Consider the following 113629-nt stretch of genomic DNA (forward strand, 5'->3'; position numbering starts at 1 on the left):
ATAGGTCAGGTGGTTGACCTTGGCGCCGGGGCCGATATCGGCGGCCTTCACCTCGACGAAATTGCCCACCCTGGACTTCTCGCTGAGCACCGTGCCCGGCCGCAGGCGTGCATAGGGACCGACGCTGGCGGCCGGGCCGACCTCGGCGCCTTCCAGATGCGAAAAGGCATGGACCACCGCGCCGTCGGCAACGCGAACACCCGGGCCGAAGACCACATTGGGCTCGATCGTCACGTCGCGGCCGATCTCGGTGTCGAAGCTGAAGAAGACGGTTTCGGGCGCGATCAGCGTCGCGCCTTCGAGCATCACGGCGTGCCGCTTGCGCCGCTGGAATTCGGCTTCCGCGCCAGCGAGTTGCGCACGGTCGTTGACGCCCTGGACCTCGTTCTCCGGCGCCTTCAGCACGACGGCTTCCAACCCGCGCGATCGTGCGACCGCGACGGCGTCGGTCAGATAGAACTCGCGCTGGGCGTTGTCGTCGCCGATCGCTTCGAGAATCGTCAGCGCATGCTCGCCAGCGAGCGCCATCAGGCCGGCATTGCAGAGCTTGATCTGGCGCTGCTCTGGCGTCGCGTCCTTATGCTCGACGATCGCTTCGAGCTTCCCGTCGCGCTCGACGAGCCGGCCATAGCCGGACGGGTCCTGCGCCTCGAAGCCGAGAACGGCGACGGCGGCTCCCCCGGCCAGCGCACCGCGCAGCGCCGCGAAGGTTTCCGGCCGGACGAGCGGGGTATCGGCGAAGGCGACCAGGATATGATCGTGCCCGGTCTGCAAAGCGTCCTTTGCCGCAAGCACCGCATGGGCCGTCCCGCGCCGCTCATGCTGCGTCGCGATCCGCGCCGACGGAAGAAGTTTCAGCGTCTGCTCTCCGACCTCGGGGCGTTCCGAGGAGATCACGACTGCAACCGCGTCGGCGCCGGCCCGCGCGACCGAGGACAGGACATGGCCGAGCAGAGAGCGGCCGGCAACGGGATGAAGCACCTTCGGTAGCCGCGATTTCATGCGGGTGCCCTCGCCGGCGGCCAGAACGATAGCAAGGCAGGAGCGAGCCGGCTGCATTTCGGTCATCTTTGTCGTTTCCCTTGCAGGGCATGATTGGACTGTTGCCCGCTCTTCACGGTCGTTTTCACGCATGCTGGCGTTGCAGGCGCCGTGGATAGCCGATCCGTTTGGCTTTTGCCAAAGTGGAGACGGATCAAAAGAGGCCTTCCGAGAATGATCGTCACCCATCAACTGGATTAAGCCGTTTTCGCAAGCGGCTCCGGCGGGTTCAATCACCACTATTTTCCTGATCGGAAACGCTTTTCAGCCGAGCTGGAAATGCTCTAGAAGCGCGGAGGGCGAAGGGCGTCGCCCGTGCAGTATGGATAAGATGTCGAAACCCTTGAATCGCAGGCAATTTCTGGAAGGTGCCGCCGGCGGCGCAGCCTTGCTGTCCCTTGCCGGCCCCGCTGCGGCGCAGGCGCCCACGGGCGCTGCCGCCTTCAATATTCCCTCCCTCGCCGATGGACAGCGTTTCGACTCTGCGCTGGTCGTCGATGCCGCCCGCGCCCTGTCGCAGCGCCCTCTGATTCCACTGGCCGCAACCGATCTGCCGGAAAACTACGCGAGCCTGCCGGCCGATCAGTATGCCGGCATTCGAATGCGGCCTGAGTCTACGATCTGGGCCGGAGAGAATCGCGGCTTCACGGTCGAGCCGTTGCATCGCGGCTATGTCTTCTCCAATCCCGTCAGCCTGTTCACGATTGAGGACGGCACGGTGCGCAGGGTCGCCTTCGACCGCGCCAGGTTCGATTACGGCCGCGTCGCCCCGCCGGCGGCCAATCTCGATCTGCAGTTCTCCGGGATGCGGATCGCGGCCGGGCTCGAGCGACCGTTCGAGGTCGCGATCTTCCAGGGCGCCACATTCTTCCGTGCACTGGCGCGAGGCCAGAATTTCGGTGCGATGTCGCGCGCGCTGATTCTGCGCCCCGGCGAGACCCGCGGCGAGGAACTGCCCTTCTTCCGGGCCTTCTGGATCGAGCGTCCGAGTCCTGCCGTCGGCTCGCTCGTCATCCACGGGCTGCTCGATTCGGAGAGCGTCAGCGGCGCCGTGCGGATGACGCTGCGCCCCGGCGACGTGACCTTCATCGATGTCGAGATGACCCTGTTCGCGCGCCAGGCGCTGGAGCATGTCGGTTTCGGCTGCACGAGCGCGACCTTCCTCTCCGGTCCGCAGAGCCGGCGCACCTTCGACGATGTGCGGCCCTCAATCGGCGAGGTGTCGGGCGTCCAGATGCTGTCGGGCGGTGGCGAGTGGATCTACCGGCCGGTGAACAACCCCGCGACGCTGCAGGTTTCTTCCTTCGTCGACGAGAATCCGAAGGGTTTCGGGCTGGTGCAGCGCGAGCGCGACCCGGCCGCCTTCCAGGACGACGACCAGCGTTTCGAACTGCGCCCCAGCGTCTGGAACGAGCCGCTCGGGGACTGGGGCGCGGGGTCGGTCCAACTGATCGAGATCCCCAGCGATTCCGAGCCGAACAAGAACATCATCATGTACTGGCGGCCGAAGCAGCCGCTCGCGGCCGGCAGCGAGACCTCGATCAGCTATCGCCAGGCCTGGTGCTGGCAGCCGCCCGAACGCCCGCCGCTGGCGATCGCGACGCGCACCCGTCAGGGCAAGGGCTCGCAAGGCCGGCGCCGCCGCTTCATCGTCGAATTCACCGGCGACCGGCTTGCCGACCCGGCGCTGATCGCTTCGACGCGGGCGACCGTCACGGCCCAGCCCGGCGCGGTGCAGGGCGTCCGACTCTGGCCTTATCCGGAGCGCAAGATGATGCGCGTCGGGTTCGAGGTGGACCCGGGCACCGAAACGCTCTCTGAACTCAGGCTCGTCCTGCAATCCGGCGGCCAGCCCGTCTCGGAAACATGGTTGAATCGATGGACGTGGTGACCGCCACCCGCCAGGACATTGCAGAGGTCGAGGCCCGCAGCTTCAACCCCGCGCGGGAACCTGCGACCCCGCCCGAGGACCGGCTGATCATGCCGGTTCAGTCCTTCAAGAGATGGACCATGTCGGAGCGGCGCAAGCCCTCGGCGCCCGCCAACTGGAAGACGCCCTGGCTGAAGCGCCTGTTCGTCTTCGGCGGCGGCCTCGCTCTCACCGCCTTCGGCGCCTGGGAGATGTACAACGTCGTGTCGGTCAGCCGCACGACCTCTCTTCAGTATGCCTTGCTCGTGCTGTTCACGATCAACTTCTCGTGGATCGCACTCGCCTTCACCAGCTCGATCCTCGGCTTCTTCGGCGTTCTGTTCGGCGCCGGCCGCGCGGAGCGGGCGGAAAGCCTGAAGCATCGCACCGTCGTGGTGATGCCGATCTACAACGAGTCGTCGGCACGGACCTTCGCCGCGGTCGCGGCCATACGCGAGTCGGTCGATGCGACGGGGCTCGGCGATCATTTCGACTATTTCATCGTCTCCGACACCACCAACCCGGATATCTGGATCGCGGAGGAGCGCGCCTTCCTGGCGCTGCGCGAGCGGCTTGGCCCCAATTCGCGCGTCTACTACCGCCACAGGCCGAAGAACCACCACCGCAAGGCCGGCAACATCGCCGATTTCGTCACGCGCTGGGGCGGGCATTACGAGCACATGGTCGTGCTCGACGCCGACAGTCTGATGACCGGCACCTGCGTCGTGCGCCTCGCCGCCGCGATGGAGGCCGATCCCGACGCCGGCATCATCCAGTCGCTGCCGCTGATCATCAACCGCAACACCTTCTTCGCGCGGCTGCAGCAGTTCGCGGCGCGGGTCTACGGACCGGTCATCGCGACCGGCCTCGCCATGTGGTCCGGCCGCGACGGCAACTACTGGGGCCACAACGCCATCATCCGGACGCAGGCCTTCGCCGACCATTGCGGCCTGCCCGATCTCAAGGGCAAGCCGCCCTTCGGCGGCCATGTGCTGAGCCACGACTTCGTCGAGGCGGCGCTGATCCGCCGCGCCGGCTGGTCGGTCTACATGCTGCCGGACCTGACGGGTTCCTACGAGGAAAGCCCGCCCTCGCTGATCGACGTCTCGGTGCGTGACCGGCGCTGGTGCCAGGGCAATCTCCAGCATTCGCGCGTCATGGGCGCCAAGGGTTTCGTGCTGGCCACGCGCCAGCATTTCGCCACCGGCATCATGGGTTATCTCGCCTCGCCTTTCTGGCTGATGCAGCTCGTGGTCGGCATTCTGATCGTGCTGCAGGTCAACTACGCCCGCCCCGAGTACTTCACCCAGGAGTTCACGCTCTTCCCGGTCTGGCCGCGCTTCGATCCCGAGCGCGCCTTGCGCCTGTTCGCGCTGACCATGGCGATCCTGCTGGCGCCGAAGCTGTTCGGACTGCTTCTGACGCTGTTCAACACCAAGCTGCGGCGCGCCGGCGGCGGCACGATCCGCCTCACCGTCTCGGCGCTGATCGAGGTGCTGTTCTCGGCATTCTTCGCGCCGATCATGATGCTGATCCAGTCGGGGTCCGTCTTCCAGATCCTGCTCGGCCGCGACACCGGCTGGAACCCGCAGCGGCGCGACGACGGCTCGATTCCGTTCAAGGACATCGTGCGCCGGCACAGGACCCATACGGTCCTGGGGCTCGTGACCGGCCTGTCGGCCTTCCTGATCGCGACATCACTCTTCGCCTGGATGTCTCCGACGATCGTCGGCCTCGTGCTGGCGATCCCGTTGTCATGGGCGTCCGGCCAGCTTGCGATCGGCCTCTGGCTCAAGCGCCACAAGCTCTTGATGACACCCGAGGAAGGCGCTCCGCCGTCGATCGCCCTGCGCGCCAACGAGCTGCAGGCGGAATTCGAGAAGGCCGGCTATGACGACGCGGACGGGATCAAGGCGCTCCACGGCGATCCCGAACTGCGCCATGCCCATGAGCTGATGCTGCCCTATGGCCAGTCCCGCCGGCGCGGCGAGATCGAGCCCGACCGTGCCGTCGCCCAGGCCAAGCTGGTCGATGCCGAGACGATCGACGATGCCGCGATCTGGTTGAAGCCGAAGGAGCGTATGGTCGTGCTGCACGACCGGGCGCTGATCGGCCTGCTGGCCTCCCTGCCGCCGGTCGAGGCGCAGGGCTGACGCCGCCGGCCTGTTTTACGCGGAACCACGCCGTCATCCCGGGCTTGACCCGGGATTCATCGTCGTGTGCCGGAGCCCTGCGATAGATTCCGGATAGGCGCTGCTACGCAGCTTACCCCGAATGACGGCGGCGGCTCCGAAACGATAGCCTGACCGCGGCGCTCAGCCCTGCTCGAACGCGATCATGCAGCCAAAGGCGTGCTCCGGTTCGACGAAGAGCCGCTCCTCGCCGCGCTGGAACGAGATTTCGGCCTCAGTCAGGCGTTCCGCCACCGCCTCGATATCAGGAACCGAGACGCAGAATCCGAGGAAGCGGGCCGGCGTCGTGTCGGGTTCGACGAGGTAGGCACCCTGCGCCGCCTCCGGATCGAGCACGTCGATGCGCCCGCGCGGCAGGGCGAGAACATAGTCCTCGTTGCCCTCCAGCACCTCGGCGCCGCCGCTGAAGGTGGTCAGGAAGGCGCGATGGGCCGCAGGGTCCTCGGCGACGATCACCGCCGAGGCGAGCGCAGTGGCGCCGTTCGGATGCTGCTGGAACTCGGGGTTCCAGAAGTTCTGCGGCTCGATCTGCCGGCAGACGAAGAAGCCGCATTCCGGCGCCCGCGAATCCGCGGCGAAGGCGAGCTCGAAGGCGACGCGCACCGTGGAGCCGTCCGGCCGCTTGCCTTGGCGTTCGAAGAAGAACGGCTCGAAATCACCGATTCCGGCGGCCTTGAAAGCGGCTGCATCGGCCTTGGCGTCGGTGCTTTCCAGCACCAGCATCGACAGGCCCTCCCCTTGCCCAGCCAGCGCCTCGCGGACGAAGGCCCCGAAGGAGAAGCTGCGTTCGCCATGCGGCGGAATGGCAGCGTCGTCGACGATCGTGACGAGTTCGAGGAAGGAGCCGGGAAACTGCACGATCCGGTTCTCGGTGCCCCAGGGATGGCGGTTCCGGGTGCCGACGCGGAAGCCCAGCTTCTCGTAGAAGCGCCATGCGGCATCGAGATCGCGGACGCCGATGACGAGATGGTCGAGGCCGCGAGGCGTTGAGGTTGTTGCAGGCATGGCAGGCTCTTTCGACAGGCGTATCGGAACCCAAGGCTAGCAACACTTCACGGCGCGGTCATGTCCCGCTGCGCTCAGGACTCGATATAGTGCGGCACGAAGCGGGAGGTGTTCCTGGTGATCGGCGAGGAATCCTCGCGCACGCATAGCCCGCAGGCCTGCGAGGCGACGAGCCATGAGCCCAGCACGGCATAGTTGCCATCGGCCGAGAACAGGTTCGCAGCGGCGTCCTGCAGCACATATCCCTCGGCGCCGTAGGGGCCGTCGTCGCTGTCGACGATCCGGTCGCGCTCCAGCAGCGTGACGTTGGCGCCCTCGCGGGAATAGAGCGGCTTGCGGACACGCCGGGGCGACAATGTCGCGCAACGCGGATCGCCCTCGAAGAAGGCCGGCAGCAGGTTGGGATGGCCCGGCTCCATTTCCCAGAGGCAGGCGAGCAGGCCCTTGTTGGAGAGAACAGCCTTCCAGGGCGGCTCGATGAACTGGCAGCGCGAGCCTGTCAGCGACTTGCCGTAGCTTTCGCGGAACAGCCATTCCCACGGGTAGAGCTTGAACAGCGTCTCGATCGGCTGGTTGGCACCGTCGCAGAAGCGCCCGTCCGAGAGCAGGCCAATCTCCTCGATATAGGTGAAACGGGCATCGAGCCCGGCCTGCACCGCGCAATCGGTCAGGTAATCGACCGTGCCCTTGTCCTCGGCGCTGCCCTGCACGCAGGTCAGATGCAGGCGATAGGGCGAGGGCTCGCGCAAGGCCGCGAAGGCTGCGATCAGGCGCTCATGCAGCGAATTGAACTGGTCGCTTCCCTTCGCGATCGTGCCGCGCGCCATCGCCTGCTCGAGCCAGTCCCATTGCGCGACGCTCGATTCGAAGAGAGCGGTCGGCGTATCGGCATTGTATTCGAGTAGCTTGGCGGGCCCATGCCCGTCATAGGCGAGGTCGAGACGGCCGTAGAGGTTGCGCTCGCCACGCTGCCAGCTCTCCCGGATATAGTCCCAGTGCTCGGCCGGAATGGCGAGCCGGGTCAGGATCTCCTCATTGCCGAGCGCCTTCTCAACGAAAGCGAAGCAAAGCTGCTCGATCGCTTCCGTGGGCGCCTCGATGTCGCGCTCGATCTCCTCCAGCGTGAACGCGTAAGCGGCGCTTTCGTCCCAATAGGTCTCGCCGTCGATGGTGTGGAAGGCGAAGCCCAGCCGCTCGACCTGCTCGACCCAGTCCGGCCGGGGCGCAATCGTGACCCGGCGCATCTCAGGACGAGGAATGCGAGGAGAAGGAACGGGCAAACGAGCCGAAGCCGCCGCGCGAGGATACGCTCGTGGTCGAGACCACGCCCCGCGCGCCCACGGCCGCAGCCGTGAAGCCGCGGCCGGTCGTCGTCGAATAGGCGCGCGAGCGGCTGCTGCCGCCGGAACCGCCGCCACTGCTGGACGAACTGGACGACGAGCTGCGCGCCTGCTGGCATTCCGGCTGAGCCGCTCCAGGCGGGCAGGCCGCGGTCGTCGGCGGCAGGAGCGGCTGGGCCTGGTTGCCCGCCATCCCACGCGCCAGCATGAAGCCAGCAAGCGCCGGAATGAAGTACTGCGCCCCGCCGATGCTGGCCGTGTTGCAGCCGCTGGCGCCGTATTGCGCCTCGCAATCGCTCTGGCTGCGGAACTTCGGCGCATCCTTGAGGCGCGCGGCTGCGGCTTCCGAAAAGGCCGCCTCGCATTGCTGATAGCCGATCTGCCCGTCGGCCTGGCATTCGCTCAGGTTGTTGTAGACGAGGCTCTCCTGCGTCTCCTCGCCCGTCATCGACCAGACCGTCGCGACGAGGAGCACGCCGGCTGCTGCGAGGCCGATCTGCGAAGAGCGTTTCATCGCCGCCTCACACCGTCATGCTGGCGCCTGCCAGCGTTCCCGAGATCACGGCGATCACCGCCAGCATCGCCGCGGCCGGCAGTTTGTCCTGCTCGATCTTACGCGACAATTCCGGGATGAGCAGCCGCGCCAGCCCATAGGCGGCAAACTGGACGATCATCGCGGCGACAGCCCAGAGAATGCAGTCGGGAATGCTGCTCGCCTGGGCGATCGCCTTTTCGAGTGGAACCGAAAAACCGACGAGATTGCCGCCGAGCGCAACCGCGGCGGAAAGATTGCCGCTGCGGATCAGGGCGATTTCGTCATGGGCCGTCAGCCGCAGGTAGATCGCGGCAAAGGCAGCGATCAGCGCCACGCCGACGACGAAATAGAGGAGGAAGGCGGGCAGGCCCGCCATAGAGATCGTCATGCCGCCCTGCCCCGTCGCCAATCCGAGGCCGTACTATACGGCCGCGATCGTCGCGCGCTACCGGAGCTATCCAAAAAAGCTGTGCCAGCCGTCATCTAAAGAGAGGATGCAAGCCAATGACGACCAGGGAAGCCCGCTGCAGTTGCGGCCAGCTGCGCGTCACATGCGAGGGCGAGCCGGCCATCGTCGCGCTTTGTCATTGTCACGAGTGTCAGAGGCGAACAGGCAGCACCTATGGCGTCGCGACCTTCTTTCCTCGGAAGGCCGTCGTCGTTTCAGGCGCTTATGTCGATTACGAAAGGCCGGCCGACAGTGGCTCTCGCGTGCTGCATCATTTCTGCCCGGCCTGCGGCAGCACGGTCCTGTGGGAGCCGTCTCGAAGGCCGGAGCTGATGGCGGTGGCTGTCGGAGCCTTCGCCGATCCCGCGTTTCCAGCCCCGCAAAAAGTCGTCTTCGAACAGCACCGTCACTCTTGGGCGGCGGTCGCGCTCGGCGGCTAGGTCAGACCAGGCGGCTTTGCGCCTTGGCCGCCTCGATGAAGCTCGCGAAGAGCGGGTGCGGCTCGAAGGGGCGCGACTTCAGCTCGGGGTGATACTGCACGCCGATGAACCAGGGATGGTCGGGATACTCGACCGTCTCCGGCAGGAGGCCGTCCGGCGAGAGCCCCGCGAAGCGCATGCCCTTCGCCTCGAGCTTCTCGCGATAGCCCATATTGACCTCGTAGCGGTGGCGATGACGCTCGGAAATCTCGGTCGAGCCGTAGATCTCGGCGATCTTCGAACCGGCTGCGAGCGTCGAGGCATAGGCGCCGAGCCGCATCGTGCCGCCGAGATTGCCGTTCGCGGCGCGCTGCTCCAGCTCGTTGCCGCGCATCCATTCGGTCATCAGGCCGACGACGGGCTCCTCGGCCGGGCCGAACTCGGTCGAATTCGCGTTCTCGATGCCGGCGAGCGAACGCGCCGCCTCGATCACCGCCATCTGCATGCCGAAGCAGATGCCGAAATAGGGCACCTGGCGCTGCCTGGCGAAGGTTGCCGCCTTGATCTTGCCCTCGGCGCCGCGATGGCCGAAGCCGCCGGGCACCAGGATGCCGTGGACATGCTCGAGGAAGGGCGCGGGGTCCTCCTTCTCGAAGACCTCCGATTCGATCCAGTCGAGATTGACCTTGACGTTGTTGGCGATGCCGCCATGGGTCAGCGCCTCGATGAGGGACTTATAGGCGTCCTTCATGCCGGTGTACTTGCCGACGACGGCGATGGTGACCTCGCCCTCGGGGTTCTTCACGCGCTCGGAGATGCGCCTCCAGTTCGCGATGTCGGGCTCGGGCTGCGCGTCCATGCCGAAGGCGGCGAGCACTTCGTTGTCGAGGCCCTCGGCATGGTAGGAGAGCGGCACGTCGTAGATCGAGGCGACGTCGCGGGCCTCGATCACGGCGGTCTCGCGGACATTGCAGAACAGAGCGAGCTTGCGGCGTTCCTCGCGCGGAATCTCGCGGTCGGTGCGGCAGAGCAGGATGTCGGGCTGGATGCCGATCGAGCGCAGCTCGGCGACCGAATGCTGGGTCGGCTTGGTCTTCAGCTCGCCGGCGGTCGGGATATAGGGCAGCAGCGTCAGGTGGATGAAGATGCACTGCCCGCGCGGCAGCTGCTGGTTGGTCTGGCGGATGGCTTCGAGGAAGGGCAGGCTCTCGATGTCGCCGACCGTGCCGCCGATCTCGACCAGCGTGAAGTCGTAGCCCTCGTTGCCGGTGAGAATGAATTCCTTGATGGCGTTGGTGACGTGCGGCACGACCTGGATCGTCGCGCCGAGATAGTCGCCCCGGCGCTCCTTGGTCAGGATGTCCATGTAGATGCGGCCGGTGGTGATGTTGTCGCCCTTGTTGCAGGGCCGGCCGGTGAAGCGCTCGTAATGGCCGAGGTCGAGGTCGGTCTCGGCGCCGTCGTCTGTGACGAAGACCTCACCGTGCTGATACGGGCTCATCGTGCCCGGATCGACATTGAGGTATGGGTCGAGCTTGCGCAGGCGGACCGTGTGGCCGCGCGCCTGCAGAAGGGCTGCGAGAGCCGCCGCCGCCAGGCCTTTGCCAAGCGAGGACACCACGCCGCCGGTGATGAAAACATACCGCGTCATGGGAGGTCACCTCTATCGCCACGGGTTCGATTCGCTAAGCGCAAGCAGTGCAGTCCCGACCTGCCCTGGACGCTTGTCCACAAAAAGAGGAGGCCGGTCGCCCGGCCTCGAAGCCTTTTGCCCACACAAAAGAGAAGGGCCGGTCACCCGGCCCCTGCCCTATCCTATTGCTGCGGCGCCGCCGGCGGCGTCGGCGGCTGTGCGCCGCCCTGATTCTGGTTCTGCATCTGGCGCAGCTGGTCGAGGACGCCGCCGGCATTCGGGGCGCTCGGAGCTGCGGGCGCGCCCGGGGTAGCCGGTGCGGTGGTCGTAGGCGCGCCGTCGATGATCGAACGCTGGACGCGGCCGCGGTTGGCCATGACGGCGAGCACGACCGAAGTCAGGAAGAAGAGACCGGCGAGAATCGCCGTTGCACGCGTCAATGCGTTGGCCTGGCCACGGCCGGTCATGAAGCCGCCGACACCGCCGCCACCGCCAGAGCCCATGCCGAGGCCGCCGCCTTCGGAACGCTGCAACAGCACCACGCCGACGAGCGCGACGACGATGATCAGGTGGATGACGATGAGAACGTTCTGCATGGTCTCACGAAAATGGGCATGGCGCGGGCCGCCGCAAGGGCCACCCGCTCCTCCTCGAAGATCGAGGCGAATTCGGCGCGGCACATAACATGCGTGCGCCGACAGCGCCACCCCTGCGGGGCGTGTGATTCACATTGCCGCTCAGCCGGAGCAGGCCCGCGCGATGGCCAGGAATTCCTCGGCCTTCAGGCTCGCGCCGCCGACGAGCGCGCCATCGACATGGGCGACATTCATCAGCTCGACGGCGTTGGAGGGCTTCACCGAGCCGCCATAGAGCAGCCTGACGCCGGCGGCGGCTGCCTTGCCGAGCAGACGGCTTAGCTCGGCGCGGATCGCCTCATGCATCTCGGCGACATCGGCCGCGGTCGGCGTCAGGCCGGTGCCGATCGCCCAGACCGGCTCATAGGCGACGACGAGCGTCGTCGCGGTCGCATCTTCCGGGATCGAACCGCGCAGCTGCTTCTTGACCACGGCCAGCGCCTTGCCGGCCTCGCGCTCGTCCTTCGTTTCGCCGACGCAGACGATCGGCACCAGCAGCGCCTTCTGCGCGGCCTCGGCCTTGGCCTTGACGGTGGCGTTGGTCTCGCCCTGCAGCGTGCGGCGCTCGGAATGGCCGACGATGCAGAAGGTCGCACCGGCATCGGCCAGCATCGCGGCCGACACCTCGCCGGTGAAGGCGCCGGAGGCCTGCGTGCTGCAATCCTGCCCGCCGGTGGCGATGCGCGAGCCGATCAGCGCGGCCGAGCCGGCGAACAGCAGGGTCGCGGGCGGGCAGATGGCGAGGTCGACGGCCTGCTTCAGCCCGGCGTCATAGCCCTTCGCCACCTCGGCTGCGATGGCGAGCTCGGCCTTGAGGCCGTTCATCTTCCAGTTTCCGGCTACCAGCGGCCTGATGCTGCGCGTCACGTCGTTCCTCCGAAATCAGCTCCCTGCGCTCTAGCAACGCCCGGCCCGTGCCGCAATCGCATGCGACGTCGCGACACGATTCCGCCACGACGATTGCGGCTTTCGCCGCCGGTTCCTATAAGCAGCGCCGAAACGGACACGCGCGCGGCCACGATCCAGCGCGGCGAACAGGAACAGGGAAAGACAGCTTCCATGATGATGCAGGGCATCCGCAAGGCGAGTCAGGGTTTTCTCGGCAAGCTCCTCGTCAGCGTCATGTTCGGCGTCCTGATCCTCGCCTTCGCGATCTGGGGCGTCGGTGACATCTTCCGCGGCTATGGCCGCAACGAGGTCGCCCGCGTCGGCAAGAGCGAGATCGGCCTCGAGCAGATGCGCACGGCCTATCAGAACGAGATCCAGAACCTGACGCGCCAGCAGCGCCGCCAGATCTCGCCCGAGATGGCGCGTGCGCTCGGCCTCGATCGCCAGGTGCTGTCCCGCCTGATGAGCGAAGCGACGCTCGACCAGACGGCGCAAGGCATGCGGCTTGCCGTCTCCGACGAGACGATCCGCAACCTGATCTTCGACGACCCGGTCTTCCGCGATGCCTCCGGCCAGTTCTCCGCCGCGCGCTTCAACGACCTCCTGCGCACGAACGGCTATACCGAGCAGAGCTACGTCACCCTCCAGCGCGCCACCATCCTGCGCCAGCAGCTCTCCGAGATGCTGGTCGGCGGCGTCACCGCCCCGCTCGCGCTGCAGGAACTCGGCAGCCGCCTGCGCAACGAGAAGCGCGCCATAACCTTCGCCCGGCTGCCGGCGAGCGCTGCCGGCGAGATCGCGGCGCCGACGGAGGACCAGCTCAAGAGCTTCTTCAACGATCGCAAGATCGCCTTCCGCGCGCCGGAGTACCGCACAGCCGACATCCTCTCGCTCTCGGCCGAAACGATCGCCGATCCGGCCAAGGTCACCGACGAGGAAGCCAAGGCGCGCTACGAGGCCGTGAAGGCGCAGCGCTTCACCAGCGTCGAGAAGCGCACCGTCCAGCAGATCGCCTTCCCGAACCTGGAGGAAGCCCAGGCCGCCAAGGCCAAGATCGACGGCGGCGAAACCTTCGACGAGATCGCCACCGAACGGAACGTCGCCTTCAACGATCTGACGCTGGGCACCTTCACCCGCGACCAGATCTTCGACCCCGCCGTGCGGGAAGCCGCCTTCGCGCTCGAGCAGGGCGACGTCAGCGGGCCGGTCGCGAGCGCCTTCGGAACGGTTCTGCTGCGCGTGACGACGGTCGATACCGCCCATGTGCGCCCGTTCGAGGAGGTCGCGGCCGAGGTGAAGCAGGAACTCGCGACCAGCCGAGCCGCCGGACAGATCACCGAGCTTCACGACAAGATCGAGGATCAGCGCGCCGCCGCCAAGCCGCTGGCCGAGATCGCGAAGGAGCTCAAGCTGACGCTCCGCACTGCCGGTCCGATGAGCGCGGGCCTCACCAGGCCCGATGGCTCGAAGGAAGAGGCCTTGCCGGGCGCCGACGCGACGCTGCAGGCGATCTTCCGCTCGGATATCGGCGTCGACAACGAGGCGATCCGCCTGCCGCGCGACACCGGCTATGTCTGGTTCGACGTCACCAAGATCGATCCGGCGCGGGAGCGCAGCTTCGACGAGGTCAAGGCGGAGGTCGAGAACCAATGGCGCGCCGACGAGACCGCGACCAAGCTCGCCGCCAAGGCCCGCGAGTTGTCGGAGCGGCTCGACAAGGGCGAGAGCTTCGATGTCGTCGCGGCCTCCGCCGGGCTTACCATCGAGACCGCTGCCGATATCGGCCGGCAGGACCAGCGGCCCGAACTCCCGGCCGGCGTCGTCGCCCAAGTCTTCGGCACCGTCGCCGGCAAGAGCAACTCCGCAGCCGGCGCGGATGGCGGTCGCATCCTGTTCAAGGTCGATTCGGCGACCGTGCCGCCCTATGTCCGCACGACGCAGGAAGCCGGCAATTTCGAGCGCCTGCTGTCCTCCAGCATCAGCGAGGACATCCTGGTGCAATACGTCGCCAGGCGGCAGGCGCAGCTCGGCGTCAGCATCAACGAGGCCGCCTTCCGCAATGCGACGGGCGGAGCAACGAATTGACGATGCAGCCCTTCCTGGAGTTCGAGCGCTTCGCGCAGATCTACGAGACGGGCGCACCGCAGCTTCTGCGTCAGGTTCTGGTCGGCGATTGCGAGACACCGGTCGCCGCCTTCCTCAAGCTGCGCCACGCCACGTCCGGCCCGGCCTTCCTGCTCGAATCGGTCGAGGGCGGCGCCGTGCGCGGCCGCTATTCGATGATCGGGCTGGAGCCTGACCTGATCTGGCGCTGCCACCGTGGCGAGGCCTCGCTCTGCCGGACCGCGCTTGGCGGGACCTTCCTGCCCGATCCACGCCCGGCCTTCGAAAGCCTGCGCGCGCTGCTGGATGAGAGCGCCATCCCGGAAGCCGAAGGGCTGCCGCCTATGGCGTCCGGCGTCTTCGGCTATCTCGGCTACGACATGGTCCGGCTGATGGAGCGTCTGCCGGAACCGAAGGAAACCGGCACCGGCGTACCCGACGCCATCCTGACCCGGCCGACGCTGATGGTCGTGTTCGATTCGGTCCGTGACGAGATTCACGTCGTGACCCCCGTGCGGCATATGCCGGGCGTCGGCGCGCGCCACGCCTATGAGCGGGCGCAGGAGCGGCTGGAGGCGGTCGTCCTGGCGCTGGAAGGCGCCCTGCCCGCCGAAGCCGACATCGATATCGCCAACCTGCCGGAGCCCGCGACGACCTCGAATACGAGCGAGGCCGAGTATCACGAGATGGTGGCGAAGGCGAAGGAGTACATCCGCGCCGGCGACATCTTCCAGGTGGTGCTGTCGCAGCGCTTCGAGGCGCCCTTCGCCCTGCCGCCCTTCGCGCTCTATCGGGCGCTCCGGCGGGTCAATCCGGCACCGTTCCTCTGCTATCTCGATTTCGGCGACTTCCAGATCGTCTGCTCGAGCCCGGAGATTCTGGTCAGGCTGCGCGACGACACGGTCACGATCCGCCCCATTGCCGGCACGCGCCGCCGCGGCGCGACCGAGGCCGAGGATGAGGCGCTGGCCGACGAATTGCTGGCCGATCCCAAGGAGCGCGCCGAGCACCTCATGCTGCTCGATCTCGGCCGCAACGATGTCGGGCGCGTCGCGAAGATCGGCACGGTCAAGGTGACCGATTCCTTCTTCATCGAGCGCTACAGCCAGGTGATGCATATCGTCTCGAACGTCGAGGGCGAGATCGACCCGCGTCATGACGCGCTGTCGGCGCTGGTCGCAGGCTTCCCGGCCGGAACCGTGTCGGGCGCGCCGAAGGTCCGCGCGATGGAGATCATCGACGAGCTGGAGCGCGATGCGCGCGGCGCCTATGGCGGCTGCATCGGCTATTTCGGCGCGAATGGCGAGATGGATACCTGCATCGTGCTGCGCACGGCGGTGGTCAAGGACGGGCGCATGCATGTCCAGGCCGGCGCCGGCATCGTCTACGATTCGAACCCGGCCTCCGAGCAGGAGGAGTGCATCAACAAGGCCAAGGCCCTGTTCCGCTCCGCCGAGGAGGCGATCCGCTTCGCCGCCCGGACCGGGCGAGGCCAGTAAGACGCAGCTACCGGCCAAGAGCGTGCTGGGTTTTCTCGGAACCACTTCGTCATCCCGGCCTTGAGCCGGGATCCATCGAAGGGCTCCGGAGCTCTACGATGGATCCCGGATCGGCGCTGCTTTGCAGCTTGTCCGGGATGACACCCCGTTTTCGTCAGAAATCGGCATGTCCCCAACGCAGAACTCCCCGCCGATTCGGCGGGGCGTTTCTGTTTCAACGGGCCTCGTTCAATGCGCCTTGCCGGACGGCCCTGACGTCATCTTATCCACCCAGGCGATGCCGATGGCGGACAGGATGAAGACGACATGGATCAGCGTCTGCAGCAGGACGCCGGATTCGGTGTAGTTCGCCGTCTTGCCGACGATCCCGATATTGCCGGCCTCGATAAAGGTCCTGAGCAGGTGGATCGACGAGATGCCGATGATCGCCATGGCGAGCTTGATCTTGAGCACGCTGGCGTTGACGTGGCTCAGCCATTCCGGCTGGTCGGGGTGGCCTTCCAGCCGCAGCCGCGAGACGAAGGTTTCGTAGCCGCCGACGATGACCATGATCAGCAGGTTCGAGATCATCACCACGTCGATCAGCCCGAGGACGACCAGCATGATCTGCTGCTCGCTGAAGTCGAAGGCGTGGGTGACGAGGTGCCAGAGTTCCTTGAGGAACAGGAAGACATAGACGCACTGCGCCACGATGAGGCCGATATAGAGCGGCAGCTGCAGCCAGCGGGAGCTGAAGATGAGCGCCGGCAGCGGCTTCATCGCGCCGAACGTTTCAGGTCGGGAGGGCGGGCTGCCGGTTTGGGCCATTGTGGATCCTGGTCCTTCGAATGCGTGATGGGGGTTTCGGTACGGTGAAGCGCTAGATGGCGAGGAAAACGCCTCCGCGCAACCCACTCGATGGAGCTCTCGCATCCAAGAGCCACAATGCTGTGACGCCTATTTTGCGCCGAGATTGCAGGCTAGTCTTTCCGCAGGGTCGACAGATCGCTACAATCCAGGCCCATCGGGGGAACATGCGGCGTTCCACTCGCGCAGGACAGCATAGGAGTTCCGTCATGATCAAGATGTTCGCCGTCGCAACGGTTCTGGCCGGCTGTGCGGCCCTCGCCGCCCCCGCCTCGGCCGCGTCGCTCGCGCCCGCCTCCGCTGCTGTTGCCGTGGCCAAGGGCGATGCCAACCTCGTCCAGACCGTGCAGTGGCGCCCCTATGGCTATTACGGGCCGCGCTACTATGGCGGTTATCGTCGCGGGCCGGCCGTCGGCGCTGGGATCGCGGCGGGTGTCATCGGTGGCGCGCTCGCCGCCGGCGCATTGGCCGCGCCGCCTCCGCCTCCGGTTTATGGGTATCCGGCGCCGGTCTATGCCGCACCCCCGCCGCCTTACGGCTACAGCGTCGAGGATGTCGATGCGGTGGCTTACTGCTCGCGTCGCTTCAGGACCTACAACCCGGAAACCGGAACCTATATCGGCTCGGGCGGAGTGGTTCGCGCCTGCCCCTGACAGCGGCCGACAGTCCGATCGAGAATCAATGGCTCCCCGCAGCGATGCGGGGAGTTTTCGTTTGCGGCGGAAAGCGGCTTGCCTTGGCAGCGGCAATCCCGCTTATCCTGCGGCCGTCTCACATCGGAGCGTCTCGTGCGTATCGCCACCTGGAACGTCAATTCGGTCCGCCAGCGCCTCGGCCATCTGCTGGATTTCCTGAACGAAGCCGAGCCCGACGCGCTCTGCCTCCAGGAGATCAAATGCGTGGACGGCGACTTTCCGCGCGCGGAGATCGAGGCTGCCGGCTGGCAGGTCGAGACCCACGGGCAGAAGACCTTCAACGGCGTCGCGATCCTCAGCCGGTCGCGGCTGGAAGACGTCCGGCGCGGCCTGCCCGGCGATGATGGCGACGAGCAGGCGCGCTATCTCGAAGGTGTGCTGCCGCTCGGTGACGGCGTGGTGCGCCTGGCCTCGATCTACCTGCCGAACGGCAACCCGCCGAATACCGAGAAATACCCCTACAAGCTCGGCTGGATGCGGCGGCTGACGGCCCATGCCCGGATGCTGCTGGAGCAGGAGGAGCCGCTCGTACTCGCCGGCGACTACAACGTGATTCCCGAGCCACGCGATGCGCGCGATCCCGGTGCCTGGGTCAGCGACGCGCTCTTCCTGCCGCAGACGCGCGCGGCCTTCCGCGGCCTGATCAATCTCGGACTGACCGAGGCCGTTCGCAGCACGACCGATGCGGGTGGGCTCTACACCTTCTGGGATTATCAGGCCGGCGCCTGGCAGCGGAACAACGGCATCCGCATCGACCACCTGCTGCTCTCGCCCCAGGCGGCAGACAGGCTCGCCGGGGTCCAGATCGTCAAGCATGTCCGCGGCTGGGAGAAGCCGTCGGACCATGTGCCTGTGATGGTGGAATTGCACTGAGGCGCACCGCGCGGCCGCCAAGGACCGCGGCTGCGCTCAGTTCTGGCCGTTGTTGCTACTGCCGCTACGCGAGCTCACAACCTGCTGACGCTCGACCAGCGCCAGCGCAGCCGAACGATCGGCCGCCGATGCAGCGGCAAAGGCCGCGTCGTGGCGCTCGATGATCCAGGTTTCGCGAGCGGGGTCCGCACCTTCGCGGGCCATGGCCAGCCACATCAGGCCAAGCACGGGCTGCCGGGGCACGCCGTCGCCGCCACGCAGCAGCATCTCGCCGAAAGCGGCGCGGGCCGGCGCATGGCCCTTCTCGGCCGCGAGCTTCATCCAGCGCGCCGCCTGTCGCGCATCGCGACCCGTGCCTTGCCCGGTCATGTAGAGACGGGCGAGATTGTACTGGCCGTCCGGGTCGCCGAAATAGGAGGCGGCATAGTGGAACATGTCGAAGGCCCGGTCGGGATTGGGCTTCACATAGCTGCCCTTGATGCCGTCGCTGAAATAACCGCCGAGCGCGACGAAGGCGCTGCCGACGATGCGGCCGTCGGCGGTGCCGGGAATCGCGTCGGCGTTCTCGTCCGCGATCTTCGAAAAATACTCGAAGGCCTTGAGATCGTTCGTCGGAACGCCCTCGCCCCCGGCATACATCCGGCCGAGCTTGTACTGCGCGGTGAGATGGCCCTGCGAGGCAGCGTATTCGAGGGCGCGCACGGCGCCGACCTTATCGCCGGCCGAGGAATCGCGCATCCAGGCCCGCAGCGCATCGCGGGCACTGCTGAAGGGAACGAGCGGCAGCGCGGTGTGCGCCGTGGGCGTATCGGGAGCGGGAGCGAGCGTTGCGGCCCCGGGAGCGCGAGACAGGGAATCGCCCGGCTCCGGCAGCGCAGCGCCCGGGATGGAGCGCGGCGGCACCGGCTTTCCGCCTGCGAAATCCTGCGCCCAGGCAGCTTGCTGGCCGCCGAGGAACAGGAACAGGCATGCTATGGTCGAGCTAGATATCCGCATAGCAATGGGTTTCGGCCGCCCCTCCTGGGTGGGTGACGGCACCGCCTTTGGCGGAGCCGACCGTCTGCGCGTATTTCCACAGCGCTCCGGAATTGTAGTCGGTCTTCCTCGGCACCCAGCTCTTACGACGCTCTTCAAGTTCGGCATCAGAAAGGCGGACTGCGAGCTTTCCTGTGATGGCATCTAGCTCGATGATATCCCCGTCCCGGATCAGGGCGATCGGCCCGCCGACAGCGGCCTCCGGCCCGACATGGCCGACGCAGAAACCGCGCGTAGCGCCTGAGAAACGGCCGTCGGTGATGAGCGCGACCTTGTCGCCCATGCCCTGGCCGTAGAGGGCTGCGGTCGTCGACAGCATCTCGCGCATGCCGGGGCCACCCTTGGGGCCCTCATAGCGGATGACGAGCACGTCGCCGACCTCGTAGGTCCGGTTCTTGACGGCCTCGAAGGCGTCTTCCTCGCGGTCGAAGCAGCGTGCCGGGCCGGTAAAGACGAGCTGGTCCTCGGGCATGCCGGCGATCTTCACGATCGCGCCTTCCGGTGCCAGATTGCCCTGCAGGCCGACGACGCCGCCGGTCACCGTGATCGGCTTGTCGGCGCGATAGACGACATCCTGCTGGTCGTTCCACTTCACCGAGGCCATGTTCTCGGCGATGGTGCGGCCGGTCACGGTCAGGCAGTCGCCGTGGAGGTAGCCGGCATCGAGCAGGCTCTTCATCACCAGCGGGATGCCGCCGACCTCGAACATGTCCTTGGCGACGTATTTTCCGCCCGGCTTGAGGTCGGCGATATAGGGCGTCCTCTTGAAGATCTCGGCGACTTCGAAAAGATCGAAGTCGATGCCGCATTCATGGGCGATCGCCGGCAGGTGCAGCGCGCCATTGGTCGAGCCGCCGGTGGCGGCGACGACCATCGCGGCGTTCTCCAGCGCCTTGCGGGTGACGATGTCGCGCGGGCGGATGTTCCGGGCGATCAACTCCATCACCATCTCGCCGGCGGTGTAGCAGAAGGTGTCGCGGACGTCGTAGGGCGCCGGCGCGCCGCAGCTATAGGGCAGCGCCAGGCCGATCGCCTCGGCGACGGTCGCCATGGTGTTGGCGGTGAACTGGGCGCCGCAGGAGCCAGCGGAGGGGCACGCAGCCTCCTCGAGCTCCTTCAGGTCCTCGTCGGACATCGCGCCGACCGAATGCTTGCCGACCGCCTCGAAGACGTCCTGCACGGTCACAGGGCGGCCCTTGAAGGTGCCGGGCAGGATCGAGCCGCCATAGATGAAGATCGAGGGCACGTTGAGACGGACCATCGCCATCATCATGCCCGGCAGCGACTTGTCGCAGCCGGCGAGGCCGACGAGCGCGTCGTAGCAATGGCCGCGCATGGTCAGCTCGACAGAGTCCGCGATGACCTCGCGCGAGGCCAGCGACGACTTCATGCCCTGGTGGCCCATGGCGATGCCGTCGGTCACGGTGATGGTGCAGAACTCGCGCGGCGTGCCGGCGGCGGACGCGACGCCCTTCTTAACCGCCTGGGCCTGGCGCATCAGCGAGATGTTGCAGGGAGCCGCTTCGTTCCAGCAGGAGGCGACGCCTACGAAGGGCTGCGCGATCTGCTTCGCGGTCATGCCCATCGCATAATAATAGGAGCGGTGCGGGGCCTTGGCGGGGCCGACGCTCACATGCCGGCTCGGCAGCCTCGACTTGTCGAACACACGCGCATCCATTGCCACTCGTCCTGTCCCCCGACCTAACCCGGCGCAGAGATGTGCCACGCCATGCAAGCCAGGAGCAATCTACGCCCCCGAGAACCCGTCAACGACCGGAACCGTCTCCGAACCGGCGCGTCAAGGTCAGATTTCACTATATCTGAGGGACTTAACGCGCCCTTTTGCTGGGCGTTGTTTGTGGCGGCTTCGCGGCGATTGTGACCGCATGGACGGCGCGCTACGCCGTTCTCATTCCAGTGTTGCGTCGATGTCACAAACACGCGAGGCGCATGCCATGAATCCGCCGCTCACAGCACCATCGGCAGGACGAAGAAGCCACCGACGATAACCACGAGAAGCGCGAGCGCCGTCATCGGCAGATGCTTCTCGATGAAGATGCGGATGTCGTCGCCATAGAAGCGGAGAGCCACTGCGATCATCATGAAGAAGGTGACGCGCGAGACGACCATGCCGATGGTGAACTTCCAGATATCGAAGTGCAGGAAGCCCGACATGATCGTGACGATCTTGAACGGAATCGGCGTCAGCCCCTTGGTGACCAGCACCCAGAACCAGTAGTCCTGCGAGGTCGCGATCAGATGGGCCGCCTTGTCCTGCAAGCCATAGAGGCTGATCAGCCAGGACCCCAGCGACTCGTAGAGCAGAGCGCCGATCGCGTAGCCGAGATAGCCGCCGAGGACGGCACCCAGCGAACAGATGCCGGCGTAGAACCAGGCCCGATCCGGCCGCGCAATGCACATCGGCAGCAGCAGCGGGATCGGCGGCAGCGGGCTGAACGAACTCTCGACGAAAGTGAGCGCGAAAAGCAGCCAGGGGGCACCTGGATGGGATGCGTAGGAAACGCACCAGTCATAGGCTCGCTTGAGCATGGGTCGTGAACAGCCGGTCCTTTGCCGCCACGCAGATGCATGGCGGATTTGCGTCGGGCGCATCTAAGCGGGGTCCGCCAGAGAATGCGAGTCCTCTCTTCGATCAACGTCAATTTGACGACGCCGCCGTGACCGGATTGCGATACCCGGTCAGGAAAGCCGCGTCAGAGCCTCCGCGATCTTGAGCTTGCGGGTTTCCGCCGCAGCCTTGCGCTCGCGGTTCTCCTCGACGATCTCCTCGGGCGCGCGGGCCATGAAATCGGGGTTGCCGAGCTTCTTCTCGACGACCGCGATGTCCTGGTCGAGCTTTGCGAGCTCCTTGCTCAGGCGGGAGCGCTCGGCGTCGAGATCGATCAGGCCGGCGAGCGGCAGCGCCGCGACCTCGCCACGCACGAGAATCTGCGCCGACTGTCCCGGCGCGGCCGTCTCGAACGCAATGTCGGAAACGCGCGCCAGCCGCTCGATCATCGGCCGCCAGCTCTCGATCGTCGCCCGCGTCGCGGCGGAGGCATTGACGAGGACGAGCGGAGCCTGCGTGCCCGCGGGCACATTGACCTCCGAGCGGACCGAACGGATGTCGGAGATCAGGTCGACGACGAAGCCGATCTCGGCCTCCGCCGCCGAATCCTTCAGCACCGCGAGATCGGGCCAGCGCGTCAGGCAGACCAGTGCATCATCGCCGGCGGAGAGTTTGCGGGGCGCGCCGGCCTCGGCCTTCTGGGCCCAGAGCTCCTCGGTCAGGAAGGGCATGAAGGGATGCAGCAGCTGGCAGATCAGGTCGATGACATAGGCGACGGTGGCCTGCGTCTCGGCCTTTGCGGCCTCATCGACGCCCTCGCCCTGCAGCACCGGCTTGGCAAGCTCGAGATACCAGTCGCAGAACTGGTTCCAGACGAAGCGATAGGCGCCGCCTGCCGCCTCGTTGAACTTGAAGCTGGGGATGCCGGCCGCGATCTCCTCGGCGGCTTGCGCGGCTTCGCTGAGGATCCAGCGGTTGAGCGGCTGCTTCACCGACGCCGGGTCGAAATCGGCGGCGCGCAGGCAGCCATTGATCTCGGCGAAGCGCGCGGCGTTCCAGATCTTGGTCGCGAAGTTGCGGTAGCCCTCGACGCGCGAGGTGGCGAGCTTGATGTCGCGCCCTTGAGCTGCCATCGCCGCGAGGGTGAAGCGCAGCGCGTCCGCCCCGTACTTGTCGACGAGCACCAGCGGATCGATGACGTTGCCCTTCGACTTCGACATCTTCGCGCCCTTCTCGTCGCGAACGATGGCGTGCAGGTAAACCTCGCGGAACGGCACCTCGTCCATGAAGTTGAGGCCCATCATCATCATCCGGGCGACCCAGAAGAAGATGATGTCGAAGCCGGTGACCAGCGTCGCGGTCGGGTAATAGTGCCTGAGCTCGGCGGTATCCTCGGGCCAGCCCAGCGTCGAGAACGGCCAGAGCGCCGAGGAGAACCAGGTGTCGAGGACGTCCTCGTCACGCTTCAGCTCGACCGGCCCGCCATAATGGCCGACCGCCAGCGCCTGCGCGCCCGCCTCCGATTCGGCGACGAAGACCTCCCCGTCCGGCCCGTACCATGCCGGGATCTGGTGGCCCCACCAGAGCTGGCGCGAGACGCACCAGGGTTCGATGTTCTCGAGCCAGTCGTAGAAGACCTTCGTCCAGTTCTCGGGCGTGAATTTCGTGCGGCCGTCACGGACCGCCTTGATCGAGCGCTCGGCCAGCGGCTTGACGTCGACATACCATTGATCGGTCAGCCACGGCTCGATCACGACATCGGAGCGGTCGCCATGCGGGACGGTATGTCCATGCGGCTCGATCTTCGCGAGGAACCCGCGCTCGGCCATCAGAGCGACGACGCGGCGGCGCGCCGCGAAGCGGTCGAGCCCGTCGAGCGCCAGCGTCTCGGCTTCCGGCTTGGCGCTGGCCAGGAAGTCCTCGTTGCCAGCGAGCGTGACCCGCGCCTCGCCATCGAGGATATTGATGATGTCGAGCTGGTGACGCTTGCCGACCTCGAAGTCGTTGAAATCATGCGCCGGCGTGATCTTGACCGCCCCAGTGCCTTTTTCGGGATCGGCATAGTCGTCACCGAAGATCGGGATCACCCGGCCGACCAGCGGCAGAACGGCATTGCGGCCGATCAGGTGGCCGATCTTCTCGTTCTCCGGATGCACGGCGACGCCGGTGTCACCCAGCATGGTCTCGGGCCGGCTGGTCGCGACAGTGATGAAGGTCGAGGCGTCGTCCGCGTCATAGGTCGCGCCTTCGAGGGGGTAGTTGAAGTAGTAGAGATGGCCGTTCGGATCGCGGCCCAGCGCCTTTTCTAGCTTGGCCGCATCGAAAGGCTCTTCGTCGCCGCGCTGCCATTTGAACGAGCCGATCTTCTCGACCTGCAGCACCTCGATATCCGAGATCGCGGTCTGGAACTTCGGATCCCAGTTCACCAGCCGCTTGGCGCGGTAGATCAGCCCCTGCTTGTGCAGGCCGACGAAGACCTTGAGGACTGCGGCCGACAGCCCCTCGTCCATGGTGAAGCGCTCGCGGGACCAGTCGCAGGAGGCGCCGAGGCGGCGAAGCTGGTTGACGATGGTTCCGCCGGATTCGTCCTTCCAGCGCCAGACTTCCTCGAGGAAAGCCTCGCGGCCCATGGTGCGCCGGTCGGTCTTGTTCTCGCCGGCAAGCTTGCGCTCGACGACCATCTGCGTGGCGATGCCGGCATGGTCCATGCCGGGCTGCCAGAGCACATCCTTGCCGCGCATGCGCTCGAAGCGGCAGAGCACGTCCTGCAGCGTGTTGTTGAGCGCGTGGCCCATATGGAGCGAGCCGGTGACGTTCGGCGGCGGGATGACGATGCAATAAGGCTCGGCGCCGGGTTCAGCGCCCCTGCCTGCCTTGAAGGCCTCAGCCTCGTCCCAGGCCTGGCTGATCCGGGCCTCGACGGCTGCCGGTTCGAAAGTCTTGTCCATCATCGCATCGCTCGAACGCAGAAAGGCCGGGGAACCTGCCCCGGCCGGAAGATCACAGGCCAAAAGGTCTCTGGCGTCTTAAGAGCCCATGCGCGGGGCGCGCGTCAACGTTTTCGATGCCGCGCGCCGCAGCGCCTCGCGAGAAAGCCGCCTCAACCCAGGTTCGACTGCAGGAACCAGAGCGACTTGTCGAGCATGCGCGAATAGGCCGTCAGGATGTCGGCAGTATCGGCATCGCCCGCTTCGTCGCAGGCGTCTATCGCCTCGCGAACCTTGTTGGCGGCGTCGGCATAGCGCTCGATCAGCGCGTTGAGGTGGTCCTGAACGGCGACGATCTCGGTCGGATAGGCCTTGAGGGAGGTGGATTCCGCCGTCGTCTGCGTCGTGCCGAACGCGATGCCGCCAAGCTGGGCGATACGCTCGGCGACGGTGTCGACATGCTCGTCGAGCTGGTCGCGAAAGCCGTCGAGCATCAGGTGGACGCCGATGAAGCCAGGGCCCTTCAGGTTCCAGTGCGCCTGCTTGGTGACCAGCGCCAGATCGATACCATCAGCCAGCCGCTCGTTGAGCAGGCCGACGACCTTCGTCTTGGTGTTCGAAGCCAGATCGATCTTGCTCGATTTCACGATCCGCGTGGATGCGGATGTCTTCGGCGCGGTCTTGTTAGCAGGCGTCTTGGTAGCAAGTGACTTGGCGGCAGGCTTGGCCATGGCAGATCCCCCGGAGCGGAAAAACGGCGAATGAAAGCGCGATGCGCAGGCGGCTGCAAGGCGCGTCACACCTTACGCGCGAGCAGGCCGGTTGTTCCCTCGCTTCTTCCCAGCAGCGGCAGGGAACTTGCCGTCCGGCGATCCGTTGCATCGACAACGACTGCAACAGGAGAATCGGCATGTCTCACAGTGATCAGGACCGCGTCTGGAGCCTCATCGACGCGATCAAATTCGCCATGCTCGTGACCCATGACGGCAATGGCGACGAGCTTCGTGCGCGCCCCATGCACGCCCATGGCAAGCGCGAGGACGACACGATCTACTTCCTCACGGATCGCCGCCATCACAAGGATGACGAGATCCAGATCAACGAAAATGTCTGCCTCGCCTTTTCCGATACGAGCGGGCACCGCTACCTGTCGATCAGCGGGACTGCGACCGTGGTCGACGACCGCGCCCTCGTTCAGGAGCTGTGGGAGCCGAGCAACAAGGCCTTCTGGGACGACGAGAACGATCCCGATATCCGCGTCCTGCGCGTGCGACCGGCGATGGCGGAATTCTGGGACAGCCCCGGCAAGATCGTCACCACCGTCAAGATGGCCGCTGCGGCCCTGACCGGAGCGAAGCTCGAATTCGGCGAGAACCGCAAGGTTTCTCTGTAACTCACTGATAAACGGGAAGAACCATGCTGAAACTCATTGTTCACGGTCTCGGGGCCTGGTTTGCCGTCGAGGCTGCTTCCGGGCGCTATCCGCGTCCGGTCGCTGTCGGCCTGACGATGCTGGTCTCGCGGCTGGGCGCCCCCGCGACCGCTTTCGCGATGCTCGGCTACGGGTTGAAATCACTCAGGGAAGCCGGCGCCTTCGACAGCTGGGAAGCGCCGCGAGCGCGGACGACACGCCCGGCGCGCGCGCGACGCCCGGCGCTGGCTGCCGCCAGCCGCAGAGGCGCGGGACGTGGAAGCCGCGCGGCCAGCAACGGCTGAACGAGCCTGCCGGCGCGGGCGGACTTAGCTCCGCCCGCCTCGTGCGACCCGTTCGATCTCGGCGCGGACGAGGCGTTCCACCATCGTCGGCAGATTGTCGTCGAGCCATGTCTTCAGCATCGGCTTCAGCATGTCCTTGACGAGGTCTTCCAGCGTCCGGGCATTGTTGCTGAGCACGGTGCTGGCGAGCTGGCCGAAGGCGTTCGTCACCACCGAGCTTGCCTGATCCGACAAGAGGCTCGCCATGTCGACGGCGGGAGCAGCGGATGTCATCTGCGCAGGCGCGGCCGGAATGGGCTCCGGCGCTGGCGGAGGCGGCGCGGCCGCAGCGATGACAGGCGGTTCCTCGACGAAGGCGACGTCGGAATCGTCGGAAATTTCGACCTGCGATGGAGCAGGCTCCGGCTGCGGCTCGGGTGCGGGCACCGGGGCGGCGATCAAAGCCGCTTCGGCACCGAGGTCGAGCACGTCGTCGTCGATTGCCGCCAGCGGTTCCGGCTCGGGGGCGGCTTCAGGAGCCGGAGCGGCTGCTTCGCCCGGTTTCGCCTCGTCATCCGAAATGATCCGGCGAATGGAGGCGAGAATCTCCTCCATCGACGGTTCGCTGGGCTTGGCTTGCGCGCTCATGAAGGCCTGACCGTTGGACACCGGGCGCGCCAATGGAATCAACGCTGCTCCGAGAGCGGAGTATTCCACGACTCGCGGGTCAGACAAGGCAAGGACCGGCTCTCCCACAGGAGAAATCGGCGCTGTTGCCTGAATGCGCCGGCCCTGGCGGCTGGCGCGTGCCAGCCGCGATCAGTGCTCGATGGATCGCCTCAGCGGCCGTCGGGTGTCTGGGTGCCCCACCACAGACCCTTGACCTGGTCGTAGTGCTGGCGGGCGTCGTAGGTCTCGGCCTTGAGCTTGAGCGTCTGCGAGGACAGCCTGCCGATGGCGGAGAGGACGGCATAGGAAGCCACGACGCGGTCGCGCTGTGCCGTCACAAGGGTCGAGCGCGCAATGACCAGCTCCTGCTGGGCGTTCAGGACGTCGAGCGTGGTGCGCTGGCCAACCTTCGCCTCTTCGCGCACGCCGGCGAGCGCGGTGGAAGCCGCTTCGACCTGGGCCTGCGCGGCCACGATCTGCGCTTTGGCCGCATCCAGCCCGCCCCAAGCGGAAACGACGGCGGCGCGGACGGTATCGCGCTGGGTATCGACATCGATGCGGCGCTGGCCGGCCGTTTCCTTGGCCTGACGCGTCCGGGCATAAACCTGGCCGCCCTCGTAGATCGGGATCGTCAGCGCGCCGACGATGCTCGCCGACAGACGATTGTCGCCGAAGAGCGTGCTGTCGTAGCGCTGCTGGACGGTACCGGTCACGCCGAAGGTCGGATAGAGATCCGATTCCGTCACCTTCACCTGCAGCTCGGCCGCATCGACACCGTGCAGCGCGGCGATGATCGCCGGGTGATTGCTCAGCGCACCGGTCAACGCCACCGACAGGGATTTCGGCAGGAGATTCTCGATCGGACGGCCGGGTGCGAGCTGACGCGGTTCGACACCGATATTCTGGCGAAAGCGCGCCACCGAGGTCTTGAGATTCGATTCGGCGAGAATCGCCTGCGACTGGGCCTGCGAAAGCCGTGCTTCAGCCTGCGCGACGTCGGTGCGCGTCACTTCGCCGACCTGAAACCGGTCCCGCGTCTGGCGCAGCTGCTCTTCCAGAACCTCGACGTTGTTCCGGTTCAGATTGAGGATGGCCGTGTCGCGCAGGACGTTCATGTAGGACGTCGCGGCATCGAGCAGGACGTTCTGCTCGGTATTGCGCAGCGTGGCTCGCGCGCCGAGCACCTGCGATTCGGACTGGCTCACCGTGTTGCGGGTCCTGCCGGAGTCGAAGATGTTCTGCGTGACCTGGACGCCGGCACCGCGGGGCGCAAGCCGGCTCGTCGAATTGGGCGATCCCGGAAGGTTGGAATCGACGATGCTGGCGCCGATGTCGGCGGAAGCGGTGATCCTGGGGCGATAACCAGAAAGGGCCTGGGGAACGTTCTCGTCGGTCGCCCGCACTGCGGCGCGCTGGGAATTCAGGGTCGGATTTCCGGAGTAGGCCCGCGCCAGCGCCGAATCCATTGTCTGGGCCGCCGCCGGCAGAGCCCAGCCCCCGGACATCGCCAAAGCGATGACGGCGGAGAGCCCGAACCCGTAAATCTTGTCGTATCGTCTTTTCACTGGACGCCTCTTGTGCGCACTGAAGTCGCGCCCAGGCATCGCCCCAGCCTCGGCATAAGTCTCAATGTCATACCCTTCCTGACGCAATGCGCCAACGCACGGTCGACGTCGGGAGCATTTCCCTAGGAACCTGCCACAAAAATGCGACACCTCCGTTAAGAAACAGATGCACTCAGAATACGAATGCTTCCGGGCGACGGAATTCGGATAATTCGGGAGCCGCGGCATCGAATACGGGGCGTCCGGCGACGATATCCGAGGATTTCCGATAGAGCTTGACGCGGGCGGAACGCCCTGTCCCTTCGACCACGATCAACCGCCCATCAGCGCGGAGCAAGGGAAAAAGCGACTCCGGCTGCATCTCGCAGGCGCCGCTCACCAGAATCGCATCGAATGATTCGCGGCTGGGTTGCGTCGCGACGATCGAAACCTCTCCGGCGCCCGCTGCCCGCAGGGCGCTCTCGGAGAGCGCGCGGGCCGGAGCATCGGGCTCCCAGAGCGTCGTCTTCGCACCCATATGGGCCATCAGCGCGGCGCCGTAGCCGGAGCCGCCGCCGTATTCGAGCGCATCATCGCCGGGCTGCAGTTCAAGCAGCTGGATCATCCGGACGATCACCATCGGCGTCATCAGCGCGCGGCCGGTGCCGGGCAGAGCGATGGACTGATCGAGATAGGCGAGATGAGCGAAATTCTTGGGGACGAAGGCCTCGCGCGGCACCGAATCCGCCGCTGCCAGCACAGCGCGGTCGGTGATGTCATAGGTGCGCAACTGGCAATCGACCATGTTGCGGCGCAGCCCGCTGAAATCGTCCATAACCCTGAACTCTCCGTCTGCGCTGTCACCGGCAAGCGTCGGCTGCGAGGGGCAGCTTGCGTCCAGCCGCCTCGGCGCCGTTCACGGCAGCTTTGTGTTCGACCCGGGAGCAAAAGGCAAGCGCGCCTTGCATCGCAGCAAGACTGCGAAGCACCGCCTGCACCTGGGAATTTTGGGGGGTGAGCTGGCTCCCGGAGCAGGATTCGAACCTGCGACCAATCGATTAACAGTCGATTGCTCTACCGCTGAGCTATCCGGGAACAACGTGGCGGCGTCATAGCGGGGCGTTCCCGGCAGCGCAAGCCCCTTGCGAGCCAGCCAAACAGATTTGTCGCCCCCGCTGTGGAAGATGCGATGGCGGGTTGCGGCGCGCGACGGCTTGTGGTTATTGCGCTCTCGCTGAAGCGGCCTGCGCCGCTTTCGCCGGAAGGCCTCGTGGCGGAGTGGTTACGCAGAGGACTGCAAATCCTTGCACCCCGGTTCGATTCCGGGCGAGGCCTCCAACATCATCATCACCCCTGATACCGATCGCGCTCATCCTGCGTTTGCCTTCGCGTGGGCTGCGGCTTGTCCGACACGCTCTTGCTCGGGATAAGGGATGATGACGAAACGCGCCCTGCACTGGTTCCGGAACGATCTGCGGCTGACTGACAACCCAGCGCTTTCGGCCGCGGCAGAGGCCGGCCAGCTTCTTTGCCTCTATATCCTCGATAATGGCCCTAATCGGCGCACGCTCGGCGGTGCCTCGCGCTGGTGGCTGTCGCGCTCGCTGGATTCGCTGGGCGCCGCCCTCGCGCGGAAGGGTGGGCGGCTCGTCCTGATGCAAGGCGACCCGGCCGAGATCATTCCGCGCATTGCCGCGGCTGTGGACATCGACCTCGTCACCTGGAACCGCCGCTACGAAGCCCCGGCCATCGCCCTGGATACCAGGCTCAAGGACCAGCTGACCGCGCGTGGAATCAGCGTCCGCAGCTTCAACAGCCATCTTCTGAACGAGCCATGGCAGGTCACCACGACGACGGGCCAGCCGATGAAGGTGTTCACGCCTTATTGGCGCGCGGCCCGGCAAAAGGGTGAGCCGGCAGCGCCGATTCCGGCGCCCTCGCGAATCGACGCGCTCGCACTGCCCGAATCGATCGAGGCGCTGGCGGTGTCGCTGGCGAATCGGGGGCTTGAGCCCCGAAAGCCCGATTGGGCTGGCGGATTGCGGGCCGAATGGACGCCGGGTGAGCAAGGCGCGACTGAGCGTCTCGACGATTTCCTCACGCGTTCGCTCGATGGGTACACCGAAGGCCGCGACCGGCCGGGGCGGGAATCGACGTCGCGGCTTTCGCCGCATCTGCGCTTCGGCGAGATCGGGCCGCGCCAGATCTGGCATGCGCTCCACCACGCCCGCGAAACCGGGGAAGCGGTCGGATCGGAGGGCGATGCGGAAAAGTTCCTGGCCGAGGTCGGCTGGCGCGAATTCTCCTACCATCTGCTCTTCCACAATCCCGAGCTGCCGACGCGCAACTACGACAGGCGCTTCGACGCCTTTCCCTGGCGGGCGGACGAGGAGGCGTTGCATCGCTGGCAGAGCGGGCAGACCGGCATCCCGCTCGTCGATGCCGGCATGCGCGAGCTCTGGGCGACCGGCTATATGCATAACCGCGTCCGGATGGTCGTCGCCTCCTTCCTGATCAAGCATCTGCTGCAGGATTGGCGCGCGGGCGAAGCCTGGTTCTGGGACACGCTCGTCGACGCCGACCCGGCCAGCAACGCCGCGAGCTGGCAATGGGTCGCGGGGTCCGGTGCGGATGCGTCGCCCTATTTCCGGATATTCAACCCCATCACGCAGGGCGAAACCCACGATCCCAAGGGCGATTATGTCCGCCGCTGGGTGCCGGAGCTGTCGGGGCTCTCCAACAGCGATATCCATCAGCCCTGGAAGGCGTCCCAGGCGGCCCTGCGGGAGGCAGGCGTTCGAATCTGCGAGACCTACCCTGCCCCGATCATCGACCTCGCCTTCGGCCGGCAACGGGCGCTCGATGCCTTCGCGACGATCCGCAATCGCTGAGGCACCTCAGCGGCTTCGGGCGGCGAATCTGGACATCAGGGCGAAATAGACCGGGTCAGGCAAAAGCCGCAGCGCCTTCATCGACCAGGCCAGCCGCCGCGGGAAGGCGATCTCGAAGCCACCGCGCTCGAAACCGTCGACGATTCGGCTGGCGCCATCCTCCGCCGTCAGCAGGAAGGGCATCGGGAAGCGCCGCCCGTGTGTCATCGGGGTGTCGACGAAGCCGGGATTGACCACCTGCAGGCGGATGCCGGCCGGCTCGCAGTCGAAGCGCAGCGACTGGCACAGATGGATCGCCGCCGCCTTGGTCGCCCCATAGACCGCAGCGCCGGGCAGGCCACGATAACCGACGAGCGAGGCATTCACCGCGATCTGCCCGCGTCCGCGGGGGATCATCCGGTGCTGCACGGCGGAGAGGCTCTTCACCACGCCGAGCAGATTGACCGCGATGACATTCTCGACGGTCTCGACATCGAAGGTGCGGCCCTCGACGCCGGATGCGACCCCGGCATTGAGGAAAGCGAGCGCGATCGGCCCGTGAATGCTTTCTATCGCTTCGACGACGCCCAGCATCGACTGCGCCTCGGTGACGTCGCCGGCATGGGCGACGATCCGGCCGGGCAGGCCCTCGGCCTCGCGCGCGACGGCTTCGAGCGCATCCGTCCGTCGCGCGGTGATCGCGACCGTCCAGCCGCGCTGCGCGAGTTCGAGCGCGACCGCCGCGCCGATGCCGGAGCTGGCGCCGGTCACCCAGGCCACGCCGTCCTGCGGTTTCATGCGGGCTAAGGCCATGGCCACTCCGGATTGGTCGAGCCTGCCATCTAGGCATGAAACCACTGCGCCGAAAGCCATGCGCATCGGATCATCCCCGCTATCCTGCCAAGGCGGTGGCATGAGCGGCGCAATCGGTGCAGTCTGCGCCGCGAAGGCGCTTTGCCGCCGCTAGCGAGATGACCGGACCATGCCGACCGAACTGCTCTTCCGCGATGATGCCTATCTGAAAGAGACGCCAGCCACCGTCGAGGCCGTCAACGAGCGCGGCGGAATCATCCTCGACCGCACCGTCTTCTATGCGACGGGTGGCGGGCAGCCGGGCGATGCCGGGCATCTGCGCCGGGCCGATGGCAGCCTCATCGCCGTGGGCACTGCGATCTATGACCCCGAGGACAAGAGCCGGGTCATCCATGTGCCGCTCGAAGGCCAGGCGCTGCTTGCCGCAGGCGAGGCCGTCACCGCCGTGCTCGACTGGGAGCGCCGTCTCAAGCGCATGCGCATCCACACGGCCCTGCATCTGCTCAGCGTCGTGCTGGCATACCCCGTCACCGGCGGATCGATCGGCGAAGGCGACGGGCGGCTGGATTTCGACATTCCCGAAGGCGGGCTCGACAAGGCCGAGATCGCCGAGAAGCTCAATGCGCTCGTCGCGCGCGACGCCGATGTCACCGAGCGCTGGATCACGGATGAGGAGCTCGACGCCAATCCGGGCCTCGTCAAGACGATGTCGGTGAAGCCGCCGCGCGGCTCCGGCCGGGTCCGGCTCGTCGCCATTGGCGATATCGACCTGCAGCCCTGTGGCGGCACCCATGTCCGCAACACCGCGGAGATCGGGGCGGTCGCCGTCACCGATATCGAGAAGAAGGGCAAGCAGAACCGGCGCGTCCGGATCGCGCTGGCCTGAGAACACCAAAGCTGATGCCCAGAGGATACGCCTATGGCCCGTGAAGACGTCTTCGTTTCGACCGAGTGGCTGGCCGAGCGCCTGAACGCGCCCGACATCGTCGTGGTCGATGCGTCCTGGTATCTGCCGGCGCAGAAGCGCGACGGAGCGGCCGAATACGCCGCGCGCCGCATTCCGGGCGCTGTCCATTTCGACATCGACAAGATCAAGGACACCCGCTCCTCGCTGCCCCATATGCTGCCATCGGCCCCTGAATTCGCGGCCGCCGTGGGCGCGCTCGGCATCGGCGACGGCATGCGCATCGTGGTCTATGATGGGCTCGGCTTCTTTTCGGCGCCGCGCGTGCGCTGGACCTTCAAGGTGTTCGGCGCACGAGACGTCGTCATCCTGGACGGTGGCTTCCCGAAATGGCTCGCCGAGGGACGCCCCGTCGAGGAGGATCGCCCGCAGCCCCGCCAGCCCCGCGTCTTCAACGCCCGGCTCGACAACGGCGCCGTCGCCGATGCGGAGGACGTGGCGCGCGCGACGGCCTCGCAAGCGATCCAGGTGGTCGACGCGCGCGCTGCCGATCGCTTCCACGGCGAGGCGGCGGAGCCCCGGCCCGGCCTGCTGTCCGGCCATATTCCCGGCTCGCTCAACCTGCCATCCTCGCAACTCGTCGCTGACGGCAGGCTGAAGGAGCCGGAAGATATCGTCGAGCTATTCCGGGATGCCGGCGTCGATCTCGACAAGCCCTCGATCATGACCTGCGGCTCGGGCGTCTCGGCCGTGATCTTGTCGACGGCGCTCGAGATCGTCGGCAAGCCGGCCAAGGCAATCTACGATGGCTCATGGTCCGAATGGGGAGCGGGCGAGCGGCCCGTCGCGACGGGCCCGGCGAAGCAAGGCTGAGCGGGAGACTGCCATGAGCCAAGAACACGACCATTCGCACGATCATTCCCACGACCACGCCCATGACGGCGAGCCGCGCTGGAAGCATCACGGCGTCCGGGTGATCTCGGGCGATCAGCTCGATCCGAACACCGCCCAGACACCCGGCATGTTCCGACAGGCGGCGGTCAACCACGCTCGTGTCGGCGCGCAGAAGATCTGGGCCGGCACGGTCGCGATCGAGCCCAACGCCAAGACCGGCGTGCACCATCATGGCGAGCTTGAAAGCGTGATCTATGTGGTGAGCGGGAAGGCTCGCATGCGCTGGGGCGAGCGACTGGAATTCGTCGCCGAAGCAGGACCGGGCGACTTCATCTACGTGCCGCCCTTCGTGCCTCATCAGGAGATCAACGCCGATCCCGACAACCCGCTGCAATGCGTGCTGGTGCGCTCGGACAACGAGGCGGTGGTCGTCAACATCACCGATGTCGATCCGGTCGAAAAGCCGGAAGCGGTCTACTGGGTCGACCCGATCCACAAGCATCCGCACGGGTGAGTGGCCGCGAAGAGAAACCCTCCGTCATGCTCGGGCTTGACCCGAGCATCTCCTGCCAGAGATTCTCGGGTCTGCGCTTCGCTTCGCCCGAGAATGACGGCGGGGGTTTCAGGTTGGCCGCCTCAACCCGTCTCAAAATCGCCTTGCTGCGGCGGGGCGATCGGGGTGAAGAGCGTGCGGTCCGGCTTGATGTCGAGCAGCGGCGTCTCGTCGAGGCAGTCGAGGCCACGCACCAGCAGCACCCGCCCTTCCCGCGCGACCAGCGTCGCGATCGAGGTGCCGATCGGGTTGGGCCGGACCGGCGTGCGCAGGGCGAAGGTTCCGTGGGTCTCGCCGTTATTGGCCGGGCTCTGGCGCACGAGGTCGCGGCGCGACTGGTGCAGCCAATAGAGCACCTCCAGCCGCTCGAAGCGCTCGATGCCGTCCAACGCCTCGTCCCAGGGTGGGAACAGCTCGATGCGGCAGACCGGGCCGTCCGCCCTGCCCTGGCGCGGGCAGGTCAGCCGCGAGGTCCAGGGCGTGCGGATGGTGCCGATGAAGACGAGGCCGGCATCGGTCGCCTGCGGCGGCGCGACGGCGACCTCCCTGTCGCGGATCTCGTTCTCGCGGACCATCTTTTCAATCGATCGCGATCATCACATCGGAGGCCTTCACCACGGCATAGGCTTCCTTGCCGACGGTCAGCTTGAGGTCTTCGACCGCCGCATTGGTGATCGAGGATGTCACGATCGCACCGCCGATATCGATGCGGACATGGGCCGTGGTGGCGCCCTTGGTGATCTCGACGATCCTGCCCTTGAGCTGGTTGCGCGCACTGATCTTCATGGTTGCTCTTCCTTTGTCGATGCCGCGGTCATGTCGCTGCTGTCGCCGCTCCTTGACTCGCCTGCGAGCGCACGGCAACGATCGCTATATCCAGTGATATACAACGATAAGACAGCGAGGAAGAGCATGATCAAGCGCCGGACAATGCTGGGCCTGGGCCTGGCTTTCGCCATGAGCATGGCACCTGCCTTCGATGCCGCGCAGGCGCAGACGAAGGACCTCGTCATCTTCGCCGCCGCCAGCATGAAGAACGCGCTCGACGAGGCCGCAGCCAACTGGGTGAAGGAGAGCGGCAGGCCGGCGCCGAAGATCTCCTATGCCGCCAGCAACACGCTGGCCAAGCAGATCGAGAGCGGCGCGCCGGCCGATCTCTTCGTCTCGGCCGACCTCGACTGGATGGACTATGTGGCGGGCAAGAACCTCATCAAGCCGGACACGCGTGTCAGCCTTCTCGCCAACCGCATCGTGCTTGTCGCCGGCAAGGATTCGACCGCCAAGCTCGACCTGAAGCCCGGCGTCGATGTCGCGGCGGTGCTCGGCTCCGACCGGCTCGCCATGGGCAATGTCGATTCCGTACCGGCCGGCAAATACGGCAAGGCCGCGCTGGAGAAGCTCGGCGCCTGGGACAAGGTGAAGGACAAGATCGCGCAGGCCGACAATGTCCGCGCCGCGCTGTTGCTCGTCTCGCGCGGCGAAGCCCCGCTCGGCATCGTCTATGCAACCGACGCCGCCGCCGACCCGCAGGTCAAGGTCGTCGCGACCTTCCCGGAGGATTCGCATCCGCCGATCATCTATCCGGTCGCCGTCCTCAAGGATTCGGCCAATCCCGACGCACAGGCCTTCCTGACCTATCTGCGCGGCGCCGGTGCGAAGCCCGTCTTCGAGAAGCAGGGCTTCACGGTGCTCAACAAGGCCGCCAGCTCTTCGTGAGCGACTGGCTTTCGCCCGAGGAATGGACGGCGGTCAGGCTCAGCTTGATCGTCTCCACCACCGCCATGCTCGCGAGCCTGCCCCTCGGGCTGGGCGTCGCGCTTCTGCTGGCGCGCGGGCGCTTCTGGGGCAAATCGCTGCTCGACGCGATCGTCCATATGCCGCTGATCCTGCCGCCGGTGGTGACGGGCTATCTGCTGCTGCTCGGCTTCGGCCGGCGCGGGCCGATCGGCGAGTTCCTGTATGACTGGTTCGGGATCGTCTTTTCCTTCCGTTGGACGGGCGCGGCGCTGGCCTGTGCGGTGATGGGCTTTCCGCTGATGGTCCGCGCGATTCGCCTCTCGATCGAGGCCGTCGACCGCAAGCTGGAGGCTGCCGCCGGCACGCTCGGTGCGAACCCTCTCTGGGTCTTCCTCGTCGTTACCCTGCCGCTCTGCCTGCCCGGCATCATCGCCGGCATGATCCTGTGCTTCGCCAAGGCGATGGGCGAATTCGGCGCGACGATCACCTTCGTCTCCAACATTCCCGGCGAGACGCAGACGCTGCCCACCGCGATCTACACCTTCACCCAGGTGCCGGGCGGCGACGCTGGCGCGATGCGGCTGACGCTGATCTCGATCGCGATCTCGGTCGCGGCGCTCGTGCTCTCGGAGCTGATGGCGCGGATGGTCGGCCGCCGGATCGCCGTCGAATGAATCCCGTCCTCGATATCGCCGTCCGACACCGGCTCGGCGACTTCCAGCTCGATGCCTCCTTCGTCTCCGACGGACGCCTGACGGCGCTGTTCGGCGGTTCCGGCTCGGGCAAGACCTCTCTGGTCAACGTCATCGGCGGGCTGATCCGTCCGCAGGCAGGCCATGTCCGTGTCGATGGCGAGACGCTGGTTGATATCGAACGCGGCATCTTCCTGCCGAAGCATCGCCGGCGGATCGGTTATGTCTTCCAGGAAGCGCGGCTCTTCCCGCATCTCACCGTGCGGCAGAACCTGCTGTTCGGGCACTGGTTCGTGCCGCGTGAGGCCCGCAAGCCGGCCGAGCTCGACAAGGTTCTGGAGCTGCTCGGCATCGGCCATCTCCTACGCCGGCGTCCCGGCTCCCTCTCCGGCGGCGAGAAGCAGCGCGTCGCGATCGGCCGCGCTTTGCTGGCGCAGCCCCGTCTGCTCCTGATGGACGAACCGTTAGCGGCGCTCGACGAAGCCCGCAAGGCGGAGATCCTGCCGCATATCGAGCGGCTGCGCGACGAGGTCGGCATCCCCATCGTCTATGTCTCGCATGCGCTGGCGGAGGTCGCGCGGCTCGCCACAACCGTCGCCATGGTCGAGGACGGCCGCGTCGCCGCCTGCGGTCCGACGGCCGACATCCTGTCGCGGCCCGATCTGGCGGCACGGCCGGGTGCTCCGGAGGCGAGCTCGCTCCTCGCGGCGGAGGTCGTCGCGTTCGACGAGGAATTCGGCCTGGCGCGGCTCGCGACGCCGGCCGGGCCGCTCACGGTCGGGCGCGGGGTGCTCCGGCAGGGTCAGCGGATCAAGATCCGCATCCTGGCGAGCGACGTCATGCTCAGCCTCGGCCGTCCAGCCGAAATCAGCGCGCTCAACGTGCTCGCAGGGACGGTCGCCGAGATCGGAGAGCGAAGCGGCGCGGGCGGCAGCACCGTGCATCTGCTCCTCGCCTGCGGCGAAGCGAATCTGGCGGCCCGGCTGACGGCTAAATCGGTCTCGACGCTCGGGCTTTCTCCCGGCAAGCCGGTCCACGCGGTGATCAAGAGCGTCTCGGTCGAGATGCCTTGAACCGGTTGCGCCGATTCGACTGGCGTTGCCGTCATTCTCGGGCGAAGCGAAGCGTAGACCCGAGAAACTCAGGCAGGATGAGGTGAAGGAAGCCTCTTTCGGCATGAGATGCTCGGGTCAAGCCCGAGCATGACGCCAGGCTGGCGATGGAGTTTTCAAAAACTGGCATACCCCTTGACCTTCCCATGATGGGAAGCCCCATATGCAGCGTCATCACCATGAAGGAGACGGCGATGACGGTCATCGACAAGGTCAGGGACAATCTCGAAACGCTCGATATGGGCGTGGAGGGCATGTCCTGCGCGAGCTGCGTCGGGCGCGTCGAGCGAGCCATCGCGACGGTTCCGGGTGTCGACGCGGTCGCGGTCAATCTCGCGACCGAGCGGGCGCGCGTCACTTTCGCCAAGGGCGGCACAGATCTCCGCAAGATCGAGGATGCGGTCCGGCAGGCCGGCTACAAGCCGATCGAAAGCACGATTGATCTCTCGGTCTCGGGGATGAACTGCGCCTCCTGCGTCGGGCATGTCGAGAAGGCGCTGCGCGCCGTGCCGGGCGTCGTCGACGCGACCGTGAATCTCGCCACCGAGCGCGCCACGGTAAGGACCCTGGCCGGCACCGACATCACCCCCGCCCTCGTGAAGGCTGTCGCCGGCGCCGGCTATGAGGCGAGCCGTCTCCAGCCGGAGGCCGCCCATGCGGCAGGCCCTCACGACCATATGGCCATGATGAAGGAGGAACAGCAGGCGCAATTGCTGCGCTCGGTCATCCTCGCCGCCGTGCTGACGCTGCCGCTGTTGGTGGTCGAGATGGGCAGCCATATGGTCCCGGCCCTGCACCATTGGCTCGCCGGGACCTTCGGCGAATGGAATGTCCGCGTCTTCTCCTTCGTGCTTGCGACCATCGTGCAGTTCGGACCGGGCCTCGTCTTCCTGCGCAAGGGCTTTCCGGCGCTGCTGCGCGGCGCGCCCGACATGAACTCGCTCGTCATGCTCGGCACCGGCGCGGCCTATCTCTACTCGACCGCCGCGACCTTCCTGCCCCAGCTGATGCCGGCGGGTGCGGACGGCACTTATTTTGAATCCGGCGCGGTGATCGTGACGCTGATCCTGCTCGGCCGCTGGTTCGAGACGCGCGCCAAGAGCCGGACCGGCGCCGCGATCCGCAGCCTGATCGCGCTCCAGCCGAAGACGGCGCGCGTCCTGCGCGATGGCGTGGAAGCCGACATGCCCGTCGACACCGTCCGGGCCGGCGACATCGTCATCCTGCGGCCAGGCGAGCGCGTGCCTGTTGATGGCGAGGTCACGGACGGCACCTCCTTCGTCGACGAGTCGATGATCACCGGCGAGCCTGCGCCCGTGCGCAAGGAGGCCGGAAGCGCTGTCACGGGCGGTACCGTCAACGGCTCGGGCGCGTTGCGCTTCACCGCGCGCAAGGTCGGTTCTGAGACGCTGCTGGCCCAGATCGTGCGGACCGTGCAGGCCGCGCAGGGCGCCAAGCTGCCGATCCAGGCGCTGGTCGACCGTGTCACGCTCTGGTTCGTTCCCGCCGTGATGGCGCTGGCGCTGGCGACCTTCGTCGTCTGGCTCGTCTTCGGGCCGAGCCCTGCCCTGTCGCATGCGCTGGTCAATGCCGTCGCGGTGCTGATCATCGCCTGCCCCTGCGCGATGGGGTTGGCGACGCCGACCTCGATCATGGTCGGCACCGGCCGGGGCGCGGAACTGGGCATCCTCTTCCGGCAGGGTGACGCCCTGCAGGCACTCAAGGACGTCCAGATCGTCGCGCTCGACAAGACGGGAACCCTGACCAAGGGCAAGCCGGAGCTGACAGACATCGAGCCTGCTTCCGGCTTCGACACCAATGACGTGCTGCGCCTCGTCGCCTCGGCCGAGAACCGCTCGGAGCATCCGCTGGCGCTGGCGCTCGTCGCGGCGGCCAAGGCGCGCGGTCTTTCGCTGGCCGAGCCGGCCGATTTCGTGAGAGATCCCGGTCGTGGCGTCACCGCGACGGTCGAGGGCCGCGGCGTCGCCATCGGCGGCCACAGGCTGATGGAGCAGGCCGGTCTCGACATCGGGCCCTTCGCCGCCCGCGCCCAGGCCCTGGCCGAAGCCGGCAAGACGCCGCTCTATGCCGCCATCGATGGCAGGATCGCCGCCGTCATCGCCGTCGCAGACGCCGTGAAGGAGACGACGCCCGCTGCCATCGCCGCGCTGCACAGGCTCGGCCTCAAGGTCGCTATGGTCACTGGCGACGACCGGCGCACGGCCGAGGCCGTCGCCCGCACGCTCGGCATCGACGAGGTCAGGGCCGAGGTGCTGCCGACCGACAAGGCCGAGGTGGTGAAGGCGCTGCAAAAGGGCGGCAACAAGGTCGCCTTCGTCGGCGATGGCATCAACGACGCCCCTGCCCTCGCCCAGGCGGATGTCGGCATCGCCATCGGCACCGGCACCGATATCGCGATCGAGAGCGCCGACGTCGTGCTGATGTCCGGCGATGTGATGGGCGTGCCGCGCGCCATCGCGCTGTCGCAGGCGGTCATCGCCAACATCCGCCAGAATCTCGCCTGGGCCTTCGGCTACAATGCGCTGCTGATACCGGTCGCTGCCGGCGTGCTCTACCCGGCCCTCGGCATCCTGCTGTCGCCGGTCTTCGCCGGGCTCGCCATGGCGCTTTCGAGCGTCAGCGTGCTCGCCAACGCGCTGCGACTGAAGCGTTTTCGCGTGCCGGCCTCGCATGATGCCGCGCAGAAGGGGTCGTGATGAATATCGGCGAGGCATCGACCCATTCTGGCGTCAGCGCCAAGATGATCCGCTATTACGAGAGCATCGGGCTGATCACCCCGCCGGCCCGCACGGCGGCCCAATACCGTGTCTATGCTCCCGACGACGTCCACACGCTGCGCTTCGTCCGCCGCTCCCGCGATCTCGGGTTCTCGCTGGAGGAGACGCGCGAGCTACTCGCGCTCTGGCGCGACAAGAGCCGGGCCAGCGCCGATGTGAAGAAGCTCGCCATGGCGCATGTGCGCGATCTCGAGGCCAAGGCGGCCGAGCTCAAGGCGATGGCCGACACGCTGCGGCATCTCGCGACGCACTGCCATGGCGACCACCGGCCGGATTGCCCAATCCTGGCGGATTTCGCCGCCGCGTCGCTCGCGCAGGCAAAAGCTTGAGACGCTGTTCCGCCATGCGCTGAATGTCTGGACGGCACCGGCTGAGATTGCTCATATGCCGCGGCCCACCAGAGGCGGGTCCGGCCCGGCTGCATCGGCCCCGTCGGGGAATCCGCCTCTCAACGAAAGACGGGGAGCGCCCGCGCGGTCCCCAGGCGGAACGATCATGGACAATCGAAACGATCTCTGGCGGCATGTCGATGCGAACAAGGAGCGGTTGATCGCACTGAGCGACCGGGTCTGGGGCATGCCGGAGGTGTGCTACACCGAGAAGCGCTCGGTGGCCGAGCATGTCGCCGAGCTGAAGCACCAGGGCTTCCGCATCACCGAGAACGTCGCGGACATCCCGACTGCCGTCGTCGGCGAAGCCGGCGAAGGCGGCCCGGTGATCGCCTTCCTCGGTGAATACGACGCCTTGCCCGGCCTCTCGCAGGAAGCCGGCCTTGCCGAGCACAAGGAGATCGAGACCGGCGGCCACGGCCATGGCTGCGGTCACAACCTGCTCGGTTCGGCCGCGCTGCTCGCCGCCGTTGCGATGAAGGACTGGCTGGCCGAGAACAAGATCCCCGGCCGCGTGCGCTATTATGGCTGCCCGGCGGAAGAAGGCGGTGCTGCCAAGGCCTTCATGGTCCGCGCCGGCGCCTTCGACGACGCCGATGTCGCCATCAGCTGGCATCCGTCGAGCTTCTGGGAGGTCGCGCCCGCGCTGGCGCTAGCCAATACCCGCGCCGATTTCGTCTTCACCGGCCGCGCCTCGCATGCCGCCGCAGCACCCCATCTCGGCCGTTCGGCGCTCGACGCCGTCGAGCTGATGAATGTCGGCGTCAACTACATGCGCGAGCACATGCCGTCCGATGCCCGCGTCCACTACGCGCTGCTCGACACCGGCGGCATCGCGCCGAACGTCGTCCAGGCCCATGCCCGGGTGCGCTATTCGATCCGCGCCCGCGACCTGCGCGGCATGCTGGAACTCGTGCAGCGCGTGAAGAAGATCGCCGAAGGCGCGGCTCTGATGACGGAAACCAAGATGGAGATGCGTATCGTCAGCGCCGTCTCCGACCTCGTCGCCAACACGCCGCTCGAAGACGCCATGCACAAGGTGATGGAAGACCTTGGCGCGCCGCATTTCGACGACGCCGACAAGGCCTATGCCGAGCAGATCCGCGGCACGCTGTCGCCGCAGGATATCGCCGCGATCTGGCGCACCGTCGGCATGCAGGACACGGGCGCGCCGCTGGCCGACTTCCTCGTCCCGCGCGATGCCAAGCGCAATCCGGCCATCGGCTCGACCGATATCGGCGATGTCAGCTGGGCGGTGCCGACCGTGCAGGCCCATGCGCCGACTGTCGCGATGGGCACGCCCTTCCACACCTGGCAGGTCGTGGCGCAGGGCAAGGCTCCCGCCGCGCACAAGGCGATGGTCCATGTCGCCAAGGCGATGGCCGCGACCGGCGCGGCCGTGCTGAGCGATCCCGCTTTGATGGAGGCCGCCAAGGCCGACCACAAGGCCCGGCTCGGCAAGGAGGGTTACACCTCGCCGCTCCCGCCCGAAGTGAAGCCGCCGCTGACGATGTCGCTCGGCTAAGCTCCGTCATGCTCGGGCTTGCCCCGAGCCCCCGCTTCACGAGATTCTCGGGTCGCCGCTGCGCGGCGCCCGAGAATGACGCCCTCTTCGTCCGCGATTCCGCTCCGATGTCGTCCCCGACCGAAATCCGCGGGGGCGATGCAGCCGCGTATGAACGCCGACAGGCACTGCCCAAATTATAGCGGGCGCCGCGGCAAGCTCATTGATTTCAAACGGAAATCAGTCGCTTAAAAATAAGTCAGCTGTGCTGCCCTTTTTCTCTTGCGAGGCCGTGCTCACACTCCTATCTAGGGTGCAGCGCAGCAGCGATGTTGCGCCGCCCTCCTTGGGCGTTTCCTCCCTAGACTTGGGCTGCGCTTCCCGCGCGGCCCTTTTTTCTTTGCGGATGGGGCGACCTCACCAACGGCGGCCGTAGTACCAGGGCGGTCCGCCGAAGGACGCATCGAACCGGTCGAAGCGGTAGCGCCGATCCGCCGCACGATCGAGATCGAGTTGCAGCAGGCAGTTCGCGAAGCCGTCGCTCGATGGACGGAAGCCGAAGGAGCGGCAGCGCGCCTCATCCGCCTCCCGTAGTTCCGCACTGGTCACGCAGCCGCTGCAGGCGAGCGCCAGGAGCGCCCCGGCGGCGAGCTTTGCGATACTCATTTTGCGATACCCATGGCGCGTCTCCTTTGCGCGATAACCCTGACGCGTTTACGCGCTAACGGCCCCGAGCGTTCCGCACCGCTTCAGCGGGAGAACCGGACGGGGACCGCAAGCGCGATCGAGCTGCCGCCTATGCCGTCCGGCGGCGCAGGAACGGGGCTTGCCCGCCGAACCATCGAGACGGCCTCCTCGTCCAGCGCCGCATCGCCCGATCCATGGACCAGCCGGGCCGACAACACTCGCCCACCGCGATCGATACTGAAAGCGACCTGGACGGTACCCGGGCTGGCGCCGTTCGGGAAGCGCTTGAAGCGGTTGAGATGGGCGATCAGCGAGCCGCGCCAGCTGGCGTTGGCGGCCGGCGAAGCCGACGAAGCGCCCGAAGCAGGCGCCGCAGCGCGGGGCGCGTCCTGCGCTTGCGCGAGCGGAGCCGTGGTCTGCTCGGCCTTCGGCTTGTCCGGGTTCACCGGCTTGCGCCGTTCCACGATCTTCGGCTTCGGCCTGGGCTTCGGCTTCACGTCCGGCGGCGGAGGCTTCGGCTGCTCTTTGGGCGGCGGCGTCAGAATCGCGGCAGCGTCCGGCAGCGGCGGCAGCTCGGGAATCTTGATCTCCGGCTCCGGGATCACGACGGGCTCCGGTTCCGGCGGTGGCGGCTCGGGCTCCTTCGGCTGCTCGACCGGCTCGGGCGGCGGCGGTTCGGGTTCCGGCTGCGCCTCGACCATCTCAGGCCCCGGCGCGATGTCCTGCTGCGGCGATTCGGGCGCGACAGCGAGCGGGGCGAGTTCGATCATCACGGCGGCCGGCGGAGCGCCAATGGCGGCCTCGGCGCGTTGCCAGTTGGCTACGACCCAACCGGCCGCACCATGGGCACTCACGACGACGAGCGCCGCAAGGCTCCAGCGCAACGCCGCCGGTGCGAAACGGGAGAGCGACGGGCGTTCCATGCTCATGGCTTGGGCCCCGCGGCGGCGCCCTGCCCGGTATCCTCGAGCCCGACGAGGGCGATCTTCAGATAGCCGGCGTTGCGCAGCAGGTTCATCACCTCCATCAGCTCGCGATAGGCGACGGTGCCGTCCGCCCGGAGGAAGACGCGGTGCTCGCGATCATGGCTGGTGCGCTGGTCGAGCGTCGCCTGCAGCGCTTCGCGCGGCAAGGGGTCGTTGCCGAGCGCCAGCGAGAGATCGCCCTTCACGGTGAGAAAGACGGGCGTATCCGGCCGCGGCTGCGGCTGCGCATTCGAGACCGGCAGATCGACCGCGACATCGACGGTGGAGAGCGGCGCCGCGACCATGAAGATGATCAGCAGCACCAGGATGACGTCGATGAAGGGCGTGACGTTGATGTCACTGACCTCGCCGAGATCGCCGTCCTGCGGGTCCTTGAGGGAGACGGCCATGGCTCACTCCGCCGGAACGAGCGATGCGGAGGAAGACGCGGCTGCCGAAGAAGAGGAAGACGCTGCGCGCGGCGACGGCGCGATCGCGCGCTGACGCCGCTCCAGGTCGCGCGAGAGATGCCGCAGGATTTCGCCGGATGCGTCCGACAGGGTCGCGCGGTAGCCGGTAATGGCGCGAGCGAAGACGTTGTAGATGATGACGGCGGGGATTGCTGCGACGAGGCCGATCGCGGTCGCCAGCAGCGCCTCGGCGATGCCCGGCGCCACGACCGCGAGATTGGTCGTCTTCGCCTGGCTGATGCCGATGAAGGAATTCATGATGCCCCAGACCGTGCCGAACAGGCCGACGAAGGGCGCGGTCGAGCCGATCGTGGCGAGCAGGCCGGTGCCGCGCGCCATGGAACGTCCGGCGCGCGCCTCGATCCGCGACAGGGCGATGGAAACGCGCTCCTTGATGCCGTCCTCGCCGAGATCGGCCGAGCGGCGCGTCTCGGTCAGGGCGGCGGACAACAGGTCTCCGACCGGTCCGCGCAGCTTTCCGCTCTTCGACGCTACGGCGCCGGCTGCAGCGCCAAGGCTGTCGGCGGCCTCGATGCGGCGGACGGCTCTGCCTGCGGCCGTCTTCGCCGCGGCCAGTTCCATCACCTTGGCGAGCCAGATCGTCCACGTCACCAGCGAGGCGAAGGCGAGGCCGAGCATCACGGCCTTCACCACGATGTCGGCCGCCATGAACATGCCCCAGGGCGACAGGTCGTGCGGCAGCACGGCCGTGGCTACCGGTGCGGCCGGAGCAGGAGCGGGCGGCTCGCCGGCCGTCAGCGGCGGGTGCGCGGTGGTCGGCGGATTCATGCCGAGCTGCGACGGAACCGACGGCAGGGGATTGGTGGGCGTGGCCGGCTGAGCCTGGGCGGCGGGAGGCGATTGGACGGCGGGAGATGGAGCGGGTGCGGGGGCCGGTTGGGCCGGAGTCGTTGCCGGCGGATTCTGGGTCGGCTGGCCCTGGGCCTGAACGGCGAGGCCCGACAAGGCCGAAAGGCCCGCCGCGACAAGAACCAGACGAAACGCACGCATCATAATCCAGTCCAGTCTTCGCTGGAGGTAAGCCGCCCGGCTGTTGCCGGCCCGGAGCCTCTCGACTTGCGCTCTTCAAGGAGGCCTTCGCCTCCGTGCGAAGGGCGCATCCCGAGCATCAAGGTCTCCGTTGCTTCCTCATTGGAATCATTACAAAAAAGGCTTGCAGAACCCATGCTGCATATGCGATACGCCTGTGCGAATCGACCGGTCATGTCAAGGCAAACCAGCCTCGATGCAGGCACGCTTGTGCTGCTTTCCCGGCGCCGATCGACGATCGCGCCGTTCTCACATATCCGCTATTCGATGAGTGCAATGCCGACGCTGGTCTTCAGGAATCGGCCGGTCGGTCGATCTCGGCCTGAAGAGCGGCGAGATGCTCGCTCGCCGCCGCGGCGGCAGCCTGCTCGACGGCGCGGAAGCGCGTGATCAAGGCCTGGCCGAGATCGGTCACCTTGGCTCCGCCGCCATTGCGGCCGCCGGTCTGTCGCTCGACCACCGGCTTGCCGAAAAGGGTGTTCAGTTCCTCGACCAGCTCCCAGGCCCGACGATAGGACATCGCCATCGCCCTGCCCGCGGCCGAGATCGAACCCTGCGCGGCGATCTGCTCGAGCAATTCGATCTTGCCCGGGCCGATCCGGCCTTCCGGATCGAGCTGAATGCGCAGGCTGAGCGAAGCCATCGCGGCCGCTCAGGACGCCTTGGCCAGGGCGGCGCCGTCAGTCTCGCCGCAGGCGGCCAGATAAATCGCGGCGATCCTCTCGATGCCGGCCTGATCGGCGGCGTCGAAGCGCCCGGTCAGGGGGCTGTCCAAATCGATGACGCCGATGACGCCGTCCCGACCGATCAGAGGCACCACGAGTTCCGAACGCGAGGCCGAATCGCAGGCGATATGGCCCGGAAAGGCGTGCACATCCTCGACAAGGACCGAGACGCCGCGCGCTGCAGCCGTGCCGCAGACGCCCTTGCCGACCGGAATGCGGACGCAGGCCGGCTTGCCCTGGAACGGGCCGAGCACGAGCTCGCCGTCGCGCATCAGATAGAAGCCGGCCCAGTTCAGGTCGGGCATCATCTGGAAGAGCAGCGCCGAGGTGTTGGCAGCGTTGGCGATGGGATCGGGCTCGCCCGCGAGCAAGGCCTCGAGCTGCGCCGCGAGTTCGCGATGGAATGCCGCCTTGTCGGTGCTGTCGATGCGATGTGCCTCGAACATGGTCCTGCGCCTCGTTGAAGATATCCGGCTGAAGTCTGACCGGTGTCCTACCACCATCGTCCGGCAGGCGACAACGAAGGCCTTTCCGAGCGATGGCGGATCATGGCAATCCTCGCCCGCGCCATCTGGCAGGGAATCGGCCCCGCGCCGAGATATCCGGCGGCTGCACAGCGGAGGCCCTTGCATGACGAGTGACCTGCAACCGGCGGCGAGCGTCCGTCGTGCGGATGGCAGCGCAGGCGACGCCGACTATGGCCGGATCGGCTTGGGCTACGCCTCCTACCGCCAGCCGGAACCGGCCATTGCCGCCCTGATCGAGGCCGCTCTCGGCCCGGCCGGACGCATCCTCAATGTCGGGGCCGGCGCCGGCTCCTACGAGCCGCGCAATCGCGATGTGATCGCGGTCGAGCCCTCCGCATCGATGCGGACGCAGCGGCCGGCCGACATCGCCGTGGCGATCGATGCGACGGCGGAGAAACTGCCCTTCCCCGACCAATCCTTCGACGCGAGCATGGCGACCTTCACCGTGCATCAATGGCAGGACCTCGACGCGGGTCTGCGTGAGATGCGCCGGGTCACGCGCGGACCGGTCGTCATCCTGTCCTGCGACCCGGAGCTGGTGGAGGCCTTCTGGCTCAATCATTACGCCCCTGCGGTGCTGGCGACTGAGGCGCGGCGCTATCCCTCGCTCGGGCATATCGGTGCCGTACTGGGCGGCGATGTCGAGATCGTCGCGGTCCCGATTCCCCGCGCCTGCCGCGACGGCTTCAACGAGGCCTATTACGGCCGGCCTGAGCTTTTCCTCGAGCCGGGTGCGCGTTCGGCCTGCTCGGCCTGGAGCTTCGTGAGCGAAGCCGAGAACGCCGCCTCGATCGAGCATCTGCGGCAGGATATCGAATCCGGCGCTTGGGATTGCTGTTACGGCTTCCTGCGCCGCCAGCCCAGCTTCGAAGGCTCGCTGCGGCTCGTCATCGCACGGCCCCGACTCAGGCAGCTCTCGTTCGGGCCGTGGGGGTAGCCGCGACCCATCGTTCCAGATCGGACACATAACCGGCGGCAGCGTCTTCGAGCGCTTCCGGCGAGAGCTTGTCCGCCTGGTAGAGGATGAAGGGCTCGCTCCAGGGCAGGCCGCAGCGATGGGCCGTGGCGCGCAAGGGGGCGAGCAGCTCGATCATCGGGAACATGTTCCGCCCGCCCGGCCGATAGGCCTCGGGCACGTTGCCAGCGGTCGCGGCCAGCATCAGCGGCGTTCCTTCCAACAATCGCCCCTCCGTTTCATAGGCGAGATAGAACATCCGGGTGAGCACGGCATCCTGCCAAGACTTCAGCAGAGCCGGGGTCGAATACCACTGGATCGGGAACTGCAGCACGATGCGGTCGGCGTCGAGCAGCCGGGCCGCCTCGCGCTCGCCGTCCCGGAAGATGTCGATCCCGCCGGGATAGGCCGCTTGCATGTCGACGATCTCGACGCCGGGCAGCCTGCTGGCGGCCGCCGCCAGCGCGGCATTGGCATTGGATTGCGACAGGTCGCGGTGGAAGAGGAGGATCAGCGTCTTGGTCATGGTCGTCTCCTTGCGTGACGGAGCGACCCTGTGGTCAGCCAAGAAATTACTCCAATCGATTATCGATCTATGCTGTTATTCGATCCATGAATTTACGATCGCTCGACCTCAACCTTCTGGTGGTCCTCGACGCGCTGCTCGACGAAGCGCATGTCAGCCGTGCGGCCGACAGGCTGGGATTGTCGCAGCCGGCGGCCTCGGCGGCGCTGCAACGCTGCCGCCACCTGTTTCGGGACGAGCTTCTCGAACGCGGACGGGGAACGATGTCGCTGACGCCGAAGGCGGAAGCGTTGCGCGCACCCCTGAAATCGCTGCTGGCGAACGTGACCGAGCTCATCGATCCGCCGGCCGTGCCGCTTGAGGAGATCCGCCAGACGCTGCGCATCACCACGGCCGATTATCCGGCGCTGTTCATCATCGGGCCGCTGCAGCAGAAACTGCAGCATTCGGCGCCGGGGATCGATGTGGTGATCCAGCCCTGGCACGGCGCCGACACTGCCCGGGCCGCGCTGGTCGACGGCACCAGCGATCTCGCCATTTCGGTGTTCCCTCCGGCTGAGGACGATCTCTATCGCGAGGAACTGCTGGTCGAACGCTACGCCGTCGCGATGCGGCGCGGGCATCCGGCGGCAAACGCCTTCGACCTGAAGAGTTGGCTCGCCTATCCGCACATCCTGGTTTCGGGTCGCGGCGACACGCGCACCCCGATCGATATCGAGCTGGCCAGCCGCGGCCTGTCGCGACGCGTCGGCTTCGTCGTGCCGAACTTCCAGATGGTCCCGACCTTGCTGCACGGCTCGGACATGATCGCGCTGCTCCCGTCGCGCGTCCTGGCCGATTTCGACGGGCTCGTCTCGTTTCCGCCGCCGATCGACGTGGCCGGTTTCACCCTGCATCTCGCCTGGCACAGGCGGCGCATGAAGGACCTCGCGCTGCAGCATGTCGCCGCGATCCTGACAGGGCTATTCCGATGATGAATGTTGGCGGCCAGCCTGCGAACGATCTAGGCTCCTCGCGAAGCGAGCTTGGAGTCGGTTCCATGGAACGACGGTCATTCCTGTTCGGATTGTTCGCCATTGCGACCGGCGCCGCCTCGGCTTTGCCGGCACGACAGACTGAAGCGGCTCCAGCCGAGCCGAGCCCGCCCCTGCTGCCCGATCAGGATATCAGGCTGCCGGACGGGACGCCGATCGATTGGTCGCGTCGGGGGCATCATCATCACCGCCGGCCGCATCACCATCGTTATCGCCGCTGGCATCGCCGTCACTACCGCCGTAGCCGGCCGGTATGCCGTATCTATCGCGACCGGTTCGGCGGGTTTATCCGTCGGTGCCGTTTGGTCTGAGTCTAGTCTTCATCAGCCGGGTGGGCGAACAGCGCGCCGCTTGGACTCGTTTCATCGAATGCGGCAGGGGGAAGCATGCAGACGCTCGATCATCTCATTGTCTGGATCATCATCGGCGTGATCGGCGGCAGCCTCGCGGGCCTGGTCATCAAATGGGACAAGCGCGGCTTCGGCCTGCTGCGAAATCTGGCGGTCGGCCTGATCGGCGCCGTCATTGGCGGCCTGCTCTTCCGTTGGCTCCAGCTTCTGCCCAGCCTCGACGGCATCGCGATCTCGTTGAGGGACGTGATCGCGGCCTTCGTCGGCTCGCTCATCGTCCTCGTCGCGCTGTGGGCCTGGAGGCGTTTCGGAGGTCACAAGGCCTGAAGCGGCGGGCCGGGCGACCTCAAAACCGCCAGACCAGCGGCACGTAGAACACGGCCATGACGAAGAACCAGAGCATCAGCGGCGCGCCGAGCTTCCAGTAGCTGTTGAAGCTGTAGCCGCCCGGGCCCATGACCATCATGTTGGTCGCGGTCGCGATCGGCGTCAGGAACGACGCCGAGCCGGCGATGCACAGGCTCATCAGCACCGGGCGCGGCGAGACGCCCATGCCGGCAGCGGCAGCCATGGCGATCGGGATGACCAGCATGGTCGTCGCCGTATTGCTCATGACCTGACCGAGGCTCGCCGTCAGCACGAAGAGGCCTGCGAGGAAGACGATCGGCCCTGCCCCGCCGGTCAGCGTCACCAGATGGTCCGCGACGACCTTGGCCGCGCCTGACTGCACCATGGCGGTGGAGAGCGGCATCATCGCCGCGATCAGGATCACCGTCGTCCAGTTGATCGCGCGATAGGCCTGCTCGACGGTCATGATGCCCGCGGCGATCAGCGCGCCGGCACAGAGCAATCCGGCGACGGCGGGCGGGACGATGCCGGTCGCGAGCAGCGTGACGAGGCACGCCAGCACGGCCAGCGCGACGCCTGCGCCTGCGCCCATCGGCACGGCCTGTCGCCTGACGAGGTCGGGAGAGTTGACGACGAGCACATCGGGATCGTCGAGACGCAGATCGAGAGCCTCCCAACTGCCTTCTAGCAGGAGCGTGTCGCCGGCCAGAAGCGTATCGCCCGGGTCGAGATCGACGCCCGCCCGCTGCACCGCCAGCACGACGAGATCCCCGCTATCGGTGACCATGCCGGGAAACAGGGCGCGGCCGATCAGTGCCGAGCGCGGCGGGATCACCACCTCGGCGAGACCCGAACGACGGCTGAACAGCCCCGTTTCCGTCTGCTCGTCGCGCAAGGCGAGATGCTTTTCGGCGGCCAGCGTCGCGATGGCCTCCGCATCGCCGCGCACCAGCAGATAGTCGCCCTCCGAAACGGCGGGCGCGCGCAGCGGCGTGCCGGAGGCCCCAGCCTGCACGGCCATCAGGCTGAGCCGCCCGTCCGCGCCGACATCGATATCCGCCGGGGCGATGCCGACATAGGAAGAGGTTGCGCGCACGCGTAGCCTGAAGATGCCGTCGCTCAGCCCGTAATGCTCCACGAGGGTCTGAGCATGCCGGCTGAAATCGGCCGGCAGCCGCGCGCTGCTCTCCTGCGGCAGCAGGCGGCGACCGAGCAACAGGATGATCGCGATCGTGCCGGCCAGCAGCGGCAGGCCGACGAGGGCGAACTCAGCGAAAGCGAAGCCCTGCAGGCCGGCATCCTCCAGCGCTTCGGAGACGAGGATGTTCTTCGGCGCGCCCGTCAGCAGCAGGTTGGAGCCGGCATGGGAGGCGAAGGCGAGCGGCATCAGGAGCTGGGATGGCGACTGGCGCAAACGCACCGCCGCCATGACCGCGACCGGCATCAACGCCGCGACCGCGCCGCTGCCGCTGATGAACGCGCTGAGACAGCCGGCCGCCACCATGATGATGATCAGCAGGCGGCTTCGGGCGTCGGCACCGGCCTTGGCGATCAGATATTGCCCCGCCCAGGCAGTGACGCCGGTCCTCTCCAGCGCTGCGCTGATGATGAAGAGGCTGGCGACGAAGAGCGCGGCGCGATCGCCGAAGCCGGCGAAGGCCTGATCGAGCGTAACCACGCCCGTCGCCCATAGCGCCAGCGCCGCTCCGATCGCGACCACGACGACCGGCAGCCTGTTCCAGGTGAACAGCGCGATCGTGACGACCGTAACCAGGGCAGTGCTTTCGATCGGTGTCACGTCGCAGTCCTCTGGCCGGCGTCAGGCCCGGAGCATCAAAGCCCCGCCGAGCAGGATGGCAAGAGCGATCAGCCCCAGCCCGGCCACGGGCCAGCGCCGGAGATAGGCGTCGATTTCCGCGATGCCATTCGAGAATCCGCGAACGAATGGCCCTCCCGCCTGGGCCAGGACGACGATGTCGCCCTCGGGAATCATGCCCAGACGCCGCGGCAAACGTTGCACGAACAGCATCACCGCCGCGCCCAGTAGCATGGGCCAGAGCACCTTCCAGAGCGCCTCCGGCTGGAGCAGGGTGGCCAGCGCTTCGCCAGAGATCGCGGGATAGAGCGACCAGGGAATGACGAAGGCGGCGGCGACCACGACCAGCCAGGGCACGAGCTGGCCGGGCGGCGGCAAGGCAGGCGGATTGTCGAGCGTGTCGCGGCGGATGATCATCAGGAAATGCAGCATCAGCGCGGTGCTGCCGGCCGCGGCGAGCGACATCGCGCCGGCAAGCCAGCCATAGCCGAGGATCGGCTTTGTCGCGAGCTTGGCCAGCGCCCCGCTGGTCAGCGGCATGCCGCCGAGGCTCAGCGCGAGAACCGCCATCAGCAGCAGCACCAGCCTCAACCGGCGGCCACCCGTCGCGGCCAGGATGCCGACGCCGAGGAAGAGCGCGCCCTTCACCAGCGTGTGGTGGACGGCGTAATAGGCCGTCAGCTGCGTCGCGGCCGGGTCGGCAGTGCCGAGACCGACGCCGAGCAGCACCGCCAGCAGCCCCATCTGGCTCACGGTGGAATAGGCCAGCACCGTCTTGGCCCGCCGTTGGGTGATGCCGACGAGGACGCCGTAATAGGCCGTGACAACGCCGACGCCGACCAGCACGCCGCCCCAGAAGGGCTCGCCCGCCTCGAAAGGCAGGAAGCGGATGAGCCCGATCACGCCGGCCTTGACCACGACGCCGCTCAGGACGGCCGAAGCCGGCGTCGGCGCGGCCGGATGTGCCAGCGGCAGCCAGACATGCAGCGGCACCAGCCCCATTTTCAGCGCGAAGCCGAGGATGAACAGCGCGATGATGCCGTTGCGCATCGGATTTGCCGGCAGATCGGCGACGACGCTTCGGATCTGCGGGTTGGCGTCGGGGTGGTTGGCGGCCAGCATCACCAGCGCGATCAAAAGGAACGCCTCGGCTGCCAGCGCGAGCACGACATAGATCACGCCGGCCCGGTGCGCGGGGGCGGTCTGCTCGTGGATGATCAGGCCGTAGGCCGCGAGGCTCGCCAGCGTGAACAGCAGGTAGAAGTTCACGACGTCGCCGACGATGAAGAGGCCGAGGCTGCCGGCCAGCGTCAGCAGCCACCAGATCGCGAAGCGCGGTGCGCCGGGATCGCGGCCCATGAGCGAGGCTGCATAGGCCCCGGCGGCGCTCCAGAGCAGCGCGGCGCCGCCGAGCAGGATCGCGCCCGGCTGGTCGAGCACCAGCGTCAGCCGGAACGGCGTCGGGAAGAAGGCGAAGCGTCCTTCGGGCACGAATAGCGCCGCCAACAAAGCCGGCAAAGGAGCGATGAGCAGAACGGCCGTTGCCCTGGCCCTGAACCAGGTCGATAGGCAGCAGGCGGCGAACAGGAGCGGGACGAGCAGAGCCGAGGCGAGGAGCAGGCCGGCGGCGGTCATGGCGTCAACGCCATGGCCAGGCCGTCGCGGCCGATCTGCAGGAAGCCGAAGGGGCGCAGCGGCACGAAGCCGATCAGCACGGCAGCGACCGCGAGCGCGAGCGCCGCGAATTCGAGCCGGCGCGGAATCGGCCTGAGGGTCTTTACCGGAACCGTGGGGACCGCCAGCGCCTTGTCGATCACGCGGAAGACATAGCCGCCGGCGAGAAGCCCGCCGATGAGGATGGTCGCCGCCAGCCAGGGGTAGCCGCCGATCACCGCAGCCGTCAGCAGCAGGCATTTGGCGACGAAGCCGCCGCTCGGCGGAATACCCATCAGCGAGAGCCCGGCCAGGCAGAAGGCCGCAGCGCTCAAGGGCAGCACCCGGCCGAAGCCGCCGAGATCGGCGATGCGGTCATGGCCGAAGGCCTCGGCGATGACGCCCGCGGCCAGGAACATCGCCGCCTTCGCCAGCGCGTGGGAGATCAGCTGCAGGGCGCCGCCGGTCCAGGCGATCGTGCCCCAGGGCGGCAGGTCGGCGCTGCCGGCGGCGAGCGGGAAGACGATGAAGAGATAGCCGATCTGCGCCACGGTCGAATAGGCGATCATCAGCTTGAGCCGGGCCTGCTTGAGCGCCATGACGCTGCAGAACAGGATCGAGGCGGCGCCGAGGACGGCGAGCAACTGCCCTGCGATCGCGGCCGCCTGCGGAGGGGCGACGTCGAGCACCAGCCGCAGGATCAGGAAGACCGGTGCCTTGATCACCAGCGCCGAGAGCACGGCACTCGCCGGCGCCGGCGCTCCGGCATGGGCGGGGGGCAGCCACAGATGCAGCGGAAACAGCGCGGCCTTGGCGAGCAGGCCGACGATCATCAGCGCCAGTGCGACCGAAAGCGCCGGGTCCTGCCGGCTCAGCCGCGAGAGCGCGAGCAGATCGAGCGTGCCGTACTGGCCGTAGAGCAAGCCGGTTCCGAGCAGATAGAGCAGCGAGCCGACCAGCGCGAACAGCAGGTAGCGCAGCGCGGCCATGATCGTCTTCGAGCGGCCGTCGAGGCAGACGAGCGGCACCGCGGCGAAGGTCAGCAACTCCAGCGCGACATAGAGGTTGAACAGGTCCTCGCCCACGAAGACCGCGTTCAGCGCGCTCCAGAGCGAAAGCAGCATCAGCCAGAAGGTGGTCTGCGCGCGCCCTTCGCGCGCGCCTTCATCGAGCCCGTGCTGGACACGGGCGAACAGCCCGACCGCGACCACGACCAGCGCCGTCATGACGAGCATGGCCCCCGACAGCCCGTCCGCCCGCAGCGCGATCCCGAGCGGCGGCTGCCAGGCGCCGACGACATAGGAAAGCGCGGCCCCGCTCGATATCAGCTCGGCCGCGATCGCGACGGCGATGGCGAGCCCTGCCGCGAGCGTCACCATCGCGATGCGCGCCGCGCTCCGCGGTCCGCAGGCGACGATGGCCAGCACGGCGCAGACCGGCAGGATCACGGCCAGCACCAGCAGATAGCCGCCCGGCGTGGTCGCGTGGACGAGCGGCGTCACGAGCCGCTCTCCCGTTCGGCGGCTTCCGCCCGATCGCCGTCGGTCAGCTCGGATAGCCGCTTCAGCAGGGCGACGGCCAATGCGCTTGCGGAAAAGGCGACGACGATGCCGGTGATCACCAGCGCCTGTGGCACGGGGTCAGCGTCGAATCCGGCAGCGGCGCCGCGTCGCGCGACGGCGCCGAAAACGAGGAAGATGCCCGCGCCGAGGATGTTGCAGCCGACGATCCGGCGCAGCAGCCCGGTCTGCGTCACGACGGCGAAAAGCCCGATGCCGACTAGCCCGGCGCCGCACAGGCCGAACAGCACGCCGGGCTGCAGCACCGCGGTCATCGCGCCGGCGCCTTTCGGGCAGGGCCGGCGACCAGCATCGCCAGCGCCGCCGCGACCGACAGTGTCAGCGCCGCCTCGATCGCCAGGATCAGCGGCTTCGCCATGGCCTCCGGATAGGCGAGAAAGGCGTCGGCGAAGACGAAGCCGAGAAAGGCGATCGCCAGGAACAAGGCGGGGCCGCCGACCAGCACGAGCCGCAGCAGCGGCCGGGCCGTATCGGGAGCGGGATACAACCCCGCCATCATCACCAGCAGCCACATCGCGGCGAGCACGGTGCCGGCCTGGAAGGTGCCGCCCGGTGCATCGGCCCCGACCCAGAACATGTAGACGCCGATCACCACGCCGAAGGGTGGCAGGACGCGCGCGAGATAGGCGATCGGCCCGGGAACCGCGGCCGGCTTCACCTCCGGAGCACCTCCCCACAGACCATCCGGCGCCAGCGACCAGACTCCGATAAGGGCGAGCAGCACCACGACCTTCTCCAGAAGCGTGTCGAGCGCGCGATAGGCGAGCAGCACGGCCGTGACGGGATTGCCGAGGCCGGTGGCGCCGAGCGCGGCCGAAGCGGCGGGAGCCAGCGTGGGAGGGGGCGAGGCGAATGTCAGCACGGCCAGCCCCAGCCCGGCTGAGACCATCGCGCAGCCCAGCGCGACCGCCGCCTTTCCCGCTGCGCTCATCGGTTCGGCATTCTTGTCGCGGCCGCGGAGGGCGGCTTCCGCCCGCAGAAGCAGGATGCCGGTTCCGCCGCCGCCGATGGCGATCTCGGTCAAGGCGACATCGGGGGCGGCAAGTCTGACCCAACCGAGCCCGAGCAGGAGCCCGAAGGCGAGGAAGGCGACGATTGCGCTGCGCTCATCCGGCTGCGCCACGACATGAACCGCGAGCGCCAGCAACCAGGCGACGAGCGCGAGGTCGAGCAGAGCCGTCATGGGTCGGCTTTGTCGCGATAGACGGCGTTGGCGAGCAGCTGGCTCGCCGTCGCGGCCGAAAGCTGCGCCAGCAGCCAGACGCAGACGAGCTTCAACCCGCCTGCGACGCTCGTCGCTTGCGGCAGAAGGCCGATGACGATCAGCCCGAGCCCGAGATTGTCGGCCTTGCTGATGGCGTGAAGCCGGCTCAGCGTATCGGGGAAACGCAGCAGGCCGAGCGTGCCGGCCAGGAAGAGCAGCGCGCCTGCCGTCACCAGAACGATGGTGAAGAAATCCGCGAGCGCGCTCATGGCCGATCTTCCGATGGCTTGCGATCCCCGCCCTGCCCGGCCCCGCCCATAACGAAGGCCACGCAGGAGAACGCCGCGAACAGGGCGAGCAGCAGCGCCACGTCGATCGTCGCCGCCGATCCTGACGCCGCGCCCAGCAGCAGGAGCGCCGCCGCCCCGCCGGTGCCGAGCAACTGCACCGCCATCATGCGCTCGGCGACCGTCCGGGCGCGCAGAACCCGGAACAGCGCGACTGCGGTCACCGCCAGGATGAACAGCGCTGCGCCCGTCAGGACATCAGCCATCGCGCTTCTCCGGTTTGAGAATACGGTTGAAGGCCGCCTCGTCGGCAGAGACCTGCTCGGCCACGGCCTCGCGCAGGTCTAGGCAATGGATATGCAGCGTGCCGTCGGTTTCCACGGCGACCGGAAGCTTGCCCGGCTGCAGGCTCATCACGGCGCAAGCCGAGTCACGCGCCAAGCCGACAGGTATGGTGGAACGACAGGTCGTGAAGCCCGGCCTCAGGTCGGGTTCGCGTGCAAAGGCGCGCCGGGCGACATCGAGCCCCGCTACGACGGACTGCGGCAGGAAGCGAGCCAGGAACCGCGCGAGACCGGGCAATGAGAGCTTCCCGCCGGCCGGCCAGAGGGCCGTGCTCGCCCAGACGCCGGCGGCGCTGGCGGCGAGCCCGACCGGCAGATCCGCCAGTGCCGGGCCCATCAGGATCACCCATAGCAGCAGCAGGCCCAGCCCCCGAGCCAGGAGCGTCGAGAGCGGCACGTCGTCGGCTGCGGCCGATCCCTCCATCGTATCTCCCGCCCTTGGCCGATGCCTGGGATCCACCTCGGCAAGGTAGCGCCGGCCCTTCCGGGCAACATCAGCCCGACGTCTCAGTCCTGTGCGCCACGTCCCATTCTCGGCTCCATCGGCTGGCGAGCGCCTGCTCGATCTGCGCAGGATGGCGCCGGCGCGATATCCGGCCGGAGCCGCCGGATCGCGCCGGCGCCGGTTCTTGGAGATCGCATGCACCAGTCGAGGTTTTCGCCGATATCGGCCCCCTGCCCGGCCGGGCCGCCATGCCGATGATTATCGAGCCGCGAAACGGCGATGCCGAGGACGATGCGAGCAGCACCAAGACGCATTCGCTGATCGCGATCGCGGGCAGCCTGCTCGGCGAGATCAGCCTGCCCAAGCTCGCGCTCGCCTGGGTCATCGGGGCGCTGCTGCCGAGCCTGCTGCTGGGCGCGGCCCCCCTCGTCCTCACCGCCTGGGTCGCGTCGATATCGGGCCGCGTCACCGCGCTCGCCGGGATCGGCTCCCTGATCCTGCTCGCTTTGGTCGGAACGGTCGGCTGGTACGGTTTCCGCCCGCTGTTTCGCATGGCGGAGAGGAGCTTCTGGTCGCTCAACGCGCTGGTGGTACAGCCGGGCTATGCCGTCTGCCGGGAAGGCCTGCAGCACCTCGCCGAACGCTTCTTCTCCGCCGGGCGAAACCCGGACAGGCGCGCGACCTGGCGCGCCGGAAGCGCGATCGGTGCCGGTCTGCTCGGCTGCCTCGTCTCGGGCGCCGTGTGCGCTCTCGTCTGGCCGGCCACCCGCTGGTCCGGCGGCTTCGCCGACTTTATCGACCCGCTGCGGCTCGTCGTCCCGGCCCTGGCCAATGCCGTCGCCGTGATGTCGCTGTATCTGGCTGCCGCCTCGTTGTTCTGGGGCATGGCCGACGGCTTCATGGATCAGCCGCGCGATCTCGGCGGCTTCGATGTCGTGCCGGCGTCGGCCCGCCGATGGCGCGTCGCGCATCTCTCGGACGTGCATGTCGTCGGCGAGCGCTACGGTTTCAGGATCGAGAGCGGGCGCGCCGGTCCGCGCGGCAACGAGCGGTTCCTGCAAGTGCTCGACAGGCTGGCGGAGATCCACGCGGCCGAGCCCCTCGACCTGCTGCTCATCACCGGCGACATGACCGATGCCGGACGCTCGGCCGAATGGGCCGAATTCCTCGACGCGATGCAGCGCCATCCCGCGCTTGCCGAGCGCAGCCTGATTCTGCCCGGCAACCACGACGTCAACATCGTCGATCGCGCCAACCCCGCCCGGCTCGAATTGCCGGGCAGCCCCGGCAAGCGCTTGCGCCAGATGCGGACGCTTTCGGCCATCGCGGCTCTGCACGGCGAACGCGTGCGGGTCTTCGACCAGAGCCGGACGAAGCTGGCCGGCAGCCTTGCGAGCGCGCTCGAACCGCATCGCGACCGGATCGCCGCCTTCGCCGATGCCGGCGGCATGCGGCTTTCGATGGGGCTCGGCACGATCTGGGCCGATGCCTTTCCGATGGTGCTGCCGCCGGCGGAGCCCGACGGGCTCGGCGCCATCCTGCTGAACTCCAATGCGGAAGCGCATTTCTCCTTCACCAACGCGCTCGGCCTCGTCGCCGAGGAGGACATGCAGGCCGTCCTCGCCGTCATCCGCGAATTCCCGCAGGCGCGTTGGGTCCTCGCCCTCCACCACCATCCGATCGAGTATCCGCGGCCGGCGAAGGCCTTTTCGGAGCGTATCGGAACCGCGCTGATCAACGGCAGCCGGCTGCTGCGGCTGCTGCGTCCGGTGTCCCACCGCATGGTCGCGATGCATGGGCACCGCCATATCGACTGGATCGGCCGGTGCGGCGCTTTGAAGATCGTATCCGCCCCCTCGCCCGTCATGGAGGCGACGGAGGCCGACCCGACCTGCTTCTACATCCACACGCTGGCGGCCGCCGAGGCCGGGATCGCGCTGCTGGAGCCGCAGCGCGTCGTGATCGAGCCGCGCCCTTCCGCCGTCAGCGCGTGACCGGCTCGCCATCCACAACGGGTACGTCCTTCTGCGGCGAGCCGAAGATTTCCGCGAGCCACAGGCTCGAGGGATGCAGGGCGCAGAAGGTGAGGAAGGCGATGGTGATGGGCACGCCGATGAAGGCGCCGAACACGCCCCAGAGATAGCTCCAGAAGAACACCGAGAACAGCACGGTCGCCGGCGAGATCGAGAGCGCGCTGCCGGCGACGCGGGGCTCGACATAGCTGCCCACGACGAACTGGATCAGGTTGAGGCAGGCGAAGACCGCGACCACGGCCTGCCACGATCCGAACTGCGTCATCGCGAACAGGGTCGGGAAGACGGTGGCGACGAGCGGGCCGAGGAACGGAATGTAGTTCAGCGAGAAGGCGATGAAGCCCCATTCCTCGGCGAGCTGAAGCCCTACGGCCCTGGCAAAGAGCCAGACCAGGACACCGGTGATCACGCTCATCAGGGTTCTGACCAGCATGTATCGCCTGATCTTGGCCGCAGTCTCCATGCTGCCCTGCAGCAGCAAGGCGCCGGCGGCGCGGTTGCGCATGCCCTTGAGCTTGCGACCGAAATCATCGACCTCCAGCAGCCCGAGGAAGACATAGACCAGCACCACGAGCCAGAAGCTCATCGTGCTGTTCAGCCGGCCGGTGACGGTCTGGGCCGTGCGCAGCATCCAGCCGACGCTGAACGCCTCCGACCATGCTCCCGCCACTGCGATTCCATGCCCTTCGAGCCAAACCGTGACCTGGTCGTAGAACGCCTGGAAGCGGGCGGCGTCGGCAACGATCCAGCGCCCGACACGCCCGAACGCGGACACCACCAGCGAGCCGACATAGACGAATGCGACGGTCATGACGATGACGCTGACGGCGAGAGCGAGCAGCCGCGGCAGAAAGCCCTGAAGCATCTTCTGCAGAGGCCAGACCAGCGCGATGATGAACAGCGCGAAGGCGACCGGCGCGAAGACCGAGCTCGCGACGGAAAGCGCCGCGATCACCAGGATCGTGGCGATCACGACCTGGGCCGCCTGGTGGACATTACCGCTCGTCATAGACAAACCCCGTTCCGCACCCATCGCCCTGTCGGCGTGGTGCAATCCTTCAGCATCGACACTCTTCAGACGCCCTTGGTGAATTCGTCGAGATCCAGCGTCGAGCGCTTGCCGATCTCGTCCCGGTGCTCCCGGTAGAATGCCTCTGCCGAGCGCCTGCCCTCGTCATGGAGCATCGTCAGGAATTCCCATTCGGCGTTGAGCTTCGAAGAGTAGCCGAGCTCGGCCATGGCGTCGCTGGCGATGCGGTGGATGCGCATGCGGGCCCATCGTGCCCCCTCGCCCGCGCCGGAAACCGCCTCGCGCTGCAAGAGCGCCATCATGCGCAGCTCCTTCAGCAGCACCGCATTGAAGGAGACCTCGTTGAGGCGGTTGAGGATGTCGCGCGCCGTCCGCGGCGTTCCCGCCCGCTCGACGGGGTTGATCTGGACGAGGATCGTGTCGCGCGCATTGCTCTCCTCGATCAGCGGCGTCATGGTCGGGTTGCCGGAATAGCCGCCGTCCCAATAGCTCTCGCCCTCGATCTCGACCGCCTGGAACAGGGTCGGCAGGCATGCGGAGGCGAGCAGCACGTCCGGCGTGATCTCCGCATTGCGGAAGACGCGGCTGCGGCCGGTCCGGACATTCGTCGCGGTGATGAACAGCTTGATCGGGCATGTCGCGAGCGCCTCGAAATCGATGACCTCGGCGAGGATGTCGGTCAGCGGATTGGTGCCCATCGGATTGAGGCTGTAGGGCGAGACGACCCGGGACATCATGTCCATCGCCACGAAGAGCGGCGAGGTGTCGAGCGTCCAGCGCCCGAGCAGGACATCGAGCGGCGTGCGCTGGAACGGGCTGAAGCGCGCCGCTTCGGACACCTTCCGCCAGAACCGGTCGAGCGCCTCGCGCGCGCCGTCGCGCCCGCCCTTGGCAAAGCCGGAAGCGAGCACGGCGGCGTTCATGGCGCCGGCCGAGGTGCCGGAGATCGCCTCGATCTCGAGCCAATCCTCCTCGAGGATCCGGGACAGCACGCCCCAGGCGAAAGCGCCGTGGGCCCCGCCGCCCTGCAGCGCGAGATCGATGTCGAGCGACTCGCGGGGCTGGGTGCCGCGATCCTTGGCTCGGCTGCCGGAGGAAGAAGGCGTCTTGCTCACCGGAACATCACTCCACCTGAATGGGTCGGCAAGGTCATGACGACTTCACCAGTCCCGAGAAACCCGCAACCGCCAGCAGGCTCAAGGCCCAACCGACGACCGACTGGAAATAGAAATAGTTGATCGCGACGCGGCCACCGGGCTTCGTCGGGTTCGGCCGCCAGAACGTGCGCTGGCCCATGTCGAGCACGGGCAGCAGCGTGTCGAGCGAGTACATCCACGGGCTGAAGGCGGGATAGCTCGAAGCCTCCCAGCGCTGGCGGAAGCAGGCGAGCTGGTTCTGCCCCGGAGCGGCCAGCCCCTGCGACGGCCCGCTGGCGACCAGAGGTCGCTGCGCGCCCTGCTCGATGCCGCACAAAGTCCATTCCGGCGCGCGGAGCACGACGGCGCTGTTCGGCATGATGGCGCCATGGCGCTCGGCATAGGCGAAGATCGCGACGCCCGCGAGCCAGAAGCAGATGAGCCAGATGAAGGCGAGGAAGGGCCTGCGGCCATAGCCCAGCGTGATCCCGAGAATGCCGTCGGCGACGGACAGCATACCTCGCCAGACCGCGTTCTCCGTCCGCGCCCGTCGCGCCCGGCGCTGCAGCCGCTCCTTGATGACCAGTACGGAGCGCGCATCCTCGCCATGCCCCATTTCGCGGAACACGGCCGCCAGCTGTTCATAGGGCTGGGGCCAGAAATCCTCGCCCCAGCGCTCGGGCTTCTGACGCGCGAGCCAGTCCAGCCGACTGTCGGCATCGACCGGCCCGTCGATGAATGCCCCGTAGCGGCAGCGATTGAGCAGCAAATCGCCGGGCTTCGGCCACGAGTCCGCCTCGTCATGGATCGTGCCGATCGAGGCGCCGGTCAGCGCCAGCGTGCCGTCCAGCCGGGCGTCACGGCGCAGGAAGAAGGCCCCCTTGATGGCGGCACGGCTGGCCTCGACCGCCGCTTCCCCAGCATTGTCGACGAGCGTGCCGGAGCAATCGAGATCGCCGGCGATCGCGGAACCGGTCAGCCGCACCTCGCCCGTGACATGGGCATTTCTCAGGATGATGCTGCCGTTGCAGGCGATCTCGGTCGCGTCGAGCGCGGTTCGCGCGAAGGCCGGAATGCTCGCGCCGGCCGCATCGAGATCGGCGGCCAGGACGGCACCCGCCAGATTGATGCCGCCGCGGATCGTCGCGCCGCGCAGGAGCACGTTGCGCACCTCCAGGCTGCGACCCAGCAGGGCGTAGCCGCCGCGGTCGCGGATCGTCGCGCCGTCGCATTCGAGATTCCCGCCGAGGCGCGCCTGGTCGAGGTCGATCCCGCCTTCGACCTCCGCCCCGCGCAGATAGACGCCGCCGCGCGCCTCCAGCCGCTCCGCCTGCAGGCCGGGAAGCCGCGAGCCGTCCAGGAAGAGCCGGTTGATGATGGCGGCGCGCAGGATCGGCGTCGCCTCGAAACGGCAATCGTTCAGGCCGATATCGCGAAAGACGCGGCACGCTTCGAGGTCGAGGACCTCCGAGATCCAGGCGCCGCGGACGAGGACACCCTTCTCATGCGGGCGGCATCCGGCCTCGCCGCCCAGAATCAGGAAGCGCAGGAAGGTGGCCCGCACGATGCGCGCAGGGTCCGGCTCCGCGGGCAGGATGCCGTCGCCGAGCCGGTCGAAGTTGCCGGACTGGAGCCGGGCGACGATCTCCTCCTCTGCCGGCAGCAGAGGACGGAAATCGTCGAGGCGCGCCGTCGAGGCCGCCCACATGGCGGCCTCCGCGCCCAGGCTCCAGTCGGAGGTCACGCCGGCGACGCCTCGGTGCTCGCCACGGCCGACAGGGCCTCGCGTAGCTGGCCTTCCTTCGTCTCGTCGAAGGAGGTGCTGATCAAAGTGCCGCCGACACCCTTGAGGTCGGCGAGGACCTTGTCCGTCGTCATCTTGCGGATCAGCAGGAAGAGGCCCGCCGTGTTCGGCTGCAATGCCGAGGCGGCATCCTTCATGAACTGGTCGTTGATGCCGATGTCCGTGAACTTGCCGCTCAGCGCGCCGGAGGCGGCACCGAGCGCCGTGCCGACCAACGGCGCCAGGAAGATGAAGCCGATGAGCGTGCCCCAGAGCGCGCCCGAGGCGGCGCCCGTAGCGGTCAGATTGATCATCTGGTTGAGCTTCACCTGGCCCTTGTCGTCCTTGACGACGACGACGGCGTCGCCGAGCTCGATCAGGTATTCGCGCTGGAGCGAAAGGACCTTTTGGCGGACTTCCTCGGCCTTCTGCTCGGTCGGGAAGGCGATGAAAACGAGATCACTCATGAATGAAGCTCCGTTCTTGAGCGGGGGGAAAAGATCGCATTGCCCGGCACCGCCCGTGCCCGGCCGATCAGGAATTCTGCAAGCAGCGGGACAGGACGCCCTGTCGCGCTGCGCATCCGGCCGGCTGTCGAGCCCGTGCCGGAAATGTCGAGATGAGCCCAGGGATAGGCGGTGGCGAAGCGGGCGAGATCCGAAGCGGCGGCAATCGCCTCCGGCGGGCCGTCGACAGGGTCGGACTCGACGCCGTGCATTGCCCAAGATCGCGGATGGTCATCCCACAGCGGCAGCTGCCAGACGGCGTCGCCCGAGCTTCCGCCGCATTTCACCAGCTCCGATGCCAGGGCGTCGTCATTGGCGAAAAGGCCGCTGGCATGGCTGCCCAGCGCGGCTGTAGAGGCGCGGGTCAGCGCCGCGACATCGATGACGCAATTCGGCGAGAATTGCGCGGCATAGCTCAGCACGTCGGCCAGCAGCGATGGCGCGGGTACATGGGGAGAGCGGATCTCCTTCGGCCTGGCCGGCCGCCATCCGCCGCGCGGCGCCCCGCCCTCGCTGGCGACGATGAGGCCGACGACATTGAGGGCGAGGCCGAGCCGCTCGACCGTCCGCATCGCGCCCAGCACGCCGGCGATGCCGCGCATGTCGCGGATCGAGGCGTGACGCAGGCGCTGCTCGTGCTGAAGGTCGAGCCCCGCCCCGCCATTGCCGATCAATACGATCGGTCGACCGGCCGCCATGCGCCGGTCGCTTCGCAGGACGATCAACTTGCAGGCGCCGGCCGCGGCCTTCTCCCATGCAAGGAACGTCGCCATTCCGTGATTCTCGAAATCGCTCCGCCCCAACACATCGACGCTGAAGTCGAACTGGCTTGCCATCGCCGACGCCGTCCGGGCGATGAAGGCCGGAGTACACGAATCCGGCGGCAGGTTTCCCAGCTCCTTGGCGAAGGAAACGCCCTCCCCGATCGCCACGCCCTGCCGCAGCGCCGCGACGAGCTCGGAGGTCAGGGCCTGGGGCACGAGCAACATGATGTTGCGCTGCTCCTCGCGCATCGCCCTGTCGGGGAGACCGAAGTCGTAGCGGCCATCGGCGAGAATCCGCCCCGCCTGCTGCATCCGCCAGCTCAGTGCCCGGCGCGGAACCTCGTTCTCCGCCAGCGTGACCACGATCTCCCTTGCCGGATCGTCGTTCAGGGCTTTCGCGACCGCCGCGAGCCCTTGCCGGTAGGCCCGCTCCGAAAAGGTCTCGGCCCGCCCGAGGCCGACCAGCAGAACGCGTCGCGCCGCGACGCCGGGCAACGCCCCGATCAGGCGCGTCGCACCCACGGTTTCACCGAGATCGGCCTGGGCGACGATGGCTGCCAGTCGACCGGCCGAGCGGTCGTTCGCCGCCCGCGCCGAGCCCGTCAGCGGGCCGTCGCAGAACACGCCCAGGACGAGCAGCTCGGTCCCGAGTTTCTCGGCTTCTCCGACGGCCGGGATGATTTCCATGGATGCCCTCTGCAAAGGAAACATCATGTCGGCGGGCTGGATTCTGAAATGTCCCGGCGCGGTGACCGCGCCGGTCTCATATTGCCGGTGGTCACGGCCTGCGAGCCGCGGCCGCTGCCTGCTGCCGGGGGCGATCTCCTTCCCCGCGCAGGGGCCTGACGCGCTGGCCCGGGTGCAGGGTCTGTATCCCCGCCGAGACGATCGTTTCGCCGGGCTCCAGCCCCTGGGAGAGGATCACCTTGCCGGGGTCGAAGCGCAGCACGTCGACGCTGCGCAGCGAGACGGTCGACTTGGCGGGGTCGACGATCCACACGGCGGGCGACCGGCCCTGCTGCGTCAGCGCGCTCGCCGGAATCGAGACGATCGCCGCGGTCGTGAGTTCGATGGTGCCGACCACGGTGGAACCGAGCCGCATCGTCTCCGGCGGATTCTGCAACCCGACCCTGATCTCGAAGGTCCGGGTCACGGGGTCAGCCTGGGGCGCAACCTCCCGCACCGTGCCATAGGCGGTGACGGCGGGCGCATCTGCCAGCGCGACGCGGATTTTCGCGTCGGAAAGATGGGTGTCCAGCACCGACGCCGGCACGTTGAAGACCGCGTCGCGATCGTCGTCGCGGGTGATCTGGACCACGATCTGGCCGGACTGCACGACCTCGCCCGGCTCGATCCGCCGTGCCGTCACGACGCCTGCGACGTCGGTGCGCAGTTCGGTGAAGCCGAGCCGGTCGCGCGCCAGTTCGAGCTGCGCCTCCGCATTCTCCAGCTGCGCCTGCGCCGTCTCCTGGGCGCGAAGCGCCTGGTCGAAGCGCGGCCGGGTGGTGAAGCCTTGATTCATCAGCCGCTCCTGACGCTCGAAGGTGTTGCGCGCCGTGCTGACCTCGCCGCGCGCGGCCTCCAACGCTGCCTTGGCCGCGGCCAGCGCATTCTGTTCAAGGGCGGGCTCGAGCCTGGCGACGACCTGTCCCGCCGTCACCCGGTCGCCGACATTGACGGGCCGTTCGAGCACCCGCCCGCCGATGCGGAAGCCGAGCCCGACATCCTTCTTCGCCTGGATCTCACCGCTGAGCTGGATATCGTCGGCGAACTGCCCCGCCTCGACCGTGACGACCCCGACGGGCCGCCCCTCGGATTGCGGCGCCTGTTCGTTGCCGCAGGAGACAAGGACCGCACCAAGCATCGTGACGGCGGCCACCCGCCCCAGGCGGCTCCTCGGCATATGCCTCGTCGAGATTGCGCTCATGACCGGGACGCTCCCGCGCTGGCCGTCCGCTGTGCCTTGCCGCGCGCCGAGGGGGCGCCGAAAACGGTGACGTAGAGGACGGGGAGGAGGACGAGGGTCAGGACCGTCGCGACCAGCAGGCCGCCCATGATCGCGAAGGCCATCGGGCCCCAGAACACGGTCGGTGCAATCGGGATCATGCCGAGCACGGTCGAGATGGCGGTCAGCACGATCGGCCGGAAGCGCGTGCCGGCAGCGTCGACGGCGGCTTCGATGACGCTCTTGCCGGCCGCCCGCTCGTCCTCGATCTGGCCGACCAGGATCACCGCGTTCTTGGTGATGATGCCGATCAGGGCGAGAATGCCGAGCAAGGCGACGAAGCCAAGCGGTTTGCCTGACAGCAGCAGCGCTGCGACGACGCCGATGAGGCCGAGGGGCGCGATGCTGAGCACGATCGCGAAGAGCCTGAAGCTCCTGAGCTGAGCCATCAGGACCGTGAACATGATCAGCAGCATCACGGGGATGACCGCGATGACCGAGGCCTGCGACTTGGCGCTTTCCTCGACCGTTCCGCCGACGGCGATGTCATAGCCGGCGGGCAGCGTTTTCCTGAGCGCGTCGACGGAAGGCTGCAGCGCGCTCACTACCACGTCCGGTAAGGTGCCCGGTGGAACATCGGCCGCCACCGTCAGATTCGGCACGCGATCCCGCCGCCAGATCAAAGGCGATTCCAGCCCGTAGCTGAAGCTGACGAATTGCGACACCGGCACCGAGCGGCCGTTGGGCAGCGCGACCTGCATGCTGCGCAGCGTGTCGAGCGAGGCGCGCTCGGAATCCTGGGCCCGCACGACGACGTCGACGAGATAGATGGAATCGCGCACCTGCGTCACGACCGTGCCGGAGACCACGGTGTTGACGATCGCGGCGACGGCCTGCGAGCTGAGGCCGAGACGACGCGCCTCGTCCTGGTCGACGCGCAGGCGCAGCTCCCGCGCCGGCTCGATCCAGTCGAAATTGATCTGCTGCGCCTTGGGGTTCGCCGCCACCACCTGCGCGAGCTTCATCGCGACGGTGCGGACCTCGGCGATGTCGGGCCCGCTGACGCGATACTGCACCGGCCAGCCGACGGGCGGGCCGAGCTCGAGCGGCGAGACGCGCCCGACCACGTTGGGGAATTCCTTGGCGAGAAGCGCTTCGAGCTTCTTCTGGAGCCGCTCGCGCGCCGCCACGTCCTTGGCGACGATCACAGCCTGGCTGAAGAAGTCGTTCGGCAGTTGCGCATTCAGCGGCAGGTAGAAGCGGATCGCGCCGCGGCCGACATAGGTGCTCCAGCGCTCGACATCGGGATCGCCCTTGAGCGACGCCTCGAAGCGGTTGACGAGGTCCTCGCTGGCATAGATCGAGGCATTCTGCGGCAAAGTGAGATCGACGAGCAGCTCCGGGCGGTCCGAGGCCGGGAAGAATTGCCGCGGCACGAGCGGCAGCGCAAGGATCGACGCAGCGAACAGGGCAAGCGTCACCGCGATGGTCACCCAGCGCAGCTTGATCGCCCCCGAAAGGAACGAGCGGAAGCCGCGCTCGACCCGCCCCGGCTCCTTGCTCTGCGCGGAAGCGTCGGGCGCCTTCAGCATGGCGACGCCGAGCACGGGCGCGAAGAGGACGGCCACGAACCAGGAGACGACGAGCGCGATCGTCACCACCGCGAAGAGCGAGAAGGTGTATTCGCCGGCGGAGCTCGCGGCGAAGCCGATCGGCACGAAGCCGGCAATCGTCACCAGCGTGCCAGCCAGCATCGCGGTGGCATATTTCTCGAAGGCGAAGGTCGCCGCCTTCATCTTCTCCTCGCCCGCTGCCAGCCGCGTGACCATGGCGTCTGTCGTGGTCATGGCGTCGTCGACCAGCAGCGCCAGCGCGATGATCAGGGCGCCGAGCGAGATGCGCTGCATGTCGATGCCGGCCACCAGCATGCAGGCGAAAACGATGGCGAGCGTCAGCGGAATCGCGAGCGCGACGACAAGGCCCGGCCGCACGCCGAGGCTGATGAAGCTGACGACCAAGATGATGCCGACCGCCTGCCAGAGCGACATCATGAAATCGTCGATCGCATGCGAGACCGTCACGGCCTGGTCGGCGACGAGATAGGGCTCGATGCCGAGCGGCAGGCCGGCGGTGACCTCTGCCATCGCCTTCTTGACGTTGTTGCCGAGCGCCAGGATGTCGCCGCCATCGCGCATGGCGATGCCGAGTCCGATCGCCTCCCGTCCGTTCACGCGGAACATCGGCGTCGGCGGGTCGGCCTGGCCGCGGCTGATAGTCGCGATGTCGGCAAGGCGCACCATCCGGTCCCCGACCGGGAAGTTGATGTTCAGCAGATCGGACTCGGACTGGAATGCGCCGGAGACCCGCACCGAGAATTTCTCGTCCTGCGTCTGAACTTCTCCCGCCGGCCGGACCACGTTCTGGGCCTGCAGGGCCGCGAGCAGCGCGGAGCGATCGAGGCCGAGATTGGCGAGCTCCCGCACCGAGAATTCGATGAAGATGCGCTCGTCCTGCGCGCCGATGATCTCGATCTTCGAGACATCAGGTACGAGCAGCAGCCGAGACCGAATGGTCTCGACATGGTCCCGCAGGTCCCGGCTGCTGAAGCCGTCCGAGGTGAAGCCGTAGATGATGCCGAAGGTGTCGCCGAAGCGGTCGTTGAAGAACGGCCCGAGCGTGCCCGAAGGCAGCGTGTGCCGCATGTCGGCGATGAGGTTGCGCACCCTGTACCAGGTGTCCTGAACCTGGCGGCCGGGAACCTCGCCCTTCAGGTTGACGAAGATGGTCGTCACGCCGGGCCTGGTGAAGCTGCGCAGGCTGTCGAGGCCCGGCGTCTCCTCGAGCTGCCGCTCGAGACGCTCGGTCACCTGGCTCAGCGTCTCTTCCATGGTGGCGCCGGGCCAGATCGCCGAGACGACCATCGTCTTGATGACGAAGGCCGGGTCCTCGTTGCGGCCGAGCCGGATGAAGGCGAAGACGCCTGCCGCAACCGCGACGATCATGAGGTAGATCACGACCGAGCGGCTCTTCAGCGCCCATTCCGAGAGGTTGAAGCTCATCGCGGCTCCGCTCCGATCAGGCGCACGCGCTGGCCTTCACGCAGAAGCCCGGCGCCGGCGGTGACGACGATGTCGCCTATGTCCAAACCCTTGGAGATCCGGGCGGCGGCCGGGTCGGAGCTGGTCACGTCGAGCTTGCGCAGGGAAACGGTCAGGGCCTTGGGATCGACCACCCAGACGCCGATGCCCTGGTCCCGCTGTGTCAGGGCGGTGGCAGGGATGGCGATCGCTCCGCCGCCGCTGCCACGGATCGAGCCCGAGACGGCCGCGCCGAGACGGAAGGCCGGCGCCGGATCGGTGAGACCCACCCTGATCTGGAATGTGCGGGTGACGGGGTCGGCCTGCGGCGCGATCTCGCGCACCCGGCCGGTCGCTTCGGCACCCGCCTCCCCGGCCAGAGCGACCCGCACCTGCATGTCGGGCGTGAGCTGGCGCGTCAGATCGGCCGGGATTTCGAAGACCGCGTCGCGGCCCTCGCGCCTGGCGAGCTGGACGATCATCCGGCCGGCGGCGACGACCTCGGCGGGCTCGGCCCCGACGCGCGTGACGATGCCGGGCGCATCGGCCTTCAGCGTCGTGAAGCCGACGACATCCTCGGCCGATCGGACGCGCGCCTGAGCGGCATCGACCTGAGCGCGGGCGGCGGTGAGCGCCTGCTTGGCACTCTCGAAATCGGCCTGCGTGGTGATGTGCCGTTCGAGCAGATGACTCTGCCGCTGGAACTGGTTTTCCGCCTTGCGCAGGTCGCCCTGCGCCGCCGTCAGCACGGCCTGAGCCGAGCGGAGATCGTTGAGCTCGTTCTCGGGATCGAGCCGCGCCACGGTTTCTCCCTCCCTGACGCTTGCGCCGAGGCCGACGAGGCGCTCCGCCAGCCGGCCGCCGATCCGGAACGAAAGGGAAGCCTGGTCCTGTGCCTCGATATGGCCGGTGAAGGTCAGGTCGGGCGCCTGGCGGGGCGGCTCGACGGTGATGGTTCGGACGACGCGCACGGGCGCAGGTCCCGCCTTTTCCTCCCGGTTGCAGGAGGCGACGGCAAACGCGATGACGGCCGCGGCGGCAAAGCAGCCCAGGCGTGACGAAGCTCCACTATGCCTCATGCCTGCCCCCTCGGCCGCCTCCCGGCGCTGCGGCAGCGCATCCACTCCCGCAAGCCTCGCCTCTGCATCGAACTGTTCCTCTGACCGCTGCCGCGCCCGCATATCCGCAAGCGCGCTTGCGCCCTGCGAAGCTTTTCGGGACGACGCCTCGACGCTAGCAACACCGGCAGGGGTTCGGATTAGCTCAGAATCCCAACTCTGGGCTGGTCATCCCATTGTTGGGAACGCTCCTCACGGCGCCAAGCCCGCCGGCTGTCGCACCGGGTCGCGACGCAGCCCGAAGGCGACGGCGGACAGCAGCAGCAGTCCGGTCGCCGCGGCGACGACCATGACGAGGTAGATCTGCTCGCCCCAGCTTTCGTAGAGCCGGCCGCTGAGCGTCGTCAGGACCGCCATCACGCCGGCCCATCCGCCGGCAAGCCAGGCCTGCGCGCGCGCCTGCATCCCGCCCGGAGCGAGCCGCGCCAGCAGGAAGATGCTGCCGAGATGGACGGCGCCGAAGGTCATGCCGTGAGTCAGCTGCAGAAGAACGAGCGCGGCGACGCCGGGGTCCTGCGACATGCAGCTCCAGCGCAGCATCGCTATCGCCGCCGCCACGACCAGCAGGCCGGCAGCGCTTGCAGGCCCGCGCATGCGGTAGCCCAGAAAGGCAAACAGGACGATCTCGGAGAGCACGCCGAGAGCCCAGAGCCCGCCCATCGTGGCGCCGGACATCCCGAGCGCCTGCCAGTGCAGCGTACCGAAACCATAGAACGCGGCATGGCTCGCCTGCACCAGGGCGGCGCCGGCGATCGTGCCGGCGAGAAGAAGGGGGCGCATCAGTCCCTCGTCCTCTCGCGGCATTCTTTCGGGGCTGCCCGGCGCAGACCCCATGCAGCCCACGGCCGCAATGGCCGTGAGCGTCGCCGATACCAGCAGCAACGCTATGACCGACGAGGCCGAGAACCATTCGAGCGCCCAGCCTGCCGCCAGGTTGGCGACGGCGAAGCCGATCGATCCCCAGAGGCGGATCCGGCCATATGCCAGCTCGGATCGCGGCGTTTCGGCGAGACGACTGAGCGTCACGGCATCGGCGAGCGCGATCAAGGGTCCCTGCGCCAGGGCGATTGCGACGACGACGGCGAGGATTGTCCAGAAGCTCGCCGCGAGAGCCAGCAGGCCGGTCCCCGCCGCAACCATCATCGCGCAGATCGCCAGCGCCAGGGATATGCGCCCGCTTCGATCGGCCAGCGCCCCGACGATCGGGTTCGCCACGATCCGTGTCAGCAGCGGCGCGGCGAGGATGATGCCGATCGCGTCGCTGCCGAGGGACTGCGACTGCAGCCAGAGCGGAAAGAAGGGAAGGTTGACGCCCAGCTCGAAAAACAGGAACGCGTAGAGAAACGACAGCCGTCCGCCGGCCGCACCCGTGGCAAGGGCCGCTGTGCCGGTATCGGCGGAGAGGCGGCTCACGCGGCTTCGGCCGATCGAGATGGGCTCAGGAAGCGCGGGAGAGGCATGGCTCAGCACTGCCGGCCGTCTCAGGCTCGTCGACGAAGGACTGGGCGAGGCCGCGCTCGCGCGCCTCGGTCGGGCTGTAGCCGAACTCTCGCCTGAAGGCCCGGCTGAAGGTGGAATGATCGATGAAGCCGACTTCGTTCCCGATCGCATGGATGGAGAGCGTTTCGCGATGCGAACTCAGCCGATGATGCGCCTCGCGCAGGCGCTCGCGGTTGATGAAATGGGCGACGCCGCCGCTCTGCTCGAAAAGCCGGTAGAGCTTCGAGCGGGACATCGCCAGCAGGCGGGCCAAACGCTCCGGGCCGAAATCGGGCGAAGCCATGTTCTGCCGCACGACGTTGCGCGCCCTGTCGACGAGCACCGAGCCGAGCGGGGCCCGCGCCGCTTCCTGATACACCGACTGCGGAATGATGCAGGCCGCGACCAGCGCCCGGGTCGGCATCTCGAGATTGGCGGCATGCTCGGGCGAGACATGCGGCAGTTGCCGGACCAGGCTGTCGATGTAGCCGATGAGCAAGGGCGCGAAATCCTGGCTCACCTCGAGACCATGGACGCCGTCGAAGCGTTGCTCGTCGGTCGGGCGCTGATCGCGCGGGATGTAGAGGGTGATGACCTCGCTATCCTCTGCGCGTCCCTCAAAGGGCATCGCCAGCGAACGGAAGCTCAGATCCTCGCTGGTCCAGCCGCTGGCAGACGCCGTCCGCGCCAGGACCAGACACCAGTGATCGAGATAGGATTTGGGATGGTGTCGCCATTGCCTGTCGGGCGCGCCCGAATAGGCGATATGCGTCAGCACCAATTCGCCGAGCTGCCAGGAGGAGAACTCGGCGGCAAAGCCGGCCGATGTCTCGCGCGTCGGCAGAAGCTCGATCGTATCCCTGTGCAGGGTCCGCCAGGCATCGAACTGTTCTTCGGCCTTCAGCCCCGTGGTGCAGAAATGCGCCACGGAAAACAAGTTGACGTCCTTCCTCACCCCGCCATGAGAGAAAGCCGGCATCGGACACTCCGATCGTTCTGCGTTCTACAGAGATAGGCTATGGATTTAACACCGATCAAATTCGACCGAAATTGACTGAGGTCAATATAGAATGGTGATGGCAGTACTCGTCGATCAATATTTTAAACTTAAAAGCATCGTTTAAATATTGGCATCTGGCACAGATCGCGTCAACCCTAAGGGCTGCCCGCGGCATCGAACACCCTGATCGGAGCCGTAACCAGGAGGGTCGCCGCCGAGCCGATCGCCCCGGCCGCGACCAGGGGAGCCGGCACATCGAAGTCGGTGACCACCTGCCCTTGCAACAACCTGTCGCCGATCAGGCGGACGGCATCCGGGCTGGCGGCGAAGAGATCGTGGTTGATGCGATCGCCGGCATTGATGGCCGTGAGGTCCAGGACGGTGATACCGGACAGCCCGGCGAACTGGCTCCTGTATTCCTCCTGCGTTGGATCGATGCCGCCCAGCCGCGTCGCGCCGCGCGAGATGAAACGCGACAATTGCAGGGCGCGGTCGTGCTGCGCGGTGAACAGCGTGACCCGCGGGCGCCTGGGGCCCATATCCTCGAGCTGGCGCCGGAACACGCCGACATCGAGATCGGGCGACGCCAGGATGAGGTTGCTGATCTTGCCGGGGACGCCACCGTCCCTCAGCGCGATCTGCCTGACGGCTTCGACCGCGGGCCAGCTTCCCATCGAATGAGCGAGGATCACGATCTCACGGACCGAGGGGCTCGCGGCGGCCACGCGCAGCAGATCCGCCAGATCCGACCGCGAATAGGAGGCGTTGTCGAAATCGCGGCTGTAGTCGAGCAGATAGCCGCGCGACGGCCAAGAGAACAGGACGGGCGCGGCATCGGCATCGGCGTCGTGCGCCAGCTGCGCGAAGCGGAAGACCGCGCGGTCGAACGGTGTGTTGAACCCGTGGACGAAGACGAAGACGCGCTTCGAGCGGCCGCTCGTCGACCGGAACCAGTCGGCGAGCTTCGGTTTCGACAGCGGCGTGGACGAGGTGACGACGAAATCGGTCGCTGCATTGCCGGGAACCGATCGGGGCAGCTGGATGGTGCCGACCTCGCGGTCGCGCGGGATCGAGACGACGATGTTGCTGAACGAAACGCCCTCCCCCCGATCGCCGCTGAAGAGGATGCCGGGATCGGGCGACGGCGCGCGGGTCGTCGCCGCCAGCATGTTGACTTTCTCTGTCCCGGGAGCGGGGGCGACAGGGCGCAGCAGGCCCTGGGGAACCGACGCGCAAGCGCCCAGGCCGACGACCAGTGCCAGGGAAGACAGCCGGAAAAGCCCCATGCGACCGCTAAGCAAGCGCCGGCCCGGCGAAAGCAGCCCGTACGCCGCGAAACAAGACCTGCCCCGGATCGCGCGGCCCTGAACTTTGCCTCGACCTGGCATCGCTTCGATTCTGTCCATGACCTGTAGGCGGGGTTCGCATGCGGGCGGACCGTAGAAAACAGCACTGCCGGCGGCAAGTCCAAGGGCTTTCAGCGCGGGTGACGGCCTCAACTTTGGGACAGGTGGTCCAGAGTTTGGGATTCTCTGCCGATGCCCTCCCCGCATCTGGATTTATGGTTCGCCATCTAGACTCGGAGTCTTGTCGGTCCGGGAAACGCCGGCTCGCGTGCGCATATCGCTGAATCTGGCGTCGCAGGCTTTGGCTCAAGGGGGATATGCGATGACGACTGCCACCGCTGCGCCGAAGACGGTCATGCAAAGGTTCCTCGACACCGTCGAGAAGGTCGGGAACATGGTTCCCCACCCCGTCGTCATCTTCCTCATCCTGATCGGCATCGTCATCGCCCTGTCCGCGGTGCTGGGCCTCTTCGGCGCGGCCGTCACCTTCGAGCGGATCAACCCAGACACGCACAAGATCGAGACGGCGAGCACGGCGATCAGGAGCCTTCTGACCATCGACGGCATCCGCTTCATGTATTCGTCGCTGATCCCCAACTTCATGAGCTTCACGGCCGTGGGGCTCATGATCGTCGCGATGATCGGCGCCGGCGTCGCTGAGGAATCCGGGCTCGTCACCGCGCTGATCCGCAAGCTGGTGATCGTCTCGCCGCACTGGGCGCTGACCTACATCCTCGCCTTCGTCGGCATCATCGCCAGCATCGCGGCCGATGCGGGCTACCTCGTCCTGATCCCGCTCGCCGGCATCGCCTATCTCGCCGTCGGGCGCCATCCGGTTGCAGGCTTGGCCTTGGGCTTCGCGGCGGTCGCCGGTGCCTTCACCGTCAACATGCTGATCAAGCCGCTCGATGCCGTTCTGGTCGAGTTCACCAACGACGCGGCGCGCCTCGTCGACCCCAACCGCACGATCGGCCTCGCCTCCAATCTCTGGTTCTCGATCGCCTCGGTGTTGTTCCTGACCGTCATCGTCGCGTTCATCACCGACAAGATGATCGCGCCGCGCCTGGGCCCCTACGATCCCAAGCTGGCGGCCGAGGGAACGGTCACCGAGCAAGGCGCCGTGCTGTCCGAGGCGGAGACGCGCGGTCTTCGCTTCGCCGGGTTCGGTCTGCTGGCGCTGATCGCGGTGTTCTGCCTTCTGACGCTGCCCTCGGGCGCACCCCTGCGCAATCCGACGACCGGCGAGCTGATCGGCAATTCGCCCTTCATGAACGGGCTGATCGCGCTGATCATGCTGATGTTCCTCGTCACCGGCTGGACCTATGGCATCGGTGCCGGCACGCTGAAGACGCTGGCGGAGGTCATCGCGGCGATCGAGAAATCGATCAAAAGCATGGGCGGCACGATCTTCCTGTTCTTCGTGCTGAGCCAGTTCGTCGCCTACTTCACCTATACCAATATCGGTACGGTCATGGCACTGAGCCTTTCGGGCGTGCTGCAGGCCGCCAATATCGGCGCGCTGCCATTGCTGATCGGCTTCATCGTGGTGGTCGCGCTCATCGACCTGCTGCTGACCGGCGCCATCGCGAAATGGGCGATCTTCGCCCCCGTTTTCGTGCCGCTGCTGATGAAGCTCGGCGTCGAGCCGGAAGCCGTGCTCGCGGCCTATCGCATCGGCGATTCCCCGATGAACGCGATCACTCCGCTCAACGCCTATTTCGCCCTCGTGGTCGGCTTCATCCAGAAATACGACAGGAATGCCGGCGTCGGCACCGTGGTCTCGCTGATGCTGCCCTATGTCGTGTGGATGTTCGTGCTGTGGACGGCACTCTTCGCCGTCTGGAAGATGCTCGGCCTGCCCTGGGGGCTGTGATCGCTCAGGCGCTCATCCCTCCCGACGCCACTCTCAACCGACCGGATGCAGATCATGACGACACCATCGATCCCTCTCGACGTCGAAGCCGCCATTGCGCATCTCATGCGCTTCCTTTCGGTCGAAGGCGTGACCGGCAAGGAAGCCAATATCGGCGCCGCCGTCAGCGAGGCGCTGAAGGCCGTGGGCGTTCCGGCCTCCGCCATCCGCTTCGACGATGCCAACAAGCGCATTCCGCTGCCGACCGAGACCGGCAATCTCATCGTCGACCTGCCCGGGACGAAGGCCGGCCCGCGCCTGCTGTTCTCGACCCATCTCGACACCGTGCCGCTCTGCGCCGGCGCCAAGCCGAAGCGCGAGGGTGACCGCATCGTCTCCGACGGCACGACGGCACTGGGCGGCGATGCCCGCACCGGCGTCGCGTTGCTCGTCGTGCTCGCGGAAACGCTGATCAAGCACAAGCTGCCCCACCCGCCGATCACGCTGCTGTTCACGGTGCGCGAGGAAAGCGGCCTGCATGGCGCCCGCGAGCTGAATCCCAAGGATCTCGGCGGCGCGGTCATGTGCATCAACGTAGACGGCCAGCTCGCTTCCGAACTGCTGATCGGCGCGGTCGGCCAGGAGAACTGGGAGGTCGAGATCACCGGCAAGGCGTCCCATGCCGGCGTCGCTCCCGAAAAGGGCATCTCGGCGACGCTCGTCGGTTCGATCGCCATCGCGGAAGCGCGCCGCGAGAGCTGGTTCGGCAAGATCGTCAAGCCTGACGGCCGCGGCACCAGCAATGTCGGCATCTTCGGCGGCAAGGGCGGCACGACCGCTGCCGGCGACGCGACCAATGTCGTCACCGACTATGCCTATATCCGCGGCGAGGCGCGCAGCCCCGAGGCCGCCTTCGCCACGAAAATCGCCGAGGCCTTCAAGGCCGCCTTCGCCAAGGCGCAGGCCGAGGTCAAGGACGATGGCGGCGAGACGGCGAAGGTGACCTTCACCCACAAGCCGGCCTATCCGCCCTTCGAGCTGGCCAAGGATTCGCCGGTGGTGAAGCGCGCCGCCAAGGCGCTGGGGCTTCTCGGCATCGAGCCGAACTATCTGTTTTCCAATGGCGGCCTCGATGCCAACTGGCTCGACAAGCACGGCGTACCGACCATCACCATCGGCGCCGGCCAGGCCGAGATCCACACGATCAAGGAATACGTAAATCTCACCGAGTACGAGAAGGGCTGCCGTCTCGGCATCCTGATGGCCACGCTCGAAGACTGAGACCCTGCAAACGGGTCTGCGATCGAGCAGGACCTACAAGGAGCTGATGCGTGAGCCCGATCGCCTATACCGGCATCATCATCGCCATTGCCGTCGTTCTGTTCATCACGAACAAGGTGCCCGTCGTGCTCGTCGCGATGGGCACGGCTCTGGGCCTCTGGGCGACCGGCGTGCTCACCTTGCCGCAGGCGCTCGGCGGCCTGGGTGATCCCGCCGTCATCTTCATCGCCTCGCTCTTCGTCGTCAGCTCGGGGCTCGAGGTCACGGGTGTCACGGCGTGGGCGGGCCAGCTCCTGATCAAGGGCGCGGGCGAGGAAAGCCGGACGCGGCTCCTGGTGCTGATGATGGGACTCGTGGCGCTTCTGGTCGCGCTGATCAGCCTCAACGGCGCTGTCGCGGCACTGCTGCCCGTCGTCGTCGTCATCGCGGTCCGCCTCAAGCGCAACTCCTCGCAATTGCTGATGCCGCTGGTCTTCGCCGGCCATGCCGGCTCCATGCTCGCCTTGACCGGAACGCCGGTGAACGTGCTGGTCTCGGAAGCCGGGCTCGATGCCGGCGTCGGCGGCTTCGGCTTCTTCGAGTTCGCGCTGGCCGGCATTCCTTTGCTCGCCGGCACCATGGCGATCATCGTCCTGTTCGGCGAGAAGCTGCTGCCCCAGCGCAACGGCGCGACGATGCCGGCCGATTTCAGCCGCCACGCCAAGACGCTGGTGGAGCAGTACGGCCTGGCGAGCGGCATCCATCAGCTGCGCATCCGCGCGACCTGTCCCTATGTCGGGACGCCGTCCAATGCGATCGATCTGGGCGAATGGCCCGGGCTTCAGCTCGTGGCGATCCAGGATGGCGACACGGCCGGGCCGCTGCGCCGGACGGCGATCGCCGAGGGCGACCATCTGCTGCTGCGCGGCGATGCTGAAGTTGCCGCCAATTTCGCGGCGCAGATGCATCTCGCCTTCCGCGAGGAAGGCGCAGGTGACAGCGAAGAGACCTTGTTCAACCGTCGCTCCGGCCTCGCCGAGGTGGTGATCCCGCCGCGCTCGGGCCTGATCGGCCAGAGCGTGTTTCCGGGCATGGTCACCGAAAGCGGCGACCTGATCATCCTCGCGGTCCAGCGCGGCGCGGGCGAAGCTCCCAGCACTGGCGCGACGAAGGCGGCGGGCGTCGTGCTGCAGGCTGGCGACACCATGCTGCTGCAAGGCACCTGGAAGGCGCTCGACACCCATCTCGACGACCCCGACGTCCTCGTCGTCAGCTCGCCGGAACTGGTGCGGCGGCAGGCCGTGCCGATGGGGCCGGGAGCCAAGCAGGCGATCATCATCCTGTTCGGGATGGTGCTGCTGCTCGCGACGGGCATCGTTCCCTCCGCCGTGGCGGGGCTGCTTGCGGCCGGCGCGATCATCCTGTGCGGCATCATGACCGTCGAACAATCCTACCGCGCGATCAGCTGGACGACCGTGATCCTGGTCGGCGCGATGATGCCGCTCTCGACCGCGATGATCGAGACGGGCGCGGCGAAGATGCTGGCCGACCGGCTCGTCGCACTCGTCGGCGATGCCGGGCCGACGGCGCTTCTCGCCGGATTGTTCGTGCTGACCGCGATCATGGGGCAGCTCATCAGCAACACCGCGACGGCGCTGATCGTCATTCCGATCGGCGTTGCCGCCGCCGCCTCCATGGGCATCTCGCCCCGGCCCGTGCTGATGAGCACGGCCGTCGCGGCCGCCGGCGCCTTCCTGACGCCGATCGCGACGCCGACCAACCTGATGGTGATGGGCCCCGGCGGTTACGTCTTCAGCGACTACTGGAAGCTCGGCCTGCCGCTCCTGATCTGGTTCTTCGTCGTCGCGGTCTTCATCGTGCCGCTGATCTGGCGCTTCTGAGGGACGACTTCGCCATCGGCCTGTTCTCGGGTTGGAGCTGAAAAATCTCCTGCCTTTGGAAAGATCTCCCGCCGTCGGTTTGAGACGACGGGTCTAGGGTTTGGGATTCTCGGCCGATGCAGCGCCAAGGTCAGGCGCTAATATTGAGCCGGAGCAGAATTGTTCATCGCTCGGCGCGCGGGGAGATCGACATTCATCCGATCCTCCCATTTGCGCGTCCCGTTCGATACGGAACTCATTTGGCGCGTCAGCCTGAACACGAGGAGAAATCGAAATGCGCTGGAAATTTGCCGTGCTCGCCGTCGGTTTGGCGCTTGCGGGCTGCAATGCCAACTCGGCCGATCAGCGGACGCTGGGCGGCGGCGTCATCGGCGCTGGTACGGGAGCGGTGATCGGTGGCATCGCGGGCGGTGGACGCGGCGCGGCCATCGGCGCAGCCGTCGGCGGCGTTGCCGGCGCGGTGATCGGGCGTGCGACCACCCCCAACAACTGCATCTATCGCGACCGCGAAGGCCGCACCTTCGAGGCGCGCTGCCCCTGACGGCGTCCAATTCCCGGTGCGGCCAGCTCGAAGGCGGCACCGGCAATTGCGCTCGCCGGTAGACGGCTCATTCTATCCTTCATGACGCGCGCGCCGCGAGGCGCTGCACCAGCACCCCGCGGAAAGCGTCAGCCGATCGGAGGGAGCCATGATCCGCGTAGGCAGCAAATATCAGCATCTGATCCATAACGCGGCCTGCGGCTGCTCCAATCCCATGCTCGTCCAGGCGTCTCGTCGTCTGGATGCATTCACGCGCCGCGGCCTGCTCTCGGGCGCGGCCCTGCTCGCCGGTGCGGCGGCAGCGCCCAGTTTGGCTCAGGGCACCGCTCCGCCTGCCAGAATCCTGTTCCGGCAGGCCAGCCTGTTCGACGGCAAGTCGAACAGCTTGCGGACGAATGTCCAGATCCTGGTCGAAGGCAATCGCATCGCCGCGGTCGATACCAGCAACGCTCCGCCGAAGCCGGAATGGACGGTGATCGATTGCGGCGGCCGCATGCTGATGCCGGGCCTGATCGATGCCCATTGGCACACGCTGTTCGCGGCGGTGCCGGCGCCGATGCTGATGTCCGGCGAGCCCGGCTCGATCTTCACGGCCTCGACCGCCGAAGCCAACCGCACGCTGCTCCGCGGCTTCACCACCGTGCGCGATCTCGGCGGCCCGGTCTTCGCCTTCAAGCAGGCGATCGATACGGGCATCATCCCGGGGCCGCGCATCTTCCCCTCCGGCGCGATGATCACGACGACCGGGGGGCATGCCGATCTGCGCATGCCGAGCGACATTCCGCGCGATTCCGGGCGCCTCAGCCTGATCGAGACCATCGGCGGCGCGGCGATCGCCGACAGCCTCGGCGATCTCAGCATGCGGATCCGCGAGCAGCTGGTGCAGGGCGCCTCACAGATCAAGATCGTCGGCGGCGGCGGCGTCTCCTCGCCGCGCAGCCCGCTCGACATGACGACCTTCAGCGAGAGCGATCTCAGGGCCGCCGTCGCTATCGCCCGCGACTGGAACACCTATGTCACCGTCCATGCCTATGCGCCGCATACGGTCCAGCGCGCCATCGCGGCGGGGGCGACCTGCATCGAGCACGCCCATCTGATGGATGAGGAAACGGCCGGGCTGATGGCCCAGAAGGGCATCTGGCTCAGCATCCAGCCCTTCCTGAGCGAGGCGGATGCGGTGCCGCTGACGGGGCCGAGCCGCGAGAGGATGCTGGAGGTCTTCGGCAACACGCCGCGGGCCTACGCGCTCGTCCGAAAGCACGGCATCAAGACGGCCTGGGGATCGGACCTGCTGTTCTCGCCCGCTTTGACGCCGCGCCAGAGCGTGATGCTCACCCATCTCGGCCAATGGTACAGCAACGCCGAGGCGCTGCGCATGGCGACCGCGGGCAATGCCGAGCTCCTGGCCTTGTCCGGACCGCGCAACCCCTACCCCGGCAAGCTCGGCGTCATCGAGGCTGGAGCGCTGGCGGACATCCTCGTCGTGAACGGAAACCTGCTCGATGATCTCAGACTGATCGAGCAGCCCGACAGGAACCTTGCCGTCATCATGAAGGACGGCAAGCTCTACAGGAATTCGCTGGCTTCCTAGCCGAGCTGACAGGGTACCGTGCGTCTTCGCACGATGAGGGAGCGCAACAGCATGACGACCAGGCGGTCTTTCCTGTTCGGACTTTTAGGTGGAATTGGCCTCGCGCCGAGCGGCATCGCCATCGGAGCGACCGTTCTACCGGGTGATGACCGCCCGCTCGCCAAGGAGACGGCACGCGCGCTGGACGAGGCCGACGTCGCCTTCAGCCAGCGGCCGCAAGTGCACTACAACCGCCAGCGTCAGCATCAGCCGCGCCAACGTCACCGGCGGCGGCGTGCGCCGCGGCGGCATCGCTGATCGAGGCGGGCCTCGCTCGGCCCGCCCCTTTCAGTGCCGCGGATCATGATCTGAATGCGCCTGAGATCCTTGATGCAGCATTCCCTCAGTTGCCGGTAATGAACAGGCTCTGCCCAACCGAGATCAGCATACTTTCTTCAATGCGACCGCCAACGTGTCCAGCGCCGAGGCGAGGTCGGCGTCGCTGAGCACCAGCGGCGCCAGGAAGCGAACGATGTTGCGGTGAACGCCGCATTTGATCACCAGCAGCCCGCCCTCGCGTGCTTCGTCGATGACCTTCTGGGCGGTGTCTGCGTCCGGCGTCTTGCTGGCCTGGTCGGTGACGAACTCGATGGCCCGCATGAATCCGACACCGCGCACGGTGCCGATCGCCGGGTGTGCCGCGGCGAGCCGCTCGAGCCCGGCGCCAAGCTGGTTGCCGAGCGCCTCGGCGCGGGCGAGCAATCCATCCTGCTCGAAGGCGTCGAGAACGCCGTGAGCAGCCGCGCACGCAAGCGCATTCCCGCCATAGGTACCGCCGAGCCCGCCCGGCAGCGGCGCGTCCATGATCGCGGCCTTGCCGACGACGCCGGAGAGCGGCAGGCCGCCAGCGAGGCTTTTCGCCACCGTCACCAGGTCGGGCTGAATGCCGGAATGCTCGAAGCCGAAGAGTTTTCCCGTTCGGCCGAAGCCGGTCTGGATCTCGTCGGCGATCAGGACGATGCCATGGCGTTCGGTGAGCGCGCGCAGTGCCTGCATGAAGGCCGGCGGAGCAGGCAGGAAGCCGCCGTCGCCCTGCACCGGCTCGATGATGATCGCTGCGACGCGGTCCGCCGCGATCTGGGTAGCAAAGAGTTCATCGAGCGCCGCCAGCGCGGCAGCGGTCGTTACGCCGCGATAGGCGTCCGGATAGGGCGCGTGATGGATCTCGCCGGCAAAGGGGCCGAAATTCTGCTTGTAGGGCTGGCTCATTCCCGTCAGCGAGACGCCGAGCAGGGTGCGGCCATGGAAACCGCCACGAAAGGCGATGACGCCGGGGCGGTTGGTGTAGCCTCGTGCGATCTTGATGGCGTTCTCGACCGCTTCGGCGCCCGAGGTCAGCAGGATGGTCTTGTGGGGCTCGCCCTTGCCGACGAGGCGGTTCAGCCGCTCCGCCAAGGCGATGTAGGGCTCGTAGGCAGCGACCTGGAATGCCGTATGGCTCACCCGCGTGAGCTGCTCTGTCACCGCGGCGACGACCCGCGGGTGGTTATGGCCGACATTCAGCACGCCGATGCCACCGACGAAGTCGAGATAGCGGCGCCCCTCGACGTCCCAGAGATAGGCGCCTTCGGCGCGCGCCGCGACGACGGGATGGGCGGTGACGACGCCACGCGGGACGTTGCGTTCGCGCGCCGTCAAAAGCTCGGCATTGGTGCGTGAAGCGCTCGGCATCGGTCTCTTCTCCTGAACACGTCCTTCGATGGTCCGGGAGATTAGGAGGCCATGCCGACCAGGACTGCCGAGCCTGCGCGCCATCCGGCATCTTTGGCTGTATGCGGGCGGGCTCGCCGCAGCGAATGCTGCCGGCCACGGGCGGCACCCAGCCGCCCGGAAACAAAGAAAAGGGCGAGGCCGGAGACCGACCTCGCCCGTGAAAGCTCAGACTGGAGTTCCGGCTTACTTCGCCGCGCGCCCGGCCGCGACCCAGCTGTCGAACTGCGTCTTGCGCGCGCCGATCCATTCGTCGGCCATCTTGGTGATCAGGGCGTTGTTGCCGCCGTTCTTGTTGATGTTGAACTCCCAGTACGACCACTCCTCGAGAGGGAACTTCATGTTCTCGATGAGCGCCTTGACGGCCGGGTTGGCGGCAATGAACTTCTTGTTCGCGACCGAGCCCCAGTTCCAGGAAGCCATGGCCATGCGGCAGGGATCGGCGCCGCCGGCGCAGCCCTTGACGCCCTTGACCAGCGCCGAGCCCTTGTTCGGGACGGAAGCCGGCAGCGCGTCCTCCGGCGTCGGCAGCCAGACGACGTCCTTGCCCGGGACGAGCGCGTTGTTCACCCAGGACGGGCTCCAGGCGTAGAAGAAGGCCGGCTCGCCGCGCTTCACCCGCGCCACGGCCTCGACCATCAGCGCCTCGTACTTGCCGCGGATGGACTTCACATTGTCCTTCAGGCCGAACTTGTCGAGCTGGAAATCGACGACGTCGCCGCAGCTCCAGCCGGGGTCGCAATTGATGAGATCGGCCTTGCCGTCCTTGCCGAACAGGGCCGCGATCTTCGGGTCCTTCATCTGGACCAGCGAGGTGATGTTGTTGGCGTCGGCCGTCTTCTTGTCGATCAGATAGCCGTTAATGCCGCCGCCGACGATCAGGCCACCGCCGACGATCTCCGCATCCTTCTCGACCGCCCGGAAACCCGGCTCGCGCTGCGGAAAGTTCACATCGGTCGCGAGGTCGAGGTCGCCCTGCGCCGCGGCCTGGAAGAACAGCGTCGTGTTCACGGTGCTGAGCTTGATGTCGTAGCCGAGCTCCTTCAGCGCCTTCATCACGATCTGGGCGGTGACATAGTTCGCGCCGAGGCTGTCACTCTGGGCGTAGCGGATCGTCTTGCCCTTGCCCGGCAGCTCCTGCGCTTGCGACGGGGCCGCAGCAAAGGCGAGCACGCCTACTGCGGCTGCCGCCGTCAGAACCTTAAGCCTGTTGATGGTCATCATCTCGTTCTCCTCGTTGCCCGGCACTTCGTGCCGGCCTGCCTTGCGCTGCTTTTTGTTATTCCCCTTCCCGCCTCGCGGCGGGCCTTCCAGGCCGGGTGCAACCGCACTCCGGCCCGGTTTGCCGGCGCATCTGGCGATGCGTCAGACAGCCTGTTTGGCCGATGCGGCCACCGCGCCGGCATCATCGGGCCGCCCGCCCTTGAACAGGCGCGCCACCGTGCCGAGCAGCGAGGCGCGCGGGGCGGACCTGCCGCCTGCCTTCGGCGCGGCGAGCTTCTGCGTGATCCGGTCGAGCACCATGGCGAGCAGGACGATGGCGATGCCGCCGACCGCGGCGCGGCCGACATCGAGGCGGCCGAGACCCTGGAGCACGACCAGGCCAAGGCCCTCGGCGCCGATCATCGCGACGACCACCGACAGGACCATCGCCGTCAGGACCGTCTGGTTCAGGCCGCCGAGGATGGTCGGGATCGCGAGCGGCAGCTGGATCTCGAAGAGGAGCTGGCGCTTGTCGGCACCGAAGGCGAGGCCGGCCTCGACGATCTCGTGCTCGACCATGCGGATGCCGAGATTGGTGAAGCGGATCAGCGGCGGCGCGGCGGCCGTGACGACCGCGACTTCGCCCGGCACCGTGCCGACGCCGAACAGCATCACGACGGGAACGAGATAAACGAAGCTCGGCGTCGTCTGCATGATGTCGAGGATCGGGCGCACCACGTTCCAGACCCGGTCGCTGCGCGCGCACCAGATGCCCATCGGGATGCCGATCACCGCGCAGAACACGATCGCGGTCGAGATCAGCGACAGCGTCGTCATCGCCTCGTTCCAGACGCCGAGCATGGCGATGACGATCAGCGAGACGGCGCTGAACACGGCGATGCCCACTGTCGAGAGCCGCCAGGCCAGCAGGAAGAAGCCGACCACGAAAAGCGGGAACGGAATGGCGTGGAGAACCCAGTCGTTCAGGCTGAGCAGGCTCTCGACCGGCCATTTGATGGCCAGGAAGATCGGCCGCAGGTTGAGCGCGACCCAGCTGACGCCCTGCTGGATCCAGGCGTCGATCGGGAAGACGGCAAGATCGTCGGCCTTAAACATGGCGCTCTCCAGCGGGAACGGTCTTGGGAGTGGTGGAGGAGATGCGGGCCAGGATGTCGTCGGCCCCGAGCGAGCCCATGAACTTGCCCTGCTCGTCGACGACCGCGATCGGTTGGCCGTCGCGATAGCTGCGCGCGACCTCCAGGAGCTTCGCGCCGGGCCGGACGCTGACATAGTCGCCGCTCGGCACAGCGATTTCTCCGCTGGCGCGGGCACGGCCACAGGCCTCGGCATCGAGCGCCCCGAGCACCTTGCCGTCGCGGTCCAGCACGAATCCGAAACCACCCGTCTCGCCGACGAGCGTGCCGCGCTCGGACTGCAGGATCGGCTCGGCCGGCCGCATCACCGAGCGCGCGTCGAACAGGCGGGCCCGGTCGATCTCGCGGGTGAAGGCGGCGACATAGTCGCTGCCCGGCTCCAGCACGATCGACTGCGGCGTGCCTTCGCGGACCAACTCGCCCTCGGACATGATGGCGATGCGGGTGCCGAGCTTCAGCGCCTCCTGGAAGTCGTGGGTGATGAACAGGATCGTCTTGTTCAGCGTGCGCTGCAGGCGCAGCAACTCGTCCTGCATCTCGGTGCGGATCAGCGGGTCGAGCGCGCTGAAGGCCTCGTCCATGATCAGGATGTCGGCGTCGGTCGCGAGCGCGCGGGCGAGGCCGACGCGCTGGCGCATGCCGCCCGAAAGCTCGTGCGGGTAATGGTATCCCCAGCGGCCGAGGCCGACGACGGTCAGCACCTCTTCGGCACGGCGACGGCGCTCGGCCGGGGCGATGCCGCGCAGCTTCAGGCCGAACTCGACATTCTCGATGACGCGCTTGTTGGGCAGCAGCGCGAAATGCTGGAAGACCATCGAGATGCGCGTGCGACGCACCTCTCGCAAATCCTCCTCCCCGAGCGGGACGATGTCGCGCCCATCGAGCAGGATCTTGCCGGCGCTCGGCTCGTTCAGCCGGTTGATGCAGCGGGCCAGTGTCGACTTGCCGGAACCCGACAGGCCCATGACCATGTACATGGCGCCCTGCGGGACGCTCAGCGAGACGTCGTTGAGCCCGACCACCGCGCCGAGCTTCTCGAAGACCTCGTTCTTGTTGCCGCCCTTCGCCAGCATTTCCAGCGCGGGCGCAGGCGTATTGGAAAATATTTTGTACAGATTCTGGATCTGCAGTCGCTCGGTCATGTCCCGACCCCTCTTCTCGGCGCCCGATTGAACCGGGCTTGCTCGACCTGCCTGCCGACACCGATTAAGTGCCGGCCGAGATGACGCGTCTTCCTCCGATCCGATGGAGGATCGAAACCCTCCCTCGTCCCCCCGGAGGAAGATGTGCGCCGCCGCCGCTAGCGCAGCGGCGAAAAATCCGTGGGCAGCAGGATCCGGTTCTCGGCCTGCTCGATGTTCTCCGAAAGCTTGAGCAGGAAGGCCTGCCAGCGCGGATCATCCGCGAGCTGCTGGCGGCGGCGTGTCCTGTCCTCGAAATCGGCATAGGCCCAGAGATGGGTCACATGGCTGAGTGCCCCGATCTCGGTCGTGAAGTAGCCGACCAGCTGGCCGAGGATCGGCTGCTGGATCGCCAGCCCCTCCTCGCGCACGAGCTGCAGATAGCGGCCCATGCGTCCGTTGCGGATGCGGTAGATGCGTTCCTCGACGATCATGCTTGCTGTTCCTCCCTGCCGTCGCCGAGGAAATCGCGCATCAGCCCGGCGACCTGCGCGGGCGCCTCGGTCAGGATCGAGTGACGCAGGCCCGGCAGGATATGCAGCTTCGAGCCGGTGATGCGCTCGTGCATGTAGAGCGCCATGCGCGGATTGGAGCCGGCATCCTCCTCGCCGGTCGCGATAAGAACCGGGACGCGGATCTGGTCGAGCAGCCCGCCGAAATCCGTCTGCGCCAGCACGCGATAGGCCGCAGCATAGCACTCCGGGTCGTTCTCCGCGTTGCGCTGGCGCAGCTTCGTGATGAGCTCCGGGTTCTCTGCCTGGAAGCCTTCGGTCAGCCAGCGCGAGAGCGAGGCGTCGTAATGCGACCCGCGATCGCCGGCCTGCAGGGCCGCGAGCCGCGCCTCGACCCGCTCGCGCTCCTCCTCCGTCCGCCCGGCCACCGTCGCGAGCAGCACAAGCCGGCGAATGCACTGCTGATGCGTCAGCGCGAGGCGCTGCGCGATCAGCCCGCCGAGCGAGAAGCCGGCGAGGTTGAAGCTGTCGAAGCCGGCATGGTCGGCGAGCGCCAGCACGTCGCCGACGAAATCGTCGATCTCGTAGCGCCCGCGCACCTTGCTCGACCGGCCATGGCCGCGCAGGTCGAAAGTCAGGATGCGGAAGCGGTCGGAGAGGCGCTCGGCAACGCCTTCCCAGGCCTCCAGATAAGAGCCGACGCCATGGATGCAGATGAGCGGCTCGCCCTGCCCCACCACGCGATAGTTGAGCGTCACGCCGCCGACGGTCAGGCTCTGCGCCCCTTCCGCAGCCTCGAAACGCCGAGCGGTCGAGCCTCCGGCCATGGCTCAGTGCCCCACAGCAGCCAGGCGTGGCGCCTTGGCGCTGTCCCGCTCGCGGGCGGCGAAATGCGGCATCACCTCGTCAATGAAGAGGCGCAGCGTCTTCACCTGCAGCTCGAAGGGCAAGTTGAAGGAGAGGCCGAGCGTATACTGGTCGACGCCGGCATCCTCGTAGACCTGCAGCTTCCTGATCACCTCGTCCGGTGTGCCGAACATCAGATTGTCGCGCACCGCCTGGGGATTGTAGTTGTCGCGGTTGGCGATGGTCTCGAAGGGAATGGCCTCGGGGAAGCCGTTCGTCACCGTGCCGCTGTTCTGCATCAGGTTCTCGAAATAGCCGCCGTAATCGACCGAGTGCCGCACCGCGAGCTCCCAGTCCTCCTTGCGGTCGTAGACGCAGGTGCGCCGCTGCATCATCAGGCGCGGACGCGGGCGCTCGGGATGGTCGGCGACGGCCTTGCGGAATTTCTCGCCGAGCACGCCGACCTCGGCAGGCGGCGCCGAAAGCGGGGTCGAGAGGATGTTGGCGCCGATGCCGACCGCCCAGTCGAAGGTGCCGGGATCGCGCGCCGCGACCCAGATCGCCGGGTGCGGCTGCTGCAGGGGCTTGGGCACCGATGTCGCGAGCGGGAACTTCCAGTAGTGGCCGTCATGTGCGTAGTCGCCGGCCCAGAGCTTCTGCACGGCCGGCACCAGCTCCTGCATGTAGGCGACGCCCTGCTGCTGCGGGATGCCGCCGGCCATGCGGTCGAACTCGTACTGATAGGCGCCGCGCGCGATGCCGAATTCGAGGCGTCCGCCAGTGAGATGGTCGCAGAGCGCGGCCTCGCCGGCGAGCCGGATCGGCGACCAGTAGGGCGCGACCAGCGTCGCGGTGCCCAACCGGATGCGGTCGGTATGCTGGGCAAGCCAGGTCAGCGTCTGGAAGGGGTTCGGCGAGATCGTGCACTCGATGGTGTGGTGCTCAGCGGTCCAGAGCGTCTCGAAACCGCCCTCGTCGGCGATCTTCGCCAGGGCGCGGAAGTTCCTGAGGGCGTCCTGCACGGACTCGCCCGGCGAGAAGCGCTCCATACTGATGGAAACGGCGAATTTCATTGCTTTTTCTCCGTTCTGGCTCAGCGCAGGCGGATCACGAACGGGTCCTGCATGGCGCCCGAATAGTCGATGAGAACGTTCTTCAGGCGCGAGAACTCGCGCATGACCTCGAAGCCGCCACGGCGGCCATAGCCGCTGTTCTTCATCCCGCCATTGGCGGACATGTAGGCGGCGGAGCGGTAGGTGTTGATCCAGACGGTGCCGGCATCGATGTTGCGGGCGAAGCGCATGGCCCGGTCGATGTCCCTGGTCCAGATGCCGGAAGCCAGACCGTATTCCGTGTCGTTGGCGAGCTGGATCATCTCCTCCTCGGTCTTGAACGGCACGACGCCGACGACCGGTCCGAAGATCTCCTCGCGCATGAAGCGCATGTCGTTGCTGGCCTCGGTCATCACCGTGGGCTCGAAATACCAGCCGCGCGCCAGCTCGCCGTCCTGCGGCTTGCGGCCGCCGACCGCGACCTTGGCGCCTTCGCGCACGCCGGAGCCGACATAGTCCTCGACCTTCGCGAGCTGGGAAGCCAGCGCGACCGGGCCGATATCGGTGTCCTCGGTCTGCGGATGGCCGACCTTGATGCGGCGCGTGCGGTCGACCAGCGCCTCGACGAAGCGATCGTAGATCGGCTGCTCGACGAAGCAGCGCGAGCCGGCGACGCAGGTCTGGCCGGCCGCCGCGAAGACGCCGGAGACGACGCCGTTGACGGCGCGGTCGATATCGACATCGGAGAAGATGACATGGGGGGACTTGCCGCCCAGCTCCATCTGGCAGGGCACGAGGTTCTGCGCGGCGTTGCCGGCGATCTTGCGGCCGGTGAAGGTCGAGCCGGTGAAGACGTATTTGGCGACGCCGGGATGGCGCGTCAGCGCCTCGCCGGTGACGGCACCGTCGCCGGTGACGACGTTGACGACACCAGGCGGAATGCCGGCCGCGATCGCGAGTTCCGCCAGCGCGAGGCTAGATGCGGTGGCGTGCTCGGAGGGCTTCACCACGATGGTGTTGCCGATGGCGAGGCAGGGCGCGAGCGTGCCGGTCAGCATCATCAGCGGCGAGTTCCACGGGATGATCATGCCGATCACGCCGAGCGGCTCGCGCAGGTTGAAGTTCAGCGAGTCGAGCTTGTTGACCGGGATCGTGTCGCCCTGAAGCTTGTCGGCCATCCCGGCGAAGTAGAGATAGGAGTCCGGGATCGCCCGCATCTGGGCGCGCATCTCCTTGAGCAGCTTGCCGTTGTCGCGGCATTCGATCATCGCCAGTTCGTCGGCGTTCTCGAGCACGAGCTCGCCGAGGCGGCGCACCAGCTTGCCGCGCTCCGTCTGCGTCATGCGGCGCCAGGCCGGGTTGACGAAGGCCGCACGGGCCGAGCGAACGGCGGCATCGACATCGGCGGCATCGCCCTGGGCGAATTCGTACCAGGGTTCGGCCGTCGTCGGATCGAAGGACGGCACGTAGATGCCGCTCTTCGGCGCGACGAAGGCGCCGTCGATGAACAGGCCCTGGCGCGAACCTTCGAGGGATTGGACAGTGGTCTTCATGCTCGCTCTGCCGGCTCAGGATTGCGGAAGGGTGGCCCAGGGCTGCGCCTCGCCGACCATGGCGAGGCGGCCGCCATCGTTGGAATCCATGTAGATTCCGAAGCGCTTGCTGGCGCTCTCCCGGGCATAGCGGCGCAGCATCGAGCTGATCTCGCGGGTCGGGATCGCGTCGTAGGGAAGCTGGTCGATCGGGAAGAACTTGAGCCCGGGCGACAGCGCGACCGAGGCGGAATCCTGCGCGAGCCTGGCGCGATAGATCAGATAGCCGGGATCGCCATCGCTGACGTCGAAGACGGAGTAGAGGAAGGTATCGTCGGGCACGAGCGTCAGCGCGTCGCCGCCGTCGAGCTTCAATTCGTTGTCGGCGATACGGCGCTTCGCGCTCGGCAGCCCCCAGCCGCCCTTCCCGTCCGAACGCAGCAGCAGATGTCCGTCGGATTCGATCAGGTAACCGACGATCATGCCTTGCGATTCGAGCCAGCCCGGCGGCAGCGGATCCTTCACATTGGCGTATCGGCCGCGGCAGAAGCCGAGCGGCGCCGTGGGGCTGGTGCCGAAAGCCTGCACCTCGCCGATCAGCACGACATGGTCGCCGGCATCGACGCGGCTGTGCATCGTGCAATCGAACCAGGTCAGACAATCGGTCAGGATCGGCGCGCCAGTATGCACGCGGTCATGGCTGACGGTGTCGAACTTGTTCGCCGCCTTGGAGGCGAAGAGGTTGGAGACGTCCGTCTGCGCCTCGTGCAGCAGGTTGACGGCGAAGGAGTCCGAGCTGTTGAAGGCGCCGTAGCTGTGGGCACCCTTGCCGACGCAGACGAGCAGCAGCGGCGGGTCGAGCGAGACCGAGGTGAAGGAATTCGCGGTCATGCCGCGCGGCATGCCGTCGGCATCGCGCGTCGTAATGACGGTGACGCCGGTGACGAAAGTTCCGAACGCGCGGCGCAGAGCGACCGGGTCGATCAGGTTGGCTGTCTTTTCCGCGGGAGCGAGCATCCGCCTCACCTCGATCAATGCGGGGATCGTGGCGAGAGGCTAGGCTTCGGATAGGCCCGCTTCTTCCTATGAACGATGGGAGGAATAGAGGAAATGTTTCGCTGAACCGATGGAGCCGGCGAAAACCTCAGGCCGCCGGCACCTGGCTGCTTTCGATGACGCCGTGCAGCCGAATGGCGAGCTCGATGGCGAAGCGCTTGTCGGCCGTCTCGGGATCGATGCCGAAGAGATCCTGGATGCGGGAGAGCCGGTAGCGCAGGGTCGTGACGTGCAGCCCCATCGCATCGGCGCAAGCCTGCGCGCGGCAGCCTTCGCGCAGATAGGCGGACAGCGTCTCCAGGTAAGGCGTCTCGTGCTTGCGGTCATGCGCAATCACCGCGCCGATCGCCCCGTCGACGAAGCTGCGCACATCCACCGACTCGGCAGCACCGATCAGCATCGGCATCGGCCCGAAATCGAAGGCCGACAGGATTCCGCTGCGCCCGAAGGAGCGCGCGATGCGGATCATGCGCCAGCAGCGCTCCCATTCCTTCGGATAGCTGTCGAGCCCGTCGCAGATGCCGCCCAGCACCACGATCGGCTCCCGGTTGAAGCTGTGCCTGAGCGCCTCGACCATGCGCCGCGCCAGCCGTCCCGCCCGCTCGGAGTCTCCGCTTTTCTCCTCCGGAACGAGGCAGACGAGGCCGCCGCCAACCGCGACCACGCTGACCGCCAGGTTCATCTGCCGCGCGAGCCGCGTCACGGCGTGGTGGGAATCGACGCCGATATCGGCCGGGAGGGACGCCCCGTCGGGGAAGTCGACCACGATCATCCGGGCGGGCGCTGCCAGTGCGAGCCCGAGCCGGCGGCCGCGCTGGATGATATCGTCCGCATCGCGCCAGCGCCGTTCGACGATCTCGAAGAACAACTCGGTGAGCGTGCGCGTCTCGAAGCGAAAACGGATGACGCTGCGCATCATCTGGACACTGAGCGCGAACTTCACGCTGTCGAGCAGCAGTCGCTGGAGGTCGCCCGTCGCCTCGCCAGCCTCCGGAAAGATCACGAGAGCGCCGACCGGCTGCCCGTCGACGTTGAGCGCGTCGATGCGGGCCATGACCTGAAGCCGCCGGCCCGCATCGTCAAGCCGCAGGCTCTGTGGCTCGGCCCGCCCCGCCGCCACGGCGTCACGAGCCGCCGCGGTGATCTGGCTGCCGATTGGGCCATCGAGCGCCCGTTGCCAGGCTGCGTCGTCGAAATGTAGCGGCGCCGGCGAGCGGCTCGCCGCGAGCGCATTGCCGGCAAAATCGACGACGAGGATTGCATCCGGCAGGAGTTCCGCGAGCATCTCGGACAGTGCCGAGGCCGATCCGCCGGCCAGCACCTCCTGCAGCAGCATGGTCTGCGTCTGCAGGGCATTCTGCAGTTGCTCCGCCGCCTGGCGCTGTGCGCGCAGGCGATGCTCGCGCTCGACGGCGATGCCGCCGAGATGGACGATCATGCTCATGAAGGCGAGATCGTCGGCCGAGACGTCCGTCACGTCGCGGGAGACGACGTTCAGCACCATCGGACGGCCCTGCTCGTCGGAACAGCTCATCGGCAGCACCAGCACGGTGCGATAGTCGCGCTCGAAGGCCTCGCGACGATAGCCGGGGAACTCATCCGAAGCACGCGCATCCCGGATGTAGACGGGCTCGTTGCGCTGGAGCGCGATCAGGGCCGGGCTGGTCGCCAGTTCCCAGCGGTTCTCGAGACGCCGGCGCAGCAGGGTGGGATCGTGCCGGACGACGACATGAGCCTCGCCGTGGGGCGCATCGATCGCCATGATCGAGCCAAGCGCCCAGCCGCCATGCTCGCAGGCCGCGCGGATGAGATCGCGGAGCACCGTATCGAGATCGCCGCCGGAGTTGATCTGGCTGGCGACGTCGCGCAGCGAGCGCATCTGCGATGCCTGATCCGCCATGGGCTTCTCCTATCCACCACGCTCGATCTTACGCCGCATCGCAGGTCCATCCACGTGTTTCTTCCCGCGATCCGATGGAAGACGTGGCGGGAATGCCGCCGCTACGCTTCGCCACCCTTTCACGATCGCAACAGGTGGACACGCCATGGATTACGGCCTGCGCAAGATCTCGACCTTCGTCGAGGAAACCTTCATCGAGGGCGGCAAGGCTGCCGACAAGCCGGTGCGCTTCGTCATCGTCGCCGCCGTGCTGCGCAATCCTTGGGCCGGCCAGGGCTTCGTCGAGAACCTGCGCCCCGAGATATTCCGCATCGCCCCGCATCTTGGCGCGGAACTGACCAAGCGCCTCGTCGCGGTGATGCCGGCCGAGCAGGTCGAGGCCTATGGCAAGGCAGCGGCCGTCGGCACCAATGGCGAGATCGAGCATGCCTCGGCGCTGATCCACACGCTGCGCTTCGGCAACATGTTCCGCGATGCCGTCAAGGGCACGGCCTATCTGAGCTTCACCAACACCCGCAACGCGCCGGGCGCCCTGCTCTCGCTGCCGATGATCCACAAGAGCGAGACCGGCAAGCGCTCGCACTTCCTCACCGCTCAGTTCCAGATCCCGGATGCCCCCGCCGCCGACGAGGTGCTGGTCGCCATCGGCGCCGCCGACAACAGCCGCGCCCATCCCCGCCTCGCCGACCGCTTCCAGGACATGGAGGAAATGAAGCGGGAGTTGGAGGACGCCTGAGCCATCAGGCCGGGCAACGCTCCCGGCCTTGCGGGGCCCGCCGGATCGGCGGGCCCCTTTTTCATGTCCGTGTTGCGAGGACCGCGTCATCATCTCAGGCGAGCGCGACCTTGTCGCGGGCAAGCTCTTCCATCACCTGCCGCACGGCCTTCTCGGCGATGGCGACGATCTCGTCGATCTCGTCGCGGCTCGTCACCAGCGGCGGCGCGAAGCCGAGGATCTCGCCATGTGGCATGGCGCGGGCGATCAGCCCGCGATCGCGCGCCGCCTTGGAGATGCGGGCGCCGACCTTGAGGCCGGGATCGAAGCGCGTCTTGGCCTCGCGATTGGCGACGAATTCGAGCGCGCCCAGCATGCCGACGCCGCGAACCTCGCCGACGATCGGCAGCTGCGCGAAGGTCGCCTTCAGCCGCTCCTGGAAATAACCGCCGACATCGCGCGCCTTGCCCGCCAGATCCTCCTTCTCGACGATGTCGAGCACGGCATTAGCCGCTGCCGCACCGATCGGATGGCCGGAATAGGTGTAGCCGTGGGAGAAGGCACCGACGCGGTCCGCGCCCTCCTCCATCACCTTGTAGACCTTCTCGCCGACGATCGCCGCCGAGAGTGGGAAATAGGCCGAGGTCAGCCCCTTCGCGACGGTGATGAGATCGGGCTCGATGCCGTAGAGATGCGAGCCGAAGGGCGTGCCGATGCGGCCGAAGCCGGTGACGACCTCGTCGGCGATCAGCAGCACGTCGTATTTGCGCAGGACCGCCTGGATCGCGGTCCAGTAGCCCTCCGGCGGCGGGGTGATGCCGCCCGTGCCGAGCACCGGTTCGCCGATGAAGGCGCCGACCGTCTCCGGCCCTTCGCGCAGAATCAGCTCCTCCAGCTCCGAGGCGAGGCGCTGCGAGAACTCGGTTTCGGTCTCGCCGGGCTGGGCGCCCCAATAGTGATGCGGCGCGCCGGTGTGGAGAATGCCGGAGAACGGCAGGTCCATATGGTCGTGGTAGAAGCTCATCCCGGTCATCGAGCCGGAAACGACGCTGCAGCCATGGTAGCCGCGCAGCCGCGAGATGATCTTCTTCTTCCGCGGCTGGCCGCGCAGGTTGTTGTAGTACCAGACGAGCTTGGCCTGGGTCTCGTTCGCGTCCGAGCCGGACATCCCGTAGAAGACCTTGCTCATCTTGCCCGGCGCCATCTTCACGAGGCGGTCGGAAAGGATGGCGAGCTCGTCCGTCGTGTGGGCGGCGTAGGAGTGGTAATAGGCCAGCCGATAGGCCTGTCGCGAGATCGCCTCGGCGACTTCGGTGCGGCCATAGCCGATATTGACGCAGTAGAGCCCGGCGAAGCCGTCGATATAGCTGCGGCCGGCCGCGTCCTGGATGCGGATGCCCTTGCCGGTCTCGACGATGGTGGGCTCGCCGAGCTTGCCGGTGGCGAAGTCCTTGAGCTGGGTGAAGGGGTGCAGGGTGCTGGCGCGATCCAGCGCGCCGATCGCCGCGACGTCGATCGTCATTCATTATCTCCTTGATTACGCTGCCAGATTTCCGAAGCAGACATATTTCGCTTCGAGATATTCGCTGATGCCGTGGCGCGAGCCCTCGCGGCCGAGGCCGGACTGCTTCCAGCCGCCGAAGGGGATGGGAGCGCCGGTGAATTTCGGCGTGTTGACCGCGACCATGCCGTATTCGAGCTGGTCGGTGAGGCGCATCGCCCGGCGCAGATCCTGGGTGTAGAGGTAAGCCGCAAGCCCCATCTCGGTCGCGTTGGCGCGGGCCACGACCTCTTCCTCCGTATCGAAAGGCAGGATCGCGGCGACGGGGCCGAAGGTCTCCTCGCGGGCGATCGTCATCTCCTCGGTCACATCGGCCAGCACAGTCGGCTGGACGAAGCTGCCGCCGAGCGGGCTGTCCTGACCGCCTGCGACGATGCGGGCCCCGGCGGCGAGCGCCTGCGCGATCTGCTGGCGGCACTTCTCGGCAACGGAGGGGCGCGTCATCGGGCCGATATCGACGCCCTCTTCCAGCCCGTGGCCGAGCTTGAGGCGCGCGGCCGCCTCCGCATAGGCCGCGACGAAGCGCTCATAGACGCCGCGCTGAACATAGATGCGGTTGGCGGCGAGGCAGTCCTGGCCGGAGGTCGCGAACTTGGCCGCGACCCCGCCGATGACCGCCTGCTCGAGCGGCGCGTCGTCGAAGACGATGAAGGGCGCGTGGCCGCCAAGTTCGAGCGAGGCGCGCTTCACCGTCTGCGCGGCCTGGCCGAGCAGGAGCCGGCCGACCTCCGTCGAGCCGGTGAAGGAGAAGGCGCGGATATCGGTGTGTGCCAGAAGGCGATGCGCCAACGGCGCAGCCTCCCCGGTCAGGACCTGAAACACGCCCTTCGGGAAGCCGACCTCTTCGGCAAGCTTCGCCAACGCGAGCGCCGAGAGCGGCGTTTCGGGAGCGGGCTTCACCACCATGGCGCAGCCGGCGGCGAGCGCGGCCCCGGCCTTGCGGATGATCATCGCGCTCGGGAAATTCCATGGCGTCACAGCGGCGGCAACGCCGATCGGCTGCATCTGCACCGAAAGCCGGCTGCCGGGCAGATGGCTCGGGATCGTCTCGCCATAGCTGCGCTCGCCCTCGCCCGCAAACCAGTCCAGGAAAGCCGCGGCATAGGCGATCTCGCCATGAGATTCGGCGATCGGCTTGCCCTGCTCGGCCGTCATGATGACGGCAAGGTCATCGCTGTTGCTGCGCATCGCCGCCGCCCAGTCCCGCAGCAGGCGGCCACGCTCGACCGGCAGGCGCTCGCGCCAAAGCTTCTGTGCGGCGACCGCTGCCGCGACGGCCTCGTCGACGGTTTCCAGCGGCAGAGAGGCCACGCTGGCGATGGCTTCCTGAGTCGCGGGATCGACGACGGCGATTTGCTCGGCAGTATCGCGCCAGCTTCCATCCACGAAAGCCCGGCTCTCCAGCAAGTCGCCGCGCTTCAGCTTTTTCAGCGCTTTCGCGGATAAATCCCGCATCCCATCCTCCGCTTCGACGATTGAGTGGCGAGGAGGCTAGTGCAGAGAATGCGGCGTATGCCGCCGAAGCGCGGGCTTTCGCGATGATTTCCGGCTTATATCAGGACAAGGGCGCAGGATTTCGGCATGATCGAACTCGACAGCTTGGACCGCAGACTTCTGGACGCGGTGCAGCAGAACAACCGGTTGACCACGGCCGAACTCGGCGAGCGCGTCGGCCTCTCGGCCACGGCCTGCCAGCGCCGGCTCAAGCGCCTGCGCGACACCGGCGTGATCGAGGCAGACGTGTCCATCGTCTCGCCCCGTTCCATCGGGCGGCCGATCTCGATGCTCGTGCTGGTGACGCTGGAGCGCGAGCGAGCCGACATCGTCGATCGCTTCAAGGCCTCGATCCGGGCGACGAAAGAGGTGATGATCGGCTTCTACGTCACCGGCGACGCCGATTTCGTGCTCCATGTCACCGCCCGCGACATGGAAGACTATGAGCGCTTCACGCGCCGCTTCTTCTATGAGAACCCCGACATCAAGGGCTTCAAGACCATGGTGGTGATGGACCGGGTGAAGGCGAGCTTCGCACTCCCGATCGATCCCTGACACCAGGAACAGTGACATGGCCGGACATCTGAAGCTCGATCGGATCGACCTCAACATCCTCGTGCAGCTGCAGCTGGACGGGGCGCAGACCAATCTCAAGCTCTCCGAGAAGGTCGGGCTGTCGCCGAGCCCCTGCCTGCAGCGGGTGAAGCGACTGGAAAGCGCCGGCTACATCACCGGGTATGGCGCAAGGCTCAACCTCGCCAAGCTGGCCGACAGCGTCACCGTCTTTACCGAAGTCACGCTGGTCGACCATCGCATCGACGATTTCGCCAAGTTCGAAGCCAATATTCGCGACGTCGACGAACTGATGGAGTGCCACCTGATCAGCGGTGGCTACGACTATTTGCTGCGCTTTCTCGCGCCAAGCATCGCGCATTACCAGGAGCGGATGGAAAGCCTCCTGCGGCGAAACATCGGGATCGAGAAGTATTTCAGCTACGTCGTGCTGAAGTCGCCGATCGTGAAGAGCACGCTGCCGCTCAAGACGCTGCTCAAGTTGCCTTAGGCGCCTCCGGCCTGCGGCGCCCGGCGCCGTACCAGCGCACCAGCGCCCAGTCGTCGACGAAGCGCGGCGCTTCTCAATTGCTCGTCCCATTACGATCGCGGATCGCAATCCGATCGCGCGGAAACGCGTCTGCCTGTCTTGACGCCATCTCGCAGGCGTCCGTATGATCCAAATAAGAAAACAAATGATCCATATATTGGACCTTAGGGATGGATATGACTCTGAACGGTATATTGCCGGTATTGCCGACGCCTTTTTCGGCCGCAGGGACGGTCGATCCGGCCGCAATGGCGCGAATCACCGCCTTTGCCTGCGACGTGGGAGCGGCCGGCGTGGTGTTTCCGGGCTTCGCCAGCGAGGTCGACAACCTGACGGCCGAAGAGCGCGAGACCCTGCTGCGCGAGATCGTGCGGGTGGTCGCTGGGCGCATTCCAGTCGTCGCCGGGGCGAGCGCGCCCTCCGCGGACGAGGCTGCGGGCCATGCGCGGCGCGCCCGTGAACTCGGGATCACCTATGTGATGATTCAGGCGCCTAAATCCGTCGGAATCGACGGCGCCGCGGTCGCAGCTTTCTACCGCGCGATATCGGATGCGGTTCCGGGCATCGAGATCGTGCTGCAGAACGCGCCCGCTCCGCGGGGCTCCGATCTCAAGCCCGATGTCATCCTGCAGATCGTCCACGGCAATCCCGCCATCACCTATGTGAAGGAGGAAACGCTTCCCTCCGGTGGCCCGATCAGCACGATTCTGAAAGGCGCTCCGGCTCACCTGAAAGGTGTGCTCGGCGGCGGTGGGGCGCGCTATATCGTCGAGGAATATGTGCGGGGCGCCTGCGGCGCGATGCCGGCTGTGGAGATCACCGACGTTCATGTCGCGCTGGACCGCGCCTTTCGGGCCGGCGACCTCGCGACGGCGCGCCACCTCTACCGGCGTACGCTTCCGCTGCTGGTCATCCAGGCCAATTTCCGCATGGCCTTCACTAAATACGTGCTGACGCAGCGCGGAATTCTGCACAATCATCTCTGCCGCGCGCCCGTGCCGCCTCTCGACGAGGTCGACTGCGCCGAAATCGACGCTTGGCTCGCCTCCGTCGCCGATCTGCTCGCGGCCCCGGCCGCGGCACGCAAGGCAGGGTGACCGGCCGATGAGCGAGCGCGTCGCCAAGGTCGAGGTCTTCACGCTGACGATCCCGCGCGAGACCGTCTATCTCGGCGATCCCCGCCCCGGCGAGAGCGTCAACGCGAAGGGCTACATCGTCCGCAAGGGCAACCGCACCGTCTACCCGACCATGGACCGCACGGTCGTGGTGCGGCTGGAGACGAGCGGCGGCCTCGTCGGCTGGGGCGAGACATACGGCATCGTCGCGCCCGGCGCCGCCATCGCCATCATCGACGACCTGCTCGGCCCTTATGTCGTCGGGCGCTCGCCGCAGGACGTGGTGGTGATCCATGAGGATCTCTACGACCTGATGCGGGTGCGCGGTTATACCGGCGGCTTCTATCTCGACGCGCTCGCAGCCATCGACATTGCGCTGTGGGACCTCAATGCCCGCCTCGCCGACCGGCCGCTCGTCGCCATGCTTGGCGGGCGGCGGCACGAGCGCCTGCCCGCCTACATCTCGGGGCTGCCGAAGCGCACGCGGGCAGAGCGAGCCGATTTTGCCGCCGAGTGGCAGGCCAAAGGCTTCGACAGCTTCAAATTCGCCGCGCCCGTCGCCGATGACGGCAACGTCGCCGAGATCGCGACGCTGCGCGAGCGGCTGGGGCCTCAGGCCCGGATCGCCTGCGACATGCACTGGGTCCACACGGGCGAGGAGGCCGTCTCGGCGATCCGCGCGATGGAACCGCATGGCCTCTGGTTTGCCGAGGCCCCGGTCAAGCCCGAGGATATCGACGGCCTCGCCCATGTCGCTGCCCGCGTCTCGACGCCGGTTGCCGCGGGCGAGGAATGGCGCACGGTCTATGATCTGGTGCCGCGAGTGGCGCGGCGGGCCTGCGCGATCGTCCAGCCGGAGATGGGGCACAAAGGCGTCACCGAGTTCATGCGGATCGGGCACTACGCGCAGGCGCACAATCTCGCCGTCATCCCGCATGCGACGATCGGCATGGGCCTGTTCATGGCCGCGAGCCTGCATGCCAGCGCCGCCCTTTCGGCCGTGAGCTGTCACGAATACCAGCACTCGATCTTCGAGCCGAACCGGCGCCTGCTCACCGGCGACATGGATTGCCGCGAGGGCTTCTACAGCCTGCCGACCGGTCCGGGCCTGGGCGTTGCGCCATCCGAGGAGGCGCTGAGCCTCCTCGACAAGCACTCACCGTAACCGCCGGATAACACGGCAGAAACACGAGAGGGAGAAACGTCATGAGGATGCCAGACTGGAAGCGGCTCGCAGCCGGCGCGCTCGTCGCGCTCTGCACGACGACGGCCCTGCCCGCGCTTGCCCAGAACAAGGTCCTGAAGTTCGTGTCCTGGCAGAAGGACGAGCGCGGGACCGGCGACTGGTGGGGCTCCGTGATCAAGGAGTTCGAGGCGACCCATCCCGGCGTCAAGATCGAATGGACCAAGGTCGAGCGCGGCGCCTTCGCCGACACGATGACGACGCTCTTCGCCGGCGGCCAACCGCCCGACATTGTCCACCTCGCCTCCTTCGAGTTCCAGAAGTTCGCGGATAATGGCTGGCTGGAGCCGCTCGATCCCTACATCAAGAACGCCAAGCTCGACCTCAAGGGCTGGGCCGGCCAGGACACCTGCAGCTGGAACAAGCAGAATGTCTGCGTGATGATGCTCTATTTCGGGTACTTCATGGCCTATAACGAGGAGCTCCTGAAGAAGGAGGGGCTCGAGGCTCCCAAGACCTACGCCGAATTCCTCGCCGCCGCCCGCAAGCTGACGAAGGACGTCAACGGCGACGGTATCGTCGACCAGTTCGGCACCGGCCACGAGACCCGCGGCGGCGGCGGCCAGTACATGTCCGAGATGATGAACTACACGCTCGACGCCGGCGGCCGCTGGACCGACGAGAGCGGCAAGGTCACGATCGACACGCCGCAGATGGTCGAGGGCCTCACCCGCTGGAAGACCGTCGTCAAGGACAGCCTGACCCCGCGCGATCTCGCCGCCGGAGAGGTCCGCCAGCTCTTCGCCGACGGCAAGATCGCGATGAAGATGGATGGTCCCTGGCTGTGGCCGATCATCCAGAAGGGCAAGGCCAAGGATCAGATCAAGCTCGGCATGGTGCCGTTCAATCCGCCGGTCGGCGGCTCCTCCAACGTGCTCGGCATCGCCTCCGAGGTCTCGGCCGAGAACAAGAAGCTCGCCTGGGACTTCATCGCGATCGCGACCTCTGACAAGTTCCAGTCGACATATGCGACGCTCGGCGCCTCGCCCCCGCCGGACCCGCGCGCCGACACCTCGGGCGCGAGCAAGGACACGCCGCATTTCGATCTGCTGGTGAAGGCGACCAAGGCTGCCGCCGACGCCAAGGTCGACCGCATCCCCAAGGGGCTCGAGCTGCAGTTCAACGAGTTTGCCAAGATGATCATGGAAGAGAGCCAGCGCATGATCATCCAGGATCTCGACCCCAAGGTCGTGGCGGCGACGATGCAGAAGAAGGCCGAGGCGCTGCAGAAGCAGTGACGGCCGCGTCAAGGCCGGCCCTGTCCCGGCCATCCCGCAAGCCGACGCTGTTCCGATACGCCCTTCCCTGGTGCGGCGCCCATGCCGCCCGGGAATGAAGCGACCCGTCACGGAGAGATCATGGCGCGATCCGCATTCCTCGATCTGGCCCGGCCGAGCCGGCGCCACTGGCTCGGCTATCTGCTGCTGCTGCCGGCGGTGCTGCTGATCGGGCTGATCATCGTCTACCCGCTGTTCGTCTCGGTCGACCTTTCATTCCAGAATGTCGGAATCCCGCGGCTGGACCAGCCGCGGCGTCCCTTCACGACGGCGAATTACGAGCGGCTCTTCACCTCGCCGGACTTCTGGAATGCGAGCTGGACCACGCTCAAGCTCGTCCTGATCGTCAGCTTCTTCTGCTTCCTGCTGGGCCTGAGCACGGCACTGCTCGTCAACAACCGCTTCAAGGGCCAGTCGATCGCGCGCCTCCTCGTCGCACTGCCCTGGGCGGTGCCGGAAGTCGTCGCCGTCGTCATCTTCGCCTGGATCTTCGATTCATCCTTCGGCCTGATGAACTGGCTCTTCATCCGGCTCGGGCTGATCGACACCACGATCAACTGGTTTTCCTCGCCCGAGGCCGCTTTTGCCGTCGTTTGCGTCACGATGGTGTGGAAGGGCTATCCCTTCGTCTCGATCATGATGCTGGCAGGGCTGCAGTCGATCCCGGAGGATTTCTACAACGCCGCCCGTGTCGACGGCGCCAATGCCTGGCAGCGGCTGACCAACATCACCCTGCCCTCGCTGATGCCGGTGCTCGGTGTCACGCTGATCCTGGTGATGCTGTGGGTCTTCCGCGACTTCTCGATCATCTACGTGATGACCGGCGGTGGCCCGCTCAAGGCGACGCAGACGCTTTCGATCATGACCTACGAGCAGGCCTTCGGCTTCTTCAAGATGGGCTACGCCTCGGCCGTCGGCGTCGTCACACTGGTCGTCTGCGTGATCGCGAGCCGCCTGCTGATGGGCCGCGCGCCCGAGACGGTTTGAGGAGCGGCGCGATGAGACGAAGCCTTTCCGCACGCATCCTGCTGTACGCCGCGGTCGTCGTGACCTGCGCGGTCCTCGTCTTCCCGATCTACTGGCTCGTGGTGACGGCGCTCGCGACGCCGGCAGAACTGCGCGCCCTGCCGCCGACCTTCTGGCCATCGGAGCCGCGCTGGGGCGTCTTCGGAGAGATCATCCAGCAGCGTCCGATCCTGCTCTGGCTCGGCAACTCCATTCTCGCCGCCACCGGGGCGGTGACGCTCTCGATGCTCGTCTCGGTGCTCGCCGGCTACAGCCTCTCGCGCTTCCGCGTGCGCGGCGGCCAGTCGCTGGGCCTGTTCATCCTCACGGCCAAGATGCTGCCGGCGACGCTGCTGGTCATTCCGCTGTTCGGCATCTTCCGGATGACCGGGATGATCGGCTCGCTCTGGTCGGTGATCCTGGCCCACGCCACGCTGATCGTGCCTTTCACGACCTGGATGCTGAAGGGCTATTTCGACACCATCCCGCGCGAGCTCGAGCAGGCGGCGATGGTCGATGGCTGCTCGCCGCTCGGCGCGATGGTCAGGGTCATCCTGCCGGTCTCGGCGCCGGGCCTGGCCGCGACGGCGCTCTACGGATTCGTCCTCTCCTGGTCGGACTACGCCTATGCGCGCACGTTCCTGACCAACGCCCAGACCAACTGGACCGCCAATCTCGGCCTGACGACGATGAAGGGCGAGTATGTCTCGAACTGGGCCGACATCTCGGCGGCGTCGCTGATCGTCGCCGTGCCGGTTCTCCTGATCTACCTCTTCCTCGAACGCTACCTCGTCGGCGGGCTCACCGCCGGCGCGGAGAAGTGAGCCAAGGGTCTTCAATTCATGGCTGGCATCAGCATCGAACGCGTCACCAAATCCTACGGCTCGCTGCAGGTTCTGAAGGACTTCACGCTGGAGATCGACGATGGCGAGTTCGTCGTCTTCGTCGGCCCGTCCGGCTGCGGCAAGTCGACCATGCTCAAGATCCTGGCCGGGCTTGAGGAAGCGACCTCCGGCACGGTGAAGATCGCGGGGCGCGACGTCACCGACCTTGCGCCCGGCGACCGCGACATCGCCATGGTCTTCCAGAACTACGCGCTCTATCCGCATCTCTCCGTCGCGAAGAACATGGGCTTCGGGCTGAAGATGCGCGGCGTGCCCTCGGCCGAGATCGACGCCAAGGTCCGGGACGCCGCTCGGATCCTCGGCGTCGAGCATCTGCTCGACCGCAAGCCGAGGGCCCTCTCCGGCGGACAGCGCCAGCGTGTCGCGCTCGGCCGGGCCATCGTGCGCGAGCCGCAGGCCTTCCTGATGGACGAGCCGCTCTCCAACCTCGACGCCAAGCTGCGCGTCCATACCCGCGCCGAGATTTCCGCCCTGCACCAGCGGCTCAAGACGACGACGATCTACGTCACGCACGACCAGACCGAGGCGATGACGATGGCCGACCGCATCGTGATCATGCGCGACGGCACGATCCAGCAGATCGCCGATCCCGACACGATGTTCCGCAGGCCGGCCAATCTCTTCGTCGCCGGCTTCATCGGCTCGCCCGGCATGAATTTCATGCGCGCGACGGTCCGGGACGGCCGCACCGCGCGGCTGTTCGGGCGGGAGATCGAACTGCCCGGCACCAGCGACATCGCCGGCCGCGACCTCATACTGGGCCTGCGGCCGGAACATCTCTCCGCCGGGGCGGCCGGGGTGGTCAGCTTCGAGGCCACGCCCCGCCTGGTCGAGAGCCTCGGCAGCGAGAAATACCTCTATGTCGATCTCGTCGAAGAGAACCGGGCGACGCTCAAAGGCGCCGAGACCGACGAGCGGCGCGCCGACCAGTTCATCGCTCGTGTCATGGATGCCGACAGCGCGACGGCGGGCGCGGCGATGCCGCTCTCCTTCGACCCGGCCCGGTTGCATATCTTCGATGCGCAGACGCATCTCGCCCTGAACTGAGGAGCGCTGCCATGGCCATTCTCGTCACAGGAAGCGCAGGACGTATCGGCTCCCGCGTCGTCGATCGGCTCCTTGCCGCCGGCCATGCCGTCACAGGCTTCGACCTGCGCGGCTCCGGGCGCCGAGACGCCGGCTACCGAGAGATCGTCGGCGCCTTCGACGACCGCGAGGCGGCACGCGAGGCGGTGAAGGACGCCCGGCAGATCCTGCATCTCGGCGCCTTCATGTCCTGGCTCGCGAGCGATGCGGACAAGCTCTTCCGTGCGAATGTGGACGGTACGCGCGTCCTCCTGGAAGAGGCGGCGAAGGTCCGGGCGGGCCGCGTGGTCTTCGCCAGCTCCGGCGAGGTCTATCCCGAGAACGTGCCTGATTATCTGCCCGTCGACGAGGATCATCCGCTGAAGCCGCGTTCGGCCTACGGCCTGTCGAAACAGGTCGGCGAGGAGATCGTCCGCTTCACCGAGCGCAGTGCCGGCATCCCGGCCACGATCCTGCGCTTCTCGCATACGCAGGACGCGAGTGAATTGCTCGACGAGACCAGCTTCTTCTCAGGCCCGCGTTTCTTCCTGCAGCCGAAAATCCGCCAGCAGGAGGGCTTCGGCAACGCGACGGCGATCGCCGCGTTGAAGGCGATCGACGACGGGGCGACCGCGCTCGTGCTCTCTCGCAACGAAAGCGGCCGCCCCTTCCGCATGCACATCACCGATACGCGCGATATGGTCGACGGCATCCTGCTCGCGCTGGAGAGCGAGAAGGCGGCCGGGCGGACCTACAATCTGGGCGCCACCGCCCCGGTCGACTTCGCGCAAGCGCTGCCGGCGATGGCGCGGGCGACGGGCCTGCCGTTGAAAACGGTCGACCTGCCCGGCAGCGGCGTGTTTTACGAGACCTCGAATGCCCGGATTCGGGCGGAGCTGGGGTTCGCGCCGCAATGGACGATCGAGCGCATGATCGCGGAAGCCGCCGCGGCGCGGGCCGCGCGGGCGAAGGCGGCCTGAACATGCAGCCCGAGCGCGTACCGCCCCCGGAAGAGCGTGACGTGCCGCTGGGCGCGGCTGCCCTCGCCAAAGGCCTGTATCTGCTCGAAGTGATCGGCGAGCACCCGACGCCGCCACGCTTCAAGGATCTGCAGGCGGCGACGAAGCTCGCCAAGGGCACGCTGGCGCGCCTTCTCAACACCCTGCTGCTGTTCCGGCTGATCCGGCACGAGGATAGCGACAACACTTACCGGCTGGGTCACCGGCTGTTCGAGCTCGCCCATCGCGTCTGGGAGTCCTTCGACCTGCGGGCCGCGGCCGCGCCGATGCTGGAGCGTCTTGCCGAGGAATCGCGCGAGACGGCCGCGCTCTGCGCCGTCGATGGCGGAGAGGCGCTGTATATCGACCAACGCAGCCGCGGCGGAGCCTTCGGCTTCCGCATCGAGGCTGGACGCCGGGCACCGCTCCACTGCACGGCCGGCGGCAAGGCGCTGCTGGCCTTCGCCACTCCGCATGAGCGGCGCGCATTGCTCGACCAGATCACGCTCGACCATCACGCGCCCCATACCATCACCGACGAGGAGGCGCTGCTCGCCGACCTCGCTTTGGTGCGCGCACGGGGCTATGCCGTCTCGCAGGAAGAGCATGTGCCGGGCGTGTCCTCGGCCGCCGCCCCGATCTTCGACCACACCGGCCGCGCCATCGCCGCGATCGGCATCTTCGGCCCGACGGCGCGGCTCTCCAACGACCGGCTGCATACGACGGGTCGCGATCTGATGGCGGCGGCCCGGCAGATTTCCGGTAATGTCGGTGCCATGCCGGTCAACATCGCCCCGCCGGCTCCCGCCCACCGCCACGGCGACAGCGATGCCGAATGCGTGCTGCCCTGGGGCGCGCATCTGGCGGAAGGGCCGATCTGGTCGGCGGCCGAGCAGCGGCTCTACTGGGTCGATATCCTCGCCCCGGCCGTGCATCGCTTCGACCCCGTCACCCGCACCAATCAGGAGGTGCGCCTGCCTCGCCTCGTCAGCGCCGTCGTCGAACGGCGCAATGGCGGGCTCGTCGCGTTGACGCAGGAGGGGGTGGAGAGCTTCGATTTCGCGAGCGGGAGCCTCACCCCGCTTGTCGACCCCGAAGCCGACCTGCCCGACAACCGGTTCAACGACGGCAAATGCGACCGGCAGGGCCGGCTCTGGGCCGGCACGATGAGCCTCGACGCGGCAAGGCCGACTGGTTCGCTCTACCGCATCGAGGCCGACCTGAGCTGGCGACGTGTCGACGAGGGATTCCGTGTGGCCAACGGGCTCGACTGGAGCCCCGACGGGCGGACCTTCTACTTCACCGACAGCGCGCCCGGCCGGATTTACACCTATGAGTTCGACCCGGCCACGGGCTCGGTCGCCCGCCGCCGCATCTTCGCCGAGATCGACCCGAGCGAGGGCCGCCCCGACGGGCTTGCGGTCGACAGCGAGGGCTTCGTCTGGTGCGCGCTCTGGGACGGCTGGTGCGTGCGCCGCTTCGCGCCCGACGGCCGCCGCGAGCGCGATATCCGGCTGCCGGTCCCGCGCCCGACCAGCGTCGCCTTTGGCGGCCCGGATCTCTCCACGCTTTTCATCACCACCGCGCGCATCAGGCTGCCCTCGCGCGTGCTGGCCGATGCCCCCTTCTCCGGCGGCCTCTTCGCTGCACAGGCCCCGGCGCCCGGCCTGCCCGCCGCGGGCTTTGCGGGATGAGCGTCGAAGCCAGCTATCCGGGCCTGCGTGGCAAGGCCGCACTGGTCAGCGGCGGCGCCGACGGCATCGGCCGTGCCACGGTCACGATGCTTGCCCGGCAGGGTGTCCGCACCGGCTTCATCGACATCGACCGCGATGCCGGCGAGGCACTGGCCGCTGCGCTCATCGCGGAAGGGCTGGACGTTGCCTTCGAGCACGCCGATCTGCGCGACGTCGATGCGGCGCGCGATGCTGCCGAAATGCTGAAGACCCGTCTCGGCCCCGTCTCGATGCTGGTCAACAATGCCGGCCACGATGAGCGTCACAGCTTCGCGAGCATCACGCCCGCTTATTGGGACGATCGTTTCGCCGTCAATCTGCGGCCCATGATGGTCCTGGCGCAGGCGGTTGCGCCCGGCATGGCGGCACTCGGCGGCGGCTCGATCGTCAATCTCGGCTCGACGTCCTGGATGAAGGGCGCGACCGATCTGATCGCCTATGCCACCGCGAAATCCGCCGTGCTCGGTTTCACCCGCTCGCTGGCGCGGGAACTCGGCCCAGACGGCGTCAGGGTCAATTGCGTCACGCCCGGCTGGGTGATGACCCGACGCCAGCGCACCGAGCATATGTCGGCGGAGCGCTGGGCGAAGGCGCAGGAGCAGCAGGCTATCAAGGGCGCGATCGAACCGGAGGACGTCGCCGCGATGATCCTGTTCCTCTGTTCCGGCGCCTCGCGCATGTGCACCGGCCAGAACTTCATCGTCGATGCGGGGACGGTCTGATGATGGAGGCGCTGCAAGACCGGCTCGGACCCGGGAGCATCGTTACCGATCCCGAGGCGATGGCACGCTATCTGGTCGACTGGCGCGGGCGTTATCGCGGCACCGCGCAAGCCGTGCTGAAACCGCGTGATACAGCCGAAGTCGCGGCCGTGATGGAATGGGCAACGGCAACCCGGACGCCGGTCGTGCCGCAGGGCGGCAATACAGGTCTCTCCGGCGGAGCAACGCCGGACGCGTCCGGCCGCGCCGTGGTTCTATCGCTCGAAAGGATGAACCGCATCCGCGCGATCGACACGGAAGGCGATACGGTCGTCGCCGAAGCCGGCTGCGTTCTCGCGACAGCCCAGCAGGCCGCGCGCGAGGCCGGCCGCCTGCTGGCGATCAGTCTCGGCAGCGAGGGCTCGTGCCAGATCGGCGGCATCGTCGCGACCAATGCCGGCGGCATCAACGTTATCCGGCACGGCATGACGCGCGATCTCGTCCTCGGCCTCGAATATGTGCTGGCGGACGGCACCGTCAGCCGCACCCCGTCGCTGCTGCGCAAGGACAATACCGGCTACGACCTGCGCCATCTGCTGATCGGCTCGGAGGGAACCCTCGCCGTCATCACCGCCGCTTCGCTGCGCCTGCTGCCGGCGCCGCGCGGCACCGCGACAGCCCTCTGCGGCGTCGGACACCCGCGAGATGCACTCGCGCTGCTTGGTCGCCTGCGCGATGCCGGCCTCGCCGCGATCGCCTCATTCGAGCTGATGTGCGAGGGCGAGATGCAGCTCGTCCTCGACCTCCTGCCTGCTGCCCGGACCGGCCTTGCGAACCGCCATCGCTGGTACGTCTTCGTCGAAACGGAGGAGGACAGCGATGAAGCCGCTCGCGAAAGCCTCGGCGCAGGCATTGCCGCGGCTCTCGAAAACGGCACGGTAGCCGACGCGGTGCTTGCTCAGAACGGCCGACAGGCGGCCGCGATCTGGCATCTGCGCTTCGCCGTATCCGAAGCGAACCGCCGCACCGGACCAGGTTTTTCCTATGACGTCAGCGTCGCGACGGCTGCCGTCCCGGCCTTCCTCGACAGCATCGAGGCAGAACTCGCGGTCGCGCTTCCGACAGCCAGGCGTCTCTTCGTCGGCCATCTCGGCGATGGCAACATGCATGTGAACGTGGTCCCCGACCCCGTTCATCAGGAGCAAGCCGGCGGCATCGAGGCACTCAGGCCGCTCGTCGATGAAATCGTTTACGGCACCGTCACGGCGGATGCCGGCAGCATCAGCGCCGAGCATGGGATCGGGCGGCTCAAGGTCGCCGCTCTCGGCAAGGCGCGGCCTGCGCATGAGCTCGCCCTGATGCGCGCCATCAAGGCCTCGTTCGATCCGCTGGGAATCCTCAATCCCGGTGTGGTTCTGGCCGCGACATAGCGGGCAAAGACCCAGGCCGCGGCAAGCCGTTGGCCCAGGCTGTGCCGGACGGTCAGCCGAGCCCGCCGATGTGGAACGACTTCATCGAGAGATATTCCTCGATGCCGTATTTCGAGCCTTCACGGCCGATGCCGGACTGCTTGACGCCGCCAAAGGGCGCCGCCTCGATCGAGACCGAGCCGGTATTCAGCCCGACCATGCCGAATTCGAGCTTCTCGGCCACGCGCCAGGCCCGGTTGAGGTCGCTGGTGAAGTAGTAGGAGGCCAGCCCATAGGGAGTCGCATTGGCGATTTCCACCGCCTCGCGCTCGTCCTTGAAGCGAAAGAGCGGTGCCACCGGCCCGAAGGTTTCCTCGCTCGCCAGCGCCATCCCGACATTGGCGCCGCCGAGCACGGTCGGCGCGGCGAAGAGCTGGCCCTGCGCGGCCTTGGCGCTCGCCAGCAGCGTTGCGCCCTTGGCGCGGGCATCGTCGATATGGCGCTCGACCTTCTCGACGGCGGCCTTGTTGATCAGCGGGCCGATCGTGATGCCCTCCTCAAGGCCATTGCCGACGACGAGCTGCGAGACGGCCGCTGAGAGCTTGTCGGCGAAACGGTCGTAGATGCCGTCCTGCACCAGCACGCGGTTGGCGCAGACGCAGGTCTGGCCGCTATTGCGGAACTTGCTCGCCATCAACCCGGCAACCGCGAGGTCGATATCGGCGTCGTCGAAGATCAGGAAGGGCGCGTTGCCGCCGAGCTCGAAGCTGACGCGCTTCATCGTGTCCGCGCATTGCTGCATCAGGAGCTGGCCGACCCGGGTCGAGCCGGTGAAGGACAGTTTGCGTACTGCCATGCTGGAGGTGAGTTCGGCGCCGATCTCCTGCGGCAGGCCCGTGAGGACGCTGACGATGCCTTTCGGAATCCCGGCGCGCTCGGCCAGCACCGCGAGCGCCAGCGCCGAATAGGGCGTCAGCTCCGAGGGCTTGATGACGATCGGGCAGCCCGCCGCGAGCGCTGGCCCCGCCTTGCGGGTGATCATCGCCGCCGGGAAGTTCCAGGGCGTGATCGCGGCGGCGACGCCGACGGGCTCCTTCAGCACGATGATGCGACGGTCGCTGGTCGGCGCGGGGATCGTATCGCCATAGATGCGGCGCGATTCCTCGGCGAACCATTTCAGGAAGCCGGCCGCGTAGCGCACTTCGCCGCGCGCCTCGGCCAGCGGCTTGCCCTGCTCCACGGTCATGATGATCGCGAGGTCCTCGAGATTGGCGAGCATCAGGTCGTGCCAGGCCTCGACCAGCCGGCCGCGCTCGGCGCTCGGCAGGGCGCGCCAGCTGGCGAAAGCCGCTTCGGCCGCCTTGATCGCGCTTTGCGTCTCGTTGCGGCCCAGCGCCGGCACCGTACCGATTGTCTCCCCCGTCGCCGGATTCACCACATCGAGCGTCGCGCCGTTGGCGGCGCCGATCCAGTCGCCCCCGACATAGGCCTGCTCACGGAACAGGGATGGGTCCTTCAGGCGGGCTGCGATGCTCATGATGTCCTCCAGGGCAGATGGCCCATGATCGTGCGGTTCGGCGACAGGGAATACCGACAGCGAACGGCCAGCACCACTTCCTGCTGCAATTGGACCCCTGCCAGCAGGTTATGCTTCGCGGGCGCCGGCACGACATGCGTCGTTTCGATGGAAACGGTCCGCTTGCTCTCCGCCTCGCGGCAGGAAGTGACGGTTGCAGCCTCCCGCTAACCTTCGACGGGAACTGAATTCGAGGAGATCGATGATGGCCGCTTTCTGGACGTGCAATGCCGGGATGATCCTGGCACTGGCCCTGGCAGGGTCATGGGCAGGCGGCGCTTCCGCCGAAACCCTGCCCGGCACGGGAAAAGCGGTGCGGATTGCGATCGGCGACACGCTGGGCGCGACGCGGATGCAGGATCACATCATTCAAACCGCCTTCCAGAAGATGGGGTACAAGCCCGTCGAGACGCAGATCAACCCGACATTGTTCTTCCAGGCGTCCGCGCTCGGCGATCTCGACATGATCTCGGGCGTCAACTTTCCGCAGCGCGAACCGCAGTTCAAGGCGGTCGAAAAGCAGCTGGCGACCATCGGCAACGGCACGATCGTCGAGGGCGGCGTCAACGGCTACCTGATCGACAAGAAGACGGCGGACGCCCTCAACATCACCCAGCTGGATCAACTCAAGGACGCCCAGATCGCCTCGAAGCTCTCCGCCGAGGGAAGGGTCAACCTGATCAACTGCGACCCCGGCTGGTCGTGCGGTGACGTGGTCGAATACCAGATCGACAAGTTCGGGCTGAAGGGCACCATCAAATCGGTGCGCGGCAAATACGAAGCGCTGATGGCCGAGGCGATCGCGCGGGTGATGCGCGGCGAGCCGACGCTCTATTACGCCTGGAGCCCGTCCTGGGTCATGGACAAGCTGGTGCCGGGCAAGGACGTCGTCTGGCTGCCGACGCCGTTCGACGCCGTGCCGCCCAACATCAAGGTCTCGGCGAGCGCCCTCGTGCCCGGCGTCAAAGGCTGCGCCGGCGGGCAGGATCCGTGCCGGATGGCACTCGGTCAGTGGAACTACATGCCGATCGCGAACAAGGACTTCCTCGCCAAGAATCCGGCGATCCAGCGCTTCCTCGAGCTGTCCCGATACCCGCGCGACACCTGGGCCAAATGGGAAGGCGCCATCGCCCTCGACAGCTCGCCGCGCGCCATCAGGGCGGCTGCCGAGGCCTGGATCAAGGAGAACCAGTCGACCTTCGACGGCTGGATCAACGAGGCGCTGGCAGCCGCGCGCTGACAGGGACCGCATTCCGCAGTGCGATCCCGAAGCCCGCCGGCTTGTCGGCCGGCCCGGCCCTTCCCCGTGCCTTCGACGCAGCTTTTTCTCGATCGGATTCCACCATGGACCACGTCACCGACCGCAACGATATCGGCCCCGTCATCGAGGCCATCGTCCGCGAGATCGAACCGAGCCTCGTCGCGATCCGCCGCGACATCCATGCCCATCCGGAGATCGGCTTCGAGGTCGAACGCACCGCCGGCGTGGTCGCCGCCGCGCTTGAGCGACT

The 113629-nt window shown here is 67.1% G+C and carries 103 protein-coding genes and 2 tRNA genes (2 of these 105 cut by a window edge); 45 read left to right on the plus strand and 60 right to left on the minus strand.

The genetic code is table 11. The annotated features are described in order from the left end of the window. Positions 1–1059 carry the 5' portion of a bifunctional UDP-N-acetylglucosamine diphosphorylase/glucosamine-1-phosphate N-acetyltransferase GlmU gene (gene glmU / locus AC2FAN_RS00260; protein ID WP_485173038.1) on the minus strand. It extends 309 nt beyond the left edge of the window, so only the first 1059 of its 1368 coding nucleotides appear in the window; it begins with the start codon at positions 1057–1059; its stop codon lies off the left edge, out of view. Positions 1060–1372: 313 nt separating this feature from the next. Here glmU and AC2FAN_RS00265 point away from each other — a divergent pair, with 313 nt between their 5' ends. Continuing rightward, a complete protein-coding gene (locus AC2FAN_RS00265) occupies positions 1373–2932 on the plus strand; it encodes an OpgD/OpgG family glucan biosynthesis protein (RefSeq protein ID WP_476804936.1) in 1560 nt (519 codons plus the stop codon). Continuing rightward, positions 2908–5103, plus strand: coding sequence for a glucans biosynthesis glucosyltransferase MdoH (gene mdoH / locus AC2FAN_RS00270; protein ID WP_485172296.1), 2196 nt, complete (start codon positions 2908–2910; stop codon positions 5101–5103). Before AC2FAN_RS00265 ends, mdoH begins: the two co-directional genes overlap by 25 nt. Positions 5104–5265: 162 nt before the next feature. On the opposite strand, the gene AC2FAN_RS00275 is transcribed toward mdoH, so the two are convergent. From AC2FAN_RS00275 to AC2FAN_RS00290, 4 genes are all read right to left on the minus strand, one after another. Continuing rightward, positions 5266–6147, minus strand: a complete 882-nt coding sequence (locus AC2FAN_RS00275) for a VOC family protein (protein WP_485172297.1) — start codon at positions 6145–6147, stop codon at positions 5266–5268. 74 nt (positions 6148–6221) lie between these two features. Further along, complete coding sequence (locus AC2FAN_RS00280) at positions 6222–7391, minus strand: glutathionylspermidine synthase family protein (protein ID WP_485172298.1); 1170 nt, start codon at positions 7389–7391, stop codon at positions 6222–6224. A gap of 1 nt (position 7392) precedes the next feature. Then, positions 7393–8001, minus strand: coding sequence for a DUF1190 domain-containing protein (locus AC2FAN_RS00285; RefSeq protein ID WP_265053401.1), 609 nt, complete (start codon positions 7999–8001; stop codon positions 7393–7395). Between the two features lie 7 nt (positions 8002–8008). Next, on the minus strand, positions 8009–8410 hold the full coding sequence (locus tag AC2FAN_RS00290; RefSeq protein ID WP_265053400.1) for a DUF350 domain-containing protein: 402 nt from the start codon (positions 8408–8410) through the stop codon (positions 8009–8011). Positions 8411–8526: 116 nt separating this feature from the next. Here AC2FAN_RS00290 and AC2FAN_RS00295 point away from each other — a divergent pair, with 116 nt between their 5' ends. After that, positions 8527–8910: a GFA family protein gene (locus AC2FAN_RS00295; protein WP_485172299.1), complete on the plus strand. Its 384-nt coding sequence runs from the start codon at positions 8527–8529 to the stop codon at positions 8908–8910. Between the two features lies 1 nt (position 8911). On the opposite strand, the gene pyrG is transcribed toward AC2FAN_RS00295, so the two are convergent. The 3 genes from pyrG to tpiA form a co-directional block, all read right to left on the minus strand. Further along, a complete protein-coding gene (gene pyrG / locus AC2FAN_RS00300; protein ID WP_265053398.1) occupies positions 8912–10540 on the minus strand; it encodes a CTP synthase in 1629 nt (542 codons plus the stop codon). Positions 10541–10704: 164 nt separating this feature from the next. Beyond that, the gene (secG, locus tag AC2FAN_RS00305) at positions 10705–11118 is read right to left on the minus strand and encodes a preprotein translocase subunit SecG (RefSeq protein ID WP_265053397.1); all 414 of its coding nucleotides are present in this window, start codon (positions 11116–11118) and stop codon (positions 10705–10707) included. A 141-nt stretch (positions 11119–11259) separates the two neighbouring features. Beyond that, positions 11260–12024 (minus strand): triose-phosphate isomerase, encoded by a 765-nt coding sequence (gene tpiA / locus AC2FAN_RS00310; protein ID WP_485172300.1) that lies wholly within the window; start codon positions 12022–12024, stop codon positions 11260–11262. A 192-nt stretch (positions 12025–12216) separates the two neighbouring features. Between tpiA and AC2FAN_RS00315 the strand changes: the two genes are divergently transcribed. Both AC2FAN_RS00315 and trpE read left to right on the plus strand, forming a co-directional pair. Next, positions 12217–14130, plus strand: a complete 1914-nt coding sequence (locus AC2FAN_RS00315) for a peptidylprolyl isomerase (RefSeq protein ID WP_485172301.1) — start codon at positions 12217–12219, stop codon at positions 14128–14130. A gap of 2 nt (positions 14131–14132) precedes the next feature. Continuing rightward, complete coding sequence (trpE, locus tag AC2FAN_RS00320) at positions 14133–15647, plus strand: anthranilate synthase component I (protein ID WP_265054825.1); 1515 nt, start codon at positions 14133–14135, stop codon at positions 15645–15647. Positions 15648–15875: 228 nt separating this feature from the next. Here trpE and AC2FAN_RS00325 read toward each other — a convergent pair whose 3' ends face one another. Then, positions 15876–16454, minus strand: coding sequence for a TIGR00645 family protein (locus tag AC2FAN_RS00325; protein ID WP_485172302.1), 579 nt, complete (start codon positions 16452–16454; stop codon positions 15876–15878). 248 nt (positions 16455–16702) lie between these two features. Between AC2FAN_RS00325 and AC2FAN_RS00330 the strand changes: the two genes are divergently transcribed. After that, the gene (locus AC2FAN_RS00330; protein WP_485172303.1) at positions 16703–17146 is read left to right on the plus strand and encodes a BA14K family protein; all 444 of its coding nucleotides are present in this window, start codon (positions 16703–16705) and stop codon (positions 17144–17146) included. Positions 17147–17281: 135 nt separating this feature from the next. Next, on the plus strand, positions 17282–18061 hold the full coding sequence (xth, locus tag AC2FAN_RS00335; protein WP_485172304.1) for an exodeoxyribonuclease III: 780 nt from the start codon (positions 17282–17284) through the stop codon (positions 18059–18061). 36 nt (positions 18062–18097) lie between these two features. Here the strand turns inward: xth and AC2FAN_RS00340 are convergent, their stop codons facing one another. The 5 genes from AC2FAN_RS00340 to dps form a co-directional block, all read right to left on the minus strand. Then, the gene (locus AC2FAN_RS00340; protein WP_265053392.1) at positions 18098–19057 is read right to left on the minus strand and encodes a tetratricopeptide repeat protein; all 960 of its coding nucleotides are present in this window, start codon (positions 19055–19057) and stop codon (positions 18098–18100) included. After that, the gene (ilvD, locus tag AC2FAN_RS00345; protein ID WP_485172305.1) at positions 19044–20774 is read right to left on the minus strand and encodes a dihydroxy-acid dehydratase; all 1731 of its coding nucleotides are present in this window, start codon (positions 20772–20774) and stop codon (positions 19044–19046) included. Before ilvD ends, AC2FAN_RS00340 begins: the two co-directional genes overlap by 14 nt. A 290-nt stretch (positions 20775–21064) precedes the next feature. Further along, on the minus strand, positions 21065–21646 hold the full coding sequence (locus AC2FAN_RS00350) for a YqaA family protein (protein ID WP_476804926.1): 582 nt from the start codon (positions 21644–21646) through the stop codon (positions 21065–21067). A gap of 150 nt (positions 21647–21796) precedes the next feature. After that, the gene (locus AC2FAN_RS00355; protein ID WP_485172306.1) at positions 21797–24616 is read right to left on the minus strand and encodes a valine--tRNA ligase; all 2820 of its coding nucleotides are present in this window, start codon (positions 24614–24616) and stop codon (positions 21797–21799) included. Between the two features lie 149 nt (positions 24617–24765). Beyond that, positions 24766–25323, minus strand: a complete 558-nt coding sequence (gene dps, locus AC2FAN_RS00360; RefSeq protein WP_485172307.1) for a DNA starvation/stationary phase protection protein Dps — start codon at positions 25321–25323, stop codon at positions 24766–24768. Positions 25324–25502: 179 nt separating this feature from the next. Here dps and AC2FAN_RS00365 point away from each other — a divergent pair, with 179 nt between their 5' ends. Both AC2FAN_RS00365 and AC2FAN_RS00370 read left to right on the plus strand, forming a co-directional pair. Continuing rightward, entirely contained in the window at positions 25503–25985 is a 483-nt protein-coding gene (locus AC2FAN_RS00365) for a pyridoxamine 5'-phosphate oxidase family protein (protein WP_265053388.1), read from the plus strand. A gap of 23 nt (positions 25986–26008) precedes the next feature. Continuing rightward, positions 26009–26308, plus strand: a complete 300-nt coding sequence (locus AC2FAN_RS00370) for a hypothetical protein (protein ID WP_265053387.1) — start codon at positions 26009–26011, stop codon at positions 26306–26308. 24 nt (positions 26309–26332) lie between these two features. Here the strand turns inward: AC2FAN_RS00370 and AC2FAN_RS00375 are convergent, their stop codons facing one another. The 4 genes from AC2FAN_RS00375 to AC2FAN_RS00390 all read right to left on the minus strand — a co-directional run bounded on the left by AC2FAN_RS00375 (position 26333) and on the right by AC2FAN_RS00390 (position 29595). Next, entirely contained in the window at positions 26333–26935 is a 603-nt protein-coding gene (locus tag AC2FAN_RS00375) for a PopZ family protein (RefSeq protein WP_485172308.1), read from the minus strand. Positions 26936–27126: 191 nt separating this feature from the next. Next, positions 27127–28521, minus strand: a complete 1395-nt coding sequence (locus AC2FAN_RS00380; RefSeq protein ID WP_485172309.1) for a TolC family outer membrane protein — start codon at positions 28519–28521, stop codon at positions 27127–27129. A gap of 172 nt (positions 28522–28693) precedes the next feature. Next, positions 28694–29335 carry a protein-L-isoaspartate O-methyltransferase family protein gene (locus tag AC2FAN_RS00385; protein WP_476804922.1) on the minus strand — a complete coding sequence of 214 codons (642 nt, stop codon included), beginning with the start codon at positions 29333–29335 and terminating at the stop codon, positions 28694–28696. A 185-nt stretch (positions 29336–29520) separates the two neighbouring features. Then, positions 29521–29595 (minus strand) — tRNA-Asn (locus AC2FAN_RS00390). 169 nt (positions 29596–29764) lie between these two features. Between AC2FAN_RS00390 and AC2FAN_RS00395 the strand changes: the two genes are divergently transcribed. Both AC2FAN_RS00395 and AC2FAN_RS00400 read left to right on the plus strand, forming a co-directional pair. Further along, positions 29765–29838: transfer RNA gene (locus tag AC2FAN_RS00395), tRNA-Cys, on the plus strand. Between the two features lie 98 nt (positions 29839–29936). Continuing rightward, complete coding sequence (locus AC2FAN_RS00400; protein ID WP_485172310.1) at positions 29937–31391, plus strand: cryptochrome/photolyase family protein; 1455 nt, start codon at positions 29937–29939, stop codon at positions 31389–31391. Between the two features lie 6 nt (positions 31392–31397). Here AC2FAN_RS00400 and AC2FAN_RS00405 read toward each other — a convergent pair whose 3' ends face one another. After that, positions 31398–32183 carry an SDR family NAD(P)-dependent oxidoreductase gene (locus tag AC2FAN_RS00405; RefSeq protein WP_485172311.1) on the minus strand — a complete coding sequence of 262 codons (786 nt, stop codon included), beginning with the start codon at positions 32181–32183 and terminating at the stop codon, positions 31398–31400. Positions 32184–32352: 169 nt separating this feature from the next. Between AC2FAN_RS00405 and AC2FAN_RS00410 the strand changes: the two genes are divergently transcribed. The 3 genes from AC2FAN_RS00410 to AC2FAN_RS00420 are packed head-to-tail and all read left to right on the plus strand — an operon-like array spanning position 32353 to position 34495. Continuing rightward, a complete protein-coding gene (locus AC2FAN_RS00410; RefSeq protein WP_485172312.1) occupies positions 32353–33069 on the plus strand; it encodes an alanyl-tRNA editing protein in 717 nt (238 codons plus the stop codon). A 33-nt stretch (positions 33070–33102) separates the two neighbouring features. Beyond that, positions 33103–33960, plus strand: coding sequence for a 3-mercaptopyruvate sulfurtransferase (gene sseA / locus AC2FAN_RS00415; protein ID WP_485172313.1), 858 nt, complete (start codon positions 33103–33105; stop codon positions 33958–33960). Positions 33961–33973: 13 nt separating this feature from the next. Continuing rightward, positions 33974–34495 (plus strand): cupin domain-containing protein, encoded by a 522-nt coding sequence (locus AC2FAN_RS00420; protein WP_485172314.1) that lies wholly within the window; start codon positions 33974–33976, stop codon positions 34493–34495. 122 nt (positions 34496–34617) lie between these two features. On the opposite strand, the gene tsaA is transcribed toward AC2FAN_RS00420, so the two are convergent. Continuing rightward, positions 34618–35109 (minus strand): tRNA (N6-threonylcarbamoyladenosine(37)-N6)-methyltransferase TrmO, encoded by a 492-nt coding sequence (gene tsaA, locus AC2FAN_RS00425; RefSeq protein ID WP_485172315.1) that lies wholly within the window; start codon positions 35107–35109, stop codon positions 34618–34620. A 4-nt stretch (positions 35110–35113) separates the two neighbouring features. After that, positions 35114–35320 (minus strand): TOBE domain-containing protein, encoded by a 207-nt coding sequence (locus AC2FAN_RS00430; RefSeq protein ID WP_485172316.1) that lies wholly within the window; start codon positions 35318–35320, stop codon positions 35114–35116. 171 nt (positions 35321–35491) lie between these two features. Between AC2FAN_RS00430 and modA the strand changes: the two genes are divergently transcribed. The 6 genes from modA (at position 35492) to AC2FAN_RS00460 (ending at position 42787) form a co-directional block, all read left to right on the plus strand. After that, entirely contained in the window at positions 35492–36250 is a 759-nt protein-coding gene (modA, locus tag AC2FAN_RS00435) for a molybdate ABC transporter substrate-binding protein (protein ID WP_485172317.1), read from the plus strand. Next, positions 36247–36945: a molybdate ABC transporter permease subunit gene (gene modB, locus AC2FAN_RS00440; RefSeq protein ID WP_476804914.1), complete on the plus strand. Its 699-nt coding sequence runs from the start codon at positions 36247–36249 to the stop codon at positions 36943–36945. The genes modA and modB overlap by 4 nt, the downstream gene beginning before the upstream one ends. Next, positions 36942–38036, plus strand: a complete 1095-nt coding sequence (gene modC / locus AC2FAN_RS00445) for a molybdenum ABC transporter ATP-binding protein (RefSeq protein ID WP_485172318.1) — start codon at positions 36942–36944, stop codon at positions 38034–38036. Before modB ends, modC begins: the two co-directional genes overlap by 4 nt. Before the next feature lie 233 nt (positions 38037–38269). Next, entirely contained in the window at positions 38270–40792 is a 2523-nt protein-coding gene (locus AC2FAN_RS00450) for a heavy metal translocating P-type ATPase (protein ID WP_485172319.1), read from the plus strand. Beyond that, positions 40792–41202: a Cu(I)-responsive transcriptional regulator gene (cueR, locus tag AC2FAN_RS00455; RefSeq protein ID WP_476804910.1), complete on the plus strand. Its 411-nt coding sequence runs from the start codon at positions 40792–40794 to the stop codon at positions 41200–41202. Before AC2FAN_RS00450 ends, cueR begins: the two co-directional genes overlap by 1 nt. Before the next feature lie 166 nt (positions 41203–41368). Further along, on the plus strand, positions 41369–42787 hold the full coding sequence (locus tag AC2FAN_RS00460; RefSeq protein ID WP_485172320.1) for a M20 family metallopeptidase: 1419 nt from the start codon (positions 41369–41371) through the stop codon (positions 42785–42787). Positions 42788–43183: 396 nt separating this feature from the next. Here AC2FAN_RS00460 and AC2FAN_RS00465 read toward each other — a convergent pair whose 3' ends face one another. The 6 genes from AC2FAN_RS00465 to AC2FAN_RS00490 form a co-directional block, all read right to left on the minus strand. Continuing rightward, positions 43184–43432 carry a hypothetical protein gene (locus tag AC2FAN_RS00465; protein WP_485172321.1) on the minus strand — a complete coding sequence of 83 codons (249 nt, stop codon included), beginning with the start codon at positions 43430–43432 and terminating at the stop codon, positions 43184–43186. 83 nt (positions 43433–43515) lie between these two features. After that, on the minus strand, positions 43516–44382 hold the full coding sequence (locus AC2FAN_RS00470) for an energy transducer TonB family protein (RefSeq protein WP_476804907.1): 867 nt from the start codon (positions 44380–44382) through the stop codon (positions 43516–43518). After that, positions 44379–44828, minus strand: a complete 450-nt coding sequence (gene exbD, locus AC2FAN_RS00475) for a TonB system transport protein ExbD (RefSeq protein ID WP_485172322.1) — start codon at positions 44826–44828, stop codon at positions 44379–44381. Before exbD ends, AC2FAN_RS00470 begins: the two co-directional genes overlap by 4 nt. A gap of 3 nt (positions 44829–44831) precedes the next feature. Next, complete coding sequence (gene exbB, locus AC2FAN_RS00480; protein ID WP_476804906.1) at positions 44832–45902, minus strand: tonB-system energizer ExbB; 1071 nt, start codon at positions 45900–45902, stop codon at positions 44832–44834. A gap of 328 nt (positions 45903–46230) precedes the next feature. Further along, positions 46231–46581 (minus strand): winged helix-turn-helix domain-containing protein, encoded by a 351-nt coding sequence (locus tag AC2FAN_RS00485; protein WP_476804905.1) that lies wholly within the window; start codon positions 46579–46581, stop codon positions 46231–46233. 9 nt (positions 46582–46590) lie between these two features. Then, complete coding sequence (locus AC2FAN_RS00490) at positions 46591–47109, minus strand: GAF domain-containing protein (protein ID WP_476804904.1); 519 nt, start codon at positions 47107–47109, stop codon at positions 46591–46593. A gap of 184 nt (positions 47110–47293) precedes the next feature. Between AC2FAN_RS00490 and AC2FAN_RS00495 the strand changes: the two genes are divergently transcribed. Further along, on the plus strand, positions 47294–48127 hold the full coding sequence (locus AC2FAN_RS00495) for a methyltransferase domain-containing protein (RefSeq protein ID WP_485172323.1): 834 nt from the start codon (positions 47294–47296) through the stop codon (positions 48125–48127). Here AC2FAN_RS00495 and AC2FAN_RS00500 read toward each other — a convergent pair. Beyond that, the gene (locus AC2FAN_RS00500) at positions 48096–48671 is read right to left on the minus strand and encodes an NAD(P)H-dependent oxidoreductase (protein ID WP_485172324.1); all 576 of its coding nucleotides are present in this window, start codon (positions 48669–48671) and stop codon (positions 48096–48098) included. The genes AC2FAN_RS00495 and AC2FAN_RS00500 overlap by 32 nt on opposite strands. Positions 48672–48757: 86 nt before the next feature. Here AC2FAN_RS00500 and AC2FAN_RS00505 point away from each other — a divergent pair, with 86 nt between their 5' ends. Together AC2FAN_RS00505 and AC2FAN_RS00510 are read left to right on the plus strand one after the other, a co-directional pair. After that, positions 48758–49645 (plus strand): LysR family transcriptional regulator, encoded by an 888-nt coding sequence (locus tag AC2FAN_RS00505; RefSeq protein ID WP_485172325.1) that lies wholly within the window; start codon positions 48758–48760, stop codon positions 49643–49645. Positions 49646–50091: 446 nt separating this feature from the next. After that, positions 50092–50382: a GlsB/YeaQ/YmgE family stress response membrane protein gene (locus AC2FAN_RS00510; protein ID WP_485172326.1), complete on the plus strand. Its 291-nt coding sequence runs from the start codon at positions 50092–50094 to the stop codon at positions 50380–50382. Between the two features lie 19 nt (positions 50383–50401). On the opposite strand, the gene AC2FAN_RS00515 is transcribed toward AC2FAN_RS00510, so the two are convergent. From AC2FAN_RS00515 to AC2FAN_RS00550, 8 genes are read right to left on the minus strand one after another with little or no spacing between them, the layout of a single operon-like run. Continuing rightward, positions 50402–52201, minus strand: a complete 1800-nt coding sequence (locus tag AC2FAN_RS00515; RefSeq protein WP_485172327.1) for an SLC13 family permease — start codon at positions 52199–52201, stop codon at positions 50402–50404. 21 nt (positions 52202–52222) lie between these two features. Continuing rightward, on the minus strand, positions 52223–53854 hold the full coding sequence (locus tag AC2FAN_RS00520) for a proton-conducting transporter transmembrane domain-containing protein (protein ID WP_485172328.1): 1632 nt from the start codon (positions 53852–53854) through the stop codon (positions 52223–52225). Then, the gene (locus AC2FAN_RS00525; RefSeq protein WP_476806704.1) at positions 53851–55374 is read right to left on the minus strand and encodes a complex I subunit 5 family protein; all 1524 of its coding nucleotides are present in this window, start codon (positions 55372–55374) and stop codon (positions 53851–53853) included. The genes AC2FAN_RS00520 and AC2FAN_RS00525 overlap by 4 nt, the downstream gene beginning before the upstream one ends. Beyond that, on the minus strand, positions 55371–55706 hold the full coding sequence (locus tag AC2FAN_RS00530; protein ID WP_476806703.1) for an NADH-quinone oxidoreductase subunit K: 336 nt from the start codon (positions 55704–55706) through the stop codon (positions 55371–55373). Before AC2FAN_RS00530 ends, AC2FAN_RS00525 begins: the two co-directional genes overlap by 4 nt. Then, positions 55703–56635, minus strand: a complete 933-nt coding sequence (locus AC2FAN_RS00535; protein WP_485172329.1) for an MnhB domain-containing protein — start codon at positions 56633–56635, stop codon at positions 55703–55705. Before AC2FAN_RS00535 ends, AC2FAN_RS00530 begins: the two co-directional genes overlap by 4 nt. Then, positions 56632–56925: a cation:proton antiporter gene (locus tag AC2FAN_RS00540; RefSeq protein WP_485172330.1), complete on the minus strand. Its 294-nt coding sequence runs from the start codon at positions 56923–56925 to the stop codon at positions 56632–56634. The genes AC2FAN_RS00535 and AC2FAN_RS00540 overlap by 4 nt, the downstream gene beginning before the upstream one ends. After that, on the minus strand, positions 56922–57209 hold the full coding sequence (locus tag AC2FAN_RS00545) for a monovalent cation/H+ antiporter complex subunit F (RefSeq protein ID WP_265053353.1): 288 nt from the start codon (positions 57207–57209) through the stop codon (positions 56922–56924). The genes AC2FAN_RS00540 and AC2FAN_RS00545 overlap by 4 nt, the downstream gene beginning before the upstream one ends. Continuing rightward, positions 57202–57711: a Na+/H+ antiporter subunit E gene (locus AC2FAN_RS00550; protein ID WP_476806700.1), complete on the minus strand. Its 510-nt coding sequence runs from the start codon at positions 57709–57711 to the stop codon at positions 57202–57204. The genes AC2FAN_RS00545 and AC2FAN_RS00550 overlap by 8 nt, the downstream gene beginning before the upstream one ends. A 269-nt stretch (positions 57712–57980) precedes the next feature. On the opposite strand from AC2FAN_RS00550, the gene AC2FAN_RS00555 reads away from it, so the two are divergent. Continuing rightward, the gene (locus tag AC2FAN_RS00555; RefSeq protein ID WP_485172331.1) at positions 57981–59726 is read left to right on the plus strand and encodes a metallophosphoesterase family protein; all 1746 of its coding nucleotides are present in this window, start codon (positions 57981–57983) and stop codon (positions 59724–59726) included. On the opposite strand, the gene AC2FAN_RS00560 is transcribed toward AC2FAN_RS00555, so the two are convergent. The 11 genes from AC2FAN_RS00560 to AC2FAN_RS00610 all read right to left on the minus strand — a co-directional run bounded on the left by AC2FAN_RS00560 (position 59716) and on the right by AC2FAN_RS00610 (position 75102). After that, positions 59716–60774, minus strand: coding sequence for an AI-2E family transporter (locus tag AC2FAN_RS00560; protein WP_485172332.1), 1059 nt, complete (start codon positions 60772–60774; stop codon positions 59716–59718). The genes AC2FAN_RS00555 and AC2FAN_RS00560 overlap by 11 nt on opposite strands. Before the next feature lie 65 nt (positions 60775–60839). Beyond that, positions 60840–61910: a patatin-like phospholipase family protein gene (locus AC2FAN_RS00565; protein WP_485172333.1), complete on the minus strand. Its 1071-nt coding sequence runs from the start codon at positions 61908–61910 to the stop codon at positions 60840–60842. Positions 61911–61944: 34 nt separating this feature from the next. Further along, a complete protein-coding gene (locus AC2FAN_RS00570; protein ID WP_485172334.1) occupies positions 61945–63675 on the minus strand; it encodes a hypothetical protein in 1731 nt (576 codons plus the stop codon). Further along, a complete protein-coding gene (locus AC2FAN_RS00575; RefSeq protein ID WP_265053348.1) occupies positions 63672–64181 on the minus strand; it encodes a DUF1269 domain-containing protein in 510 nt (169 codons plus the stop codon). The genes AC2FAN_RS00570 and AC2FAN_RS00575 overlap by 4 nt, the downstream gene beginning before the upstream one ends. Beyond that, positions 64178–65671 (minus strand): M17 family peptidase N-terminal domain-containing protein, encoded by a 1494-nt coding sequence (locus AC2FAN_RS00580; RefSeq protein WP_476806695.1) that lies wholly within the window; start codon positions 65669–65671, stop codon positions 64178–64180. Before AC2FAN_RS00580 ends, AC2FAN_RS00575 begins: the two co-directional genes overlap by 4 nt. A gap of 91 nt (positions 65672–65762) precedes the next feature. Continuing rightward, on the minus strand, positions 65763–66863 hold the full coding sequence (locus tag AC2FAN_RS00585; protein ID WP_485172335.1) for an efflux RND transporter periplasmic adaptor subunit: 1101 nt from the start codon (positions 66861–66863) through the stop codon (positions 65763–65765). Between the two features lie 44 nt (positions 66864–66907). Beyond that, positions 66908–69988 (minus strand): efflux RND transporter permease subunit, encoded by a 3081-nt coding sequence (locus AC2FAN_RS00590; protein WP_485172336.1) that lies wholly within the window; start codon positions 69986–69988, stop codon positions 66908–66910. Next, a complete protein-coding gene (locus AC2FAN_RS00595; protein ID WP_485172337.1) occupies positions 69985–70977 on the minus strand; it encodes an efflux RND transporter periplasmic adaptor subunit in 993 nt (330 codons plus the stop codon). The genes AC2FAN_RS00590 and AC2FAN_RS00595 overlap by 4 nt, the downstream gene beginning before the upstream one ends. Positions 70978–71316: 339 nt before the next feature. Continuing rightward, a complete protein-coding gene (locus AC2FAN_RS00600) occupies positions 71317–72537 on the minus strand; it encodes an MFS transporter (protein WP_485172338.1) in 1221 nt (406 codons plus the stop codon). A gap of 25 nt (positions 72538–72562) precedes the next feature. After that, positions 72563–73582 carry a helix-turn-helix transcriptional regulator gene (locus AC2FAN_RS00605; RefSeq protein WP_485172339.1) on the minus strand — a complete coding sequence of 340 codons (1020 nt, stop codon included), beginning with the start codon at positions 73580–73582 and terminating at the stop codon, positions 72563–72565. A gap of 176 nt (positions 73583–73758) precedes the next feature. Beyond that, the gene (locus AC2FAN_RS00610; RefSeq protein WP_485172340.1) at positions 73759–75102 is read right to left on the minus strand and encodes an alpha/beta hydrolase; all 1344 of its coding nucleotides are present in this window, start codon (positions 75100–75102) and stop codon (positions 73759–73761) included. Between the two features lie 169 nt (positions 75103–75271). Here AC2FAN_RS00610 and AC2FAN_RS00615 point away from each other — a divergent pair, with 169 nt between their 5' ends. From AC2FAN_RS00615 to AC2FAN_RS00640, 6 genes are all read left to right on the plus strand, one after another. Then, a complete protein-coding gene (locus AC2FAN_RS00615) occupies positions 75272–76822 on the plus strand; it encodes an AbgT family transporter (RefSeq protein ID WP_476806688.1) in 1551 nt (516 codons plus the stop codon). Between the two features lie 54 nt (positions 76823–76876). After that, positions 76877–78082: a M20/M25/M40 family metallo-hydrolase gene (locus AC2FAN_RS00620; protein WP_485172341.1), complete on the plus strand. Its 1206-nt coding sequence runs from the start codon at positions 76877–76879 to the stop codon at positions 78080–78082. 50 nt (positions 78083–78132) lie between these two features. After that, the gene (locus AC2FAN_RS00625; RefSeq protein ID WP_485172342.1) at positions 78133–79962 is read left to right on the plus strand and encodes an SLC13 family permease; all 1830 of its coding nucleotides are present in this window, start codon (positions 78133–78135) and stop codon (positions 79960–79962) included. Between the two features lie 274 nt (positions 79963–80236). Next, the gene (locus AC2FAN_RS00630) at positions 80237–80503 is read left to right on the plus strand and encodes a YMGG-like glycine zipper-containing protein (RefSeq protein ID WP_265053337.1); all 267 of its coding nucleotides are present in this window, start codon (positions 80237–80239) and stop codon (positions 80501–80503) included. A 148-nt stretch (positions 80504–80651) separates the two neighbouring features. Next, positions 80652–82094: a metal-dependent hydrolase family protein gene (locus AC2FAN_RS00635; RefSeq protein ID WP_485172343.1), complete on the plus strand. Its 1443-nt coding sequence runs from the start codon at positions 80652–80654 to the stop codon at positions 82092–82094. A gap of 51 nt (positions 82095–82145) precedes the next feature. Beyond that, complete coding sequence (locus AC2FAN_RS00640; RefSeq protein ID WP_485172344.1) at positions 82146–82391, plus strand: hypothetical protein; 246 nt, start codon at positions 82146–82148, stop codon at positions 82389–82391. A 123-nt stretch (positions 82392–82514) separates the two neighbouring features. On the opposite strand, the gene gabT is transcribed toward AC2FAN_RS00640, so the two are convergent. The 10 genes from gabT to AC2FAN_RS00690 all read right to left on the minus strand — a co-directional run bounded on the left by gabT (position 82515) and on the right by AC2FAN_RS00690 (position 94219). Beyond that, a complete protein-coding gene (gabT, locus tag AC2FAN_RS00645; RefSeq protein WP_485172345.1) occupies positions 82515–83804 on the minus strand; it encodes a 4-aminobutyrate--2-oxoglutarate transaminase in 1290 nt (429 codons plus the stop codon). Positions 83805–84029: 225 nt separating this feature from the next. Further along, entirely contained in the window at positions 84030–85067 is a 1038-nt protein-coding gene (proX, locus tag AC2FAN_RS00650; protein WP_265053333.1) for a glycine betaine/L-proline ABC transporter substrate-binding protein ProX, read from the minus strand. A gap of 141 nt (positions 85068–85208) precedes the next feature. Continuing rightward, complete coding sequence (locus AC2FAN_RS00655; protein ID WP_485172346.1) at positions 85209–86162, minus strand: ABC transporter permease; 954 nt, start codon at positions 86160–86162, stop codon at positions 85209–85211. Continuing rightward, entirely contained in the window at positions 86155–87342 is a 1188-nt protein-coding gene (locus tag AC2FAN_RS00660; RefSeq protein ID WP_265053331.1) for a quaternary amine ABC transporter ATP-binding protein, read from the minus strand. Before AC2FAN_RS00660 ends, AC2FAN_RS00655 begins: the two co-directional genes overlap by 8 nt. Before the next feature lie 158 nt (positions 87343–87500). After that, positions 87501–87815 carry an NIPSNAP family protein gene (locus tag AC2FAN_RS00665; RefSeq protein WP_485172347.1) on the minus strand — a complete coding sequence of 105 codons (315 nt, stop codon included), beginning with the start codon at positions 87813–87815 and terminating at the stop codon, positions 87501–87503. After that, on the minus strand, positions 87812–88660 hold the full coding sequence (locus tag AC2FAN_RS00670) for an alpha/beta fold hydrolase (protein ID WP_485172348.1): 849 nt from the start codon (positions 88658–88660) through the stop codon (positions 87812–87814). Before AC2FAN_RS00670 ends, AC2FAN_RS00665 begins: the two co-directional genes overlap by 4 nt. A gap of 3 nt (positions 88661–88663) precedes the next feature. Further along, complete coding sequence (locus AC2FAN_RS00675) at positions 88664–89752, minus strand: LLM class flavin-dependent oxidoreductase (protein WP_265053328.1); 1089 nt, start codon at positions 89750–89752, stop codon at positions 88664–88666. 20 nt (positions 89753–89772) lie between these two features. Next, the gene (locus AC2FAN_RS00680; RefSeq protein WP_476806677.1) at positions 89773–91284 is read right to left on the minus strand and encodes an aldehyde dehydrogenase; all 1512 of its coding nucleotides are present in this window, start codon (positions 91282–91284) and stop codon (positions 89773–89775) included. A gap of 15 nt (positions 91285–91299) precedes the next feature. Then, on the minus strand, positions 91300–92280 hold the full coding sequence (locus AC2FAN_RS00685) for a flavin reductase (protein WP_485172349.1): 981 nt from the start codon (positions 92278–92280) through the stop codon (positions 91300–91302). A 127-nt stretch (positions 92281–92407) separates the two neighbouring features. Continuing rightward, positions 92408–94219, minus strand: a complete 1812-nt coding sequence (locus tag AC2FAN_RS00690; protein ID WP_485172350.1) for a helix-turn-helix domain-containing protein — start codon at positions 94217–94219, stop codon at positions 92408–92410. A gap of 145 nt (positions 94220–94364) precedes the next feature. Here AC2FAN_RS00690 and AC2FAN_RS00695 point away from each other — a divergent pair, with 145 nt between their 5' ends. Beyond that, positions 94365–94955: an amino acid synthesis family protein gene (locus AC2FAN_RS00695; RefSeq protein WP_265053324.1), complete on the plus strand. Its 591-nt coding sequence runs from the start codon at positions 94365–94367 to the stop codon at positions 94953–94955. Between the two features lie 94 nt (positions 94956–95049). Here the strand turns inward: AC2FAN_RS00695 and AC2FAN_RS00700 are convergent, their stop codons facing one another. Together AC2FAN_RS00700 and AC2FAN_RS00705 are read right to left on the minus strand one after the other, a co-directional pair. Continuing rightward, positions 95050–96456 (minus strand): aminotransferase, encoded by a 1407-nt coding sequence (locus AC2FAN_RS00700; RefSeq protein WP_485172351.1) that lies wholly within the window; start codon positions 96454–96456, stop codon positions 95050–95052. Positions 96457–96471: 15 nt separating this feature from the next. Beyond that, the gene (locus AC2FAN_RS00705) at positions 96472–97950 is read right to left on the minus strand and encodes an NAD-dependent succinate-semialdehyde dehydrogenase (protein WP_485172352.1); all 1479 of its coding nucleotides are present in this window, start codon (positions 97948–97950) and stop codon (positions 96472–96474) included. A 126-nt stretch (positions 97951–98076) separates the two neighbouring features. On the opposite strand from AC2FAN_RS00705, the gene AC2FAN_RS00710 reads away from it, so the two are divergent. The 12 genes from AC2FAN_RS00710 (at position 98077) to AC2FAN_RS00765 (ending at position 110563) form a co-directional block, all read left to right on the plus strand. Beyond that, positions 98077–98544, plus strand: coding sequence for an Lrp/AsnC family transcriptional regulator (locus AC2FAN_RS00710; protein ID WP_476806672.1), 468 nt, complete (start codon positions 98077–98079; stop codon positions 98542–98544). Between the two features lie 28 nt (positions 98545–98572). Beyond that, positions 98573–99052, plus strand: coding sequence for an Lrp/AsnC family transcriptional regulator (locus AC2FAN_RS00715; protein WP_265054822.1), 480 nt, complete (start codon positions 98573–98575; stop codon positions 99050–99052). 209 nt (positions 99053–99261) lie between these two features. Then, on the plus strand, positions 99262–100188 hold the full coding sequence (locus AC2FAN_RS00720) for a dihydrodipicolinate synthase family protein (RefSeq protein WP_485172353.1): 927 nt from the start codon (positions 99262–99264) through the stop codon (positions 100186–100188). Between the two features lie 7 nt (positions 100189–100195). Next, positions 100196–101371 (plus strand): mandelate racemase/muconate lactonizing enzyme family protein, encoded by a 1176-nt coding sequence (locus AC2FAN_RS00725; protein WP_476806670.1) that lies wholly within the window; start codon positions 100196–100198, stop codon positions 101369–101371. 41 nt (positions 101372–101412) lie between these two features. Then, positions 101413–102687, plus strand: coding sequence for an ABC transporter substrate-binding protein (locus tag AC2FAN_RS00730; protein WP_476806669.1), 1275 nt, complete (start codon positions 101413–101415; stop codon positions 102685–102687). Positions 102688–102807: 120 nt separating this feature from the next. Beyond that, a complete protein-coding gene (locus tag AC2FAN_RS00735) occupies positions 102808–103713 on the plus strand; it encodes a carbohydrate ABC transporter permease (RefSeq protein ID WP_485172354.1) in 906 nt (301 codons plus the stop codon). A gap of 11 nt (positions 103714–103724) precedes the next feature. Beyond that, positions 103725–104555 carry a carbohydrate ABC transporter permease gene (locus tag AC2FAN_RS00740; protein ID WP_476806667.1) on the plus strand — a complete coding sequence of 277 codons (831 nt, stop codon included), beginning with the start codon at positions 103725–103727 and terminating at the stop codon, positions 104553–104555. A gap of 18 nt (positions 104556–104573) precedes the next feature. Next, on the plus strand, positions 104574–105683 hold the full coding sequence (locus tag AC2FAN_RS00745; RefSeq protein ID WP_485172355.1) for an ABC transporter ATP-binding protein: 1110 nt from the start codon (positions 104574–104576) through the stop codon (positions 105681–105683). Positions 105684–105694: 11 nt separating this feature from the next. Then, positions 105695–106681 carry an NAD-dependent epimerase/dehydratase family protein gene (locus tag AC2FAN_RS00750; RefSeq protein WP_485172356.1) on the plus strand — a complete coding sequence of 329 codons (987 nt, stop codon included), beginning with the start codon at positions 105695–105697 and terminating at the stop codon, positions 106679–106681. A 2-nt stretch (positions 106682–106683) separates the two neighbouring features. After that, complete coding sequence (locus AC2FAN_RS00755) at positions 106684–108393, plus strand: SMP-30/gluconolactonase/LRE family protein (protein WP_265053313.1); 1710 nt, start codon at positions 106684–106686, stop codon at positions 108391–108393. Further along, complete coding sequence (locus AC2FAN_RS00760; RefSeq protein ID WP_485172357.1) at positions 108390–109154, plus strand: SDR family NAD(P)-dependent oxidoreductase; 765 nt, start codon at positions 108390–108392, stop codon at positions 109152–109154. Before AC2FAN_RS00755 ends, AC2FAN_RS00760 begins: the two co-directional genes overlap by 4 nt. A 2-nt stretch (positions 109155–109156) precedes the next feature. After that, positions 109157–110563, plus strand: coding sequence for an FAD-binding oxidoreductase (locus tag AC2FAN_RS00765; protein ID WP_485172358.1), 1407 nt, complete (start codon positions 109157–109159; stop codon positions 110561–110563). Between the two features lie 52 nt (positions 110564–110615). Here AC2FAN_RS00765 and AC2FAN_RS00770 read toward each other — a convergent pair whose 3' ends face one another. After that, on the minus strand, positions 110616–112079 hold the full coding sequence (locus AC2FAN_RS00770; RefSeq protein ID WP_485172359.1) for an NAD-dependent succinate-semialdehyde dehydrogenase: 1464 nt from the start codon (positions 112077–112079) through the stop codon (positions 110616–110618). Positions 112080–112323: 244 nt separating this feature from the next. Here AC2FAN_RS00770 and proX (AC2FAN_RS00775) point away from each other — a divergent pair, with 244 nt between their 5' ends. Both proX (AC2FAN_RS00775) and AC2FAN_RS00780 read left to right on the plus strand, forming a co-directional pair. Beyond that, entirely contained in the window at positions 112324–113358 is a 1035-nt protein-coding gene (proX, locus tag AC2FAN_RS00775; RefSeq protein ID WP_485172360.1) for a glycine betaine/L-proline ABC transporter substrate-binding protein ProX, read from the plus strand. Between the two features lie 104 nt (positions 113359–113462). Further along, on the plus strand, positions 113463–113629 hold the start of the coding sequence (locus AC2FAN_RS00780) for a M20 metallopeptidase family protein (RefSeq protein WP_485172361.1). Its footprint extends 1036 nt past the window's final position; the window shows 167 of its 1203 coding nt (coding positions 1–167); it begins with the start codon at positions 113463–113465; the stop codon falls past the right edge of the window.

The sequence above is a fragment of the Allobosea sp. RIT-PG3_2 genome, from assembly GCF_057321085.1.

Coding starts and splice junctions, on each gene's coding strand:
- AC2FAN_RS00265 (WP_476804936.1), top strand. CDS start 1,373: ATGTCGAAACCCTTGAATCGCAGGCAATTTCTGGAAGGTGCCGCCGGC.
- mdoH (WP_485172296.1), top strand. CDS start 2,908: ATGGTTGAATCGATGGACGTGGTGACCGCCACCCGCCAGGACATTGCA.
- AC2FAN_RS00275 (WP_485172297.1), bottom strand. CDS start 6,147: ATGCCTGCAACAACCTCAACGCCTCGCGGCCTCGACCATCTCGTCATC.
- AC2FAN_RS00280 (WP_485172298.1), bottom strand. CDS start 7,391: ATGCGCCGGGTCACGATTGCGCCCCGGCCGGACTGGGTCGAGCAGGTC.
- AC2FAN_RS00285 (WP_265053401.1), bottom strand. CDS start 8,001: ATGAAACGCTCTTCGCAGATCGGCCTCGCAGCAGCCGGCGTGCTCCTC.
- AC2FAN_RS00290 (WP_265053400.1), bottom strand. CDS start 8,410: ATGACGATCTCTATGGCGGGCCTGCCCGCCTTCCTCCTCTATTTCGTC.
- AC2FAN_RS00295 (WP_485172299.1), top strand. CDS start 8,527: ATGACGACCAGGGAAGCCCGCTGCAGTTGCGGCCAGCTGCGCGTCACA.
- pyrG (WP_265053398.1), bottom strand. CDS start 10,540: ATGACGCGGTATGTTTTCATCACCGGCGGCGTGGTGTCCTCGCTTGGC.
- secG (WP_265053397.1), bottom strand. CDS start 11,118: ATGCAGAACGTTCTCATCGTCATCCACCTGATCATCGTCGTCGCGCTC.
- AC2FAN_RS00315 (WP_485172301.1), top strand. CDS start 12,217: ATGATGATGCAGGGCATCCGCAAGGCGAGTCAGGGTTTTCTCGGCAAG.
- trpE (WP_265054825.1), top strand. CDS start 14,133: ATGCAGCCCTTCCTGGAGTTCGAGCGCTTCGCGCAGATCTACGAGACG.
- AC2FAN_RS00325 (WP_485172302.1), bottom strand. CDS start 16,454: ATGGCCCAAACCGGCAGCCCGCCCTCCCGACCTGAAACGTTCGGCGCG.
- AC2FAN_RS00330 (WP_485172303.1), top strand. CDS start 16,703: ATGATCAAGATGTTCGCCGTCGCAACGGTTCTGGCCGGCTGTGCGGCC.
- AC2FAN_RS00340 (WP_265053392.1), bottom strand. CDS start 19,057: ATGCGGATATCTAGCTCGACCATAGCATGCCTGTTCCTGTTCCTCGGC.
- ilvD (WP_485172305.1), bottom strand. CDS start 20,774: ATGGATGCGCGTGTGTTCGACAAGTCGAGGCTGCCGAGCCGGCATGTG.
- AC2FAN_RS00350 (WP_476804926.1), bottom strand. CDS start 21,646: ATGCTCAAGCGAGCCTATGACTGGTGCGTTTCCTACGCATCCCATCCA.
- AC2FAN_RS00355 (WP_485172306.1), bottom strand. CDS start 24,616: ATGATGGACAAGACTTTCGAACCGGCAGCCGTCGAGGCCCGGATCAGC.
- dps (WP_485172307.1), bottom strand. CDS start 25,323: ATGGCCAAGCCTGCCGCCAAGTCACTTGCTACCAAGACGCCTGCTAAC.
- AC2FAN_RS00365 (WP_265053388.1), top strand. CDS start 25,503: ATGTCTCACAGTGATCAGGACCGCGTCTGGAGCCTCATCGACGCGATC.
- AC2FAN_RS00370 (WP_265053387.1), top strand. CDS start 26,009: ATGCTGAAACTCATTGTTCACGGTCTCGGGGCCTGGTTTGCCGTCGAG.
- AC2FAN_RS00375 (WP_485172308.1), bottom strand. CDS start 26,935: ATGAGCGCGCAAGCCAAGCCCAGCGAACCGTCGATGGAGGAGATTCTC.
- AC2FAN_RS00385 (WP_476804922.1), bottom strand. CDS start 29,335: ATGGACGATTTCAGCGGGCTGCGCCGCAACATGGTCGATTGCCAGTTG.
- AC2FAN_RS00400 (WP_485172310.1), top strand. CDS start 29,937: ATGACGAAACGCGCCCTGCACTGGTTCCGGAACGATCTGCGGCTGACT.
- AC2FAN_RS00405 (WP_485172311.1), bottom strand. CDS start 32,183: ATGGCCTTAGCCCGCATGAAACCGCAGGACGGCGTGGCCTGGGTGACC.
- AC2FAN_RS00410 (WP_485172312.1), top strand. CDS start 32,353: ATGCCGACCGAACTGCTCTTCCGCGATGATGCCTATCTGAAAGAGACG.
- sseA (WP_485172313.1), top strand. CDS start 33,103: ATGGCCCGTGAAGACGTCTTCGTTTCGACCGAGTGGCTGGCCGAGCGC.
- AC2FAN_RS00420 (WP_485172314.1), top strand. CDS start 33,974: ATGAGCCAAGAACACGACCATTCGCACGATCATTCCCACGACCACGCC.
- tsaA (WP_485172315.1), bottom strand. CDS start 35,109: ATGGTCCGCGAGAACGAGATCCGCGACAGGGAGGTCGCCGTCGCGCCG.
- AC2FAN_RS00430 (WP_485172316.1), bottom strand. CDS start 35,320: ATGAAGATCAGTGCGCGCAACCAGCTCAAGGGCAGGATCGTCGAGATC.
- modA (WP_485172317.1), top strand. CDS start 35,492: ATGAGCATGGCACCTGCCTTCGATGCCGCGCAGGCGCAGACGAAGGAC.
- modC (WP_485172318.1), top strand. CDS start 36,942: ATGAATCCCGTCCTCGATATCGCCGTCCGACACCGGCTCGGCGACTTC.
- AC2FAN_RS00450 (WP_485172319.1), top strand. CDS start 38,270: ATGACGGTCATCGACAAGGTCAGGGACAATCTCGAAACGCTCGATATG.
- cueR (WP_476804910.1), top strand. CDS start 40,792: ATGAATATCGGCGAGGCATCGACCCATTCTGGCGTCAGCGCCAAGATG.
- AC2FAN_RS00460 (WP_485172320.1), top strand. CDS start 41,369: ATGGACAATCGAAACGATCTCTGGCGGCATGTCGATGCGAACAAGGAG.
- AC2FAN_RS00465 (WP_485172321.1), bottom strand. CDS start 43,432: ATGAGTATCGCAAAGCTCGCCGCCGGGGCGCTCCTGGCGCTCGCCTGC.
- AC2FAN_RS00470 (WP_476804907.1), bottom strand. CDS start 44,382: ATGAGCATGGAACGCCCGTCGCTCTCCCGTTTCGCACCGGCGGCGTTG.
- exbD (WP_485172322.1), bottom strand. CDS start 44,828: ATGGCCGTCTCCCTCAAGGACCCGCAGGACGGCGATCTCGGCGAGGTC.
- exbB (WP_476804906.1), bottom strand. CDS start 45,902: ATGATGCGTGCGTTTCGTCTGGTTCTTGTCGCGGCGGGCCTTTCGGCC.
- AC2FAN_RS00485 (WP_476804905.1), bottom strand. CDS start 46,581: ATGGCTTCGCTCAGCCTGCGCATTCAGCTCGATCCGGAAGGCCGGATC.
- AC2FAN_RS00490 (WP_476804904.1), bottom strand. CDS start 47,109: ATGTTCGAGGCACATCGCATCGACAGCACCGACAAGGCGGCATTCCAT.
- AC2FAN_RS00495 (WP_485172323.1), top strand. CDS start 47,294: ATGACGAGTGACCTGCAACCGGCGGCGAGCGTCCGTCGTGCGGATGGC.
- AC2FAN_RS00500 (WP_485172324.1), bottom strand. CDS start 48,671: ATGACCAAGACGCTGATCCTCCTCTTCCACCGCGACCTGTCGCAATCC.
- AC2FAN_RS00505 (WP_485172325.1), top strand. CDS start 48,758: ATGAATTTACGATCGCTCGACCTCAACCTTCTGGTGGTCCTCGACGCG.
- AC2FAN_RS00510 (WP_485172326.1), top strand. CDS start 50,092: ATGCAGACGCTCGATCATCTCATTGTCTGGATCATCATCGGCGTGATC.
- AC2FAN_RS00520 (WP_485172328.1), bottom strand. CDS start 53,854: ATGACCGCCGCCGGCCTGCTCCTCGCCTCGGCTCTGCTCGTCCCGCTC.
- AC2FAN_RS00530 (WP_476806703.1), bottom strand. CDS start 55,706: ATGACCGCGGTGCTGCAGCCCGGCGTGCTGTTCGGCCTGTGCGGCGCC.
- AC2FAN_RS00535 (WP_485172329.1), bottom strand. CDS start 56,635: ATGACGGCTCTGCTCGACCTCGCGCTCGTCGCCTGGTTGCTGGCGCTC.
- AC2FAN_RS00540 (WP_485172330.1), bottom strand. CDS start 56,925: ATGAGCGCGCTCGCGGATTTCTTCACCATCGTTCTGGTGACGGCAGGC.
- AC2FAN_RS00545 (WP_265053353.1), bottom strand. CDS start 57,209: ATGGCTGATGTCCTGACGGGCGCAGCGCTGTTCATCCTGGCGGTGACC.
- AC2FAN_RS00550 (WP_476806700.1), bottom strand. CDS start 57,711: ATGGAGGGATCGGCCGCAGCCGACGACGTGCCGCTCTCGACGCTCCTG.
- AC2FAN_RS00555 (WP_485172331.1), top strand. CDS start 57,981: ATGCCGATGATTATCGAGCCGCGAAACGGCGATGCCGAGGACGATGCG.
- AC2FAN_RS00560 (WP_485172332.1), bottom strand. CDS start 60,774: ATGACGAGCGGTAATGTCCACCAGGCGGCCCAGGTCGTGATCGCCACG.
- AC2FAN_RS00575 (WP_265053348.1), bottom strand. CDS start 64,181: ATGAGTGATCTCGTTTTCATCGCCTTCCCGACCGAGCAGAAGGCCGAG.
- AC2FAN_RS00580 (WP_476806695.1), bottom strand. CDS start 65,671: ATGGAAATCATCCCGGCCGTCGGAGAAGCCGAGAAACTCGGGACCGAG.
- AC2FAN_RS00590 (WP_485172336.1), bottom strand. CDS start 69,988: ATGAGCTTCAACCTCTCGGAATGGGCGCTGAAGAGCCGCTCGGTCGTG.
- AC2FAN_RS00605 (WP_485172339.1), bottom strand. CDS start 73,582: ATGCCGGCTTTCTCTCATGGCGGGGTGAGGAAGGACGTCAACTTGTTT.
- AC2FAN_RS00615 (WP_476806688.1), top strand. CDS start 75,272: ATGACGACTGCCACCGCTGCGCCGAAGACGGTCATGCAAAGGTTCCTC.
- AC2FAN_RS00620 (WP_485172341.1), top strand. CDS start 76,877: ATGACGACACCATCGATCCCTCTCGACGTCGAAGCCGCCATTGCGCAT.
- AC2FAN_RS00630 (WP_265053337.1), top strand. CDS start 80,237: ATGCGCTGGAAATTTGCCGTGCTCGCCGTCGGTTTGGCGCTTGCGGGC.
- AC2FAN_RS00635 (WP_485172343.1), top strand. CDS start 80,652: ATGATCCGCGTAGGCAGCAAATATCAGCATCTGATCCATAACGCGGCC.
- AC2FAN_RS00640 (WP_485172344.1), top strand. CDS start 82,146: ATGACGACCAGGCGGTCTTTCCTGTTCGGACTTTTAGGTGGAATTGGC.
- gabT (WP_485172345.1), bottom strand. CDS start 83,804: ATGCCGAGCGCTTCACGCACCAATGCCGAGCTTTTGACGGCGCGCGAA.
- proX (WP_265053333.1), bottom strand. CDS start 85,067: ATGATGACCATCAACAGGCTTAAGGTTCTGACGGCGGCAGCCGCAGTA.
- AC2FAN_RS00655 (WP_485172346.1), bottom strand. CDS start 86,162: ATGTTTAAGGCCGACGATCTTGCCGTCTTCCCGATCGACGCCTGGATC.
- AC2FAN_RS00660 (WP_265053331.1), bottom strand. CDS start 87,342: ATGACCGAGCGACTGCAGATCCAGAATCTGTACAAAATATTTTCCAAT.
- AC2FAN_RS00665 (WP_485172347.1), bottom strand. CDS start 87,815: ATGATCGTCGAGGAACGCATCTACCGCATCCGCAACGGACGCATGGGC.
- AC2FAN_RS00670 (WP_485172348.1), bottom strand. CDS start 88,660: ATGGCCGGAGGCTCGACCGCTCGGCGTTTCGAGGCTGCGGAAGGGGCG.
- AC2FAN_RS00675 (WP_265053328.1), bottom strand. CDS start 89,752: ATGAAATTCGCCGTTTCCATCAGTATGGAGCGCTTCTCGCCGGGCGAG.
- AC2FAN_RS00680 (WP_476806677.1), bottom strand. CDS start 91,284: ATGAAGACCACTGTCCAATCCCTCGAAGGTTCGCGCCAGGGCCTGTTC.
- AC2FAN_RS00685 (WP_485172349.1), bottom strand. CDS start 92,280: ATGCTCGCTCCCGCGGAAAAGACAGCCAACCTGATCGACCCGGTCGCT.
- AC2FAN_RS00690 (WP_485172350.1), bottom strand. CDS start 94,219: ATGGCGGATCAGGCATCGCAGATGCGCTCGCTGCGCGACGTCGCCAGC.
- AC2FAN_RS00695 (WP_265053324.1), top strand. CDS start 94,365: ATGGATTACGGCCTGCGCAAGATCTCGACCTTCGTCGAGGAAACCTTC.
- AC2FAN_RS00700 (WP_485172351.1), bottom strand. CDS start 96,456: ATGACGATCGACGTCGCGGCGATCGGCGCGCTGGATCGCGCCAGCACC.
- AC2FAN_RS00705 (WP_485172352.1), bottom strand. CDS start 97,950: ATGCGGGATTTATCCGCGAAAGCGCTGAAAAAGCTGAAGCGCGGCGAC.
- AC2FAN_RS00710 (WP_476806672.1), top strand. CDS start 98,077: ATGATCGAACTCGACAGCTTGGACCGCAGACTTCTGGACGCGGTGCAG.
- AC2FAN_RS00720 (WP_485172353.1), top strand. CDS start 99,262: ATGGATATGACTCTGAACGGTATATTGCCGGTATTGCCGACGCCTTTT.
- AC2FAN_RS00725 (WP_476806670.1), top strand. CDS start 100,196: ATGAGCGAGCGCGTCGCCAAGGTCGAGGTCTTCACGCTGACGATCCCG.
- AC2FAN_RS00730 (WP_476806669.1), top strand. CDS start 101,413: ATGAGGATGCCAGACTGGAAGCGGCTCGCAGCCGGCGCGCTCGTCGCG.
- AC2FAN_RS00735 (WP_485172354.1), top strand. CDS start 102,808: ATGGCGCGATCCGCATTCCTCGATCTGGCCCGGCCGAGCCGGCGCCAC.
- AC2FAN_RS00740 (WP_476806667.1), top strand. CDS start 103,725: ATGAGACGAAGCCTTTCCGCACGCATCCTGCTGTACGCCGCGGTCGTC.
- AC2FAN_RS00745 (WP_485172355.1), top strand. CDS start 104,574: ATGGCTGGCATCAGCATCGAACGCGTCACCAAATCCTACGGCTCGCTG.
- AC2FAN_RS00750 (WP_485172356.1), top strand. CDS start 105,695: ATGGCCATTCTCGTCACAGGAAGCGCAGGACGTATCGGCTCCCGCGTC.
- AC2FAN_RS00755 (WP_265053313.1), top strand. CDS start 106,684: ATGCAGCCCGAGCGCGTACCGCCCCCGGAAGAGCGTGACGTGCCGCTG.
- AC2FAN_RS00760 (WP_485172357.1), top strand. CDS start 108,390: ATGAGCGTCGAAGCCAGCTATCCGGGCCTGCGTGGCAAGGCCGCACTG.
- AC2FAN_RS00765 (WP_485172358.1), top strand. CDS start 109,157: ATGGAGGCGCTGCAAGACCGGCTCGGACCCGGGAGCATCGTTACCGAT.
- AC2FAN_RS00770 (WP_485172359.1), bottom strand. CDS start 112,079: ATGAGCATCGCAGCCCGCCTGAAGGACCCATCCCTGTTCCGTGAGCAG.
- proX (WP_485172360.1), top strand. CDS start 112,324: ATGGCCGCTTTCTGGACGTGCAATGCCGGGATGATCCTGGCACTGGCC.